The sequence below is a fragment of the Brevundimonas sp. UBA6550 genome (assembly GCF_002434505.1).
GTDB lineage: Bacteria > Pseudomonadota > Alphaproteobacteria > Caulobacterales > Caulobacteraceae > Brevundimonas.
In genome coordinates, this window is sequence record NZ_DJKE01000004.1 from 1 (window position 1) to 111,755 (window position 111,755).

Here is a 111,755-nt window from a genome sequence, read left to right on the forward strand (position 1 = left end):
GCGCGAGAAAGAGTTTCTGCCTGCCGCGCTGGAGATCTCCGAGACGCCGCCGTCGCCGATCGGCCGGGCCATCCTGTGGACAATCATCGCCGCCGCCCTGACCGCCCTCGCCTGGAGCATCTTCAGTTTCGTGGATGTGGTCGCGGTAGGTGAGGGGCGCTTGGTGCCGACCGGGCGCCTGCGCAGCGTAGAGGCGGCCGAGGCGGGCGTCATTCGCGCCATCGACGTGCGGGAGGGCCAGCATGTCACCGCCGGTCAGCCACTGATCGAGCTGGATCCGACCCTCGCCGACGCCGATGTGGACACCGCGCGCGCGGAACTGGCCTCGGCTCGCCTGACCCGGGCCCGTGCCGACGCCATCCTGGGCTACCTTGCTACAGGGCGCATCCAGTTCGTGGCCCCCGACGGCGCTGAGCCCGCCGCCGTCGCCGCTGAGCGTCAGGTGGTGGACGCCCGCATCCGCGAGCATCAGGCTAATCTGGCGGCCCTCAGCGCACGCCGCTCGGGCGCCGCGTCAGCCGCCCTGACCTCGGCCGAGAACATCGCTCGTTACGAGGAAGTCCAGCCCCTGGCCCGCCAGCAGCTCACGGCCAGACAGGATCTGGAACGCCGGGGCTACGGCGCCCGGCTGCGCGTGCTGGAACAGGAGGAGCGCTACATCTCGGTCAGCCGCGAACTTGCGGCAGAACGTCACAGGGCGGCGGAAGCTCGGTCGCAGGTCTCGATGATCGACCGCGAACGCGCCCAGGCCCAGGAGCAGTTCCGGGGACAGGCGGCGCAGGAGAAGGCCGAGGCCGAGGCCGTGGTCGCCACCCGCACCGAAAGCCTGACCAAGGCCGACCAGCGTCAGTCGCTGCAACGGCTGAAAGCGCCGGTTTCCGGCACGATCAACGAGGTTTCCGTGACGACCCTGGGCGAAGTGGCTGAGGCCGGCCAGGCCTTGGTCACTCTGGTCCCGGACGGCGAGGCCCTGATCGTCGAGGCGCTGATCCTGAATCGCGACGTCGGCTTCGTGCGGCCGGGCATGCGCACCATCGTAAAGCTCGAGGCCTATCCCTTCACTCGCCATGGCAGTCTAACGGGCGTCGTTGAGCATGTTTCGCCGGACGCTACGGTAGACGAAACGCGCGGACTGGTGTTCCCTGCGCGCATACGACTGGTTGCGTCGAGGTTGCGCACCGGAACGGGGGAACAAGCCGTGATGCAGCCGGGCATGGCCGCGACCGTGGAGATCGTCACCGGACGCCGGCGGGTGATCGACTATGTGCTGTCACCGATCGCGCGGGCAGTCGGGACGGCGGGGAGGGAACGATAGTGAGAGATCGCAACGAGTGTTTGTCGCTACATCGCTTCAGTTACGGCAACGGTTTCCGAACAAAACCCGGCGGCAGAAGGCGCTTCTTCCTCGCTGTTTTGGCGGCATCGACAACTTCCATCACTGCTTCGTGTGACAATCGCGCAAACGAATTCGAAGGCCGAATTATCTACATAGCTACAACCTCAAGTGATGGGGTCGTCTTAAATCCGATCGGGCTAATATGTATTGAAGGACCGCAACCCCGTGATCTTATCGTGACGCCAGACAACAACACCCCGGAAGAGTTTTTGGAAGTTGTTTCAGACGTAAGGCGCCACAACAAGAGGCAGGCTTCTTCGATTAAAAAATATCAATGCAAAGTTGTGGAAGGGTAGTTTATGCCTAATGCGCCTGTCAGGCCGAACGGCCCGAACAACATTGTTACCTATCCGTTCACCGGCACCTCTCCTCGCTTGGGCCGGATGCCTCCAATCACTATCATGTCGAATAGCTTCGACGCGGCTGAAGTGGGAGCAACGATCGGACGTCTTGGCCAACGAGCAAATAGGGAAATGCTTGCCTGGTGGAATAAGCTTGGAGCTAAGGGCACCCGAGTTCTAATATATGTGAATTACGACCCGTTGTTGACCCCGTACTACTATAACGGAACATGGCTTCATAGATCCGCAGAAACTGTACTAGGGTCTGCAAACTATGTGAATGGGCCTCAAAGCGCGGCGAATGGCGCTCCGTTAGACGTGGGCGCTAACTATGATGCTGTGATTGTACTCAATTATCACCAGATTGCTGCGAACGGAGGGTGGGGCGGGTTCTTCGCTACCACCGTGCTTGGTCATGAAGCTGGACATTTGGCTTTCCCTATCGCTTCAACTGATACATGGGAGTACGGACGACAAGTCGAGATCCAGCATCGAGAAATCATTGCTCCTGTCATGGCCCGAAGGCTTTGGGAAGCGGGAACAACCCTAAAGTTTACTGATCCAAAAACGGGAGAGACATTTGTTGCGGGATTGAATGCTGCTGGATGGGCGCGCGACAATCTCACAGGTCAATATACCGTGTTACGAGGACTCACGGAGCTTGAGAAGGTTTTGGCCAAAGGGACTCCGAAGTTTGTCGATGGTGTCCCCCCTAATGAATACGATGGATTGGAGATAATACCCACATCAAATGTATCAAATATTTCCCAAATTGGAGATATAGTCGGATCCTCACTTGGAAACTATATAGCTGGAAATAATTTAGTCGCTGGTATTGGATATAGTAGCTTACTTGGTGAAATCGGTGAGCGGATCGGTGCTGCAATCAATGCTGGTTTGAACGGAGATTCTGCTGTCGCCAACGCAACGGTTGGTGGGCTCGAATCTCTTAGCCACGAAGTGGCAGTTCGAGCAGGTCAAGCTGCCATTGGCACTGTCAGCAGTTGGTTGACGATGGAGCTAGGCGAGTCTCTCGGCCTGAAGGGATTTGGAGCTGAGCTGTTTAACACGGTCGGTTCCACAGTTACTCAGCACGTTATTGGAAATCTACTGAATAACCCCCAGCTTCCATTCCATGCATTGAATGTAGGGGGGGTCGCCGACGGAATGGGGGGTGGCGTAGGAAATCTTGTTTCCGCCCTGTCGAGTGCTGTGGGTGCGTTCCTAGGGGCTAAGCTTGGCGCGATGGTCGTCAGTCCTCAGACTCAGGCGGCAGTTGTACTATCTTCGATCGGTAGCGCGGCTGGTGCCTTCGTAGCGGGGAAAGTTCTGGGCGCAGTTGGCAGTTGGGCTACCTCCAAATTTGGGAGCATGCTTGGGAACATGATCGTTCCCGGAATAGGTGCTTTCGTGGGCTTTGTTTTGGGCGCATTGATCGGCAATTTGTTCGGTCGCAAGAAACCCAAGACGCCGACGGCCAACGCCGAGGTCTATCTCGACTACACCAGCGACCAGTTCCAACTCGGCGCATCCTCAGCGCAGAACGGCGGCAATCTGCAGCTCGTCCGCAACATGGCGGAATCGGCGCGCGATACGCTGAACGGCTTCCTGACCGTTCTGGCCGGCGACATGCCCTATGAGGCGACCAGCTGGGGCAATGGTCTGTGGCGGAACGGGAAATACATCGCCTCGGACGCCGGGCTGCAGAGCTTCTACGGCCACACCGGGGGGCAGCTCTGGGTCAAGCTAGGTAGTCCCAGTGCGGCCCAGCAGAATGTGAGCTCGGCCGACGACGCCGTGTCCAAGGGCGTCATGTGGTCGATCAAACAGACCCAGATCATCGGCGGCGACATCTTCGCCAAGCGGGCACTGGCCAATTCGGCCGCGACGGACCTGACGGCCCTGCTGGGCGACCTGCAGATCGCCTCGGACTATCGCTTCTATGCGAACAATCGCGATTTGATCAACGGCTACATCACCGGCGCCTACAACAGCCTGAATCAGGGCGAGAAGGATTATTACGCCGCCCACAAGGCCGTAATCGACAAGGCGCACACGAAGGGCGTCAGTGCTCTGGATGGAAATGAGCTCGCCTTCTACAACGGCAATAAGGCGACGATCGACAAGATCATCTCGGCCCTTGAAGACCAGGCTATCGCCAACCCTTGGATCATCACGCTCCAGCGCATCAACGAACTGAAGCTTGACCAGTGGAACAGCGCTGACTTCAACGGCGGCCTTCAGGGCTTCCTGACCAGCATGGGCCTGTCGGCGTATGGCGCGAACTTTGAGGATGTGCGGGTCAGCGATCTTCTTGGCGGCATGACCCTGTCGGTGAAGGGTCCGACCGTCCAGGACGGCGTCTTCTCCATCCTGCCCCAGGCGCTGGAGAAGCCTTTAGGCAACGACCTGCTGAACCCGCATTGGGCGCAGAACTCGGCCGGGTGGTGGATGGCGACATGGCAGGCGCCGTCTGCCGAACACGGTGTTAATCTGAATTCGGACTGGTCCGGTTCCGGCAACGATGTGTTCTGGTCGCGCATGAATGGAGCGACGACGAATGGCGCACTCGTCGATGTCCGCTCGGAAATGATCGCGTCGGTTGGCGGGGCCACCTACGAGTTCAGCGTCAAGGCGGCGCAGCATCGTGGCACGGCGCAAATGTTCGTCGAGTTCTACGATGCGAACCAGAACTGGCTCGGCTCGCAAATTATCAATGGGTCAGCCAGGGTCTACGGCGGCTGGCATGGCGATCTCGCCAACTTTGATACGATCAGCGGCCAGGTCACTGCTCCGGCGGGTACCGCTTATCGCCGGATCGGCCTGCGGCTCGTGGCAAATGGCGAGAACGACCCCTACGCCTTCTTCACCCAGCCCGTGACGCGAGAAGTCGGCGGCGCCGCCATCGACTGGAGCGCCGACGGCAACGCGATCCGCATCGATGACCTAGCGAAGATCGGCTACACCAAGCTGACCAACGGCAATACGGCGGGTAGAGACTTCCTGGACTTCTCGCAACGCACGGCGGCGGTGGGTTGGAGCGACTGGAGCCAGACCACCCAGTGGGAATGGCGTACAGACTACGAAGGCTACGAATATCAGGAAGAGGTGACGGTCACCCAAACCGGCGGCGACGACATCGTGGTCGGCAGCCGCTACGGCGACTATCTCGCGGGCGCCGCGGGCTGGGACTGGATCGACGGCGGCGACGGCAATGACACGATCGAGGGCGGAGAAGGCAATGACGTCCTCTTGGGCGGCGCGGGCGCTGACCGTCTGATCGGGGGCACTGGCGACGATTATCTCGTCGGCGGCGCGGGCGACGACAATCCTTGGGATGGCAACCCGAATGCCGGCATGTGGGGCGGGACTGGTAACGACACCTTCGTCTTCGCGGGTGGTCGCGATGCCGCGTTCGGGGAAGATGGAGATGATGTATTCCTGATGGAACAGGACGGTTACGCGCCAGGCCTTGAAGCGAGCGGTAATCATGATTGGTCCAAGATGGACTACGTCGACGCCGGCGCAGGCTCGGACACCATCTCCTATGAACGATTCACAGCTCCGTTCGCCCATAATCTGGATGTGAACTTTTGGCCTTGGGCGACCAACGCAAATGCGATGCCAGTCGGTGGCATCAACGGGGTTGTCGTCTATCTCGGTAATCACCCCGCGAGCTGGAATAATGGCGACGGATACTGGGCCGACGCCAAATACATCATGGGCGACTGGATCAAGGGCGTCGAGAATGTCACCGGCAGCCGTTTCAACGACTATCTCTGGGGCGACGCCGGAAGCAACATCATCAAAGGCGGCGACGGCGACGACTTTCTCGACGGACATGACGGCGCTGACATCCTGGAAGGCGGTGCGGGTGCGGACTACCTGTTCGGCGGCGGTACTGGCAACGACACGGCGTCCTATGAAGGTTCGAACGCCGGCGTGTACATCGACTACACCACGGGCGAAGCCTTTGGCGGCCACGCGACCGGCGACAAGTTCAACAGCATCCAGCATCTTCGGGGGTCGCGCTTCGCCGATGAGCTGAAGGGCGATGCTCAGAACAACCGTATCGAGGGCCTAGCCGGCGACGACTGGATCGTGGCGACCAAGGGCGCCGACATCTACGACGGCGGGGAGGGGCTCGACACCGTCGACTATTCCGAAGGCTTCACGACGGGAACCTCTACCTATCAGGTTCAGATGGGTGGTGGCCATTGGGAGTGGGACGACTGGCTGCAACAGGGCGTTTGGATCGAAGAGCCTGTCTACTATGAAACCGTCACCTCGACTCGTATCGGGCTGAACGTGATGGGCGGCGTAGCCGAATGGCGCGCCACAGATGGGACGGCCGGCACGCACAGTCTTATCGGCGTGGAGCACATCATCGGCACCGCGGGCGATGATTATATCGGCATGACCGAGACCGACGATTACATCACCGGCGGTAAGGGTAACGATACGCTATCTGGCGGCGGTGGCGGCGATACCTACTACTTCAACGTGGGTGATGGCGTCGATACGATCAACGACAACAACGCCGGCGGGAACGTCGTGTCGTTCGGCGCGGGCATTGGATTCAATCAACTGACCTTCTCTGCTCAGGATGGATCCGGCGGCCATCTGACGATCTATTATACCGCGACGGACTCGGTCCGCATCAACGGCAACATCCCGTCGGTGAAGCAGGGCAAGCTGGCCTCGGAAGAAGACAACCGTATCAAGACCCTCGACATGAACGGGTCTGGCCAGTTGGATATTTCACAGTTCGAGATTTATCGCGGCGGCACCGCCTGGGGTGATACGATCAGCGGCATTCGGACGCTTGGCGATTTCATCGCCGGCTTCGGCGGCAATGACATCATTTACGGCATGCAGCCCGGCCAGTGGGAAGACCACGGCAACATCATCATCGGCGGCGCTGGCGACGATACGATCTATACCTCGGCCGGCGACGACCAGTTCGCCTTCGAGCGCGGATCCGGGCGTGATACGATCAATGATAGCGGCGGCGAAGACGTGCTTGTCTTCGGTCCCAATGTCGCGGCCGACGATGTGATCTACAAGGTGGTCGGCAACGACCTCTATATCGGCATCCGCGAGGCGGGTTCGCCCGGTCTGGAAGCGCATCAGGTCACCGATTACGTTCGCGTGGTGAATGGCGGCGTGAAGTGGGAGGATGTCTACGGCGGCGGTTCCTCGTTCAATACCGTCGAGTTCATCAATGCCGGTGGAACCTGGATCGATCTGCGCAAGCTCGATCTGAACTGGACGGTCCAGTATTCCTACAACGGCGGCGTGATGCCGATCGTGTTCGACCTAGGCGGGGACGGTCTTGAGTTGACCGGCGTCGAGTCGTCCATGGTGGTCTCGCGTCTGTCTTCTGGCGAATACGCGCGCACGTCCTGGGTCGGCCCGACCAACGGCATCCTCGCCTTCGACCGCAATGGCGATGGTCAGATCAATAATCTGTCGGAGATCTCGTTCGTTCAGGATCGCGAGGGCGCCAAGACCGACCTCGAAGGCCTTCAGGCTTGGGACACGAATGGCGACGGCAAGCTCAACGCCTTGGATACGAACTGGTCCAAGCTGCTTATTTGGGTCGATCGCAATCAGAATGGTCGATCGACCGAGCAGGAACTGCGCACGCTCGAACAGGTCGGGATCACCGAAATCGATCTGAAGGGCGTCGCGACCGGCAATACCGCCGACACCACGCGCGACAGCTTCGTGCACAACACCCTGTCCTTCACCTGGGCCTCCGGTGAGAAGGGAACGGCCTACGACGTCCAACTGGCGCGTCGTCTGCTCAACGAATTGGGCCTGTCCGCAGAACAGGTGCGCGCAGCCTGGGGCGATGGTTCCGCCACGGGCGAACTTGGGCGGCTTGCGTCCAATCCAACCGTCGCTGCTGCAGCGCGTGTAGTGTTGGGTGCTCCGACCGATCCGATCAGCCCTTGGTCGAACTTCGGATCCGGTCGCCAAAACATGGCGGTGCTTCGCGACGATGCTGAATGGGGTGCAGGGTTCGTTGCTGACCCTGCCCTGGATGACGGTGATCAGAGCGTGGATGTTTCCGTCGACTTCAGCGATCACGACGGTCTTTATGCGGACGATGAGGTCCGTTGGTCCGATGTCCTGAACGGCACGGTGTCAAACGGCGGAACCATCAACGACACCGACGCGCGTGTTCGGGCGACGCTTGAAGCGCTGCAGCAGTCCGCGGGCCGCGGGGCTTTCGGCCAGGCCTTCAGTCGGCCGGAGATCGAAGACCCCTCGGCTGCCATGGTCCCTGTCGGCGGTCAGTCTGGGGGGCAACGCACCTTTGCTCCCTCTTCCATTTCAAACGCCCAGATTGGAGCGGCGGAACGCGTCGATGCCTTTGGCGTCGACGGGCGGCCGTCGAGCTATGGCCAGCTTTTCGACGTCGACGAAGCCGCAAACCTGCTGAACGCCGCATCAGATGATCCCGATGTCTGGGCGCCGGCGGAGTTCAGCCGGGCGTCGGTTGCGCAGGGTCGCGAGTGGTGGCGGTCCGCAGTCGTGTCGCCAGAGGGCCTGCCGATGGTGACGCCCTTCGCCACGCTTGATCAGGCTTCCGAGATCGAAGGCGGAAGTCGCCCGTCGTCGGCGTCGCAGCACCAGCAACTCGTCCAGGCGCTGGCGGCCTTCGGTCCGAAGAACGGAGGCGGAAGCTCAGCGATCTGGAAACGTTCCGGTGAAGTCGATGGGGACGCCCTGACCGGCGTTGCATCTGACAACCGCTGGCGGTTCGCCGGACCGTCGCGTATCCACGCCTAAGCCTTCTGTTCGAGTAGCCGTATGACCGACACCAACCCCGCCTCCAAGACCGTCGCTCAGATGCTGGGCGAGATCACCTGGCTGATGACCCAGTCGCCGATCCACAAGCAGCTGTTCATCGGCGATCTGGAATGGTTCGCCATGCCGGCCATCCTGGTCGAGCAGTTCCGCATCTTCTATGGCCCCAACAGTCCCGCGGCCGTGGCGCTTTGGGCGATGGTGTCCGAGGACACCGAGGAGCGATTGAAGGCTGGCGCGCACAAGCTTCGCGCCGACGAATGGCAAGGCGGGGATCGGCCGTGGCTCATTGAGTTGATCGCCCCATTCGGCGCGCAGGACGAAATCCTCGCCGATCTTTCCAAAACCGTTTTCGGGGGCAAGCCGTTTAGCTTCCATACGGCGACGCCGGACGGTCAGCGCGTGGTGAAAGTCTATGAAGCCCCCGAAGTCTCGACGCTCAACTAGGGTCTGGGCCTCCGTCGGATTGGCGGCGGCCGCAGGCTTGGCCGCCTGCCAGAGCCTGGTGACGACCGTCCCCTTATCGGAACAGCTGGCGCCACTCGACATGGCGTTGTCCGAGGCCCCTGACGCCGTGGAAGCGCGCGCCAACAGCGGCGACGGACAGGCGCAACTGGCGATGTTGATCGTGTCTATGTACGGGTTGCATGGCCGAACGCCAGATATTCTCGCCGCGGGCCGCTGGCGGGATCAGGCGTTGGCCAACCGGCGCTTTATGCCGATCACTCAGTACACAGCCGCCTTCAACGGCTCGCCGTCGCGGGTGAACATCATCAATGTTCCGGTTCAGACCATCTCGGCCGCGCAGTGGCAGGCCGTTGATCGATGCTCGGACTTCTTATCCGGTGTTGAATTTGGAGACGCAGCTGCGTGCGGTGACGCCGATGACACTCGCCAGCGACAAGCACAGTGGCGCTTGTCACTCGGTCAATAACGTCTACGCAGATGCGTAATCGAAGTGATGCGCTACAATCCGCTTATCGCCGGCGGTTCTCATCGGCTGCTCTCTCCGGATCCGTGTCAACACGTGAGCCCAACACTCGCAAGATAGTTCTCGGTTTCAACCACGGCGGCGCGCCATCTACACTCATTGATGTTGTCGGGTTTCAGGAAATCTGACTCGTGTTTCACTGAAACGACTCAAAGCCCATGATGGCGCAGAGCCGCGGATCGCTTCAGCTTGTCTCCATTGAGCTGCGATCCGGAGATCCGCCCTCTCAAACGGCTGAATTCCGGTCATTTTTTGCCGTCACAAGTTGGACTCCGTCTAAGTAAAGTCGGATGCATCGGCTCCTATCGCGTGCCCGAAGCCGGTTCCTCTGACTTTGTGATTCCAAGCCTCCCGAAGGGCTGGGCGCTGAGAGACGCGAAAGCTGCTTCTGACTCCTCGCCGTCTTTCGGAACGTCTGCTTTGCGGCCCACAGGTCGATACTTACTTCGGCTGCCCGACAAGCCAGGTCGAGTTAAAGGGTAAGCAGCGGTCCTCATGGCGCCGACGACCGCTATTTAACCTTCGTGGTGAACGATCCGGTTCACGCTCTGACCGCGTCTTCTGGGGCATGGCTAGATGGTGTCGGCTCTGAGGTTTGGTATTACCGTCGATGACGAACACGCCCGTCATCTACTGGGAGAACCACCGTTGAGATCGCAAAGAAGCGCGTGCGGCGACCGTCCTGTTCTTTCCCCCCGATAGGGCGGTCTACGCCCCACAGGGCGCCCACGCCATCGAACGCCCTCGCAGCTGGGGCTACTCGCCGGCCCAGACCTTCCAGACTGACGGGCCCGAGTGGCGGGACAGTATCGACAATCTCCTGGTCTGGCTTGATTGGCTTGGCGACGGCCGACTGAATGACCTGTTGGAGTTCGTGAATCCCAAGCTGTTCATGACAGACGGCAAGTTCCTGCGGCCGCCTCAACGCGAGAGCCTGATAACCTCCGTGCAGACGCCGACCGGTCCCCATCCCCTCTCGGGATTGAGCCATGGCGAACGCGCCATCCTGCAGCTTTTCGTTCGGGTGGCATATGACAGGCAATACGATCATCCTGATTGACGAGATCGAAACCCATCTGCACACGAAATACATGAACCGGATGTTCCAGGCCCTGAAGGCGCTGGTGATCGGGAACCGAAGGCTCTCGATCGTCTTCACCACCCACAACCGTGAACTCATTCAAGTCTTCGATCACCTCAGGCGCGAGCCCGGGATCACGAAGGGCGGGGATCTCATCGAGGATGATAAGAGCTGATGGCGAAGCTGTCAGAGTTCGGCGACGCGGACGCACTGGAGAATCGTTACGTCGACAAGGTCATCGTCTATGTCGAGGGAGACGGCGACCAGCGTCTCTTCACAAATGTGGTCGGCCCGGATGTTGCCGACCGACTTGAGTTCAAGACCCCCGCGGAATCCACGGGCGGCTGCGGATTCGTTGTCGCGCGTGTGAAGGCGGAGCGGCAATCCAACGAGAAGATTTTCGGGCTGGTGGATGGCGAAACCGCGGCGAGCCATGGCGGGACCGATGCGCCGCTCGAGTGTCGACGGCTGATGTTCGCCCTGCCCGGAGAGCCGGGCCTGGACGGCGTGTTTTTCCTGTCCGCCCACGAGGTCGAGAATCTCATTCTGCTGTATGGCGGGATTTACGAGCTCATTCCCAAGAATGTCAGGCTGGCGTCCCAAGGAGAGTTCGACGGGGCGCAGGTGCGCGAAAGCGTGCTGAAACTCACCAAGCGGTTCTTCGTCGCCGCCCTGTTGAAATACGCGAGCCTCCACGTCGCGGCCGTGGGAGGTCCCATGATCACCGTGAAGGGTGGAAAGTTCGTCGACAATCCGCCCAGCACCACGGCTCTCCTTCTCGAACTGAAAGCGCGCGTGAAGGCGGAAGGCGGCGACTGGGAGGTCTATCGCGATGAAATGAGACGGATCATCAAGGCGCTCAGGCTGCAGTTTCGCGCCGAGGCCTTGTCTGCCGAAGCGCGGGCCGATCATTTCATCCGGCTCACGGACGGCAAGAACCTGCTGCTCGGCCTGCGTAAGATCTATAAACAGGCGCCCCATGACGCCCTGCTGGCGGACGCCCTTACCCAGCCGCCCTATTCAGACCGATTCCGCACCGAGTTGCTCGAGCTGACCCAAGCCGCGTGAACCACAGCCGAGACCGACGTGCGCCTGCGGAAGGCCAGCGTTCCAAACGCCCGGGTCAAGTGCGGCTGGCCGATCAGCCGAGCCGTTCTGCGCTAGTGAGGTTCAGGCCCACGACCTGCCCATGGCGGCCGGTAACGAGCGAGCCCCGGAACAGTAGGCCTCCCCGTCCTCCAGCCCGGCATGGCGACCGCTGTCGATGGGCACCAGCAACCTCTGCCCCTCGACCAGGCGAGCGTACCACTCGCCATGGACCAGCAGAGCGGCCCCGTGGACGCCGGGGCCTCTCAGTGCGGGCGCGAGGGCGGACGGAAGCGTATTCGTCTCCGATCTCGGCCGAACCGGGGACTGGCCGGAGGCATCGACCTTGCCGGACAAGACCTCTGTCAGGATGCGAGCGGCCTCGGCGTCAAAGACGACCGTCGCGTGATCGGAAACCATGATGTTGATCTGACGGGCGTGGCCCTTGGCCACCGGCCCCGCCATGGCCTGAAGCATTTTACGCTCGGGCGCGCGTTTCAGGACGGAGTACGCATTGGCAAAGGAGGGGGCGAGCCAACTGGGTATCGCGCCGATGTACTTCGCTGAGGAAATGCGCAGTCGCGGTTACAAGCCCGCCGGCAACGCGCACCACTGCATCGTGTGGCGAAAGGCCGATGTGGAGCGAGCGGTAGCTGAGTCGCGAATCTGAAAAATCAGAGGACTTGAATCGGCGACTGCGAAAGTTGAGTCGCTCCGCGCGGACCAGCCTCTTGAAAAGCGCAGCGATTACAGCGCCTATAACTTCGCCAGAGTCAGGCTGAACGAAACCTCACAGCTCCTCGCTGTGGAGTTTTGCTCCTGAGTCGGCGATGAGTCGGATCCCCCCCAGAGAGCGCCGGCCCTCTTCCGGCGACCTGTGAGCGCTGGGGTTCGCATACATCTCATGCGAATTCGGGTTCGCTCGGTCAGGGCGCCGCACGCTTCATCGCCTAAACCAACCCTTAACCAGGAAGAACTACAACCATAACGAGCATTCTGGAGCCCGAAATGCGGGTGTGTCGCGCCATGATGAAAGGACGACGGAGGCCGTCTCGCGAGGGCGCGGCGGCGGTGGAGTTCGCGCTTGTGGGGCCGATCCTGATCCTGCTGTTGATCGGCATCGTGGTTTACGGCGGTTGGTTCCTGACGGCGCAGACGGTTCAGGCGGTGGCGTCGGAGGGCGCGCGGGCCGCCGTCGGGGGGCTGGATGCGGCCGAGCGCGAGGGGCTGGTGCGCGGCGAGGTGGCGGGCGCCGTGCGCGGCGTGGGGCTGAAGCCGGACCGCACGACCGTCCTGATGGCGGAGGAGGCGGGGCGGCTGCGCGTCGTCGTGGCCTATGACGTCAGCGACAGTCCCTTGATGCTGATGGGCGGCATGCTGCCCCGGCCGCCGGCGGTCATCCGCCGCGTCGCCGTGATCCAGGTCGGCGACCCGTCGTGATCCGCTTCGCCGCCCGTTTCGCTCAGGATCGGCGTGGCGCGGTCGCGGTGATGGCGGCGGTCGCGGGCGGGCTGTTGTGTCTGTTCACCGCCGCCGTGATCGATCTGGGGGTTCTGGTGCTGCACACCCGCCGGGTGCAGGGGGCGGCGGATCTGGCGGCCCTGTCGGCGGTGCGCGTTCTGGATCGGGGCGAGGTCGCCGCGCGCGTCGCGGCGGACCGAACGGTCCAGGCCAATGTCTCGCCCGAGGCGGTGGTTTCCGTCTCCACCACGCTTGGCGTCTATACGCCCGATCCGAAGATCGACCGCGCCCGGCGCTTTCAGCCCGGCGGGGCGGCGAACGCCGCGCGGGTGGAGGCGATCAGTCCCGCGCCGCTGTTCTTCGCCCATCTGCTGCTGGGCCGCGACAAGGTCGTGGTCACGCGCCGCGCCGTGGCTGCGCGTATGGGCGGGGCGCCGCCCAAGGCCATGTTCTCGATCGGCGCGCGCCTGGCGCGCCTGGACGGGGGCGTGGCGAACCAGCTGCTCAGCGGCCTGACCGGCTCCAAGGTCTCGCTCAGCGTCATGGACTATCGTCGACTGGTCGATCTGGACGTCAATCTGCTGGGCTTCACCGACGCCCTGGCGACCGATCTGGGGGTCAAGGTCGGCGACTACGATCGGCTGCTGACCACCGAGGTCGATGCCGGACGTGTCCTGAAGGTGCTGGAGGGGCTGGCGGGCGGCTCCGACGGCGGGGCGCTGGGTCGTCTGGCCTCGGTTTCGGCGGGGGTGAAGGTCGAACTGGGCGATCTGATCGGCGTCGAGGCGCAGGCCCCGGACGGCTTGCGCCAGGGACTGGACGCCTCCGTTTCGGCCATGGACCTGATCTTCGCGATGCTGGAGATCGGCGGGGGCGAGCGCCAGGTGGCGCTGAACCTGGACGTGCCGGCCGGTCTGGCCGACCTAAAGACGACGCTGGCGATCGGCGAGCGGCCCAATCGATCCCCGTGGCTGACGGTCACGTCCGGCGGTCAGCCGGTCATTCGAACCGCGCAGACGCGGCTCTATGTCCGTGCACGGACGGCTCAGGCCCTGTCGGGCCTGGCCCGGGTCGAACTGCCGATACTGGTCGAGTTGGCGCCGTCCGAGGCGCGGCTGAAGTCCCTGGCGTGCGATCCGGCGCGGCGCGTCGATGTCGACGTGCGGCCGGGGCTGGCGCGCGCCTCGGTCGGGGTGGTGGACGAGGCGCAGGTCTCGGACTTCAAGACCCCCCTGACGCCGCGTCCGGCGACCCTGCTGTCCGTGCTGGGCCTGGTGTCGATCACCGCCAGGGCGGATATCGAAATCGCCGATGTCGGGTTCCGTCCTCTGCGGTTCGATGCCGCCGACATCCAGGCCCAGCGGACCAAGACCATGACCTCGCGCAGTCTGGCGACCGGCCTGGTGTCCAGCCTGTTGCAGCGGCTGGAGGTGACGGTGAACCTGGCCGGACTGGGCCTGGGACTGGGCGACCTGACCAAGGCCCTGGGTCCGTTGCTGACCCCGTTAGGGCCGGTGCTGGACGGGGTGCTGAACCCGGTCCTGGATCTGCTGGGCCTGAAGCTGGGCGAGGCGGACGTCACCGTCCACGGCCTCTCCTGCCCGGATCAGCAGAGGTCCACGCCGCGCCTGGTGGGCTGAGGCGCAGGCCTAGCCGCGCGCGGGACGCAGACCCTCGGCCGAGGCCTGCTGCAGCGCCGGACGCTTCTGGCCGCCCGAGGCGATGATGCGGTCGATGCGGCTCTTTTCCGCGCGGAAGGCGGCCAGGTCGGCGCCGGCCAGTTCGGTGCCTTCCTGGGTGCGCACGCCGGCCGGATTGATCCGCTGGCCGTTGCGCCACAGTTCATAGTGCAGGTGCGGGCCGGTCGACGCGCCGGTGGAGCCGACATAGGCCACGATCTGGCCCTGGCTGACCCGCTGGCCGGCGCGAATGCCCGAGCCATAGCGCGACAGGTGGCCGTAGCCGCTTTCCAGCCCGTTGTTGTGGCGGATGCGCAGCCAGTTGCCGTAACCGCCCCAGCGGCGCGCCTCCACCACCACGCCGTCGGCGGGGGCCACGACCGGCGTGCCCGTGCCGGCCGCGAAGTCGATGCCCTGGTGCATCTTCTTGTAGCCCGAGATCGGGTGGGTGCGGAAACCGAAGTTGGAACTGACCCGGCGGAAGCTCTGCAGCGGGGTGCGCATCATGGCCGAGCGCAGGTTCTTGCCGTTGGCGTCGAAGAACTGGGGCTCCTTGGCGCCCGCCGGCTTGAACCGATAGAAGGTCACGCCGCGCAGTTCGGCGTACATCAGGTCGCCCACGTTCACCGTGCGGCCGGCCTCGGTCACGTCGCGGTCGAACACCATGGTGAATTCGTCGGTGGCGCGGATGTCGCGCTGCATGTCGAACTTGGTGGCGAACAGGCGGCTGGCCGAGCGGACGATGGAGGCGGTGGCGCCCAGTTCGCGCGCGCTGGCCGACAGGCTGCGTTCCACGTCGCCCTTCAGCACCACGGTCTCGTGGGTGACCTTTTCCTCCAGCGAGCGCAGGCGAAGCGCGCCGTCGAAGCTGCGCGAGACGGTCAGCTGGCTGGCCGGGCCGGTGCGCATGGTCAGGCCGATCAGGCGGGCGTCGCCCCGGCCGTCGCGAGGGCGGGCGATGGCGGTCTCGAACTTCAGCCCGGCGCGCAGATCGGCCAGGTCGAAGGCGTTGGCCACGGTGGCGGCGACGGCGCTGGCTTCGGCGGGGGCGACCCCGGTGCGGCGCACGGCCTGTTCGAATGTTTCGCCGCGACGGATCTGGACGGGAACGGCTTCCGGCGCGGTCAGGCCGGCGGGGGCGTTGGCGGCGGCGAAGGCCCTGGCCTCCATGGCGGCCATCTGGGCCGAGCTCATGGCGGGAACTTCTTCGGCCTGCGCGGGTTGATAGGCTCTGCCGGCGATCATCGCCACCGAGATCGCAGCTGCGGCCGTAAGCGCATGCGGCGCCAAGCGCATAGGCTGGCGGCGTGGGTCGAACTGAGCCATCGGTCCCCGTCGTATTGCGACGCCCAGCGGCGCCAAAGCTTTACTCGTTCTCGAAGTCCGCGCCCATCGCCCGTGGCGCGAAAGGCGGTCGTATAGCGTGCTCGTCTCACTTTGGGAAGCAGACTGTTACAAAGGGTTAACGCGGCGCTTACCGTGTTCGGTTTTCCTGGCGGGCCCCAAGCGTGGCCGCGCCCCTTTCTCGCCCAGCTTGACGGCCATGGATCGGCGGCTTTCGACCAACGGTCGCGCTTTGACCTTGTGCTTGGGGTCAGGATGACGATGGTGGTCGCAACGCCGTTATCAAAAGCTGCCGATCGACCCGTTTGACCGACGCCACGACATCCTCCGCCGATCCGTCGCCCCATCCCGCGCCCAGGCGCGGTCCCGGGCCGCGTCGCCCGCGCCGGGTCGTGCGCGTCGCCGCGACCGTGGCGCTGATCCTGATCCTGCTGATCGGCGTGGCGGCGGCCCTGCTGTATCTGAACCGCCGGGCGGTGGCGCGCGACGTGCTGGTCGGCTGGCTGGACCAGCGCGGCATCCCCGCCGACGTCGAGTTCGAAAGGGTGGAACTGGACGGCTTCGTCGGCCGCATCCGCATCGGCGATCCCGACAATCCCGACGTGACGGTGGAGCGGGCCGAGGTCGATTACGCCGTCGCCCTGCCGTGGTCCAAGACCGGCCTGGGCGTCACCCCCAGCCGCATCCGTCTGGTCCGCCCGGTGGTCCGCGCCAGCTGGAAGGGCGGAAAGCTGTCCCTGGGGTCGCTGGACCCCTTGGTGAAGGAGTTCACCGGCGGTCCGCCCCGCCCGGATTCGCGCAGCCCCCTGGTCATCGTCGAGGGCGGGCGCGGGCGGCTGTCGACCGAATACGGGACGGTGGATCTGCTGGCCGACGCGCGGATCGACAACGGCAAGCTGATGCGTCTGGCCGCGCGCCTGCCGACCAGCGCCCTGAAGAGCGGGCAGGTGGAGGCGTCCGGTCTGGCCGCCGCCCTGGATCTGACCACCACCGGCGACCGCGTCGCCGTGCGGTTGAACGCGACCGCCGACCGGTTCCGCACCCCCGCCGCCGCCGGCCAGACGGCCGCCCTGGCCGTGACCGGCGACCTGCCCTATCCCGATCTGAAGACCCGACGCGGCGACGGGCGCGCGGTGCTGGACGCGCGTCTGACCGGCGATGTGCTGGGCGCGCCGTCCGCCCGGGCGCGCGGCGCCGATCTGAGCGCGCGGTTCCAGGGCCTCGTGTCCGGCTGGATCGAGACCTTCCGCCTGGAGGGCGCCGCCGATGCGCGCCTGAACGCCCGCGCGGTCGAGGGGGCGGACCTGGGCGCCGGCGCCGTTTCGGCGACGGTCTCCAAGGCGCGCGTCGAGATTTCCCGCGACGACGCCCTGCGCTGGAGCGTTCGGGCGCCGCTGACCCTGACCGCCGCCTCGGCCCGTTCGGGCCAGACCCAGGTGCGGAACCTGGCCCTGTCGTCCGGCGGCCTGACCCTGGGCGGCAAGGATGCGGCCTTCGAAGCGACCGGCCCCGTCACCGCCGCCTTCGACCGTTTCGGCTTCGGCGACCTGGCCCTGAAGCGCGGCCGCGCCGATCTGGACCTGGATGTCGTCAGCGACGGCGCCGTGCGCATCGACGCGCAAGGATCGCTGCGCGCCGCCGACGGCGCCTGGCCCCTGTTCGGCCCGGCCGCCCGCGACGACATCGTGGAGCTGGGCGAGATGAAGCGCGCCCTGTCCGCCTTCGCCCTGAACGCCCCGTCCGTGCGGTTCTCGACCGGCTCGGGCGGAACGTCGGTGCAGCTGCCGCGTCCCGTGACCCTGGCGCCGGCCAACGGCGGCGTGCTGACCATCGCCCAGGCGGGGCAGGGCGTCTATCAGGCCGAGCCGGGCCAACTGGGCGGCGGCGCCCTGACGCTGACGGCGACGCGCGGCAAGGGCCTGCCGGAACTGGCCGTCGCCGTGCCGGACTGGCGCCTGACCCAGGGCGGGTTCGAGGCGACGCTGGACGGCCGGGCGCGGCTGGACTTCGACCTGGCGCGCGGCGTCGACGCCCGCACGCGCGGCGTCCTGGCCCTGACCGACGGCCGCCTGACCTATGTGGCCAGCGACTGCGTGGACCTGACCGTGGAACGGCTGGAGATGGACGAGAACGACGTCCATCAGGTCGCGGGCCGGCTGTGTCCCGACGCCGGGCCCTTGCTGACGTCCAGAGACGGGGTCTGGCGCGTCTCGGCCGGTTTCGACCGGCTGTCGGCCCAGGCGCCCTTCCTGGGGATGCGGTTCGCCGACGCCGCCGGCCGTCTGACCGTGGACGGGGCCAGGTCCGGCGTCGGCCTGCGCGCCAGCGTCGCGGACGGGCGGGTGATCGACGCCGAGACGCCCGAACGGTTCGAACCGCTGGCCGCCAGCGGCGAGGTGGCCCTGGCCAACGAACGCTGGAGCGGCGCCTTCGACCTGAAGGGCACGGGCAAGGCCGCCGCCTATAGGCTGGGGCGGCTGACCCTGGCGCATGACGGACGCATCGGCGCGGGCGGCATCGTCATCTCCGCCCCGAACGTGGTCTTCGCCGAACACGGCCTGCAGCCCGCCATGCTCAGCCCCCTGGTCGCGGACTTCATCCAGTCGCCGGTTCAGGGCTCGGTCGGGTTCGAAGGGCGCTTCGACTGGACCAAGGACGCCGAGCCGACCTCCAGCGGGCGCCTGACCACGACCGGCCTGGATTTCGTCAGCCCGGCCGGCGCGGTGAAGGGGCTGAAGGGCGATGTCGCCTTCACCAGCCTGACGCCGCTGATCACGGCCCCGAACCAGCGTCTGACCGCCGACAGCCTGTCGGTCGGCGCCGAGGTCACGGCCCTGGACCTGACCTTCTCCATCGACCAGGCGGGCATCGTCATCGACGGCGCCCGGATCGTCGCCGGGGGCGGGTCCATCTCGATCGAGCCCCTGACCATCCCGCTGGACGCGACCCAGGCCTACAGCGGCGTGATCGTGCTGGACCGGGTGCAGCTTGGCGACCTGATCGCCGACACCGGCTTCGACGACAAGGTTCTGCTGGACGCCGTGGTCTCGGGCCGGCTGCCCTTCATCATGGACCCCAAGCGCGGCCTGAAGATCACGGCCGGCAAGCTGGAGGCCGTTCAGCCCGGCCGCCTGTCGATCAAGCGCGAGGTGCTGACCGATGTCGCGGCCAGCGGCGGCGGCGAGGAGGTGTCGGAAAACATGGTCGAGGACCTGGCCTATCAGGCCATGGAGAACCTGTCCTTCGACCAGCTCAGCGCCGATGTGAACAGCCTGGACGGCGGCCGGATCGCGGTCCTGTTCCACATTCGCGGCCGTCACGATCCGCCCCAACGCCAGGAACTGCGCCTGACCCTGTCCGAACTGATCAGCCGCAGCTTCCTGAACCGCAAACTGCCCCTGCCGTCCAACACCCAGATCGACCTGACGCTGGACACGACCCTGAACGCCAACCAGCTGATCTCGGACCTGATGGCGGTCAATCGCGCCCGCCAGGGCCAGCAGGAGGGCCAGCAGCAGGCCCAGCCCGACGCGCCCGCGCCCGTCCCTGCGGGTCGGCCATGATCGTCGTGCGGGATCGTCGCCATTCAGCGCGCGTTCACCCCTCGGCGTGCTATTCAGCTTCATCAACCTTGGCCGAACCGGAGCCTATGTCATGATCAACAAGCGCCAGTTGGCGGGCCTTGGCTTTGGAGCCGTCGTCGTCGCCGTCTCGGCCTGCGCCCCCACCATCCGTCTGGAGGTCGCGCCGATCCAGATCTACGCCAAGCTGGACGCCGACGTGCGCGTCCGCCTGGACCAGGAGCTGCAGCAGCTGCTGCAGCAGAACCCCAACCTCTTCTGATCGCCGCTTTTTCTTGAAAGGACAGGCTGACATGACCTTCCGCAAAATCTTCGTCGTCGGCGCCGCCCTGGCCGCCCTCGGTTTCGCCAGCGCCGCCATCGCCCAGACCAGCGCCCAGAAGGCCCAGATCGACCAGGCCAAGGCCGCCGGCGTCGTGGGCGAACAGGCCGACGGCTATCTGGGCTTCCGCACCTCGACCTCGGACGCCGGCCTGCGCGCCGCCGTGGACGCCACCAACGCCGGCCGCCGCGCCGCCTACGCCCGCAGCGCGACCGACGCCGGCACCTCGGCCGACGTGGCCGGCGCCCGGATGTTCGAGGCCCAGCTGCTGCCGCGCATCTCGTCCGGCCAATGGTATCGCAACGCCCAGGGCCAGTGGGTCCAGCGCTAAAACCGAAAACCCGTCACCCTCGGGCTCGTCCCGAGGGGCCACGTCCGGTTCGGTTATTCCCTTCGTCCGCTCATCCCGGCGAAAGCCGGGACGGGCGGAGAAGAGCGAGAGGGTGGGGCGCACATAGCCGCCGCAGCTCCAGCCATCCTATTTGACGAAAGAGACAGCCGCCTTGTCAGACAGTTGGGCCGCCGGATCGTCATCTTTCCCGCCGCACCGTCAGGCCGGGTTATAATCCCCGCCCGGTCTTTGACATCGCCATCCGCACGACTTGGACTCTTGGACTCGTTGGACTGTTTTTTTCGGAGTCCAACTTTCCGGGTGAAACTGCACCCTCTTGCACCTGAGCAATTCAGGTCTGGAAATTATCCAGCAAAAGCAATGCGCTGTCGTGAGATTGCACCCATTGCACTCTCTTTTTTAAAGGGTGCGATCTCACCGTCGTCGCCGGATCAGGCCGCCGCCGGACGTCCCGCCAGCGCGGGCGCCAGCAGCCCCTCGGTCAGGGCGCGCACCACCGGCACGGCCACCGCATCGCCCATCAGCTTCAGCGCCGCGCTTTCGCTGGCCGGCAGGCGATAGGCGTCCGACACTCCCATCAGCCGCGCCGCCTCGCGTCCCGTCAGGCGTCGCACCCTGACCCGGCCGTGGTCGCACACCACGACATATTGCCGCGACGATCCGCCCGCCGGCGTCCGCAGGCACCCCGCCAACCCGTCGAAGCGGATCTCCAGCCGCTGAACCTTGCGGCCGTCCTCCATGCGAACCCGGCGATAGGCGGCGCCGACCGTGCGCCGGCCCGACGCCAGGGCCGCCGCGATCCGCGCCCGGTGCAGGGGTGCGGCCAGCGCCAGAATCGCCTCGGCATCGTCCAGCCAGGCGACCGCCGCGTCCGGCTCCAGCACGGCGGCCAGATCCAGGTTGCGCCGGGGCGGCTGGGGCAGGGACCACCAGGCCCAGGCCGCTCTGACCGCCTCGGGCAGGCGGGCGTGGGCGGCGACCAGACGGGCCGAATGGAACGGGGCGACAGGCCCTGACGCGCGCGGCGCCTCGCCCTTGACCGCCACCACGAACAGGCGCGGCCGCGACTGGGGCAGCCAGTGGGCCGCGTCCATCTCCAGCGCCCCGACCGTATAGCCCCCCTCGACCATGGCCGCGCAGACGGCGGCGAAGTCCCGACCCTGGCCGGACGTCAACAGGCCGATCACATTCTCCAGCACCACGACGCGGGCCCCGCGCCCCTCGGCCGCCAACCCCTGCATCAGCCGCCAGAACCCCCAGAAGGCGCCGGACCGTCCCGCCTCCAGCCCGCCGCGCGCGCCCGCCAGGCTGACGTCCTGACAGGGCGAGGAGGCCCAGGCCAGGTCCGGCCGTCCGGGCAGGTCATCGACCGTCAGGCCCCAGACGTCGCCCTGCCGGAACGGCGTCCCCGGATGGTTGGCCGTGAAGGCCCTCGCCTTGGCCGGGTCCATGTCGTTGGCGAAGATCGTGTCGAACCCGCCCATCCCCAGGCCGGCCAGGCCGCCCCCGGCGAAGAACTCATATGCGGTCGGGCGAATCGACATGGCGGCACCATAACCCAGCGGCGCCCCTTGACCGAGGCCGTCCGGCTGCTCACCTGCGGCCTTGCTCCCAACCGTTGGTCGTTCGTCGAGGAGACCGCCATGCGCCCCATCCCGCTCGCCCTCGCCCTATCCGCCGTCCTTGGCGGCCTGACCCTGGCGGGCTGCTACGACCGCGACGACGCCAGGCCCAAGGCCGCGCCAGAACCTCAGGCCGCCGCCGTCCTGGCCGGGGTGGACCTGGGCAAGCCGGTCCGCGCCCTGGGCACGGAGCCCTTCTGGGGGGGGGAGATCACCCCCGACGCCCTGATCTACACCCGCGTCGATCAACCCACCCAGCGCGCCCCCAATCGCGGCGCGACGGTCCAGGGGACGGTGGCGACCTTCGCCAGTTCGACCGATCTGAACCAGGCGCTGAACGTCACCCTGATCGCCACCGAATGTTCGGACGGGATGAGCGACCGCACCTATCCGCTGACCGCGCGGGTCGAGATCGGCGCCGACACCCTGACCGGCTGCGCGGCCCCGGCCTCTGTCATCGCCGCGCAGGGCGGCGCGGTCGGTTAGACCGGCCCCGCTACGGCGGTCTTCAACCAGGCCCTGACCGCGCTCACGCCTTCGGTCGCCATGGCCCCGGGCGTCGCGACGATATGATAGACTTCGCCTGGCAGGATCGGCCCGAACGGGTTGACCAACAGTCCGGCCTCGAGTTCGGGCCGCGCCAGTTCCAGCGACCCGATCGCCGCGCCATAACCCGCGATCGCCGCCTGAAGCGCATGGCTGTCATCGGTGAAACGCGCACCCTTCCCGACCGCAAGCTCCGTCATCCCCGCCATCCTGGCCCACCGCTCCCAGTCTGGATCGTCGCCGCGTCGCCGCCAGTCGATGTGCAGCAGGGGCGTCGACAGAAGGTCCCGGGGATGTGACAGGCCCAGCCTGGGATCGCACAACACGCCGAAACGCTCGGCGAACAAGGGCTCGGCGACCAAGGCGTCGAAGGGTCCCGACGCATAGCGCACCGCGATGTCCGCCTTGCCCGACGCCAGATCGACCACGTCGTCGCTGGCGTGCAGCTTTAGGTCCAGATCCGGGTTGGCGCGCCCAAAGGCGTCCAGGACGGGCAGAAGCCGCCGCGCCGTGAACAGGGTCGTCGCCGTCAGTGTGACCGAGCGACGTCGGGCTTCAGGGCGGATGGTCTCCACGGCCCGTTCGAAGGCGTCCAGTCCGTCACGCAGCGTCGGATACAGGCTCAGCCCGGCTTCCGTCAGGGTCACCCCTCGCACCCGCCGCACGAACAGGGGCTGCGACAGGGTGTCCTCCAACAGTCGGATCTGATGGCTGACAGCGGTTGGGGTGACCGAAAGCTCTTCGGCCGCGCGCTGAAAGCTCAGATGCCGCGCCGCCGCCTCGAAGGCCCGCAGCGCACCCAAGGGCGGGAGTTTTCGACGTCTGATCATGGATGAGCTGAAGTTGTCCATCGGGTGAGGAGTCCGCATTAGTCGCCGGCCGCAGCGAGAGTTAGCAAGATCACATCTCCAATCGACCTGATCGCGATTACGCCATGCAAAACCCTGTGTCCGGCTCTCTGCGCCTTCTTCACATCGACGCCAGCGCCCGCCTGGGGGAATCCGGCCGCGATCCGCACGGCTCCCACACCCGTCGATTGGGTCGGCGCCTGACGGAACGTTGGTCCGCCGCTCGCCCGCACGATATCGTGTCTCATCTGGACGTGGGGCGAAAGCCGCCGCGCCCGGTCGACGCGGCCTGGATCGCCGCCGCCTTCTGTCCGCCTGAGCGGCGCACTCTCGAGCAAAGGGCGGTTTTGGCCGAAAGCGACGCCCTGACGGCCGCCGTGCTCGCCGCCGATCTGATCGTGATTGGCGCGCCCATGTACAACTTCGGCCTGCCCGCGCCGCTCAAGGCCTGGATCGACAACGTCGTGCGGGTCGGCCTGACCTTTGGGTTCGACCGGTCGCGAGCCGGCGAGCCCTATTGGCCCCTGTTGGCGCCGGGCAAGCGCCTGATCATCCTGACGGCGCGCGGCGATTACGGCTATGACGCCGACGGTCGGCTCGCCTCCATGAACCTGGTCGAGGCTGGGCTGAAGACGCCGCTGGCCTATATAGGCATGCACGACAGCGACACCGTCGCCATCGAATACGACGAATTCGCGGACGAGCGCTTGGCGCGGTCCATCGCCGCCGCCGAGACCGCCGTCGACAGGCTGGTTGACCGGTTGGCGTCGTCGATGGCCGGCGGGTGACCCTTCACCACCAGTCGGCGTCGCGCAGCATCCGGGCGTAGCGGCGGCTGACCGGGGCCGACAGGCCGCCGTCCAGCGTCAGGGTGGCCCGGCCGTCGCCGCGCTCCACCCCGCGCACCGCGTCCCTGGCCACCCACCAGCTGCGGTGCGTCTGGGCGCCCTCCAGCCCCTCCAGCTCCTCCACCGCGTCCGACAGCCGCATCAGGATCAGGTCCGATCCCCGGTCGGTGTGGATGCGCAGATAGTGGTCCTCGGCCTGGACCGCGCGGATCGTCGCCCCCTTCAGCCGCAACGGCAGTCGATCCAGGAACCGGGCGGGACGCGCCGGTTCGCTGGTCGGCGGGGCATGGGTCTGCACCGGATGGGCGCGCCCCAGAAAGACGTTCAGCGTCGTCACCGCCGCCGTCACGATCAGAACCGGCAGGACCAGTTGCGGCAGGGCGGCCAGCGGATACAGGCGCTGGGCGAAAAACAGTCCCGTCGCCGCCCAGACCAGCACGCTCAAGGGGCCGGTGATGACCGCCGTCATCACCGCGATGTTCAGCCAGGGCCGCTCGTCCATGTCCAGGAACCGGCTGACCAGCCCCCCGCACAGGTGGCCCCACAGGCCGCCCGTCACCATCACCAGCACCCAATAGGCCAGGCGCGGCCCGAACGGCGCGCCCGAGGTGCCGAACGCTCCGGTCACGGCCAGAAAGGCGCCGCCCGCCACCGCGACGATCAGCCCCCTGACGAAGGTGCGGCGACGGTCTGCGGCGGCGGATGGCATGGCGGGCGGGCGGCTTTCGCAAACGACGGTCGATGGCGCCTTGAGACCATGATTTCCCGTCGGACGAAAGCGGCGGGACGAAAGCGGGTGGGCGTTGGCGCAAGCGCCGTGGCCGTTGGCGAAAGCCGGGATGCGGCCCGTCGCCCGGCCTGACAGGACGGCGGAAAGACAAGGACCGCCGCCATGACCCGCCTGACCCGTTTCGTCCCCTCCGCCCTGGCCCTCATGCTTTTGGGCGTGCCGCTGGTCGGCTATCTGGTCCGCGACGGCGGTCGGCTGATGGGGCAGGGGGGCTGGGGCCTTCACGCCCCGCGCTGGCCGCTATTCCTCGCCGCCCCCAGCGCGATCCAGATCCACGTGGCGGCCGCCCTGACCGCCCTGGCCATCGGCGTCGTGCTTCTGGCGGGCGTAAAGGGCGACCGGCTGCACCGGACGCTGGGCTGGCTGTGGGTCCTGGCCATGGCGACGACGGCGGTCAGCTCCTTCTTCATCCACCAGATCAATCCGGGCGGGCCGGCCGGGCTGTCGCTGATCCATCTGCTCAGCGGCTGGACCGTGGTCGGCCTGCCGATGGCCGTCTATGCCGCGCGGCGCCATCGGGTGGCGGATCACAGGCGCGCCATGACCGGCATGTTCGTCGGCGGCCTGATCGTGGCGGGTCTTCTGACCTTTCTGCCCGGCCGGCTGATGTGGGCGATCTTCTTCGGCCCGGCCTGACGGATCAGCCCTTTTCGACCGACATCCCCGCCACGGCGCGGAAGCCGGCGGCGGCGAACCGGACCATATAGTCGCCCGCCGTCTCCAGATCGCCCGACCGCGCCCGCCCGTTCGACAGCCGGTCCAGCCGCCCCGTCTCGCCCAGCGTCAGGGTCAGGGCGCCCGACAGATTGTGATAGCCCCAGTACAGATCGACCTGACTGGCGCCCGGCAGCACCCGCGCGATCAGCTCGATCAGCCGATGGATGGCCGGGTCGAAATACCGCGCCATGGTCTCGCCGCCGAAGCTGGGGTTGGCGTTGGTCTGGGCCACCAGGGCGGCGTAGTGTTTCCATCCCGGCCCGCCCTTCAGCGACCATTCGAACGGCGGCCGCAGGAAGGCTTCCAGCAGGCCCTCCAGCGTCATCGCCTCGCCCGCGCCGTCGGCGTATCGGTCGATGGCGGCGACCCGGTCGGCGTTCCACACCTCGGCCCGGCGCAGGAAGACCGCGTCGAACAGGTCGCGCTTGGCCCCGAAATAGTAGTGGACGAGGGCGGTATCCACGCCCGCTTCGCGCGCCACCTCGCGGATGGTGACGCCGTAGAAGCCGTGTTTGGAAAACAGGTCCTCGGCCGCGTCCAGGATCAGGTCGCGCGTCTCGCCCGCCGCCTGGGCCTTGGCCTTGGGCGGGCGGCCGCGTCTGGCCGGCGCCGCGCCCGCCGCCTTGCGACGCGCGGCGGCGACGGGGCGGGGGACGGGCAGGGCGGCGTCGGTCTTGCTCATCCGCAAAGGCTAGGCGCGCCCCGGCGACGGCGCAACGACCATGGTGCAACGGCGCCACGCTCGACCGCGCAGATGACGTGACGTCAGCACGGCGTTTGACAGCCGGGCGAAACCGGGTCAGTTTCCATGAAAATCATTGAACGCTGAATAAAAGCGTCCACGGGCTGGAAACGACAAAAGGGGTTGAGATCATGAACCGTCATGTGAAGTGCGCGCTGCTGGCCGGCGCGGCGTGGGGCGTGCTTGCCGGGGCCTCGGTCGCCCAGGACGCCGAAACGGCCGCCCAAGCGGCCAACGCCAATCAGGACACGGCGACCGTGGACGACATCGTCGTCACCGCGCGCCGCCGCGACGAACAGTTGAAGGACGTGCCGATCGCGGTGTCGGCTCTCAGCGCCGAACGTCTGGAACAGACGGGCGCGGTCAACATCACCGCGCTTCAGCAGCAGACGCCCAACGCCACGGTCCAGATCGCGCGGGGCTCCAACTCGACCCTGATCAGCTTCATCCGCGGCGTGGGCCAGCAGGATCCGCTGTGGGGCTTCGAGCCCGGCGTGGGTCTCTATGTCGACGACGTCTATGTGGCGCGTCCGCAGGGCGCGGTGCTGGATATCTTCGACATCTCGCGCATCGAGGTGCTGCGGGGGCCGCAGGGCACCCTGTATGGCCGCAACACCATCGGCGGCGCGATCAAATATGTCACCAAACGTCTGGGGAACGACCCCAGCCTGACCGCCCGCGCCGAGGTCGGCGCCTATAACGAGCACAACTTCCTGCTGTCGGGCTCGGTCCCGGTCGGTCAGACCTTCGCCATCGGCGGGGCGGTCGCCACCTATCAGCACGACGGTTACGGCAAGAACCTGAACACCGGCCAGGATCAGTACGACAAGGACGTCACCGCCTATCGCGCCAGCGCCGAGTGGACGCCGAACGACAACCTGTTCTTCCGCCTGGCCTGGGACAGGGTCGAGGATGACTCCAGCCCCCGGCACGGTCACCGCGAGGTCACCTCGTCCGATGGCCTGTGGCGCGCGCCGGCCGGCAAATACGACACCTATGCCGGCATCACCGGCGAGCAGAAGGTCGTGACCGAGGGTGTGGCCCTGACCGGAGAATACCGCGTCAACGACAGGCTGACGCTGAAGTCGATCACCGCCTATCGCTCGGGCGACACGGCGACGATCATCGACTTCGACCAGACGCCGAACCCGACCCTGGACGTGCCGGCCATCTATGCCGACCACCAGTTCACCCAGGAATTCCAGGCCCTGTTCACCGGCGAGCGCTGGTCCGGCGTGGCCGGCGTCTATTATCTGGACGGAACCTCGTCGGGCGTATTCGACACCATCGCCGGCAATTTGGGCCTGTCGATCGCGGCGGCCGGTTCGGTGGACACCAAGTCCTTCTCGATCTTCGGCGACTTCAGCTACGATCTGACGGACCGCCTGCACCTGTCGCTGGGCGGCCGCTACACCCGCGACGACAAGGACGCCTCGGTTCTGCGCCAGTTCTATCTGGGCGCGACCCGCAGCCCGCTGACCGGCGGCACGCCGCGCGCGGTCTTGGCGACCCGCACCAACTATACGGCGTCCGACACCTTCGAGAAGTTCACGCCCCGCGCCAGCCTTTCGTATGATTTCTCCGAGCAGATGACGGGCTACGCCTCGATCAGCCAGGGCTTCAAGTCGGGCGGCTGGGACATGCGCGGCGACGCCGCCCTGGTGCCCCAGACGGTCAATGGCTACCAACCCGAGATGGTCACGACCTATGAGGTCGGCCTGAAGGGGTCGGCCTTCGACCGGCGCATGAACTTCGCCTCGGCCATCTTCTATTCCGACTACAAGGACCAGCAGATCACGACCCAGCAGGTGGCCACGCCGCCCGCCGTCGGCATCGCCTCGGTGGTCGACAACGCCGGCGCCTCGACCATCTACGGGTTCGAACTGGAAGGCTCGGCCTTCCTGACCAGCGACATCACCGCCAACTTCTCGCTGGGCTATCTGAAGAACGAGTTCGACGAGTTCATCACGCTGGTCACGGGCGCGCCGGTCGATATCTCGGATCAGCGCAAGCCGCAGAACTCGCCGGAATGGTCGGCCTATTACGGCATGACCTGGCGCGGCGACGTCCTGGGCGGCGAGATCCGCGTCACCCCGTCGCTGTCCTATCGCTCGGACTATCATCTGTTCGATGCGCCCGATCCGATCCTGGACCAGAAGGGCTATGTCCTGGCCGACGCCAGCGTGGTCTGGACCGCGCCCAGCAAGCGTTGGGAAGTGGGTCTGTTCGGCCGCAACCTGACCGACGTCCGCTACAAGGTCGGCGGCTACAGCTTCCCGGGCGCGACCTACAACAACTCGATCAGCGCCTTCTACGGCCCGCCGACCACCTATTCGGCGCGCTTGACCTATCGGTTCTGATCCCGACCGCAGACGCCTGACGACGAGGGGCGGCGGTTTGCGGGCCGCCGCCCCTTTGCTTTGCAGGGGGCGGAGTTATCGCTAGGCTCGCCTCAACGAACAAGAAGATGCCCAGGGAAACGCCGATGACGACGGATACGCTGACGGTCCAGGACAAGGCCGGCCAGGACGAGGCGCGGCCTGAGCGGCCCGGCTACCGCTACTATGTGCTGGCGGTCCTGATCCTGATCTACATGCTGAACTTCCTGGATCGCCAGATCATCGGCATCCTGGCCGCGCCGCTGAAGGCCGAATTCGGCATGTCCGACAGCCAGTTCGGCCTGTTGGGCGGCATCGCCTTCGCCTCGGTCTATTCGACCCTGGCCATTCCCCTGGCCTGGCTGGCGGATCGGTTCAGCCGGGTGTGGATCATGACGGGCGCCCTGGCCGTCTGGTCGGGCTTCACCGCCCTGTGCGGCATGGCGGGCTCGTTCGGCCAGCTGTTCCTGTGCCGGATGGGCGTCGGTATCGGCGAGGCGGGCGGAGTGGCCCCGGCCTATTCGCTGATCGCCGACTTTTTCCCGCCGCATCAGCGGGCGCGGGCCATGGCAGCCTTCGCCTTCGGCATTCCGCTGGGCATGGCGGCGGGCACCCTGGTCGGCGGGCTGCTGGCGGCGACCTATGGCTGGCGAACGGCCTTCATTGTCGTCGGCCTGCTGGGTGTGCTGGTCGCGCCGCTGCTGCGCCTGACGGTGCGCGATCCCAGGCGCGGCGGGACGGATGCGATCAAGACCCCGGCCCAGGTCGCGGCCCTGGCCGCCGCGCCGGTCGGCACGGACCGGGCCGGCAGGATCGCCGCCCAGATCATGCTGGGTCTCGGCGCCGGCCTGCTGATCCTGGCCGCCCTGAACTGGCTGATGGGGATGTCGCTGGGCAATCCGCTGGTGCTGGCCTTTGGCGGCCTGCTGGCCGTGGTGATCGGCGTCTCGCTGATGATCGCGCGGCGCACGGCTTCGCTGGTGATCAGGAAACCCAGCTTCTGGCTGCTGGCCCTGGGCGCGGCCTCGTCGTCGGTGTGCGGCTACGGCGTCGCCGGCTGGTTGCCTCTGTTCTTCATGCGCAGCTTCGACCTGACCCTGCGCCAGACCAGCGTCTACTATTCCGGCATCGCCCTGATCGGCGGCATCCTGGGCATCTGGCTGGGCGGGATGATCGCCGACAAGCTGTCCAAAAAAGGCAAGGGCGCCTATCCGCTGACGCCCGCCGTGGCCTTCCTGATCTCGGCGCCCTGTTTCATCCTGGCGATGAACTCGCCGTGGCTGATCGGCCTGGTTCTGCCCGGCGGCGGCAGCCATGCTCAGCAGCTGACCCTGGCCTTCTTCATCTTCCTGCTGCCGACGGGTCTGAACCTGGCATGGCTGGGTCCGATCACGGCGGCGGTCCAGCATCTGGTGCCGGCGGCCATGCGTTCGACGGCCTCGGCTCTGTTCCTGCTGCTGAACAACCTGCTGGGGATCGCGGTCGGCTTCTACTATTTCGGCTGGATGAGCGACCTTCTGGCGCCGCGCTTCGGCGAGGAGAGCCTGCGCTGGGCCATCTACACCGGCATGGGCTTCTATGTGCTGGCCGCGATCCTGCTGATCGGGGCGTCGCGCACCCTCAAGAAGGACTGGGTCGACTAAAGGGGGCCTGTGGACGGTTGCACCTGCGAAGGGGTGGGGCCTATAAGCCCCGCAACTCTCCCAGCAGCGGTTGCGACGGTCCCCCATGAACATTCACGAATATCAGGCCAAGCAGGTCCTCAAAGGCTTCGGCGCACCCGTAGCCGAAGGCGTCGCGGTGACGTCGGTCGATCAGGTCGAGGCGGCCGCCAAGTCGCTGCCCGGCCCGCTCTATGTCGTGAAGTCGCAAATCCACGCCGGCGGCCGCGGCAAGGGCAAGTTCAAGGAACTGCCGGCCGACGCCAAGGGCGGCGTTCGCCTGGCCTTCTCGGTCGAGGAAGCCGTCGCTCACGCCAAGGAAATGCTGGGCAACACCCTGGTCACCGCCCAGACGGGCGACGCCGGCAAGCAGGTCAACCGCCTCTATATCGAGGACGGCGCCGACATCGAGCGTGAACTGTACTGCTCGCTGCTGGTCGACCGCGCCTATGGCCGTATCGCCTTCGTCGTCTCGACCGAAGGCGGCATGGACATCGAAACCGTCGCCCACGACACGCCCGAGAAGATCCAGAACATCGTGATCGACCCGAGCGCGGGCGTGACCGACGCCGACGTCGCCGCCATCACCGCCGCCTATGGGCTGACGGGCGCCGCCGCCGAAGACGCCAAGTCGCTGTTCCCCGCCCTGTATAAGGCCTTCGTCGAGAAGGACATGGACATGCTGGAGGTGAACCCCCTGATCGTCATGAAGAACGGCCATCTGCGCGTCCTGGACGCCAAGGTCAGCTTCGACGGCAACGCCCTGTTCCGCCACGACGACATCAAGGCCCTGCGCGACGAAACCGAGGAAGACGCCAAGGAAATCGAGGCGTCCAAGTGGGACCTGGCCTATGTCTCGCTGGACGGCAACATCGGCTGCATGGTCAACGGCGCGGGCCTCGCCATGGCGACGATGGACATCATCAAGCTGTACGGCAAGGAGCCGGCCAACTTCTGCGACGTCGGCGGCGGCGCCGGCAAGGAGAAGGTCGCGGCGGCCTTCAAGATCATCACCGCCGACCCGAACGTCCAGGGCATTCTGGTCAACATCTTCGGCGGCATCATGAAATGCGACGTCATCGCTGAGGGCGTGGTCGCGGCCGTGAAGGAAGTGGGCCTGAAGGTGCCGCTGGTCGTGCGTCTGGAAGGCACCAACGCCGAACTGGGCAAGAAAATCCTGAACGAATCGGGCCTGACCATCAAGGCCGCCGACGATCTGGACGACGCCGCCCAGAAGATCGTCGCGGCGGTCGGCTGACCCTCCGATAACTGGCGGTCGGGGCCAAGGGGACGATGACACGGTTCGACGTCGTCGCCATGGCCCTGGCCCCGGAACGGCATATCGGCGTCTTCGTCGATCATTACCGGGCCAGGGGCGCCCAGCGTGTGCGGGTCTATTTCGACGGACCCGCCTCCGCCGCCCCCCAGCCGAACGCCGTCGGCCTGTCCGACGATGAACTGACCCTGTGCGACGACGCCTTCTGGGGCGCGCGCGGTGGTCGCCCCGTCTCGGTCGAGGCCCGCCAGCGCATCGTCTACGCCGACGCCTATCGCGATCTGCAGGCCGACTGGCTGGTGGTCGTGGATATCGACGAACTGATCTTCGGGCCGGTCGATCTGGCCGCCGCGCTTCAGGCCGTGCCCGCCGGGCGCGACCTGGCGATCTTTCCCACCGTCGAGGCGGTGTGGCGCGCGGGCGACGACCTGAACCGCGAATACGGCGCCGTTCTGGCGCGCAAGTCCTACAGCGGGCCGGGCTGGTCCGAGCTTGGCCATCTGCTTTATCCGGGCGCGGGCGCCTTCTTCGTGCGCGGCCTGCTGGGTCACCACATGGGCAAATATGCGGTGCGGCGCGGCCTGGACTGCACCACGCCTTGCATCCACGAAGCCAAGCGGAACGAGGTTCCTTTGAAGGCCGCGCGACCCCGCGACCCGCGCACGGGCCGGCCGGTGCGTCTGTTGCACTATGACGCCATCGGCCTGGACGCCTGGCGGGCCAAGTGGGATCGCCGCCTGGCCGTAGGCGACACGGTCGAGATCGGACGCCGCCGCCGCCGCCAGCAGGCGACCTATGCCGCCGCACGCGAGATCGGCGCAGAGCGCGCCCTGTTCGCCAGGCTCTACAGCCTGAACCGCGTGCAGGAAGCGATCCTGCGCCGGCTGGGGCTGCTGCTGGACATCGCGCCCGCTCTAAGGTCGGCGCGGGACTGACTTGCCTGCAAAGGCTCCACGGCCTATGTGCTCCACATAACCCGTGTAAGCCCATGACCCGCAACATCACCCTCGCCATCGACGACGCCCTGCTCGACAAGGTGCGGGTGCTCGCCGCCATGAAGCGGACCAGCGTCAACGAGATGGTGCGCGGCTTTCTGACCCGGCTGGTGGAGGAAGAGGCGGAATACGACGAGGCGACCGAGGCCCTGTTGAAACTGGCGCGTGAGAGCCAGGGGCGGATGGGCGACTGGCGTCCCACGCGCGAAGAAACCTACAGCGGCGAGCCTCGTTTTGATCGCTGGCGCTGAAGTCTTTCTAGACACCAATATTCTGATCTATGCCGCGCTCGGTTCTGTCGATGAACCGGCGAAGTACGAACGTGCGCTCGAGTTGCTGACCACGCGCTTCGGCACCTCCGGGCAGGTGCTGGCCGAGTTCTATGTGAACGCTCAGCGCAGGGGCAGTCGCCCGCTGACGTCCGAGGAGGCCCAGGAATGGGTGTCTCGGCTGTCGAAAAAACCGTTCCAGCCGGTCGACTACAGGGTCGTCCGCAAGGGCATCGACAACGCCCGCCGCTACCAAATCTCCTATTGGGACGGCGCGATCATCGCCGCCGCCGAGCGTCTCGGCGCCAAGGTGCTTTATTCCGAAGATCTCAGTCACGGCCAGACCTATGGGTCGGTGCGTGTCGAAAACCCCTTCCTTCCCGCCTAACCCAACCAGCGAGACCTCATGTCCATCCTCGTCGACAAGAACACCAAGATCATCGTCCAGGGCCTGACCGGCAAGACCGGCGGCTTCCACACCGAACAGGCCCTGGCCTATCACGGCACCCAGATGGTCGCCGGCGTGCACCCGACCAAGGGCGGCACGAACTGGACCGGCTCGCACGGCGAAACCCTGCCGATCTACGCCTCGGTCGCCGAAGCCAAGGACGCCACGGGCGCAGACGCCTCGGTCATCTATGTGCCGCCGTCGGGCGCGGCGGCCGCCATCATCGAAGCCATCGACGCCGAAATCCCCTTCATCACCTGCATCACCGAAGGCATTCCGGTGATGGACATGGTCAAGGTCAAGCGCCGCCTGGAAGGCTCCAAATCGCGCCTCCTGGGCCCGAACTGCCCGGGCATCCTGACGCCGGACGAGTGCAAGATCGGCATCATGCCGGGCAACATCTTCAAGAAGGGCTCGGTCGGCATCGTGTCGCGTTCGGGCACCCTGACCTATGAGGCCGTGTTCCAGACCACCAACGAAGGCCTGGGCCAGACCACGGCCGTCGGCATCGGCGGCGACCCGGTCAAGGGCACCGAGTTCATCGACGTGCTGGAGCTGTTCCTGGCCGACGAAGAGACGACCTCGATCATCATGATCGGCGAAATCGGCGGCGGCGCGGAAGAAGACGCCGCCCAGTTCCTGATCGACGAGGCCAAGAAGGGCCGCAAGAAGCCGATGGCCGGTTTCATCGCGGGCCGTACGGCGCCCAAGGGCCGCACCATGGGCCACGCCGGCGCCGTCGTCTCGGGCGGCAAGGGCGATGCGGAATCCAAGATCGCGGCGATGGAAGCCGCCGGCATCCGCATGTCGGAATCGCCGGCCCGCCTGGGCAAGACCCTGGTGGACGTGCTGAAGGGCTGATGCTCTCTGCTTGATCGCGTTTCGGCATCAAAAATGCCGTGTGACTCATCAAAGGACGCCCTCGGCTCAGGCCGGGGGCGTTTTTTCTTGGGCCTGCGACCAATTTCCTACCAAAATGCCCCGTTTCGGTCATGACCCATAAGGAAACGACGCCTATATGACGGGCGCGCCCCTCACGGAGATGTGTCCGTCGGGGCCCAGGGATTGCGAAACGATGGCGGACGATGCCGGTCGGCTGAACCAGGTCTTTGCCGAGACCTCCTTCCTCTACGGGTCCAATGCGGCCTATATCGAGGAACTTCACGAGAAATGGGCCAATGATCCCGGCTCGGTCTCGGCGGAGTGGAAGGCCTTCTTCGACCAGCTTCGCGACAACGCCGCCAGCGTGAAGGCCTCGGCCGAGGCCGGCGCCTGGGGCCGTGACGTCGCAACGGAGCCCAGCGAAGCGACCGCCGTCTTCGACGGCCGCTGGCCGGCCCCCAAGCCCGATCCCAAGAAGCCCGGCGCCGCCGCTGCGCCCGCCGCCGGCAAGCCGGCCGCGCCCGCCGAGGTTTCGGCCGACGCCATCCGCGCCGCCGCCCACGATTCCATCCGCGCCCTGATGCTGATCCGCAGCTATCGCGTGCGGGGGCACCTGCAGGCCAAGCTGGACCCGCTGGGCATCGAACAGCCGGTCGAGAACCCCGAGCTGACCCCTGAATTCTACGGTTTCACCGGCGCCGACCTGGACCGTCCGATCTTCTTGGACGGCGTCCTGGGCCTGCAGACCGGCACGATCCGAGAAGTCCTGGACATCCTGAAGCGCACCTATTGCGGCACGGTCGGCATCCAGTTCATGCACATCGCCGAGCCGGAAGAGAAGTCCTGGCTGCAGCAGCGGTTCGAGGGCGCCGACAAGTTCGAGCAGAACGCCTTCTCCAAGGAAGGCAAGCTGGCCATCCTGTCCAAGCTGGTCGAGGCGGAAGGCTTCGAACGCTTCCTGCACAAGCGCTTCCCCGGCACCAAGCGGTTCGGCCTGGACGGCGGCGAGGCCATGGTCCCGGCGCTGGAGCAGGTCATCAAGCGCGGCGGTTCGTTAGGCGTCGACGAGGTCGTGCTGGGCATGGCCCACCGCGGCCGCCTGAACGTGCTCGCCGCCGTGATGGGCAAGCCCTACAAGGTCATCTTCCACGAGTTCCAGGGCGGCTCGGCCGTGCCCAGCGACATCGAGGGTTCGGGCGACGTCAAATACCACATGGGCGCCTCGTCGAACCGCGAGTTCGACGGCAACCACGTCCACCTGTCGCTGACCGCCAACCCGTCCCACCTGGAGATCGTCAATCCGGTCGTGCTGGGCAAGGCGCGCGCCAAACAGGCGTTCGACATCCGCGAGGCCAACGAGGGCGTGCCGGAAGGCCAGTGGGCGCTGGACCGTTCCAAGGTCGTGCCGCTGCTGATCCACGGCGACGCCGCCTTCGCCGGCCAGGGCGTGGTCGCGGAGTGCTTCGCCCTGATGGGGCTGAAGGGTTACCGCACCGGCGGCACGCTGCATTTCGTCATCAACAACCAGATCGGCTTCACCACCAGCCCGCGCAACTCGCGCTCGTCGCCCTATCCGTCGGACGTGGCCCTGATGGTCCAGGCGCCGATCTTCCACGTGAACGGCGACGATCCCGAGGCGGTCGTCTTCGCCTCCAAGGTGGCCACCGAATACCGCCAGAAGTTCCACAAGGACGTGGTGGTGGACATGTTCTGCTACCGCCGCTTCGGCCACAACGAAGGTGACGACCCCACCTTCACCCAGCCGCTGATGTATTCGAAGATCCGCGCCCAGCCCTCGACGCGCGAACTGTATTCGCAGCGTCTGGTCGCCGAAGGCGTGATCACCCAGGCCGAGGTGGACGCCGAGGTCGAGCGGTTCGAGAAATTCCTCGACGAACAGTTCGAGGCGGGCAAGACCTGGACCGCCGAGAAGGCCGACTGGCTGGACGGCCAGTGGCAGGGCTTCCAGGCGCCCAAGGACGAGCTGCGCGGCGACACCGCCGTGCCGCTGGCCAAGCTGACCGACCTGGGTCACCGCCTGACCACCATTCCCAACAGCGTCGACATGCACAAGACGCTGAAGCGCGTCATAGACGGCCGCCGCGAAGCCATCGCCTCGGGCCAGGGTCTGGACTGGGCCACGGCCGAGAGCCTGGCCTTCGCCTCGCTGGTCGACGAAGGCTTCCCGATCCGCCTGTCGGGTCAGGATTCGGTGCGCGGCACCTTCTCGCAGCGTCACTCGGGCATCATCGATCAGACGACCGAAGAGCGCTACATCCCGCTGAACAACCTGCGCGAAGGCCAGGCTAACTTCGAGGTGATCGACTCGGCCCTGTCCGAAGAGGCGGTGCTGGGCTTCGAGTACGGCTACTCGCTGGCCGACCCCAATACGCTGGTCATGTGGGAGGCCCAGTTCGGCGACTTCGTGAACGGCGCCCAGGTGGTGATCGACCAGTTCATCAGCTCCGGCGAACGCAAGTGGCTGCGCATGAGCGGCCTGACCATGCTGCTGCCGCACGGCTATGAAGGCCAGGGACCCGAACACTCCTCGGCCCGTCTGGAGCGCTTCCTGCAACAGTGCGCCGAAGACAATATGCAGGTCGCCAACTGCACCACGCCAGCCAACTATTTCCACATCCTGCGTCGCCAGATGCACCGGCCGTTCAGGAAGCCGCTGATCCTGATGACGCCCAAGTCGCTGCTGCGTCACAAGAAGGCGGTCTCCTCCATGGCGGACCTGGCGGAGGGCTCGGCCTTCCACCGCGTGCTGCACGACGACGCCCAGACGCGGCCCGAGATCGCCGGCGTCACGATCAAGGCGGACAAGGACATCCGCCGCGTCATCCTCTGCTCGGGCAAGGTCTATTACGACCTCCTGGACGCGCGCGAGAAGAAGGCCAAGGACGGCCAGGCCGTGGACGACGTCTACATCCTGCGTCTGGAGCAGTTCTATCCGTGGCCGATCCAGTCCCTGCGCAAGGAACTGGCCCGCTTCCCGAAGGCCGAGGTCGTCTGGTGCCAGGAAGAGCCCAAGAACATGGGCGGCTGGACCTTCGTCGATCCGTGGCTGGAGCTGACGCTGGACAAGCTGAACGTCGCCTCCAAGCGCGCCCGCTACGTCGGCCGTCCCGGCTCCGCCTCGACGGCGGCGGGCCTGATGAGCCGACACCTGAAGGAACTGGAAGCCTTCACCACCGAAGCCTTCGCCTGATACACATACAAAAGACCGACCTAGAGACGAGCTGGACCTGACATGGCCGACATCCTGACCCCCGCCCTCGGTGAATCCGTCACCGAAGCCACCATCGCCAAATGGACCAAGAAGGTCGGAGATGCGGTCAAGAAGGACGAACTGCTGGTCGAGCTGGAAACCGACAAGGTCTCGCTGGAAGTCGTCTCGCCCGCCGACGGCGTGCTGGGCGACATCAAGGCGGCCGAGGGCGACAACGTCGTGCCCGGCACGGTCCTGGGGTCGGTGACGGAAGGCGCGTCCGCTGCTGCGGCTCCGGCCGCCGCGCCGGCAAAGGCCGCCAAGGCTGACACCAAGGCGGCGCCGGCCGCCGCCGCTCCGGCCGCCGCCGCGATCGACATCACCGTGCCGGTCATGGGCGAAAGTGTCGCCGAAGGCTCGATGGGCAAGTGGGTCAAGAAGAACGGCGATGCGGTCAAGAAGGACGAACTGCTGGTCGAGATCGAGACCGACAAGGTCGCGGTCGAGGTTTCAGCGCCCGCTGACGGCGTTCTGAGCATCGCCGCCGACGAAGGCGCGACCGTCACCCCGGGCCAGAAGATCGGCTCCATCTCGGGTTCGGGCGCCGCCTCGGCTCCGGCCGCTTCCGCTCCGGTCACAGCGGCTGCTCCGGCCAACACCGGCTCGGCCCAAGTCTCTGGCCAGGCTTCGGGCGCCAAGAACGAAACCCTGTCGCCCGCCGTCCAGCGCGTGGTCGGCGAAAACAATCTGGATCCCAAAGCCATCGCCGCCACGGGTCCGAAGGGCAACATCACCAAGGCCGACGCCATCGCCGCCATCGGCCAGGCCTCGGCTCCGGCCCCCGCCGCCGCCGCAGCGCCGGCCGCCCCGCGCGCCGACCAGCCGCGCGAAGAGCGGGTCAAGATGACGCGCCTGCGTCAGACCATCGCCCGTCGCCTGAAGGAATCCCAGAACACGGCCGCCCAGCTGACCACCTTCAACGAGGTGGACATGACCAACGTCATGGCCCTGCGCGCCCAGTACAAGGAAGTGTTCGAAAAGCGCCACGGCGTGAAGCTGGGCTTCATGTCCTTCTTCACCAAGGCGGTGGTCGCGGCCCTGCACGAAATCCCGGCCGTCAACGCCGAGATCGACGGCACGGACATCATCTACAAGAACCACTACGACATCGGCGTCGCCGTCGGCACCGACAAGGGTCTGGTGGTTCCGGTCCTGCGCGACGCTGACACCCTGTCGCTGGCCGGCATCGAAAAGGGCATCGGCGCCCTGGGCAAGGCCGCCCGTGACGGCGCCCTGACCATGGATCAGATGCAGGGCGGCACCTTCACCATCACCAATGGCGGCACCTACGGCTCGCTGATGTCCACGCCGATCCTGAACGCGCCGCAGTCGGGCATCCTGGGGATGCACAACATCGTCCAGCGCCCGATGGCCATCAACGGCGAGGTCAAGATCCGCCCGATGATGTATCTGGCCCTCAGCTACGATCACCGCATCGTGGACGGCAAGGAGGCGGTGACCTTCCTGGTTCGCATCAAGGAACTGCTGGAAGATCCGCAACGGGCCCTTTTGGACCTGTAAGACACGAAGGGGCGGCCGGTTCGGTCGCCCCTTTTTCGTTCGCGCAAGGGGCCTCGCCGATGCTGACGCTGCACACCACTCCCGGCTCCTGCAGCCGCGCCAGCCATATCGCGCTGGAGGAGGCGGGGCTGGATTACCAGGCCCGCTTTGTCGATTTCGCCAAGGCGGACCAGCGTCAGCCCGACTTTCTGGCCATCAATCCCAAGGAGCGCGTGCCCGCCCTGGTCACCGATCGCGGCGTCCTGACCGAGGGCCCAGCCATACTGGCCTATGTCGCGGGCCTGGCGCCCCAGGCGCGGCTGGCGCCGACCGACCCGTTCGATTTCGCGCGGATGCAGGCGTTCAACCTCTATCTGGCGTCCACCATCCACGTCGCTCACGCCCATGGCCGTCGCGCCGCCCGCTGGAGCGACGATCCCGCCGCCCAGGCCAGCATGGCCGCCAAGGTGAGCGAGAACATGCGCACAGGCTTTGACCTGATCGAGGCGGACCTGACGGGCGACTGGGTGATGGGCGACGCCTATTCGGTCGCCGATCCCTATCTGTTCGTCTTCTCGGGCTGGCTGGCCGGCGACGGCGTCGACATCACTCAATTTCCGAGAGTGGCGGACCATTTCGAACGGATGTCCCGGCGGCCCGCCGTCCAGCGCGTCCTGGCCTGGGAGGCCGCGCGGGCGGGCTGAGAGACCAACGGTTGTGTCTTGAATGCGTCGGTTTGCCCGTATCAACCATCCGGCATGAATTATCGGATTTCGGACCGCCGGATTTCATGGCCATATTCTCGCCATGGAGTGGGCAGCACGCGCGATCGGGGTGTTTTACGTCTTGGGCGGGCTGATGCTTCTGTATCAGGCCTGGCTCAACTGGCGGCTCCAGCAGGCCCTGTCGGGTCTGGTGTCGACATCTTTCAGCGATCAGTTGGCGGACGGCGTGATCGCGCTCGCTGGGCTGCTGGTTCTGGCCTCGGGCCTGGCCCTGACGGCGCTCAGCGCCTGGGCGGTCATCGCCTTCCTGGCGGGCTGGACGATCCAGGCCGGCTATCTTCTGTGGGCCAACCGCTCAAATCTGGACGATCCCCCCGCTGCGGGGCGCAGACGCACGGTCCACGCCTTCGCGGGCTACACGGCCGCCACGGCGCTTGTCCTCGTACTGCCCCTGACCGGCGTCCTGGCCTGAGGCGTCAGCCGAACTCGGCTTCCAGATCGGCCAGTCGCGCGGCCTGATCCTCGGCGATCAGGGCGTTCAGCAGTGGGTCGATGTCGCCTTCCAGAATCTGCGGCAGGCTGTGCAGGGTCAGGCCGATCCGGTGGTCGGTCACCCGCCCCTGCGGGAAGTTGTAGGTGCGGATGCGTTCCGAACGATCCCCCGATCCCACCTGCGACTTGCGCGAATCCGCCCGCGCCAGATCCTTGGCCTGCCGCTGCATGTCGTACAGGCGCACCCGCAGGTTCCTCATCGCCTTGTCGCGATTCACGTGCTGGGATTTCTCGGAACTGGTGGCCACGATCCCGGTCGGAATGTGGGTGATGCGCACCGCCGAATCCGTCTTGTTGACGTGCTGCCCGCCGGAGCCTGAGGCGCGGAAGGTGTCGATGCGGATGTCCTTGTCCAGGATTTCGATCTCGACGTCCTCGACCTCGGGCAGGACGGCGACCGTGGCTGCCGAGGTGTGGATGCGACCCCCGGCTTCGGTGGTCGGCACCCGTTGCACGCGGTGGACGCCGCTTTCGAACTTCAGTCGGCCGAACACGCCCTCGCCGGTGACGGTGGCGATGATTTCCTTGTAGCCGCCCGCATCGCCCTCGGTCGCGGAATCCAGCTCGATCCGCCAGCCGCGCGTGGAGGCGTAGCGCGAATACATCCGAAACAGGTCGCCGGCGAACAGGGCCGCCTCGTCGCCGCCGGTGCCGGCGCGCACTTCCAGCACGGCCGAGGCGTTCTCGTCGGCGTCGCGCGGCGCCAGCAGCAGGGCGACCTCGCGCTCCAGCCCCGGCAGGGCGTCGTTCAGAAGCTGCAGCTCGTCCTGGGCCATCGCCGCCATTTCGGGGTCGGCCGTCATGGCCTCCAGATCCGCCATCTCGGCGCGGGCGCGGGCCAGGCCCTGAACCGCGTCGGCCACCGGCTTCAGCTCGGCGTGCTCCTTGGACAGGCGCACGATCTCGGCCCCGTCGGTCGCGGCGCCCATGCGGGCCTCGACCTCGTGGAAACGGTCGAGCACCTGATCGAGACGGGCCTGGGGCAGACGCAAAAGACGGTATCCTGGAAGCGGGCGACAGGGGGCCTGTCCTTACCCGCCGGGCGCGGTCGTGTCGATTGCAAGCCGCCTCCGCCGCAGAGCGCCCGTCGATGAGGCGTTCGTGATCGGCGATAACGGCGCGGTCACGATGGCGTCAGGCGCGGTTACCAAACCCGCCTCGGCCGTTTAGCTGGTTCGAAGGCAAGGCTGTAAGGAGGACTTCTCATGTTCGATCGCCCGCCCGTAACCGAACCCGATCACGCCCGCGCCCAAACCGATCCGGTGGCCGACAGCGTGGAGCGGCTGTGCCGGCTGTACGACACGCGGCTGGCCGACACCGGCGGCGACCTGTCGCCCGAGGACGCGAGGGAGCTGAAGGCCATGGCCGCCATCTACGATCTGGAAACCGACCGGCCCTCGGCCGAGGTCTGGCGCGATCTTCGGGCCGTGGTGACGCGACAGGCGCCGGCCGCGTCGGAGACCGCGGCGCCGCGCGCGGCCGCCGAGGCCCTGACGCTTCTGGTGGTCGAGGACGATGCGGACGCCGCCGCCAGCCTGACGGAAATGCTGACCGAGGCCGGGCACAGCGTCGTCGGTCCCTTCCACAGCGCCGCCGCCGCCGAGGCCGCCGCCGCGCTGCACGCCATCGACGCGGCCCTGTTGGACATCAATCTGTCGGGCGAGATGACCGGCGTCGAACTGGCCGAGGTCCTGACCTCGCGCTGGGACGTTCGGGTCATCTTCATCTCCGGCGATGTCACCGCCGCCGCGCGCCACGCCGATCTGGCCGAGGCCCTGGTGCTGAAACCCTACAACGGCGCCCAGATTCTGGAGGCCGTCGCCCGTCTGGGGCGGACCGGGTGACGACGACCTTGCGCCCGTCGCGGCGGCGCGCGATCACAGGCCATGCTTTCGAACCGATCCCGCTATGCGTTGCGCGCCATGGTCCATCTGGCGGGCCTGCCGGGCGGCGGGCCGGCGACCATCGCCGAGATCGCAGAGGCGTCGGCGGCCCCGCGCAAGTTTCTGGAGGCCATTCTCCTGAATCTGCGCCGACATCATCTTTTGGTGTCCCGGCGTGGTCGGTCGGGCGGTTACGCCCTGGCGGCGCCGGCCGACGCCATCAGTTTCGCCGACGTGATCCGCGCCTTGGAAGGACCGCTGGCGCTGACGCCCTGCGCCTCGCGCACCGCCTACGGCGCGTGCGAGACCTGTCCCGATGTCGAGACCTGTCCGCTGCAGCCCGTGCTGCGCGACGGCCGCGACGCCCTGGCGGCGGTGTTCGAGGCGCGAACGCTCCTGCAAGCGGCCGCCAATTCTTCTCCTATTGACCCGCTAGGGAAATAGACCGCACCGTTCGCGCGTCTTTGGGGCCGCCATGCAAGATTTCCTTCTCTTCCTCGCCGTCGGATTCCTGGCCCAGATCGTCGATGGCGCCCTGGGCATGGCCTATGGGGTGATCTCCTCGACCGTGCTGCTGTCGTTCGGCGTGCCGCCAGCGACGGCCTCGGCCAGCGTCCACGCCGCGGAGGTCTTCACCACCGCCGCCTCCGCCGGGTCGCACACGGTCAACAAGAACGTGAACTGGAAGCTCTTCGTGCCCCTGGCCTTGGGCGGGGTCGTCGGCGGCGGGATCGGGGCTTTCGTCCTGACCAGCATCGACGGCGACGTGATGCGGCCCTTCATCACCGCCTATCTGGCCGTCATGGGGCTGGTGATCATCTGGCGCGCCACCCGTCAGACGCGCGAGCGGATATTCCCGAGAAAATTCGCCGCGCCCCTGGGCCTGTTCGGCGGCTTCTTCGACGCCATCGGCGGCGGCGGGTGGGGGCCGACGGTCACCACCACCCTGGTCGGCACGGGCCAGGACCCGCGCGCCTCCATCGGCACGACCAATACGGCCGAGTTTTTCGTCACCTCCGCCATTTCGGCCACCTTCCTGGTCGCCCTGCTGACCGGCCATTGGCAGGAGGCCGAGGGCATCTCCAGCCACGCCATGGCCGTGCTGGGTCTGGTGGCCGGGGGCCTGATCGCCGCGCCCCTGGCCGGCGTCATCGCCCGCATCGCCCCCCGCCGCGTCCTGACCTACGGCGTCGGCACGGTGGTCCTGCTCTCGGCCGGCTATCAGGCGCTTCGCCTGTTCAAGGTGATCTGAAACGAGAAACGGCGCCGGGTCGAAAACCCGGCGCCGTCGCTTTGGTGCTGGCGACCGCGTCAGTGAGCGCGGGCGCGGAACCGCGTCAGGAACGCCTTGATGTTTTCGCGAATGGACGCCTCGTTGGCCATACGCAGCCGTTCGGTCGCCATCAACGACTGCCCCATGCTCGCCGTGCCGGTCGCCGCGACCGTCTCGTCGAAAACGGTTTGGCTGTCGCGGGTGACGGTGTAGCGAACGCGGCTCGTCACCGTCAGGTCGAAGCCAGCCAGCGGCTGCTTCAGATCGATCAGCGAGGCCGAAACCCGCATCGGTTGGCCTTCCGTTCCCATATAGCCGGCAGCGGTCAGAGAGGCTTCGAGCGCCGTCTTGAAGTCCGCGTTCGACACCTGCGAGGTCCACAAGGGGTTGGTGCCCTGGCCTCCCGAAACCGCCACGCTGGTCACCGAGCGATAGCCGACATCGCCGCGCGCAGCCGTCAGTCCGGCCGTTGCGGGCAGGGTCATGTTCGCCGGATTGGACGGCGTTGCGCAGGCCGCCACGCCCATCACGGCCGCGACCAGTCCGGTCGCCGCAAGACGCCGCATCATTTGTCGGCGCCCGCAGGCGTCGGAGCCGGAGCCGCCGCCCGCGCCGCCGCTTCTTCCGCCGGGGTGCGCAGAACCACCATCAGCGGGTTGGGCTTCAGGTCGTTCAGCGCGCCAGACGAGGCGTCGACGGCCCCGCCGATGATCCCGCCGACCAGGACGTTGCCGGCCAGGGCCGCGCCGCCGGCGCCGGACATGCTGCTGGTGATCTCATGGGTCTGCGAGACATAGCCTTCCTTCGACACGGTGATGTTGAAGGCGTCCTTGCGCGACATGCGGAAGGTGCAGGGCGTGGACACGCACTCGAAGCCGTTGGAGGTGGTCGCCTGCGCGCCGGGCGGCGTGCTCTCGACGGTGAACTCCTGCGTCGTGCCGCGCGTCATGGTCGCGCACGCAGGCAGAGAAAGCGCCACGCCGACCAGCGTGAACGCACGCGCGCCAAGGCGCGCGACAGTCTTGGAAATCATTGAAGTCCCCGATGAAACAGGGCCCGCCTCCCCCGGCGGACCTATAGCCTAGGTTGCACTTTCACTATCGAGCGTCAATCACGGAACGGTGAAGGTTGAGCGCTGACTTGCGGCGAGATGACGCAGGTCTATTCCGCCGCCTGAAGCTCCGACAAACGCGCCGCATCCAGCTCGGCCGCCTTCTCCTCGACCAGGGCGACGATGTGGTCGATCATGCCGTCGTTGGCCTGTTTGTGGGCGATCTTGCCGTTCAGATAGATCATGCCCGCGCCCTTGCCGCCGCCGGTGAAGCCGACGTCGGTGTAGAGGGCCTCGCCCGGTCCGTTCACGACGCAGCCGATCACAGACAGGCTCATCGGCGTCGAGATATGGGCCAGCTTCTCCTCCAGCACCGCCACCGTCTCGATGACGTTGAAACCCTGGCGCGCGCAGGACGGGCAGGCGATGATGTTGACGCCGCGGTGGCGCAGGCCCAGCGACTTCAGGATGTCGAAGCCGACCTTGATCTCCTCCACCGGATCGGCGGCCAACGACACGCGGATGGTATCGCCGATCCCGGCCCACAGCATGGACCCCATGCCGATGGCCGACTTGATCGTGCCGGTGCGCAAGGGCCCTGCCTCGGTCACGCCTAGATGCAGGGGGCAGTCGATGGCCTCGGCCAGCTGCTGATAGGCGGCGACGGTCAGGAAGGGGTCGGACGCCTTCACCGAAATCTTGAACTCGTGGAAGTCGTTGTCCTGCAGGATGCGGGCGTGGTTCAGCGCGCTTTCGACCATGGCGTCGGGGCAGGGCTCGCCGTACTTCTCCAGAAGTTCCTTCTCCAGCGAGCCCGCGTTGACGCCGATCCGCATGGAGCAGCCGTTGTCGCGGGCGGCCTGGATGACGTCGCGCACCCTGTCGGGACTGCCGATATTGCCGGGATTGATCCGCAGGCAGGCGGCGCCGGCCTCGGCCGCCTCGATGCCGCGCTTGTAGTGGAAATGGATGTCGGCGACCAAGGGGACCTTGGCTTCGCGCGCGATGGTCCTGAAGGCCTGGGTGGATTCCACATCGGGGCAGGAGACGCGCACGATGTCGGCCCCGGCCTCTTCCAGTTGGCGGATCTGGTCGATGGTCGCGCCGGCGTCCGAGGTCGGCGTATTGGTCATGGACTGGACGCTGATGGGCGCGTCGCCGCCGACCAGCACAGAGCCGACGCGGATCTGGCGGCTCTTGCGACGCTCGATGTGGCGCCAGGGACGGATGTGAGAATGGTCGCTCATCGTGTGCTCATATAGGCCGATGATGACGGCGGGACCACGGCGAACCGATCAGTTCGGCGCCGTCGGGACGGTCGGGGATGCGGCGGGTGCTGTGGTCGGCGGCGAAGGCGGCGCGGCCGCACCGGGCTGGCCGCCGGCCTGGGCGCGGGCTTGGGCCGCCTGGGCGTGCGTCTGGGCCTGGGCCTGAGCGCGCGCCTGGACCGCCGCCAGGGCTCTGGCCGCCTGGTCGGCGCGGCTGTTCAACTGGGCCAGCGGCGTCAGAACCCCGGCCAGCGGCCCGCCGTATTCCCCGTTCAGATAGACGTCGAAGGCCGCCGGATCGGACACGTCCACGGTGGCGGCGACGCCGGTCGGGGCGCGCCAGGCCTCGCCCGGCGCCATCTGGCGCGCGAACAGAGCCTGTCCGTCGCCCAGCCGCACGACCAGGGCGCCGGCGGTGCGGGCCTGGATCACCACCATCGAGGCGTTGGCCGGCGCCCCATAGACGGCGCCGCGTGGATTGAAGGCCTTCTGCACCGGGGCGGCGTTGGCGGCGGCGGCGGCCAGGGCGGCGGGATCGGCGGGATCGACGCCGGTCAGCTCGGCCTCCAGGCCGCGGGTGATATAGGGCGCCGGCGTGGTCTGGTCGGGCGGGGCCGCCATCGGCGCGCTGAGGGCGAAGCGGGGATCGGTGGTGTCGCCGTTGGCCCAGGTCTTGGGCGCGACCGCGATGTCGGACGGGTGGGCGGTCTGGCGCAGGCTGATGCGCTGAAACACGTTCCAGCCGATCACGGCGATGGCCACCACGGCGATCCCGGCGACGATGCGCGGCGAATGGCGGCGCACGTCCTCGAACGCGATGCCGATGGGCGCCTTCAGCGGCACGGAGGTGTCCGGGCTTTCGCGCTTGAACCGCTCGACCGCCAGCTGTTCGTCCAGCGCCAGGGCCGAGGCGTAGGCGCGCACATAGCCCAGGGCGAACACGCGCGAGGGCAGGGACGACCAGTCCCCCTGCTCCAAGGCGGTCAGGAAGCGACGATGCACCTTGGTCTCGGCGGCCAGTTCGGCCAGCGACTTGCCCGAGCGTTCGCGGGCGTGGCGCAGACCCTCGCCGAAGGTGGCGGCGTCGGCGAAGGCGGCGGTGGGGTCCGCCGCGTCAGCATGGGTCTTCAACGCATCGGGGGCGATCCCCGCATTCGACGCCATCAGGCCTGAACCCCCGTCCGGGAAGGACCGCTTTCGAGCGGTCGTGCAACAGCCGCCGAGATAGACGATTGCGCCATCGCCAGCAACGCCGCCGATGCGGCCCAGGCCGTGTTCAGACCGCCACGTTCAGCTTGCGCGCCAGGGATTCGATCTCGTTCCTGACCGAGCCGGTGGACAGGTTCAGAAGATTGCTCATGCCGCGCCGCGCCGCCGTCAGGTCGGCCGACAGGATCATCCGCTTGACCGGCCCCACTCCGCCGGCCGGGGCCGACAGACGGGTGAAGCCCAGGGTGATCAGGGCGAAGGCCTCCAGCGGCCGCCCGGCCAGTTCGCCGCAGATCGAGACCGGCGTGCCGGTGTCGGCGCACGCCTTCTGAATGGTCTGCAGCGCGCGCAGGGTCGGCGGCGACAGGGGGTCGTAACGGTCCGACACCAGCGGATTGGTCCGGTCGGCGGCGTACATATATTGGAACAGGTCGTTGGTCCCGATGGAGACGAAATCCGTCAGCGGCAGCAGGGCGTCCAGGTGCCACAGCAGCGACGGGCATTCGACCATGGCCCCGACGCGCAGCAGGGCCGGCAGCGCCCGCCCCCGACGCCGCGCCCAGGCGCATTCGATATCCACCAGTTCGCGCGCGGCCCGGAACTCGTCCACCGTGGCGATCATCGGGAACATGACGCGCAGTTCGCGCCCGGCGCCGGCCGCCAGAAGCGCGCGCAGCTGCATCCGCAGCAGGGACGGTCGGTCCAGGCCCAGGCGGATGGCGCGCCGCCCCAGGGCGGGGTTCTCTTCCCGCTCGGCCTCCAGATAGGGCAGCACCTTGTCGCCGCCGATGTCCAGGGTGCGGAAGGTGACGGGCCGGTCGCCAGCCGCGTCCAGCACCAGCTTGTACAGCGCCGTCTGGGCGTCCAGCCGGGGCAGTTCATCCGACACCATGAACTGGAACTCGGTTCGGAACAGGCCGATGCCCTCGGCGCCCGTTTCGTTTAGGTTCTCCAGGTCCACCGCCAGGCCGGCGTTGGTCAGAAGGCTGATGCGCTGGCCGTCCAGGGTGACGGCGGGGGTGTCGCGCAGCTGGGCGAACTCGGCCTGGCGCTGCTGGCGCACGGCCATGCGCGACTGCACCGCCTCCAGCATGTCGGGGCGCGGGCGCAGATAGGTCTCGCCGGTCTCGCCGTCGGCGATGACCATGTCGCCTTCGGACAGCCGGTCGCGCAGGCCCATCAGGCGCCCGACGCAGGGGATCTGCAGCGCGCGGGCCACGATGGCGGCGTGGCTGGCGGCCGAGCCTTCCTCCAGCAACAGCCCCTTCAGCTTGTCGCGCGGATATTCCAGCAGGTCGGCGGGCCCCAGGTTGCGCGCCACCAGAATGGCGTCGTCGGGCAGCTCCCGCTCGCCCGGCTTGTCGCCCGCCAGCACCCGCAGCAGCCGGTTGGCCAGATCCTCGAAATCGTGCAGGCGCTCGCGGATATAGGGGTCGCGCGCCTGGGCGAAGCGGGCGCGGTGTTCGTTCCTGACCCGGTCCACCGCCGCCTCGGCGGTCAGGCCGTTGCGCACGGCCTCTTCCAGCGACCGGTTCCAGCCCCGGTCGTCGGCGAACATCCGATAGGTCTCCAGCACCTCGAACGAGGGACCGGCCAGGCCCTGGCCCTTGTCCAGCATGACGTCCAGTCCGGTCTTGAGCGTGGCCAGGGCCAGCTTCAGCCGCGCCTCCTCCATCGCCGGATCGTCGGACAGCAGGCGCTCGGGGGCCAGCGGCGCCTCGTGCAGCACCACATGGCCGAAGGCCAGGCCGTCGGCGAACTTCTGGCCCTTCAGCCGCTCGGGCCGATGGGGCGCCAGCTCCACGTCGCGCAGTTCGTCCTGGGCCAGCAGTTCGCCCGACGCCACCGTTTCGGACAGGACCATGGCGATGGTCTGGATGTCCTCGACCTCTTCCTCGTCATAGCGCCGCTCGGTGCGGTTCTGGACGACCAGGACGCCGATGGCCCGTCCGCCGCGCAGCAGGGGGGCGCCCAGGAAGGCGTGATAGGGGTCTTCGCCGGTCTCCGGGCGGTAGGAGAAGGCGGGGTGCGACGGCGCGTCCGACAGGCTGATCGGCTGGGCCATGCGCGCCACTTCGCCTACCAGGCCCTCGCCGGGGCGCAGACGGGTGGTGTGCACGGCCTCGGGGTTCAGGCCCTCGGTGGCGAACAGCTCCAACTCGCCCGAGGCGCGGCGCAGATAGATGGAGCAGACCTCGGCGACCATCGAGCGGGCGATGATGCGAACGACCATGTTCAGCCGGTCCTGCGCCGGCGTGGCGCCCGCGCCGGCCCCGCCCAGAGCCTCGCGGATCTGGCGCAGGAGGATCCGAGGTCCCCTGGTCATCGCGCCGCCTGCCGGCATCATGTCTCCCGCGCCCTTTGGTCTGATGTAGGCGCTTTCTTCAGATCACCTATAGCGCGTCCAGGCCGTAGGCCGAATGCAGGGCGCGCACGGCCAGTTCGGCGTAGGCGGCGTCGATCAGGACGCTGATCTTGATTTCCGAGGTCGAGATGGCCTGGAACTTGACCCCCTTGTCGGCCAGGGCCTTGAACATGGTCTGGGCCACGCCCGCATGGCTTCTCATGCCTACGCCCACGACCGACACCTTGGCCACGTCCTCGTCGACGCGGATTTCCTCGAAGGCCAGGTCGCCCTGGGCCGCCTTCATGATGTCGGCGGCGCGCACGGCGTCGCGGCGGCCGGTGGTGAAGGTCAGGTTGACCGTATTGGCTGTGCGGGCCTGGCTCTGGACGATCATGTCCACGTTCACATTGGCCTCGGCCAGGCGGGTGAAGACGTCGGCGGGGGCGTCGACCCGATCCGACAGTCCAAGCAGGGTGATGCGGGCCTCGTCGCGGCTCATGGTCACGCCGGACACGATGCGTTTTTCCACGATCTCCTCCTCGTCGCAGATCAGGGTGCCGGCCTCGTGGGGCAGGGCGCCGTTTTCGTCAGGTTCGATAAAGCTGGACAGCACGCGCACCGGCACCTGTTTGGCCATGGCGAGCTCGACCGAGCGGGTTTGAAGCACCTTGGCCCCCAGGGAGGCCATCTCCAGCATCTCCTCGAAGGAGACGCGGTTCAGCCGGCGGGCGCGGCTCTCGATGCGCGGGTCGGTCGTATAGACGCCGTCCACGTCGGTATAGATGTCGCACGGGCATTCCAGCGCCGCCGCCACCGCCACCGCCGAGGTGTCCGAGCCGCCGCGGCCCAGGGTGGTGATCTTGCCGTCGGTCGTCACGCCCTGGAAGCCGGGGATGACGGCGATCTCGCCCGCATCCACGGCGGCGCCCAGCTTTTCGCCGGGAATGTCGATGATGCGGGCGCGGGCGTGGGCGTCGTCGGTGACGATCGGCACCTGCCAGCCCATCCAGGAGCGGGCGTTCAGCCCCATGTTGCGCAGGGTCATGGCCAGAAGGCCCGACGTCACCTGCTCGCCCGAGGCGACCACCACGTCATATTCGTCGTCCGACATCGGCAGCCCCGCGCCGGCCGGGCCGGCCCCGTCGGTCCAGGCGACCAGTTCGTTGGTCTTGCCCGCCATGGCCGAGACGACGACGGCCACCTTCTTGCCGGTCGCGGCCTCTGCGGCGACAATGCGCGCCGCACGACGAATGCGTTCGAGGTCGCCCATGGAGGTGCCGCCGAACTTCATCACCAGTCGTGTCGTATCGGGCCGCGTCATCGTGGCGTTCCGCCCCCTGCTTGCGTGAAAGGCCGCAAAGGTTCATCCCTCGCGTCATGACCGCTTCTAACGGCGCCGCCTCGCCTCGCCTACCCCGTTCGGGGCAGGGTTTTTCGCAAAATTCGTCCGAAGGCGCGTTCGGCGCATCGATCGACCCCGCCGACGTGGCCCGCTTCTCGGCCCAGGCGGCGGAATGGTGGGATGCGAAGGGGCCGTTCGCGCCGCTGCATCGGTTCAATCCGGCCCGGCTGAAGCTGATCCGCGAACAGCTGTGCGCCCGGCTGGGCCGCGACGCCGGCGCGATCCGCCCGTTCGAGGGGCTGACCCTGCTGGACGTGGGCTGCGGCGGCGGCCTGATCGCCGAACCGATGCGGAGGATGGGTTTCGACGTCTCGGCCATCGACGCCTCCAGCGAGAACATCGGCACCGCCCGCGCCCACGCCGACATGGTCGGGCTGGACATCGCCTATCGCGCCGCCACGGTCGAACAGATCGAGGCCGAGGGCGCAGGCCCCTTCGACGTCGTGCTGACCATGGAGGTGATCGAACACGTCGCCGACCCGGAAAGCTTCGTGCGCGCCTGTTCGCGCCTGGTCCGGCCGGGCGGGGTCATGATGGTCGCCACCCTGAACCGCACGCTGAAGTCTCTGGCCCTGGGCAAGGTGGCGGCCGAATACATCCTGCGCTGGGTGCCGGCCGGGACGCACGACTGGCGCCAGTTCCTGAAGCCCGACGAGATCCGCGCCATGCTGGCCGCCGAGCCGGTGACGGTCGAAGGCCCCTATGGCCTGAACTACGACCCGCTGAACGACCGCTGGAGCCAGTCGGACGAAGCAAGCATCAACTATATGATGGTCGTGACCCCAGCCGCATGACCGGCGTGGTTCTGACCGGCGGGCCGGGGTCGGGCAAGACCACCTTGCTGGAGGCCTTGGCGCAGGCGGGATATGCGGTCGAACCCGAGGCCGGACGCGCCATCATCCGCCAGGAACAGGACAGGGGCGGCGACGCCCTGCCGTGGCGGGATCGCGCCCTGTTCGCCCGAAAGATGCTCGATCACGACATCGCCGCCCATGGTCGCAGCCGGACAGGCGGCAGGCTGACCTTTCATGATCGCGGCGTGCCGGATGTGGTCGGCTATTTGACGCTGTGCGACCTGCCGATCCCGGAGGACATGGATAGGGCGGCCCGCACGCTGCGCTATCATCGCAAGGTCTTCATCGCCCCGCCCTGGGCCGAAATCTTCGGCCAGGATGCGGAACGTCGGCAGGATTTCGATGAGGCGAAACGCACCTTCGCCGCCATGGCCGCCGTCTATCCACGCTACGGATACGACCTCGTGGAATTGCCGAAGGCGACCCTCGTCGAGCGGGTCGCCTTCGTTCTGGATCAGCTTGACGCGGACCTGACCTAAACCTTCTCGGCCCGGCTGCGGGTCCAGGCGTAGAGGCCGAACACCGCAACGGCGAAGCCGACGACGCCCGCCAACATGGCCGGCCAGGCCGAACCGGCCGGCAGCATGGCGAAGGGCGCGTCGTCCCGGGTGGCCACGATGACGCCGGCGGTGAAGACGCCGAACAGGCTTTCGCCCACGATCAGGCCCGACGCCAGCAGCACGCCCATCCGACGCGCCACGTCGGCGTAGCGCGTGCTGGAGACGGCCTTGTCGTAGATCCAGCCGCAGACCGCGCCGATCACCAGCATGGTGGTGACGGCGGCGGGCAGATAGAAGCCGATGCCGACGGCCAGCGGCGGTAGCTTGACCTTGCCGTTCGTGGCCTTGGAGACCACGGCGTCCAGTACGATGATGACCGCGCCGATCACCGCGCCCAGGCCGATCAGGTCCCAGCGCAGGTCGCCGCCGATGACGCCGCGCGCCAGGGCCGAGATCAGGGTGGCCTGGGGCGCCGCCAGGGTCTTGGCGCCTTCCACGATGGCGGGCGGGCCGCCTTCGAAGCCGAAGGCCTGGTTCAGCAGGTTCAGGATGAAGGGGATCACCAGGGCCCCGGCGGCGACGCCGACGATCAGCGCCACCTGCTGGCGCCACGGCGTGGCTTCGACCAACTGGCCGGTCTTCAGGTCCTGAAGGTTGTCGTTGGCGATGACGGCGACGGCGAAGACCACCGCCGTCACGATCAGGGCGAAGGCGATGATCGACGGATCGGCCGGCACGCCGGCGATGGCCATGACGCCCAGCATCAGCAAGGACGCGATCACCACGGCCAGGATGCCGACGCCCGAGACCGGGCTGTTGGACGAGCCGATCAGACCGGCCATGTAGCCGCAGATGGCCGCCACGGCGAAGCCGATCAGCACCACATAGACCAGGCCGCCGATCACCAGCAGCGGGGTCGAGGAGGCCAGCGCCGGGGCGCTCTGGGCGAACCAGGCCAGGAGGCCGGCGATGCCGACCAGGCAGGCGACCGAAACCGCGCCGACCAGCTTGATCGGCAGGTCCTGTTCGGTCCGGTCCAGCACTTCGCCGTGCGAGCGGCGGGCGTTGGCGGCCAGCGCCGAGGTCAGGCCGCCGATCAGCGGGCCTGCCAGCTTGATCAGGGTCCAGATCGCCGCCACGCCGATGACGCCGGCGCCCATGAAGCGGACCTCGCGCGCCCAGACGGTGGTCGCCAGCTCCTCGGCCGGGACGCCGGCGGGCAGGGTGGACGCGATGGAGGGGATGCCGTGCGCCGTCAGCCAGGCGATGGTGTCCGGGCTGGTCAGGATCGGCACGGCGATGGCCCAGGCCAGCACCAGACCGAACAGCTGCGCCAGACCCACGGTCAGACCGATCAGGTGGCCGGCGCCGAGAAGGGCGAACTGCATGCCGAAGCCCATGCCGGTCGCGCCGCCGCCCAACGCGGCGGGCAGCTTGAAGAACTTGGCCGCCTCGCCGGCGAACACCCGGCCGGCCACCAGCAGGGCGTAACCGGCCGAGACCACGGCCCCGGCGACCACGACCCACAGGCCGGACTTGTTCTCGCGCACCGCGCTCTCGGTCTGTTCGGCCCCGCGCGAGCCGACCTTCAGCACCTCGGCGGCCGCGACGCCTTCGGGGTAGGGCAGGCCGCCGTTCACGACCAGCGCCCGGCGCAGCGGGATGGAGAAGGTGACGCCCAGCACGCCGCCAAGGATGCAGATGGCGACCGACTGCCAGAACGGAAACTCCAGCCACCAGCCGATCATCACCAGCCCCGGCAGGACGAAGATGATCGAACTCATGGCCCCGCCGACCGAGGCCACGGTCTGGACGGTCATGTTCTCCCAGATGGTCGAGGTGCGGAAGGCCCGCAGCACCGCCATGGAGATCACCGCCGCCGGAATGGCGGAGGCGAAGGTCAGGCCGACCAGCAGGCCCAGATAGGTGTTGGCGGCGGTGAACACCACCGCCAGCAGGCAGCCCAGCACCAGGGCGCGGAGCGTCAGTTCAAGCCGGCCCTTCGGGGCGGCGGAGGCGTCTGTCATCGAAGGGTTCCCACGTTCGGCGGGACCGTAAGCGCATTATGTCGCAGGCGGCAACAGGGCGCACGACGGCGCGATGCGAAACCCGACCTCAGGCCGGCAGGGCCTGGATGCTCCACACCCGCCTTCGATCCAGGCTGCGCGCGGCGAAGGTCATGCGGTGCAGCGCCAGGATGACCATGGCCGTCAGCCCCCAGGACAGAAGAATGTCCGAAAGGAAATGACCGCCGAAGACCAGGCGGTTCATCGACAGGGCGACGGCGTAGGCGAGCGTCACGGGGACGGCGATCGGCCGCCACCGCGCCGGCGTCAGAACCAGGATGGCGGCGACCATCCAGGCCGCCCCGGCGCCTTCGCCCGAGACGAAGGAGCAGTTGGCGCGGCAGGCGTCGCTGAACATCCAGACGGGGGTGAAGACGGCCTGGCCGCCGAAGGCTTCGATCTGGATCGGGCGGGCGCGGCCCCACAGATCCTTGAACACCAGATTGATCGTCAGGCCCGGCCCCATCGCCAGGGCCGAGACGACGAACAGCGCGCGTCGGGCGGCGTCGCCCCAGGGCCTGCCCCGGCCCCAGGTCCAGAGCATCCGCCCCAGGGCGCCCAGCAGCATCAGGCCGATGACCAGGGTCGAACTTCTGCGCAGCGCCTTCAGCACCGGGTCGCCGCCCAGAAAGAAGCCCGCCTCGGGCCGATAGAACAGGCGGCTGACCGCGATGTCGACGCCCGGAAACAGCAGGAAGCCGACGCTGAGCGCCAGCACCGCCGTCGCGGCCAAGATGGCGCCTTCGTCCGGGCCCAGACGCCAGCGGCGCGCACCGTTTCGCACCAGTGGCGCGCGGGCGCGGGGCGGCGCGTGGACCGGACGGGCCAGGGCGGTGTCGGACATGGTTCCCCCGAACGCAATATCCCCCGATTGCCCCAGAGACGTGTCGCCGCGATGTGAAATCGGTGGCGACGAAACGGCCTTATGGTGAAGCTTTGTTGACGGCGTTGACAGCGCCGCTTGGCCTGGGCCTGCGGAGCGATTAGGACCACGGCCATGCCTGAACTTCCCGAGGTCGAAACCGTCCGACGCGGCCTGACGCCGGTGCTGGAGGGCGCGCGTCTGTCGCGCGTCAGGATCAACCGGCCGGACCTGCGCTTTCCCTTTCCCGAGCGGTTCGTGGAGCGGCTGGAGGGCGCGACGGTGCTGCGGATCGACCGGCGGGCCAAATATCTGATGATGCCCCTGTCCACCGGCGAGACCTGGATCACGCACCTGGGCATGACCGGCCGCTTCACCCTGGACGGGACGCAGTTGGGCGAGTTCGAGGAGGCGGCGCCCATCGCCGGCAAGCACGAGCATTTCAGCGGTTGCGCCATCCGCGATGGGGCGGCGACCCGCATCGGCTACGCCGACGCGCGCCGGTTCGGCTTCATGGGGCTGATCGCGACCGACCAGATCGAAACCCACCCCTGGTTCTTGGGCCTGGGGCCTGAGCCCCTAGGCAACGGCTTTTCCGGGGCCCATCTGGTGGAGGCCTTCGCGGGCAAGAAACAGAACATCAAGGTCAGTCTGCTGGACCAGCGGATCGTCGCGGGCCTGGGCAATATCTATGTGTGCGAGGCCCTGTACCGCGCCCGCATCTCGCCCCTGGTCGCTGCCGGATCGGTGTCGAAGGCGCGGCTGGAACGACTGGCGAGCGAGGTCCGCAACGTCCTGAACGACGCCATCGCGGCGGGCGGCTCCACCTTGCGCGACTTCGCCAACGCCGAGGGCGGCCAGGGCTATTTCCAGCACCGGTTCGACGTCTATGGCCGCGAGGGCGAGCCGTGTCGGGGCGAGGGCTGCACCGGCGTCGTCGCCCGCATCGTCCAAGGCGGCCGCTCCACCTTCTACTGCCCCAGCTGTCAGAAAAAATAGGCCCGACCCATGCGCAAGATTCACCTCTGGATCAGTCTGGTGGTCGGCGTCCTGGTCTGGGGCGCCTATTTCGTCCACTTCGTCCAAGGCTTGCGGGCCGGCGACCTGAGCGGCCTGATCTGGTGGTTCGCGGCGGCCTTGGTCGTCGCCGCCGTCGCGGAGGCGGCCGCCACGGGCCTGATCGCGCGTCTGTTGCGCCGTCGCGCCCGCGTGCTGGACGACGGGCCGACGCTTCAGGCGGCGTTGAAGGCCGGTCATGTCGCCCTGATGCTGCTGGTCGGCCTGGTCCTGATCTCGGCCCTGACCCTGGCCCTGTCTTCCGTATTCGGCTGGACGCTGGACCTGTCGGGCGCGCGGGGTCAGGTGATCGCCGCCAATCTTCTGCTGGCCATGGTCGTCGTCGTCGAACTGGCGCGCGCCGCCCTGACCCTGGCCCTGATGCCCCGACGCTGATTCTAACTCTTTCGTCATTCCGGGCGAAGCGCAGCGGAGACCCGGAACCCAGCGTCGCGCGCGAGCGCGAACCTGTCGCGGACACCGGGCTTGCCGCCCTAACGGCGCTTGCGGCTGAATCATTTCGCCTTCGGCGCCGCTGGGTTCCGGGGCTTCGGGCCAAGCGGCCCTTCGCCCGGAATGACGAAAGAGGCGGTCTCCGCTATGACCTGACAAACGAAGGAGACCGACCATGGCCGACGCCTATTCCAACCTGCTGATCGAACGCCACGCCGACGGCTATGCGGTGGTGACCCTGAACCGGCCGGAGGCGCTGAACGCCTTGAACTCGGCCCTGTTCAAGGACCTCGCCGACTTCCTCGACGGCGTCGAGCATGACGACGGCGTGCGCTGCCTGATCCTGACCGGCTCGGGCGAAAAGGCCTTCGCCGCCGGCGCCGACATCAAGGAGATGGCGGATCAGACCTATGCCCAGATGTACACGGGCAACTATTTCGCCCTCGGCCACGACCGCATCACCCGGTTCAGAAAGCCGATCATCGCGGCGGTCAACGGCTTCGCCCTGGGGGGCGGCTGCGAACTGGCCATGTTGTGCGACTTCATCGTGGCCTCGGACAAGGCGAAGTTCGGCCAGCCCGAGATCAATCTCGGCGTCGCGCCCGGCATTGGCGGCTCCCAGCGCCTGACCCGTCTGGTGGGCAAGTCCAAGGCCATGGACATGGTCCTGACGGCCCGCATGATGGACGCGGCCGAAGCGGAACGCGCCGGTCTGGCCTCGCGCGTCTTCCCGCAAGAGACCCTGCTGGAAGAGACCCGCAAGATCGCGGCCCGGATCGCCGCGCAAAGCCCGCTGGCGGTCATGGCCAACAAGGAGATGGTCAACGCCGCGCTGGAAACCACCCTGACCCAGGGCGTCCAGTTCGAACGCCGCCTGTTCCACTCCCTGTTCGCCTTCGAGGATCAGAAGGAGGGGATGTCCGCCTTCGTCGAAAAGCGCAAACCCGAGTTCAAGGGGCGCTAGGCCGTCAACCGATCGCCGTGATCGGGCGTTAGGCGGGAATGATGAGCCGTCTGTTCGCCGCCTTCGCCGCCTGTCTGTTCCTGTTCGCCCCCGTCGTCGTCCAGGCTCAGCCGCAGACGGCGCCGCCCGCGCCGGCCTTCGTCTCCGACCGGATCATCGTGGAGACGCGCGGGTCGGGGCCGGACGTGGTCTTCATTCCAGGACTGGGATCGACGGGCGCGGCCTGGCGGTCGACGGCGGATCGGTTGGACGATCGCTACCGGGTGCATCTGGTCACGCTGCGCGGCTTCGGCGGCACGGACATCCAGGGCAACGCCAGCGGCGGCCTGGCCGGCCCTGCCGCCGCCGAGATCGAACGCTACATCCGTCAGCAGGGGCTGGTGCGTCCGGCCCTGATCGGTCACTCGCTGGGCGGCCAGATCGCCCTGCGCGTCGCCGCCGGCATGGGCGACGGCGTCAGCCGGGTGATGGTGGTCGATTCCTCGCCCTTCTTCCCGTCCCTGGTCGATTCGCGCGCCACCTCGGCCCAGGTCGAGCCGCTGGCCCGGCTGGGCTATCAGGCCCTGCTGCTGTTCGGCGACAAGGCCCTGAATAGCCAGGCGGCGACGCTGGGCGTGGACATGGGCCTGGCCGGGGACATGGTGTTCCAGGGGCTGGGGCTTCAGGGCGGAGATCGCCGCGTCCTGGCCCAGGGACTGTACGAAGCCCTGACCGTGGATCTGCGGCCGCGCCTGTCGCAGATCACGGCGCCGGTGACGGTGGTCTATGGCTGGACCCGCGATCCCGAGAACCCGCGCAACCGGCTGGAGGGCCTATACCGCTACGGCTTCCAGGGTTTGCGCCAGCCGCCCCGGTTCGAGCGGATCGAGGGTGCGGGCCACCAGGTCATGATCGAACAGCCGGGGCCGTTCCTGGCGGCGGTACGGCGCTTCCTGGCCTGATCCTCAGGGTTTCAGGGCGTCGATCACCACGCCCTCGGTCAGCAGTTGCGGCAGGATGTCCGGCTCGGCGCGACCCGGCCGATAGACCAGATAGAGCGGCACTCCCGACCGGCCGTGCGCCTGAAGCTCGCGCGTGATGGCGTCGTCACGGCGGGTCCAATCCCCGACCAGATAGACGGCGTTCGCCTGTTTCACCGCCTGGGCCACGCGCGGCGACGACAGGGCGGCGCGCTCGTTGATCTTGCAGGTCACGCACCAGTCGGCCGTCAGATTGACCAGAACCGGCCGGCCCGCCGACGTCGCTTCAGCGACCGCCGCCGCCGACCACGGCTGGGCGTCCAGCGCGCCGCTTTCGCTGCGAGGCCCGGCGTCCGCCGTGCGCGCCGCGCCGGCGGCGACCCCGGCCAGTCCCACCGCCAGCAACCCGGCGACGGTCGCGCAGAGCGCCGCCATCACAGGCCGTCGCCCGTTCTGACGCGCGTCCTGAGCCAGACCCGCCAGCCAGGCGGTGAAGGCCAGCATCAGCGCCGCCGTCAGCAACAGCCCCACGGCGTCCACGCCGCCCTGTTTGGCGAACACCCAGACCAGCCACAGGGCCGCGCCATACATCGGAAAGGCCAGCACGCCCTTCAGCCGCGCCATCCAGACGCCGGGCCGAGGCAGGCGCGCCAGCAGTCCGGGCGACAGGCTGACCGCCAGATAGGGCAGGGCCAGGCCCAGCCCCAGCATCAGAAACACCGCCAGCGCCAGGGGCCAGGCCAGCACCAGGGCCGCGCCCAGGGCCGCGGCCATGAAGGGGGCGGTGCAGGGCGCCGCCACCACCACGGCCAGAACGCCGGTGAAGAAGGCGCCGGCCGCGCCCGGCAGGCGCGACAGCGGCCCCGACCCCGCGCTCTGCAACCCGGCCCCGACATGGAAGACGCCCGACAGGTTCAGCCCGACCAGCAGCATGATCAGGGCCAGGGCCGCCACCACGCCCGGCGACTGAAGCTGGAAGCCCCAGCCGATGGCCTGACCCGCCGCCCGCAGCGCCAGAAGCCCGCCGGCCAGCGCCAGGAAGCTGACCAGCACCCCGGCGGTGAAGGCCAGGCCGTCCCGGCGCGCGCGTCGCGGATCGTGCGCCGCCGCCGACAGCGAGGCCGCTTTCATGGCCAGCACCGGGAAGACGCACGGCATCAGGTTCAGAACCAGCCCGCCCAGCAGGGCCAGCCCCAGGGCCTGGACGAATGTCCAGACGCCGCCGCCCGCCGGCCTGGCGTCGGCGTCCGCCAGCGGGGACAGGCCGCCGCGCCCCTGGGCGCTGGGCAGGGGCGGGCCGGGAACGGCCTTGATTTCCCACGCGCCCCTGTCGGTCGCCAGCACGCCCGACAGGGCGGCGTCCGCCCCGCGCTTTCCGGGCGCCAGGATCAGGGTCAGGCCATCGGGGCCGACCTGCCCCGTCTGGGCCGCCGCATGGTCGATGCGGTCGCCGTCATAGGGAAAGAAATAGGCCTGGCCGACGTCGCCGTCCGCCAGCGGCCCCCCGGTCGCGGTCAGGGTCAGCCGGTCCCCCTGTGCGGTCAGCCGGGCCTCGATCCCGGCCGGGCGCGGCGCGGTCTCGATCAGCCGTTCGATCTGCGCGCCCCACGGCCGGGCCAGGGGAGCGGCGCCGTCGCGCACCGGCAGGGCCAGCGACAAGGTCATCGGCTGCGGCACGCACATCTGGTCGCTGCACACCAGAAACAGCGCGTCCGTCGTCAGGGTCAGGATTTCGCCGGGTCGGGCCGAGGCGGGCGCATGGATCGGCACGGGCAGCAGCACCTCGCCCGAATAGCCGTAGTTCATCAGGCTCATCAGCCGCTGGCGGCTGGGCAGGGGCCACAGGATCGGATCGGCCGTGACGCCCTGGGGCAGGGTCCAGGTCAGGCTGGTGGCCCCGCCGGAATCGCCGGGATTGCGCCAATAGGTGTGCCAGCCGGGCGCGATCTTCTGGCGCACCGCCACGACGGTGGTGGAACCCGGCGCGACCCATTGCGACATCGGGACCAGTTCGGCCTCGATCCGCTCGGTCCGCTGCGGGCCGAAGGCGACCTGGCCGGACGCCGGCCCGGCCACGGGCTGAGCCTGGGCCGAGACGGCCGTCAAAAGCAGAACAAGGCCAAGGACGAAGGCGAAGGGGCGCACGTTTGGTTTCCGACAGGGGAGAAGGCGCGCAACCTAACGTCTTGCGCGCCGCTCGGCCATCGCTGGTCCGTCCTCCGCGTCGATCAGCGCGGATAGGCCTCGTAAACGATCTCGGCGCGACGGCGCAGCGGCTCGTCCTTGCCCGAAGCCGTCACGGCGCCCGCATCCCCCGCCGCGCTCAGTTCGAAGATCGGCGCCGGCAGCCCTGCCTCGGTCAGGGCCGCGACCACCGCCCGCGCGCGACGCTGCGACAGGGTCAGATTGGCCTCGGCCGCGCCCGTGGCGTCGGCCAGGCCCATCACGCGGACGTGGCGCACGTCGCAATCCTTGGCCTTGGCCGCCGCCGCGCGCAGGACCATGGCCGCCGGCTCGGTCAGCCGCGCCTGGTTCTCGACGAAATAGATGTCGAACCGACCCGGAGCGCACAGCGATTCGCCCACCACCAGGGCGGTGCGTTTCGGCGTCGGCGCGCACGCCGCCACCATCCCCGTCGCCAGGATCGCCGCAGCCGTCAGTCCTTTTGCAAATCCGATAGGTCGCATCATCAGCCCTCCCGCCGGCGAACCGGCCCTTCTACGCAAAAGAGGCGGCCTGTCCGTGGACAAGCCGCCTCTTCAACCTAGCGCCGGTCGGCGAGTTCCGCGACCGACAAGTTTTCAACAGCGATCAATAACGACGCTGACCGTTGTCCCAGTAGCACTCGTCCTGGCGGTTGTCGTAGCAGTAGTAGTAGCGACCTTGGCTGTCGCGATAGCGCTGCTGGTTGTTGCGGTCTTGGTTGGAGCCGCGGATCGCGCCGGCTGCGCCGCCCAGGGCGCCGCCGATCAGGGCGCCGGTGGCTGCGTTGCCGCCGCCGACGTTGTTGCCGATGATGGCGCCGGCGACCGCGCCGAGGCCGGCGCCGACGGCGCCTTGGCGGACAGTCTGGTTCGGGCCGCTGCTGTACGGGTCGCTGGCGCAGGCCGAAGCCAGCAGACCGGCGCCTGCAATCGCGATGATCGCCTTGTTCATTGTGAAATCCTCTGTGCCTGGGTGTCGCCCCTAGGTCCCGAAACGTGATGTCCCGGCATAGGTTCCGCAGGGAAAGCGAAATATGGCCACGCTTGTTCGGAACGGGCGGGGCCACCGGACGTTCGGCCGACATGACCTCAGACCTGACAGACGCCTCGACCCCGCCGCCCGACGCCGTCGAGCGGCGCGCCCTGACCCCGCACGCGCCGCTGCGCCATGCGGTGGTGCTGGTCAATCCGCTGTCCGGCAGCGTGGGACCGCGCGCGGCCGCCGAGGTCGAGGCCATCATGGCCGACTACGATCTGAAGGCCCAGGTCGTCACTCTGGAGGGCGGCGGCTTCGACGAGGCCATCGCGGAGGCTTTCGCGGCCAAGCCCGACGTGATCTTCGTGCTGGCCGGGGACGGTACGGCGCGGTCGGTCGCGTCCAAGGCCCGGCCCGACGGCCCAATGATCGCCCCCCTGCCGGGCGGGACCATGAACATGCTGCCCAAGGCGCTTTACGGCACCGCCGACTGGAAGCTGGCGCTGAAGCGGGCGCTGGAGGAGGGCGAGGCCCAGCCGGTTTCGGGCGGCGAGGTACAGGGCGAATACTTCTATTGCGCCGCCATCCTGGGCTCGCCCGCCCTATGGGCGCCGGCGCGCGAGGCCATGCGGACCGGCAAGATAAAGCTGGCCTGGCAATACGGGCGACGCGCGCTGAAACGCGCCTTCTCGGGGAGGTTGCGCTTCACCCTGGACGGCGGCGAGAAGCGCCGGACCGAGGCGCTGGTGCTGATCAGCCCGATGATCTCCAAGGCGATGGAGGACCCTATCGGGCTGGAGGCGGCCGCCATGGACCCCAGCGATACGACCCAGGCCTTTCGGCTGGCTGCGACGGCTCTGTTCAGCGACTGGCGTCAGGACCCGGCGGTTTCGACCCGGCCGGCCAAGCTGATCGAGGTGCGGGCGCGCTCCAAGATTCCGGCGGTCATCGACGGCGAGCCCCTGCTGCTGAAACCCGACGCCGTGATCCGCTTCGTACCCAAGGCCTTCAAGGCGCTGGCGCCCAAGCCGCCGTCGGCCGAGGACAGCATCTGATGGGCCGCGTTCTCCAGTTCTCTGACGTCCATTTCGGCTGCGAGCACAAGCACGCCTGCGCCGCCGCCCTGGATTACGCTCACGCCACGCCCAACGACCTGGTGCTGATCACCGGCGACATCACCCAGAAGGGTTATCCCGACGAGTTCACGGCCGCCGGCGAATGGATGCGGGCCATGCCCGAGCCGCGCTTCGTCATCGTCGGCAATCACGACGTGCCCTATTGGGACGCGGTGGCGCGGGTGCTTCACCCCTGGCGCGCGTTCGAAACGGCGACCGGCTTTCCCGCCCACGACGGCCAGTTCCGCAGCGATGCGGTCATGGTGCGGGGCGTGGTCACGGCGCGCGGCTGGCAGGCGCGGCCCAACTGGTCCAAGGGCGTCATCGACCTGGACCAGACGCGCCGCGCGGCCGAGGCCCTGCGTCAGGCGCCCATCGGCGCTCTGCGTATCCTGGCTTGCCACCATCCGCTGATCGAGATGGTCGGCACGCCGATGACCGGCGACGTCAAGCGCGGCGACGAGGCGGCCCTGATCTTCGCCGAGGCCGGGGTCGATCTGATCATGACCGGCCATGTTCATGTGCCCTTCGCCATGCCGATTCCGCTGGCGGACCACTGCTCCTATGCGGTGGGCTGCGGAACCCTGTCGCATCGCGAGCGGGGCGCGCCGCCAGGCTTCAACCAGATCGACTGGGACGCCAAAACCATCACCGTCACGGCCCTCGCCTGGGACGGAGCCAGCTATCGCTCGCACCAGGTGTGGCGCTTGCCGCGACGTCAGGACACCCGCAAGGCCGCGACGGCGCCCAGCCCGGTCGAGCCGGGCGCATTGGAGAAGGCGGCGGTTTAAGCGTGTCTTCTCCCCATTTCATGGGGAGGTGGCGCGGCGCGCCTTCGCGCCGTGACGGAGGGGGTCTTTGCCGCATCGCGGGCGCCTGTTGAACGTCAAGAGCCCCTCCACCGCGCTTCGCGCGGCCCCCTCCCCACACGTGGGGAGGAGACTTGTCCCTACCGGAACGGCGGCTCGTCGAAGGCGCGAAGCTTGCGCGAATGCAGACGAGAGCCCTCGCTGCGCATCAGATCGACGGCCTGAATGCCGATCTGCAGGTGTTCGGAAATCGAGCCTTCATAGAAGCGGTTGGCCTGGCCCGGCAGTTTGATCTCGCCGTGCAGCGGCTTGTCCGACACGCACAGCAGGGTGCCGTAGGGCACGCGGAAGCGATAGCCCTGGGCGGCGATGGTGGCGCTTTCCATATCGATGGCGACGGCGCGGCTCTGGTTGAAGCGCAGGGCTGACTTGGAATAGCGCAGCTCCCAGTTCCGGTCGTCGGTGGTCACGACGGTGCCGGTGCGCAGGCGCAGCTTGACCTCGTCGCCCGGCATGCCGCTGACCGACTTGGTGGCGTCGTACAGGGCGCGCTGGACCTCGGCGATCGAGGGGATGGGGATGTCCGGCGGCAGGACCGCGTCCAGCACGTGATCGTCGCGCAGATAGGCGTGGGCCAGCACATAGTCGCCGATGGTCTGGCTGGCGCGCAAGCCGCCGCAGTGACCGATCATCAGCCAGACGTGCGGACGGGTGACGGCCAGGTGGTCGGTGATGGTCTTGGCGTTGGACGGACCGACGCCGATGTTGACCAGGGTCACGCCCTTATGGCCCGGCGCGGTCAGGTGATAGGCCGGCATCTGGTGCTTCTTCCAGGCCGTGTCGCTGATCGCCGCCTCGGGGTTGGGCGTGTCGCGCGTGATGATCACGCCGCCGGCGCAGGACAGGGTTTCGTAGGGGCTGCCCGGCGTCTGAAGCTGTTCGATGGCCCAGCGCACGAACTCGTCGACATAGCGGTTGTAGTTGGTGAACAGGACGTAGGACTGAACGTCGTCGACCGGCGTGCCGGTGTAGTGTTTCAGCCGCGCCAGCGAGAAGTCGGTCCTGAGGCCGTCGAAGTGCGACAGGGGGAAGTCCCCGCCCATTTCGAACAGGCCGTCGGCGATCTCGTCGCCGATATGGGCCAGGTCCGTGGTCGGGAACCAGCGCGCAAGAGCCGCCGTCATCGACCGGTCCAGCGCGACCTCCAGCCCGTCCGTCACATAGGGGAAGGGGATTTCCTGACGCGAGACGCCGACCTCGAAGGTCGCATTATATTCCTGCTCCAGCAGGCCCAGTTGTTCGGTCAGATAGGGGCGGAACAGGTCCGGCCGGGTGATGGTGGTGGCGTAGCTGCCCTGTTTCGACAGCCGGGCGTAGGCGCGCGGCTCCAGGTCCTGGGGGCGATCCCCATCCCAGCGGATGCGAAGTTCGGGATAGGCGAACACCCCTTCGGCGCGTTTCAGCGGATCGGGCCGCTCGCCGGTGTTGACGAAATCCCGCACGGCGTCGCGCAGGTTGGTCACGGATTGGGTGTAGAGGGTTTCGAGGCGGTCCAGCGCCGCCTGTGCTGTCATCTGTTCTGTCATGACTTCCTCTAGCGAAGCTTCTTGGCTTTGGCGAGGCGCCCGCCGTTCAAACCCGATTTCGCTGCATTGCAGCAATTTATGACAGGGCTGCGGTTGCGGATCGGGGCGTGGGGGCGCATCTGGCCCGGATGTCTTCTTCCCTCGCGTCAGCGCCCGCCAAGAAGGAGCTCGGCTTCGTCGAGTTCGTCTGCCTCATCGCCCTGATGATGGCGCTGAACGCCCTGGCCATCGATTCCATGCTGCCGGCCCTGCCGCACATCGGCGACGACCTGGGGGTGGCCAACGCCAACAGTCGCCAGTGGGTGGTGACGGCCTATCTGCTGGGCTTCGGCGGGGCGCAGCTGATCTATGGCCCGCTGGCGGATCGGTTCGGGAGGAAGCCCGTGCTGCTGGTGGGCGTGGGCCTCTATGTGGTGTTCAGCCTTCTGGCGACCCTGGCGCCGACATTCGACATGCTGATCCTGGCCCGCATCGGCCAGGGGCTGGGCAGCGCCTGCACCCGCGTTCTGGCCGTCTCCATCGTGCGCGACAGGTTCGAGGGGCGCACCATGGCGAGGGTCATGTCCTTCAGCTTCCTGGTCTTCCTGGGCGTGCCGATCCTTGCGCCCTCCATCGGCCAGATGATCATGCTGGTCGGCCCGTGGCGCTGGATATTCGCCGGACTGGGCCTGGTCGGCGTCGGCCTGATCGTCTGGGCCAGCTTGCGTTTGCCCGAGACGCTGAAACCCGAGGACCGGCTGCCGATCCAGGTGCGTCGCCTGGCCTCGGCCTATCGGGTCGCCGTCACCGACCGCACGGCCGTCGGCTATACGCTGGCCATGACGGCGATCACCGGGGCGCTGTTCGGTTTCATCAACTCGTCCCAGCAGATCTTCGCCGACGTGTTCGACGCCGAGGCGGCGTTTCCGGCCATCTTCGCCCTGATCGCGGGCGGCATCGCCGTGGCTTCGCTGGTCAACGCCCGGCTGGTGGTCAAGCTGGGGTCGCGCAGGATTTCGCACACCGCCCTGATCGGCTTCACCGCCATATCCGCCATCCACGCCGCCGTGGCGATCAGCGGCCATGAATCGATCTGGACCTTCGCGGTGCTGCAGACCCTGACCATGTTCTGCTTTGGCCTGATCGCCGGCAATTTCGGCGCCATGGCCATGGAGACGATGGGCCATATCGCCGGCACCGCCGCCTCGATCCAGGGGTTCGTCTCCACCATCGCCGGCTCGCTGCTGGGCTTTGCGGTGGGTCAGCAGTTCAACGGCACCACGGTTCCGATGGCGGCGGGCTTCACCGTCTTCGGACTGATCGCCCTGGTCTGCGTCCTGTTCGCCGAGCGCGGGCGGCTGTTCCGGGCGCACCACCTGCCGCCAGTCGGGAGCGCTTAGGACCGAGACTTGATCTTTTCGGCGTTTCCGCGCGTTGTCCGGCCAATCGTTACGGTCAGCCTAGGAAAACCCCGATGAAGCGCAAAGCGCTCGGCCTCGTCTCCGCCCTCGCCCTCGCCGCCGCCCTGGGGGTCAGCGCCTGCTCCACCACCCCTGGCGGCGCGTCCTTGGCCCCGCCCGCCATCGCCCCGGCGCCCGGCCCGGAAGCGGTCGACAGCCATACCTACGCCCGGCCCGAGATCGCGCGCGTCGTCGATGTGGCGCTGGACCTGAGAGCCGACTTCCAGGCCAGGACCCTGGCGGGGACGGCGACCCTGGACATCCTGGCCGTTCCCGGCGCCAACGAGGTGATCCTGGACATCCGCAACCTGGACATCCAGGACGTGCGCGACGCGACGGGACAGCCGCTGCGCTTCGTGGTCGGCGAGAACGACGCCATCAAGGGTCAGCCCCTGACCGTCTATTTCCCGGCCTTCGCCGCCAATGAGCGCCGCAAGATCACGGTCCGCTATTCGACCCGGCCGGACGCCGCCGCCCTGCAATGGCTCAGCCCGGCCCAGACGGCGGGCGGCCAGAAGCCCTATCTGTTCAGCCAGGGCCAGGCGATCCTGACTCGCACCTGGGTGCCGACTCAGGACAGCCCCGGCATCCGCCAGACCTATTCGGCCCGCATCACCGCGCCCGAAGACCTGACGGTGGTCATGAGTGCCGATCATCTGACGCCGAACGGCGAGCGGGCCGCAAACGGGATGAAGACCTGGCGCTTCCGGATGAACAATCCGATCCCGCCCTATCTGATCGCGCTGGGCGTCGGCGATATCGCCTTCGCCCCGTTCGACGGCCGCACCGGGGTCTGGACCGAGCCCAGCCGCCTGCGCGCCGCCCAGTGGGAGCTGGAGCCGACCGCCCAGATGGTGACGGCGGCCGAGAAGCTGTACGGCCCGTATCGCTGGGGCCGCTACGACCTCTTGGTCCTGCCCCCCTCCTTCCCGTTCGGCGGCATGGAGAACCCCAAGCTGACCTTCGCCACCCCGACCATCATCGCCGGCGACCGTTCGCTGGTGTCGCTGGTCGCGCACGAACTGGCGCACTCCTGGTCGGGCAATCTGGTGACCAACGCGACCTGGAACGACTTCTGGCTGAACGAGGGGTTCACCGTCTATTTCGAGAACCGGATCATGGAATCCGTCTATGGCCATGACCGCGCCATGCAGGAGCAGGTGCTGGGCTGGGACAGCCTTCAGGACACGCTGAAATCCCTGCCGGCGGCGGACACCCGCCTGCATCTGGACCTGAAGGGTCGCGACCCCGACGACGGCATGAACGACATCGCCTATGAAAAGGGCGCCCTGTTCCTGCGGACCATCGAGCGCACCGTCGGGCGGGATCGGTTCGACGCCTGGCTGCGCGGCTATTTCGACCGCAACGCCTATCGCCCGATGACGACCGCCATGTTCCTACAGGACATCCGCGACAACCTGATCAAGGGCGACGCCGCGCTGGAAGGCCAGTTGCAGATGGACGCCTGGGTCTATCAGCCCGGCCTGCCGTCCAACGCCGTGGCGCCCGTCTCCCACGCCTTCGAGCCGGTGGACGCGGCCGCCGTGGCCTTCTTCAAGGACAAGGGCCCGGCCTCGGCCATTCCGTGGGCGGACTGGAACACCCAGCAGCGCCAGCGCTTCCTGGGCTGGCGTCCCGACGGTCTGCGCACCGGCGCCGACTGGCTGACCAATGCGCAGCTGGCCGATCTGGAGCGCACGCTGAACCTGGCGAACGAAGGCAATGCCGAACTGACCTTCGCCTGGCTGCAGATCGCCCTGGCCCATCGCTATCAGCCGGCGGTCGCCACGGCCGAGAAGTTCCTGACCAGCCAGGGCCGCCGCAAGTTCGTCCTGCCCCTGTTCCAGACCCTCTGGAGCGAAGGCGACTGGGGCCGCCCGATCGCCCGCCGCATTTACGCCGAGGCCCGTCCGCTGTATCATCCGGTCACCAGCGGTTCGGTCGATCAGCTGGTCGGACGGCCGTAACATCAAAAGTCTCCTCCCCACTCGTGGGGAGGGGAACCGCGAAGCGGTGGAGGGCCGTAGAAATCCCGCAGGCATAAAATAGCCCCTCCGTCACGGCGCGAAGGCGCGCCGCGCCACCTCCCCATTTCATGGGGAGGAGACAAGTCATTGGCGCTACAGGTCCACGACCGCCACGCCGGTTTCCTCCGACAGCCGTTCCGCAAGGACGGCGCGGTGGCAGCCGGCGTGGTCGGCCTCGAAACACAGCAGGGCGACGCGCGTTTCGGCCGCCAGCGCCTTCAGCCGTTCGTATTCGATCTGCGCCTGCGGCTCGGCCAAATGATCGGCGAAGATGGCGCGCATCTCGCCGACGCGCCCTTTGCGCGCCGCGTCACGTCCCGCCTTGGGCGTGCCCAGGCCGCGCAGGTGGACATAGTCGATCCCCTCGGCCTTCAGGCTTTCGCCCAGGATCGTCTTGGAAAAGCCGGCGCGGCGCGAGGCGGCGACGGCGCGGACATCGACCAGGGTCTGGACCCCGGCCGTCTTCAACCGCGCGATCACCTCCGCCTGGGTCGCGCCTTCGTAACCGATGGTGAAAAGCTTCATTCGCATCAGATGGGCGACGGCGCACGGATCGCCAGCGTCACGGTGAACGCCTGCGTTGCGGTGCGGCGCCCTATCGTCTATCCCGCCGACACGGATTTCGACTGGAGCTTTCCCCATGGCTGACCTCGCCCCCGGCGTCGTGACTCTCTTCGGAGGGTCGGGCTTCATCGGGTCGCAGGCGGTGCGCGCCCTGGCGCGGCGCGGCTGGCGCATCCGCATCGCCGTGCGCAACCCGGTCCTGGCCATCGAGATCCAGCCGCTGGGCGATCCCGGCCAGATCCAGTTCATGCGCTGCGACATCACCGATGCGGCCGACGTGGCCGCCGCCGTGCGTGGCGCGGACGCCGTGGTCAATCTGGTCGGCGTGCTGCACGACGCGGGCGGCAAGCGCGGTTTCGACGCCGTTCACACCCAGGCGGCCAAGACCATCGCCGAAGCCGCCAAGGCTGCGGGCGTGAAGCGTCTGGTCCAGATGTCGGCCATCGGCGCCGACGCAAACAGCCGTTCGGCCTACGGCCGCACCAAGGCCCAGGCCGAGGCGGCCGTGCGCGCCGTCTATTCCGACGCGGTGATCCTGCGTCCATCGTTGGTGTTCGGCGCGGGCGACGGCTTCCTGAACCGCTTTGCCTCCATGGCCACCCTGTCGCCCTTCCTGCCCCTGATCGGCGGCGGCGACACCCGGTTCCAGCCGGTCTATGTCGGCGACGTGGCCGAGGCGATCGCGCGCGCCGTGATCCGCGTGGACGCGGCGGGCCGCACCTATGAGTTGGGCGGGCCGAGCGTCTTCACCTTCCGCGAGGTGCTGGAGCTGGTGCGGCGCGAGACGGGTCGTGACCGGATGCTGGTCTCCGTGCCCTTCGCGGTCGCCAAGCCGCTGGGGTCGCTGCTGCAGCTGAGCCGGTTCGTCGGCGTCACGCCGCCGCTGACGCGCGATCAGGTGCTGATGCTGGAGCGCGACAATGTCGTGGCGCCCGAGGCCCTGGGTCTGGCGGCGCTGGGTGTGGATCACGCCACGGGCATGGCCGCCATCGCCCCCTCCTATCTGTGGCGCTACCGCGTCGGCGGCCAGTTCGCCGAAGCCCCGGCGCACTGAGCCGGCTGCGGATCAATCCCCATCAGATAGGACCGCAGGCCGCGTTTCGCCGCCTGCGGGGCTTCGCTTGCGGGAACAAAGAGTGCACAGCTTAAGGATGCCGGCCACGCAGCCCCAATTCTCTCCGACCCGGACGCCTGACCTGAACGACGCGAGGGCCCTGCTGTCGCGCGTCTGGGGCCATGCGGATTTCCGGGGGCTGCAGGGGCAGGTGGTCGAACAGATCCTGTCCGGCGGCGACGTTCTGGCGGTCCTGCCGACCGGCGGCGGAAAGAGCGTCTGCTATCAGATCCCGGCCATCCTGCGCCCCGGCCTGGGTCTGGTGGTGTCGCCCCTGATCGCCCTGATGACCGATCAGGTCGAGGCGCTGAAGCAGCAGGGCGTCGCGGCGGCCCGTCTGGATTCCGGCGTGTCGCTGGACGAGCGTTCGGCCATCTGGGCGGCCGCGCGGTCCGGCGAGTTGGACCTGCTCTATGTCTCGCCCGAAGGTCTGGCGGCGGGCGCCATGATGGATCGTCTGGCCGAACTGCCGCTCAGCCTGATCGCCATCGACGAAGCCCACTGTGTCTCGCAATGGGGCCACGACTTCCGCCCCGACTATCGCAATCTGGGTCTGCTGGCCGAGCGGTTTCCGAACACGCCCCGCATCGCGGTGACGGCGACCGCCGACGCCCGCACGCGCGACGACATCCTGCGCTCGCTGCGGCTGGAGGAGGCCAGGGTCTTCGTCGACAGTTTCGCGCGCCCGAACCTGCAACTGTCGGCCGAGCGCAAGGAGAGCGCCTCGCGCGCCAAGACCGACGCGCGGGTCATCGAACTGGTGCGCGAACGGCGGGGCAAGTCGGGCGTGGTCTATTGCGGCAGTCGTGACGGCTGCGACCGTGTGGCCCAGGCTTTGCGCGACGCCGGGACCAACGCCATCGCCTATCACGCCGGCATGGACACGCGCGAACGCGACCGGCGGCTGGAGCGGTTTCTGGCCGAGGAGGGCGCCGTCATGGTCGCCACCATCGCCTTCGGCATGGGGGTGGACAAGGCCGATGTGCGCTTCGTCATCCACGCCGATCCGCCCGGCAGCCTGGAGGCCTATTGGCAGGAGATCGGCCGGGGCGGGCGCGACGGCGAACCGGCCGAGGGCATCACCCTGTACGGCCCGTCCGACATCGCCTGGTCGCTGCGTCGGCTGGACAGCCGTCCGATGGCGGAAGAGGTCAAACAGGTCCAGGTGCGCAAGACCCGCCAACTGTTCGCCATGCTGGACGGCGCCGTCTGTCGCGCCCAGGCCGTGCGGCGATACTTCGGCGAGCATGACGCCCAGCCGTGCGGCGTCTGCGACATCTGCGGCGACCCGCCCCAGCTTTATGACGCCACCGTCCCGGCGCAGAAGGCGCTGGCGGCGGTTCAGCGTCTGGGCGGACGCTTCGGGCGCAACCGCGTCGTCGATCACCTGACCGCCCGCACCAAGGACGTTCAGCCGTGGGAGCAGCAACTGTCCACCTGGGGCATCGGACGCGACATCTCGCTGACTTCGTGGCGAGAGATCGTCGATCACCTGCTGTTCGAGGGGCTGCTGGCCGAGGATCCCAACGACGGCAAGCCGCTGGTGGGGTTAGGCGACCCCGAGGCCGTGCGCGCCGTCTACAAGTCCGAACGCCAGATCGAGGTGCGCCGCGCCCCGTTGCGGGCCGATACGACGCCGCGCCGCCGCGACCGCACGGGCGAGGGGCGCAATGCGGCGCTGGAGACGATGGACGCCGACGTCCGCGCCCGGTTCGAAGCTCTGCGCGCCTGGCGCCGCGATCGCGCCTCGGAGCAGCATGTCCCGCCCTATGTCATCTTCCAGGACAAGAAATTGCTGGAGATCGCCCATGCCGAGCCGGGCGACCTGAACAGCCTGGGCGCCATTTCCGGCGTTGGTCAGTCGAAACTGGATCGCTACGGCAAAGGGGTGCTGGAGACGCTGGGCGCTCTGTAGCGGACGCTTTTCGGCGTCATTCCCGGGCTGAGCGCAGCGAGGAACCCGGAAGTCATGGCCAGAGGCGCGTCGTCGAGACGGCAGGCGTCCAGGTCCGCCTCCAGGGTTCCGGGTTCGTCCTTCGGACGCCCCGGAATGACGGATCGTGACGGTCGGATCAGACGGCCGGCTTGGGCGGGGCGGTGATGACCTCGACATTGTCGTTCAGCAGATAGGACAGTTCCGACAGGGCGACGGCGCGGTCCGCCGGGGTGGCGGCGGCCTGCACCGCCAGAACCTTCTTGGGCATGTCCTCGGAAATGCCGCGCAGGATGCATTTCAGATCGCCGTCCGTGCCGCGTTCCTTCAGGATCAGGTGGCCCTGCATGTCCAGAGCGGCCAACTGCTCGGCCTGGGCCTTGAAGCCGGTGAAGGCCTGGCTGGTGAAGAAGGCGGCGTCGTCGGCGGCCTTGGCGGCGGCCCAGCCGTCGACCACGGCCTTCAGGCTGGTCGAGCGCGAGATGATGTCGGCGAACAGCGGCTCGCCCGCCACCGAGATCGGCGCGCCGGGCACGACCGCCGGCTGCTCGGCGGCCAGGGCCACCGAGGGATTGGACATCGCCAGGGCGATCGTGAGAGCAAGGCCGCAGGACATGGAGGTGACTTCCTGTTTCAGCGTCCGCTGGGACGTTGAACCTGAATACGCCCCAGCCGTAAACGAGTGTTTACCCTGTCATTCCCGATGGAGACGACGATGACCCGCGATGCCGCCTGGACCGCCTTCGACCAAGCCGCCGCCGAGGCCGCCTCTGCGCGGATCGTCGATCAGTTCGCCGCCGATCCCGACCGGCTGGGGCGAATGTCGGTCGAGGCGGCGGGGCTTTATGTCGATCTGTCGAAACAGAGCTGGACCCGCGCGGCTTTCGACGCCTGTCTGGACCTGGCCCGCGCCAGCGACGTCGAGGGGCGGCGCGCGGCCCTGTTCGCCGGTGAGGCCGTCAACCTGACCGAGGGGCGGGCCGTGCTGCACCCCGCCCTGCGCGCCGCGCCCGGCGCCGGCTTCAAGGCCCTGGGGCAGCCGGTCTCTGCCGAGGTGGACGCCGTGCGGGCGGACATGAAGGCGTATGCCGATGCGGTGCGGTCGGGCGCCGAGGTGGGCGCGACAGGACGCAGGTTCGAGGCCATCGTCCATGTCGGCATCGGCGGATCGGACCTGGGGCCGCGCGTGGTCTGGGATGCGCTGCGCCCGCTGGACCCGGCCATCGACCTCAGGTTCGTCGCCAATATCGACCCGCGCGACATGGCCGAGGCCCTGACCGGGCTGGACCCCGAGACGACGCTGGTCGTGGTCGTATCCAAGACCTTCACCACCCAGGAAACCCTGGCCAACGCCGAGGCGGCCAAGGCGTGGCTGGCGGCGGCCCTGCCGTCGGAGGGGATGACGAAACACTTCATCGGGGTGACGGCGGCGCCCGATAAGGCGGCGGCCTTCGGCTGTGGTCGAACTTTCGCGTTCCGGGACTGGGTCGGCGGGCGCTATTCGCTGTGGTCGGCGGTCAGCCTGTCGTGCGCCATCGCCCTGGGCTGGGAGGTGTTCGAAGAAATGTTGGCCGGGGCGGCCGCCATGGACGATCACTTCGTCTCGGCGCCGCTGGAGCGGAACGCGCCGATCCTGCTGGCCCTGGCCCAGGTGTTCAACGTCGATGGCCTGAATCGCCCGGCGCGGACGGTGGCGCCCTATGCCCATGCGCTTCGCCGCCTGCCGTCCTTCCTGCAGCAGCTGGAGATGGAATCGAACGGCAAGCGGGTGCATCGCGACGGAAGCCCGGTCACGCGCCAGACCTGCCCCGTCGTGTTCGGCGAGCCGGGCACCAACGGCCAGCACGCCTTCTTCCAGCAGATACACCAGGGGCCGGACGTCGTGCCGGCCGAGTTCGTGATCGTGGCCCGCACCCATGAGGACGCGCCGGAATCGCCGCTGTGGTCCAACGCCCTGGCCCAGGGACAGGCGCTGATGGTCGGCAAGACGACCGAGGCGGCCAGGGCCGAAGGTCTGGCGCAAGGTTTGTCGGAAGACGAGGCCGCGCGCCTGGCGCCCCACCGCACCTTCACCGGCAACCGCCCCTCGACCGCCATCGTCATGGACCGGCTGACACCCCGGACGCTGGGCGCCCTGCTGGCCCTCTACGAGCACAAGACCTTCGTCGAGGGCGTGATCTGGGACATCAACAGCTTCGACCAATGGGGCGTCGAACTGGGCAAGGTGCTGGCCAAGGCCATCTTGAAGGACGTCGATGCAGGCGGTCCGTCCGCCGATCTGGACCCGTCCACGGCGGCGCTGATGAAACGCCTGATGGGCTGACGCGAAAAAGGCCCGACCGGGCGGTCGGGCCTTCATCTGGATCTGACGATCGCTTACCAGCGACGGTCGTAGCGATAGTCTCGGCGGTCGTCCCGGCGATAATCGCGACGGTCGTAACGCGAATCGTAGCGGCGGCCGTCGTAGCGATAGTCATAGCCCGAGCGGTTGCGGTCGATGCCGTGCTCGCGTTCCCAATGACCCTGGTTCCGGTAGCACTGGCCGCCGCGATAGTATTCGCAGCTGGAGCCGCGGTTCGAGGCCACCGCCCCCACCGCCGCGCCGGCCAGGGCGCCGCCCGCGATATAGTTGCCGTCGCCGTTGCCGTAGATGGCGCCGGCTAGGCCGCCCACCGCCGCGCCGATCAGGGCGTTGCGGCCGGTGTTGTCGCGATCCCGCGACTGGGCCGAGGCGGGGGCCGCCATCAGGGTCATGGCGACGATCGGGGCGGCGACGACGGCGGTGATCTTCAGCAGCTTGGACATATCCGTCTCCTTTGTTTCGTGGTCGATGCTGTTGGAAAGCGCATCGACGTTGAGACGGTTTTAGCGCGCCGCGTCTGAACGCACCGCCAGACGGTCGTTCATCCTGGGTTCACCCTGCGGAACAGGCGTCAGGCGCCGGCGGCTACTGCATGGCCACGCTGACCGTCGCCGCACGGGTCGCGGGCACGCCGTCGGCAAGGCGCAATTCTTCGCATTTGTTTCACCGGCCTCGCCTTGACGCTTTCCCCGCCCGCCCCTACTTGCGCGGGGTGTTGGCACTCTTGCCGGTCGGCTGCCAAAACGGCGATCGCGAGAGGGTCGGCTCACCGTTTCAGAACGCCCCGATCCGGGGGTTTTTAAGGGAGAAGTCCGATGGCGTTCCGTCCGCTCGGCGACCGCGTGCTGGTCAAGCGCGTTGAAGAAGAATCCAAGACCAAGGGTGGGATCATCATCCCCGACACCGCCAAGGAAAAGCCGCAGGAAGGCGAAGTCGTCTCCGTCGGCCCCGGCGCCCGTGACGAGTCCGGCAAGGTCAATGCTCTGGAGCTGAAGGCCGGCGACCGCATCCTGTTCGGCAAGTGGTCGGGCACGGAAGTGAAGATCGACGGCGACGACCTGATCATCATGAAAGAGTCGGACGTCCTGGGCGTCCTCAGCTGAGCTCGTGAGTCGTGAAGCGTGACTCGTGAATGGCGCGACCTCAGGTCAGCCGCCGATCAGGTCACATAATCACGATTCACCAATCACCATTCACGCTTCAAAGGAGCAGCCCGCATGGCCGCTAAAATCGTACACTTCAACACCGACGCGCGCGACAAGATGCTGCGCGGCGTCAACGTGCTCGCCAACGCCGTCAAGGTGACCCTGGGCCCCAAGGGCCGCAACGTCGTGATCCAGAAGTCCTTCGGCGCTCCGCGCTCGACCAAGGACGGCGTGTCGGTCGCCAAGGAAATCGAGCTGGAAGACGCCTTCGAGAACATGGGCGCCCAGATGATCCGCGAAGTCGCGTCGAAGACGAACGACAAGGCGGGCGACGGCACCACCACCGCCACCGTTCTGGCCCAGGCCATCGTGCAAGAGGGCCTGAAGGCCGTCGCCGCCGGCATGAACCCGATGGATCTGAAGCGCGGCATCGACAAGGCCGTCGGCCTGGTGCTGGAAGAGATCAAGTCGAACTCCAAGCCGGTTTCCAACAACTCGGAAATCGCCCAGGTCGGCACCATCTCGGCCAACGGCGATTCGGAAATCGGTGAACTGATCGCCCAGGCCATGGCCAAGGTCGGCAACGAAGGTGTCATCACCGTCGAGGAAGCCAAGACCGCCGACACCACCGTCGACGTCGTCGAAGGCATGCAGTTCGACCGCGGCTACCTGTCGCCTTACTTCATCACCAACGCCGACAAGATGGAGGCTCAACTCGAAGAGCCGCTCATCCTGCTGTTCGAGAAGAAGCTGACCTCGCTGCAGGCCATGCTGCCGATCCTGGAAGCCGTGGTTCAGTCGGGCCGTCCGCTGCTGATCATCGCCGAGGACATCGAAGGCGAAGCCCTGGCGACCCTGGTCGTCAACAAGCTGCGTGGCGGCCTGCGCGTCGCCGCCGTCAAGGCTCCGGGCTTCGGCGACCGCCGCAAGGCCATGCTGGAAGACATCGCCATCCTGACGGGCGGCCAGGTCATCTCGGAAGACCTGGGCATCAAGCTTGAGAGCGTCACGCTCGACATGCTTGGCAAGGCCAAGAAGGTCTCGATCACCAAGGACGACACCACCATCGTCGAAGGCGTCGGCGGCAAGGAAGAGATCGAAGCCCGCGTGGCCCAGATCAAGCGCCAGATCGAAGACACCACCTCCGACTACGACAAGGAAAAGCTGCAGGAACGTCTGGCCAAGCTGGCCGGCGGCGTCGCGGTTCTGCGCGTCGGCGGTTCGACCGAAGTCGAAGTGAAGGAAAAGAAGGACCGCGTCGACGACGCCCTGAACGCCACGCGCGCCGCGGCTGACGAAGGCATCGTTCCCGGCGGCGGCATTGCGCTGCTGAAGGCGTCGAAGATCCTGGCCGAGGTCAAGGGCGACAACGCCGACCAGAACGCCGGCATCGCCATCATCCGTCGCGCCCTGCAGGCTCCGATCCGTCAGATCGCCGAAAACTCCGGCGTCGAAGGCTCGATCGTGGTCGGCAAGGTGCTGGAGAACGGCGACGCTTCGTTCGGCTTCAACGCCCAGACCGAAGAGTACGGCGACCTGGTGCAGATGGGCGTCATCGACCCGGCCAAGGTCGTCCGCACGGCCCTGCAAGACGCCGCTTCGGTGGCCGGCATCCTGATCACCACGGAAGCCGCCGTCGCCGACGCCCCCAAGAAGTCGGGCGGCGCCGCCGCTCCCGACATGGGCGGCATGGGCGGCATGGGCGGCATGGACTTCTAAGTCCAAGCTGACCACTGCTGAAATGCAGAAGGGCGGGGCCGCAAGGTCCCGCCCTTTTTCTTTTCCTCCCCGCTCAAAGGGAAAGGGGACCGCCCCCGGGTCTCGCCAAAGGCGAGCCCGAGGACAGGCTAGGCGGTGGAGGGGCGGCTGAAGTCCCACAGGCGTCTGCGATGCGGCGCCAGCCCCTCCGTCACGACGCGAAGAGGCGTCGCGCCACCTCCCCATGAAATGGGGAGGAGACAGACTGCTTTAGAACTCCGAGATCGCGCCCGGTCGGCGCGAGCGGGTCTTCAGCCACATGACGCCCAACAGGTCCGAGAAGGACGCGCGTAGACGACCCCAGTTGGTGTATTTCGAGCGGCCGACTTCGCGGTGTCGATGGTCCACGTCGAGGTATTGGTTCTTGAACCCTTCGCGGATCATCAGCGCCGGCAAATAGCGGTGGATGTGATCGAAGTAGGGCAGGCGCAGGAAGACGTCCCGGCGGAAGGCCTTCAGGCCGCAGCCGGTGTCGTCGGCGTCGTCGCCGAGCAGTTTGCGGCGGATGCGGTTGGCCCAGATCGAGGCCTGGCGCTTGGCCTGGGTGTCCTGGCGCTTGGCGCGGCGGCCGCCGACCAAGCCGACGTCGGCGGGCGCCGCCATCAGGGCGTCGACCAGGCGCGGGGCGTCGGCGGGCGGGTTCTGGCCGTCGCCGTCCATCGTCACCACGACAGGACCGCGCGCCGCCAGGACGCCGGTGCGCACCGCGCGGCTCTGACCCGCATTGGTGCCATGCGACAGGACGCGCAAGGCGGGCAGTTCGGCCATGGCCGCCTTCAACTCGGCCAGGGTCGTGTCCTTCGAGGCGTCGTCGACGAAGATCATCTCGTAGGACCGCCCCGCGAAGGCGGCGGCGATCTCGCGCGCCAGGGGCACGGCGGCGCCGGCCTCGTCATGGACGGGCACGACGACGGAAATGTCGGGGGCGGAGGCGGCGCGGTCGATCATTCGTGGCTCCTTAGCGCATCCGCGGGCGCGAGTGAAACGGGCGGTGCGACCTTGCGTCTCATGGCGCGGGCGAGGGGCGCGGGCGCGCGGCCAAGCCGCCTCTCCGTCGTTCGGATGCCAGATGGTGGGCGGTCCTGCGACGGAGCGCTTTCGGCGACCGTCGTGGGCGTGATACGACGCTCGGATGAACCGCCCGAACCTGGATCACCTTATCGCCGGTTGGAGGGGGCCGCTGTTCGCCGCCCTGCTGACGCTGATCGCCGGCCTGCCGGGCCTGTTGCTGATGCCGCCGCTGGACCGCGACGAGAGCCGCTTCGCCCAGGCCACGGCCCAAATGGTCGAGAGCGGCGACTATGTCGACATCCGCTTTCAGGACGAACCGCGCTGGAAAAAGCCGGTCGGCATCTACTGGCTGCAGGCGGCGGCCGTGGCCCTGACCTCGGACGTCGAGGATCGCCAGATCGCGCCCTATCGGATTCCGTCGCTGCTGGGCGCCATGCTGGCGGCCTGGGCGGTGGCCTGGGCCGGGTCGGCCATGCTGGGAAGCCGCGTCGGCTTCCTCGGCGGGGCGATCATGGGGGCGACCTTCCTGTTGTCCACCGAGGCGGGCATCGCCAAGACCGACGCCATGCTGTGCGGGGCGACCACCCTGGCCATGGCGGCCCTGGCCCGCATCTATATGGCGACGCGGGCGGGAGAGCGGCCCGAACGGCTGCACAAATTCCTGTTCTGGGCGGGCATGGGCCTGTCGATCCTGATCAAGGGGCCGATCGGGTTCCTGGTCATCGCCCTGGCGGTCATCGCCGTGTCGATCTGGGATCGGAACGTCAAATGGCTGTACCGGCTGGGCTGGGGCTGGGGCCTGCCGCTGGTGGCGCTGATGGTCGGGCCGTGGGCTATCGCCATCACCATCGCCACAGACGGCGGCTTCTGGCGCGAGGCCATCGGCGGCGATCTGGCGCCTAAGATCGCGGGCGCGCACGAAAGCCATTCGGGCTTCCCTGGCATGTATCTGTTGCTGGCGCCCCTGCTGTTCTTTCCCTCGACCCTGCTGCTGCCCGCCGCCGTCTCGACGGGATGGAGCCGGCGGGCAGAGCCGGCGATCCGGTTTCTGGTGTGCTGGGTGCTGCCGGGCTGGCTGATGTTCGAACTGGCGCCGACCAAGCTGTGGCACTACACCCTGCCGACCTTCGGCGGGCTGGCGCTTCTGGCCGCCGCCGCCCTGGCCCGGCCCATCGGCAAGGTGTCGCGCATCACGGGCGCGGCCCTGGCGGTGTTCGCGGCGATCCTGATCATCGGCATCACGGTCTATGGGCTGACGGTTTATGGCACCTCGACGGCCCAGACGTGGGCGGCGCTGACGGTGGTCATGGCCCTGGCTGCCGGGGCCATGGGGGGCTTCCTGCTGCTGAACCGGGCGCCGGTCGCGGCCCTGATCGCCTCGCTGGCCTTCGGGATCGTGGCGCACGCGGCCCTGGCCGGCACCATTCGCCAGCTGCGCCCCCTGGCCATCGCGCCCCGGCTGGAGCGGACGCTGGAGGCCGCCGACCTGCATCCGCGTCAGGGTCGCACGCCGGGGCCCGTTGCCATCACCGGCTTCCATGAGCCCAGCTTCGTCTTCCTGACCGGGCGCGACACCGATCTGACGGACGCGCAAGGGGCCGCCGAGGCCCTGGCCGAGGGGCGGCCCGCCATCGTCGAAGGCCGCGACGCCGACGCCTTCCGCGCCGCCGCCGCGCGCCTGGGCGTGTCGGGCCGGGCGGTCGGGGTGGTCAACGGCTACAACTATTCCGCCGGGGACGAGGTCAGTCTGACGGTCTATGCGCCGCCGCCCAGAAACGGGACGGGGAACGGCGCGTCGCAGGACGATGCGGATGGGGCTTCCTGATGGCCCGCTTCATCCAGATCGTCGAGGTCGGGCCCCGCGACGGCCTGCAGAACGAAAAGGCCGTGCTGGACCCCGCCGTCCGCGCCGATCTGGTGCGGCGGCTGGAGGCGGCGGGCGCCAAACGGATCGAGGCCGTCTCCTTCGTCCATCCCAAATATGTGCCGCAAATGGCCGGCGCCGAGGACGTCATGGCCGTCTTGCCGCGCGAGGTTGGCCGCAGCCGGATCGGCCTGGTTCTCAACGGCAAGGGCTATGATCGGGCGCTGGCGACCGGGGTGGACGAGGTCAATGTCTCGGTCGCCGCCACGGACGGTTTCGGCCTGAAGAACCAGGGCCTGGCGGTGAAGGACCAACTGGCGATGCTGGCCGACATCGTGGCCCGGCGGCACAATGCCGAGGCGTCCGAGGGCGCGCCGTCGCTGTCGGCCATGATCTCCTGCGTCTGGGGCTGTCCGTTCGACGGCGAGGTTTCGGTCGATCAGGTCGCGGACATGGTGGGGGCCATCGCGGCGATGGGGGTCCGGGAGATCGGTCTGGCCGACACCATCGGCGTGGGCGACCCCTGGGCGGTGACGCAGAAGGTCGAGGCGGCCCGGGCGGCGGCGCCCGATGCGACCCTGCGCCTGCATTTCCACGACACGCGAAACACGGGCCTGGCCAACGCCTATGCAGGGGTTCAGGCCGGGATCGACGTGCTGGACGCCTCGGTCGGCGGCATCGGCGGCTGTCCGTTCGCACCCGGCGCCACGGGCAATATCGCGACCGAAGACCTGGTCTATATGCTGGAGCGCGGCGGGTTCCAGACAGGCTATGACTTGGACGCTCTGATCGACACGGCGCGGTGGATCGGCCAGGCCATCGGCCGGCCCGCGCCCTCTGCGCTCAGTCGGGCAGGCGGCTTCCCCCGGTCCTGACGGAGCGAGGGCGTTGCGGCGGCCCTGTGGCGGCGTGTCGCAAACGGAGCTATTCATGATGAATGGACGCGAACATCCCGGGGGCGGGTCGCGTAGAGGACCGACCATGCTGATCGCCATTCCGCTGCTGCTGATCCCGGTGGTCCTCTACAATATCGTGGTGCTGTTCGGCGGATCGGGCGACGCGGGCGTGGCGCAGGCGGACGTGCTGCTGCGCGATCCGCTGTTCGCGGTCACAATGACGTCCGGCGCGCAATGGACCATCGGTTCGGGCGATCTGATCCTGTTTCTGGGGCTGATCCTGCTGTTCTTCGAACTCTTGAAATCGACGTCCAGCCAGCGGGTCGCCATCATCAATCACGCCCTGTCGATGATCCTGTTCATCGGCGTGTTGATCGAGTTCCTGCTGCTGCCGGGCTTCGCTACTTCGACCTTCTTCCTGATCGTGACGATGATCCTGCTGGACGTGCTGGCCGGCTTCATCGTCACCATCATCGCCTCGCGCAAGGATTTCGACTTCGGCGGCGCGTGAGGCCAGGCGGCCTCAAACAGGCCGACCTTAGGAGAAGACCGAGAAGATCAGGGCCACCACGGCGACATCGAAGAGTTTGGCGGCGAGGCTGAAGGCGGCGGGCATGATCGGGTCCGGCATGAGGCGTCTGACGACGCTTCCAGCAAACCCCGTGCCGTCCGGTCAGATGTCGGTCTTGGTCGTCTTGCCGGTGATCGGGCGACGCTCGGCCGCGCCGGAATACTCGGCCCCGAGATAGGCGGAGCGGGCCGCGTCCAGCACGGGCGGGCCGCCGCGCAGGCCGCGCTTCTGGCCGCTCTGGCCCATCTGCTGGGCGACGAAGGCGGCCGGGCCCGGTTCGATGGCCGGCTGCACGGCAGCTCTTGCCGGGCGGTCCTGCGCCTGGGCCTGCGGTTCGGGCGCGTCCAGCGGGACCAGATCGCGCGACGGCGGACGCGCGCGCCGCTCGCGCTCGCGGCGTTCGCCCTCGCGCCGCTCGATGCGCTCTGGCCCGCCGATGGCGCCGATGCGGTCGGTCATTTGGGCTTGGCGCCGGCCAGCTTGTCGATCTGGCGGCGCATCTCGTCCATCTGCCGGCGCATGTCGTCCAGGGCGTCAGGCGCGTTCGCAGCCGGCTCCGCAGCCGCTGGTTCCGGCCGCGCCTCGGCGCTCGCCTCGGTCCGGGCGTAGCCGAAACCGGGGAACATCTGCATGGCCCGTTCGAACATGGCGATGTTGGCGCGGGCCGCGTCCTCCATCAGGCTGGCGCCCGCGCCGGTTCCGAAGGCGCGGCTCATCTGGCTGGCGAACTGTTCCTGCTGCTTGCCGAAATTGGCCAGCGACATTTCCAGATAGGAGGGCAGAACCCCCTGCATCTGACCGCCGTAAAAGCCGATCAGCTGACGCAGGAACTGAACCGGCAGCAGGGCCTCGCCCCGGCTTTCCTCCTCGAAGATGATCTGGGTTAGGATCTGGCGGGTCAGGTCGTCATTGGTCTTGGCGTCATAGACGACGAAATCGACCCCCTCGCGCACCATGGTCGCCAGGTCCTCCAGCGTCACATAGGCGCTGGTTCGCGTATTGTAGAGGCGTCGGTTCGCATACTTCTTGATGACGACCGTCTCGGTCGCATCCCTGTTTCCGCCCTTGGTTTTTTCGTCAGCCACGCTTGTTCTCGCGATGTTGCAACGCATCACTATCCCCCCTTGCGCGCTCAAGCGCCAGAGGGGGCGACGATGCGCCGGGTGCGGAGCGTTTTCTCAGTGCGTCAAGGCGGGGGCCAGAACGACGCCGACCAGCACCGCCGCCCAGTGGACGGTGGCGCCGGTCACGACGAAACCATGCCAGATGGCGCGGCGGAAGCGGACCTTTGGGCTGATGAAGACGAAGACCCCGGCGGTGTAGATCAGCCCGCCGATCACCAGCAGGGCCAGGGCGATCGGATGCACCGTCTCGACCATCGGCTTAAGGGCGGCGACCGCCAGCCAGCCGAACACGACATAGACCCCGCTCCAGAACCTGTCCGAGATGCGCGGCGCGAACAGCTTCACGCCCGCGCCCATGAAGGCCAAGGTCCAGATCAGGGTGGTGAAGCCCACGGCCCACACCCCCTCGAACCGCTGGGTGGTGAAGGGGGTGTAGCTGCCGGCGATCATCAGGAAGATGGCCGCCTCGTCCAGCCGCCGCAGCACGGGTCGCGCCGCGCAGGGGTTGGTCCAGTTGTAGATGGTCGAGGCCGTCAGCATCCCGACCAGACACAGCGCATAGATGGCGGTGGCCAGCACGCCGCCGATGCCGGTGTAGACCCCCGCCAGGCCCGCCAGGATGATCCCGCCGACCGCCGCCAGCATCAGTCCGACGACATGGACCCACAGGTCCGCCAGCTTTTCCGCGCGCGTGGGGTAGTGTTCGATCATGTCCAACTCGTCCGGCGTGCAGACGTGGGCGACAAGACGTTTGATCGTGCGCAGCATGGCCAATCCAATCCCAGATCGCGCTTATCGTTCCGCCACAATGCGCCGACAGGGTGACGAAGCCCTGAATCCGCCGCCGATCGCGTCGTCGCAGGTGACGAAGCCGCCCCGATGCGGCAAAACGGCCACGCACCTTTATTCCGCAGAGAGTGAAATCCCATGACCGAGGTCGTCATCGTCTCCGCCGCCCGCACGCCGGTCGGTTCGTTCATGGGCGGTCTGGCCGCCCTGCCGGCGTCAAAGCTGGGCGAGATCGCCATCAAGGCGGCGCTGGAGCGGGCCGGCGTCTCGGGCGAGGAGGTGGACGAGGTGATCCTGGGCCATGTGCTGCAGGCCGCCGCGGGCCAAGGCCCTGCGCGTCAGGCCGCCGTGGGCGCCGGGGTGCGCAAGGAGGCGGCCGCCTGGAGCCTGAACCAGATCTGCGGCTCGGGCCTGCGCGCCGTCGCCATCGCCGCCCAGCAGATCGCGCTGGGCGACGCCCGGATCGTCGTCGCCGGCGGTCAGGAAAGCATGAGCCAGGCGCCCCACGCCCAACAGCTTCGCAACGGCCACAAGATGGGCGACGTGGCCTTCGTCGACACCATGATCAAGGACGGCCTGTGGGACGCCTTCAACGGCTATCACATGGGCCAGACCGCCGAGAACATCGCCGAAAAGTGGTCGATCAGCCGCGAGGCCCAGGATGAGTTCGCCGTCGCCAGCCAGCACAAGGCCGAGGCCGCCCAGACCGCCGGCAAGTTCGCCGACGAGATCGTTCCCGTCGTCATCCCCGGCAAGAAGGCCGACGTCACGGTCGACAGGGACGAATACATCCGTCACGGCGCGACCATCGAGGCCATGCAGAAACTGCGTCCGGCCTTCGTCAAGGACGGCAGCGTCACCGCCGCCAACGCCTCGGGCCTGAACGACGGGGCGGCGGCTCTGGTGCTGATGAGCGCGAATGAAGCCAAGGCGCGCGGTCTGGAGCCGCTGGCCCGCATCGCCTCCTACGCCACGGCGGGCGTCGATCCGTCAATCATGGGCACGGGGCCGATCCCGGCGTCCAGGAAGGCGCTGGAGAAGGCGGGCTGGAGCGTCGCCGATCTGGATCTGGTCGAATCCAACGAGGCCTTCGCCGCCCAGAGCCTGTGCGTGGTCAAGGAGCTGGGCCTCGATCCGGCCAAGGTCAATGTCAACGGCGGCGCCATCGCCATCGGCCACCCCATCGGCGCCTCGGGCGCGCGCATCCTGACGACCCTGCTGTTCGAGATGAAGCGGTCGGGCGCCAAGAAGGGCCTGGCGACCCTGTGCATCGGCGGCGGCATGGGCGTGGCCCTGTGCGTCGAGCGGGGGTGAAGCGTTAGGTCAAAAGCGCCTTCAGCACGCCGTCCAGAACGGGGCGGCCCCGGTCGGTGGCGATCAGCCGGCCTTGGCGCAGCGTCAGGAACCCGTCCGCGATCAGGTCCGCGACCGGCGCGGCCTCGGGCGACAGGTCCAGCGCCGATAACAGGGTCGCTGGCGCGCCTTCGGTGGTGCGCAGCGCCAGAAGGAACCGTTCCTCCGCCGCGTCCGCGGGCGACAGGGTTTCGCGGTCCGACCAGGGCGCCGAGGCCTCCACGCCCGCCAGATAGTCGGCGATGCGGCGGTGGGCGACGGTGGCGGTCCTGGCGCCGTTCAGCGTCAACCGCCCGTGGGCGCCGGGGCCCAGGCCCAGATAGTCGCCGCCGCGCCAGACGTGCAGATTGTGCGCCGAGCGCGCGGCCGGGCCGCGCGCATGGTTGGACACCTCATAGGCGTCGAAACCGGCCGCCGACAGAACCGCCTGGGTCGTCTCGTAAAGGGCGGCGGCGACATCCTCGTCCGGCGGGGTCAGGGTTCCCCGCGCCAAGGCCCGGCCGAAGGCGGTGGTCGGCTCTATGGTCAGTTGATAGGGCGAGACGTGTTCGAACCCCAGGTCCAGCGCGGTCGTCAGTTCGGCGGCCCAGGCCCGAGGCGTCTGGTCCGGTCGGGCGTAGATCAGGTCGATGGACAGCCGGTCGAAGGCCTGGCGCGCCAGATCGACAGCGCGATAGGCCTCAGCCGCCGAATGATCCCGGCCCAGAAAGCGAAGGGCGTCGTCGTCCAGCGCCTGAACCCCCATCGACAGGCGATTGACCCCGGCCTGGGCCAGGGCGGCGAAGCGGGCGGCCTCGGCGTCGGTGGGATTGGCCTCCAGTGTGATCTCGATCCGGCCGGCGGGCGGATAGAGGCGTTCGGCCGTCTCCACGATACGGGCCACCGCCTCGGGCGCCATCAGCGAAGGGGTGCCGCCGCCGAAGAAAATGGAGGCCAGCCGCCGGGGTCCAGTCAGGGCCCGCTGGGCCTGAAAATCCTGAAGGATGGCGGCGACCAGCCCTGCCTGCTCGGCCGCCCGCCCCCGGTCGCGCACCACGTTGAAGTCGCAATAGGGGCAGATGCGCGAACAATAGGGCCAGTGGACATAGAGGGCGACGTCCGACCCCGGATCGGGCGGCGGCATATCAGTCAATCAGGACGGCCCTCAGCTTCTCGAAGGCGCGGGTGCGGTGGCTGATCGCGTCCTTGGCCGCCGGCTCCATCTCGCCGAAGGTCAGGTCGCCACCCTGGGGAATGAAGAGGGGGTCGTAACCGAAGCCCCGGTCGCCGCGCGGCGGGAAGGTCAGATGGCCGTCGACCACCCCTTCCACCACGATGCAGGGACCGTCGGGCCAGGCGACGGCCAGGGCCGAGGTGAACCAGGCGGTGCGGTCGGTCGCGCCGATCTCCTCCAGACGCTGCTCCACCTTGGTCATGGCCACGGCGAAATCCTTGCCCGGCCCGGCCCAGCGCGCGGAGAAGATGCCCGGCGCCCCGTCAAGCGCCGCGACCGACAGGCCGGAATCGTCGGCCAGCGCCACCGCGCCCGACCGTTCCGCCGCATGGCGCGCCTTCAGCATGGCGTTGCCGGCGAAGGTGGTTTCGGTCTCGTCCGGCTCGGGCAGGTTCAGTTGGCCCGCCGTGACGATCTCGTAATCTCCGCCCAGCAGGGCCGAGATTTCCGGCACCTTGCCCGGATTGTGGGTCGCGACGACGATCCGCATCCCCTTGATAAGCTTGAGAGTCATGGGCGCTCCTGCCGCTGAAACAGTCTATTGCCAAAGTTTAATATCGTTAAACGATATGTAACGTGCTTTTCCGCATCGCACGGCCTATCTCTTGATCATCGAGAACGAGGTCGCAGCGTTCTTGATTTCGGTCAAAGCCGAAACGTTCGTGCGATCAGAAAACAAACCGGGCGATAATCGTCCCTCATGAAAGACGGAGAACTACGATGCATACGATGAACACCTCGATGTGGCTGGACAAGGTCGGCGCTGCTTTCGTCAGCACGGTTCTGATCGCCGCCCTGCCGACCGCCCTCGTCACCGTGCTGATGCAAGCCTTCTGATCCTTACGTCATTTCTATCACGAGAGTTTTGACGATCTGCATGAAGACCGCGATGTATAGAGCCGCGCGCGGGTTCTTCGCACCCCGCGCGGCCGCCGCCCGCCCTCTTCAGACCTGAGACCAGAACCGCCATGCGCCTGCCGACGCCGCGACATCCGACGAAGCGAGGCGAGGCGCGATCCCTGACATGGCTGAAGGCCATGGGGCCGGGATCGGTGTCCAGCGTGCTGAAGATGGTGCTGGACGTGGCCTATGTGCTGTTGTGGCTGATCACCGGGCTTCTGCTGCTGCTGGTGATCGCGGCCATATTCATTCCCCTGGACAATGTGAACATCACCGTCAGCGGCGACGCCGGCGGCAAGCAACTGCCGCTGACGCGCACCCTGTTGCTGTTCGGCCTGGGCGCCGCGACGGCCTATTTCGGCGGTTTCATGCTGATCTTGCGCAGCCTGCGCCGCATCATCCGCACCCTGACCATGGGCGACCCTTTCCAGCCGGACAATGTGCGCCGCCTGCGCCAGATCGGCCTGACCCTGGCGGTGGTGACCGGCGGCGTCTGGCTGGCGCAAGGGTTCGTGGCCAAGCGGCTGGCGCCGGGGGTCATGGACCCGCAGGGCCTGGGCGAACTGCTGACCCCCATATTCTCCGTCCTGATCGTCTTCGTGCTGGCGGAGGTGTTCCGCGAGGGCGCGCGCCTGCGCCGCGAATCCGAACTGACGATCTGAGCCGTTTCGACTAGGATTTCCGCATGGCCATTCGCGTCCAGCTCGATCGCGTTCTCGTGGAACGCCGCATGTCCCTGACCGAACTGGCGGATCGGGTGGGCGTGACGGTGGCCAATCTGTCGATCCTGAAGACGGGCAAGGCGCGGGCGGTGCGGTTTTCGACCCTGGACGCCCTGTGCCGCGAACTGGACTGCCAGCCCGGCGACCTGTTGGCGCACGAGCCGGGTCCGGGCGACGTGTTCGAGGACGACGAGGCGGCATGAGGCGAAAGGGGCCGGGGCGCGACGAAAACGGGCTGACGCCCGAGGACCGTCGCATCTGGACCCGGGTGTCCAACTCGGTCGCCCCGCCGCGCACGCGAAAGGCCGCGCGCGTCACGCCGGGCGCGGAGACGCCGCCGCCCGTGATCGCGCCGACGTCGCCAGGACCCTTGCGACCGGCGCCGAAGCCGCCGCGCCCGGCGCCGGCCTCGCCCATCGACAAGCCGCGCGTTTTGCCCACACGCCCCAAGCCGGCGCCGGAAGCGCTGGAGCCGCGCCGCAAGCAGCGGCTGTCGCGCGAACGCGACCCCATCGAGGCGCGCATCGACCTGCACGGCTTTGGCCGTTTCGAGGCCGAGGACCAGTTGCGCGGCTTTCTGATCTCGTGTCAGGCGCGCGGGATGCGGGCGGTTCTGGTCATCACCGGCCAGGGCCGGATGGGCGGCGGCGTGATTCGTTCGGCCTTCGCCGAATGGATGCACTCGCCCGCCTTGCGCGGCGTGGTGTCCGGCTTCACCACGGCCCACCAGAGGCACGGGGGAAACGGCGCCTTCTACGTCACCCTGAAGCGCCGCGTCTGAGCCATGGAAAAAGGCCGGACCCGCGCTGGCGGACCCGGCCTTTCGAAGCGGTCTGTCGTCGACCTATTTGGCGGCGAGCGCGCCGGCCAGGATCACGTCGATCTGCTTGCCCATATGGTCCGACAGGGCCTGCGCGCCCCATTCGTCATAGGCGGCGCGGCGATAGTTGGACAGATAGGCGTCCCAGATCAGCTCGACCAACAGGCGGATGTCGGCGTCCTTGCTGAGCTCGTTCTTGGCCACGGCGTCCTGAAGAATGCCGCCGATGGCCAACAGCAGATTCTTGGTCGCGGCGCGGGCGCGCATCTCGGCGGCCAGGGGCTGGAACCACGAGCGGGCGACGATGGCCTGGAACAGCGGCAAATGCTCCAGCGACGACTTATAGCCGGCGGTCAGGGCGCTGAGCAGACGCTGGCGGACGGGCTCGCCCGCCGGGGCGGCGGCCTCGACCACCTCGGCCAGGCGCGTCATGTCCTCGGTCAGGACGGCTTCGAACAGTTCGGCCTTGTCCTGGAAGTTGGCGAAGACGGCGCCGGTGGACATGCCCGCGCCCTTGGCGATGTCGCGGATGGTGGCGGGCTCGTAGCCCCGCTCGGCGAACAGCGAGCGGGCGGCGTCCAGAACCTTTTGCCGTGTGCGGATCTTGGCGGCCTGGCGGCGGTTCAAGCGAGGTTCGACGGCGAGGGTTGCGACGGTATCAGTCATGAAATCAGGCTTTTACTCTACTTTAAGTCTCGGACGCCGCAGGCGGGCCCGAAGGCGACTTGAGGTGAAGATCGCGGCCCGGTGCCGGGACGGACAGGCGCTTTCCGCCCTATCGGCGCAGAAATAGCAATGTCGCGCTTGCATCACGGAACCATGACGAAAATGGGTCCGCCAGACGACGCTAGGTATCGACCCTTAGCTGACGTTGGGTTCGGGGCGGGCGGGCCGCGCCGTGCGGCGCAGGGCGCGGCTGGGGCGATTGCGACGCTCGACCGGCGTCGCGGCCTGGAAGGCCTTTCTGAACTGGTCGCGCCGTTCGTGGATCGAGGCCAGGACCAGACCCATCGGCACGCCCAGGTCGACCAGGGTGTTCTCGGCCAGCTGCAGGCTGGCCTCGGTCGTCTCCGGCACGGCGTCGGTGACGCCCAAGGCATACAGGCGCATGGCGTGCTGGTCGTCGCGGGCGCGGGCGATCAGGATCAGGTCGTCGCGCATGGCCCGCGCGGTCTGCACCACCTCGTCCACCTTGGCCGGGGCGTCCATGGTCACGATCAGGGCGCGCGTCGACTGGACGCCGCAGTGCTGCAGCATCTCGCGCCGACCGGCGTCGCCATAGAAGACCTCGAACCCGTCGCGACGGCCGGCGGCGACGGCGGCGGCGTCGGTGTCCAGGGCGATGAACGGCTGGTCGTGTTCCTTCAGCATCTCGCCGATCAGACGGCCCACTCGGCCGAAGCCGACGATGATGACCGCGCCGTCGGCCGCCGCCGGGGCGGGGATATCGGGCAGAGCCGTGGCGTTCGGTCCGGTCCGCTTCGTCAGCGTCTGGCCGATCATGGCCAGCAGCGGAATGGAGAAGATGCTGAGGGTGGCCGACAGGGCGACGGTGTTGGTCAGGCCGGCCGGGGCCAGGCCCTCGACCATGCCGGTGGCGAAGACGACGAAGGCGAACTCGCCCGCCGGGGCCAGGACCAGGGCCGTCTCCAGCGCAGGCCGCGCGCCCAGTCCCCACAGCCGCGCCAGGGCGAAGATCACGCCGGTCTTGACCGCCGTCAGGGCCAGGGCCAGGCCGAATACGCCGATGGGATCGGCGGCGATGGCGTCCAGGTCCAGCCCCAGGCCGACGCCGACGAAGAAGACGCCGAGCAGCAGCCCCTTGAATGGTTCGATCGACACCTCGACCTCGCGCCGGAACTCGGTCTCGGCCAGAAGGACTCCGGCGACCAGGGCGCCGATGCTCATGGACAGACCGCTGGCCTGGGCCGCCAGCCCGGCGCCGACGACGACCAGCAGACTGGCGGCGACGAACAGCTCCCCGCCCTGGGCCGCCTTGCGCGCCTTGGCCACCGACCGGAACATGGGCCGCAGCACCACACGTCCCAGGAGGACCAGAAGACCCAGCCCGACCGCCGCCGGGATCAGGGTGAACAGCGACCGCCCCAGGATGGCGGCGTCCAGCGCCCCGCCCTGCTGGGCTACGGCCGCCAGAACGGTGACGGTGATCAGAATGGGGGCCACCGACAGGTCCTGGGCCAGCAGGATGGCGAAGGTCGAACGGCCGACCACGCCCTTCAGCCGTCCGCGTTCGGCCAGGACCGGCATGACCACGGCGGTCGAAGACAGGGCCAGGCCCATGCCCAAAACCACGGCGCTGGCCAGGGTCTGGCCCATCAGCATGAAACCGCCTGCCAGGACCGCGGTGCAGGCCGCCACCTGCATCAGCCCCAGGCCGAACACCAGCCGGCGCATGGCCCGCAGCCGCTCCCAAGACAGCTCCAGCCCGATCATGAACAGGAGGAAGGCCACGCCTAGTTCCGACAGCTGCGCCAGCTGGCCCGGATCGTTGATGGTGAAATAGGACAGGAAGGGCAGGGCGTGGGCGAACCGGGCCAGACCGTCCGGCCCCAGAACCACGCCCGCCGCCAGGAAACCCAGCACCGGGCTGATCTTCAGCCGGTTGACCAGGGGCACCATGACCCCGGCGGCGGCCAGGAAGACCACCAAATCCTTATAGTCCGCGCCGTGTCCGTGCATCGCCCCTCCGTCGTCGGCGCATCTGACCCCGAACCGGCGACCGTGGCGAGACGTCGCAGCGCTTTCATGAATTTTTTTTAAGGCGACAGACCCCCAACCGGGTCTAGGGTCCGCGCCGAACCGCCCATTTCCGGGGCGGAGCCTAGGATCCAGTGATGAAACGACTGCTTATCGGCGCCGCCGTCGGCGCCCTTCTGCTGCCCGCCAGCGCCGCCTTCGCTCAAGACGCCGACCACGACCACGCCTGCATCGACGAGACCTGCTCCATCGTCTCCCTGTTCTCGGGCGAAGAGACCGCCGCCGGCTGGCAGGGCACGCAGGCGCCGCGCTACGGAACCTGGGGCTTCGACATGGCGGGCCGCGACACGGCGGTGAAGCCGGGCGACGACTTCTTCCAGTTCGCCAACGGCAAGGCGCTGGAGAAGCTGGTCATTCCGTCGGACCGCACCAGCTACGGCTCCTTCGCCCTGCTGCGCGAACTGTCCGACAACCGCATGAAGGAGCTGGTGACGGGTCTGGCCGCGCGCCGCGATCTGGCCCCCGGTTCGGACGAGGCCAAGATCGCCGACGCCTATCGCTCCTACAGCGACGAGGCGCGTATCGAGCAGCTGGACGCTCAGCCGCTGCAACCCTATCTGGCCGCGATCCGCGCCGCCGACAGCCATGAGAAGATGGCCGTCTATATGGGTCAGACGGTCGGCCGTTTCGGCGGCTCCTTCTTCGGCACCGGCATCACCATCGATGCGAAACAGCCGACCCGCTACGTCGTCTCGACCGGCCAGTCGGGCCTGGGGCTGCCCAACCGCGACTACTATCTGGACGCCCGCTATGCGGACAAGAAGGAGAAGTATCAGGCCTATGTGGGCCGGATGCTGACGATGATCGGCTGGGAGAACCCGACCGAGACCGCCGCCCAGATCGTCGCCCTGGAACAGAAGATCGCCGAGGCCCACTGGAGCCCGGTCGAGAACCGCAATCGCGACAAGACCTATAACGAGTTCACCATCGCCCAGCTGGCCCAGCAGGCGCCCGGCTTCGAATGGCAGGACTATTACGACGCCGCCAAGCTGGGCGGCGTGCCGCGCCTGATCGTGCGTCAGGACACGGCCATGCCCAAGATCGCGGCCATCTACGCCGAGACGCCGGTCGCCCTGTTGCAGGCGTGGGAAGCCTTCCACACCGCCGACGACATGGCGCCGCTGATGTCCAAGCGGTTCTCGGACGCCCAGTGGGAGTTCCGCTCGCGCGACCTGTCGGGCCAGCCCGAACAGCGTACCCGCGAAAAGCGCGCCATCTCCTTCGCCGAGGGTTCGCTGGGCGAAGCGACGGGCCGTCTCTACGTCGCCCAGTATTTCCCGGCCGAATCCAAGGCCAAGATGGAAGAGCTGGTCGCCAATCTGCGCACCGCCCTGTCGCACCGCATCGAGAACCTGACCTGGATGGGGGCCGAGACCAAGGCGGCGGCGCAGGAGAAGCTGCGCAAATTCACCGTCAAGATCGGCTATCCCGAGAAGTGGCGCGACTATTCCGGTCTGGACATCCGCGCCGACGACCTGGTCGGCAACGCCGAGCGTCGCGGCCTGTTCGAATGGAACTACGACCTGTCGCGTTTGAACGAGCCGGTCGACAAGTCCGAGTGGGGCATGACCCCCCAGACGGTCAACGCCTATTACAACTCGGCCAATAACGAGATCGTCTTCCCGGCCGCCATCCTGCAGCCGCCCTTCTTCGACCCGAACGGCGATGCGGCGGTCAACTATGGCGGCATCGGCGGGGTGATCGGCCACGAGATCGGCCACGGCTTCGACGACCAGGGCTCCAAGTCCGACGGCGACGGCGTGCTGCGCAACTGGTGGACCGCCGAGGACAAGGCCCGGTTCGAGGCCCTGACCGCGCGCCTGGGCGAACAATACGCCACCTATGAGCCGATCGCCGGCTATCACATCAACCCTGGCCTGACGATGGGCGAGAACATCGGCGACGCCTCGGGCGTGGCCGTGGGGCTGGAGGCCTATCACCTGTCGCTGAACGGCCAGCCGGCGCCGGTGATCGACGGCACGACCGGCGACCAGCGCTTCTTCTACGGCTGGGCCCAGGTCTGGCAGTCGAAATATCGCGACGAGGCGCTGAAGCAGCAGGTCGCCACCGATCCGCACTCGGCCGCCCAGTTCCGCGTCATCGGCCCGCTGCGCAACGTCGACGCCTGGTACGACGCCTTCGACGTTCAGCCCGGCACGAAATACTATCTGACGCCGGACCAGCGCGTTCGCATCTGGTAAGACGACGGGTCTTCGATAGACGGAAGAGGCCGGGATTCGCCCCGGCCTTTTTCATGGCCGACGCGCGGCCCCATTGCGCGGCGTGCGCGGGCGGCAAAGCCAAGGGGAACATGGATTTCAGGCATAGAAAAGCCCGCTGCGGGGGATACATCGCAGCGGGCTATCTTGCTCTTTAAAGAGCGGACGTTTCCTCCCCGAAACGCCTTCGAGTGCTGCGCGCTTGAGCAACGCTTGCCCTCGAGTGAGTTCATTTGACGCAAGGGCCGGTCGGTCGTCAACGGCCCGTTTCGCCAGAGTCGAACTTTCTTCGACTTATCGCTGATAACTCATTTTAGCGCCCACATATTATCGAAGCTTATTCGATAATGCCCTTGATGGCGGCGACCAGGCCGTCGCGGGCGATCTTCATCTGGCCGGGGCGTTCGGCCTTCCAGGCGTCGTTGTCGGCGATGGCGGCGGCGGCGGCGCGTCCGGCGTCCAGATCCTTGATGGTCACTTCGCCCGCCGCGATCTCGTCGCCGCCCAGAATGACGACGGCGGGGGCGCCGCGTCGGTCGGCATATTTCATCTGGGCCTTCATGCCCGCGCGACCCAGATAAAGCTCGGCCGCAATGCCTGCCGCACGCAGTTCGGCGACGGCGTTCAGATAGTGGCCCATGTCATCCTCGGAGAAGACGATGACCACGACCGGGCCACGCACCGCGTCCTCGGCGCCGCGTCCCGCCGCCCGCAGGGCCGAGGCCAGACGCGAGACGCCGAAGGAGAAGCCGGTCGCCGGCACGCTCTGGCCCGTGAATCGCGCGACCAGATCGTCGTAGCGCCCGCCGCCGCCGATGGAGCCGAAGCGGACCGGGCGGCCCTTATCGTCCACCGTGTCCAGCAGCAGTTCGGCCTCGAACACGGCGCCGGTGTAGTATTCCAGACCACGCACGATGGTCGGATCGAACTTCACCGCGTCCTGATCGACCCGCATGGCGTTCAGCGCCCGGTCGATGGCGGCCAGTTCGTTCAGCGCCGCCTCGCCCGCTGCGCCCAGATCGCCGGAACGGGCGACGGCGTCCAGGGTCTCGGCCCGCGACAGGCCCGGCGTACTGGCCGAGGCCAGAAAGGCCTCGATGGCCGCCGTCACCTTGGCGGGCAGTTGCGCGCCCTTGGTGTAGTCGCCGGAGTCGTCCAGACGGCCTTCGCCCAGCAGCTGGACCACGCCGTCCCAGCCCAGACGGTCGAACTTGTCGATGGCGCGAAGAGCGGTCAGGCGCTGGCCCGCCTCGTTCACGCCGCCCGCGTCGAACAGGCCGTCGAACAGTTTGCGGTTCGAGACGCGGATCTGGGCCTGTCCGGCATCCAGCCCGGCGCCGCGCAGACCCTCGCAGGCCATGGCGATGATCTCGGCGTCGGCCTCGGGCCGGTCCGAACCGACCGTGTCGGCGTCGCACTGCCAGAACTCGCGGAAGCGGCCGGGGCCGGGCTTTTCGTTGCGCCACACCGGACCATAGGCATAACGGCGGAACGGCTTGGGCAAGGTCTCCCAGGTCTGGGCCGCGAACCGGGCCAGGGGCGCGGTGTGGTCATAGCGCAGCGCCATCCACTCGCCCGGCTCGTCCGACCCGGCGTCGTCCTGCAGCGCGAAGACCCCTTCGTTCGGGCGGTCGGCGTCGGGCAGGAATTTGCCCAGGGCGTCGGCGTATTCGAAGGCCGGGGTCTCCAGCGGCTCGAAGCCCCAGCGCTCATAGACCTCGGACACACGCGCCACGAGGCGGCGTTCGGCGGTCAGGTCGCGGCCGCGCTTGTCGGCGAAACCGCGCGGATTGCGGGCGAGGGGGCGGATCGGGGCGTCTTCGGTCATGGCGCGCGCTTAAGCCAAGGGACGGGCGACCGCAAATTCCATGGCCGGCCGCCGGCCCGCCGCGGGTCCACGAATACCCGAGATCGCACACAGGCGTTTGTTTAGGCGAAGATAAATCGCATTGGGGCGGAACCTGGGCGCATACGTTTCGTTCTTGATCGCCATGACGCCACACGCCGTTCTCGTAGCCCGCACCTGCAACACGTCGGACCGACGCACGATCCGCTGGTGGGAGTGCGAACTGGTCGATACCGAAGGGTCTCGCCGCATTCGCGACCAGGCCTTCTTCTCCATTGGCGAGGCGAAATCCTGGGCCTCCGCACAAGGCTATCCAGTCAGCGAAGACGCCGCCTCGTCGTCCGAAACCTGATGTCGCGTTCCGCCCCGACCGGCGTCCTGACCGCCGAAGCCTTCGACACGCCGCGCATCCTCTTGGCCGGCGCCGTCGATTACGCCATGTACGACCGCTTCCGCGATCAGCTGGCCGAGGCGCCCAAGACCGGGCTGACGGTGATCGAACTGTCGACCCTGGGGGGCGATCCCGAGGTGGCGCGCATGATGGGCGAGGACGTCCGGTTCCAGAGCGACATCAATCCGTCGCGCCGCCTGGTCTTCCTGGGCAAGGCGGCCATCTATTCGGCCGGCGCGACCTTCATGAGCTTCTTCGCCGTCGAGAACCGCTATCTGACGCGCGGCACGCGGGTGATGATCCATGAGCGCAAGATGGACAAGGAACTCCACATCACCGGGCCGCTGACGACCTGCATCGCGTCGGTCAAGGCGGTGCTGCACGAGTTGGAACACTCCATCGCCATCCAGAACGAAGGGTTCGAGAACCTGGTTCGCGGGTCGTCGGTGACGATGGACGAGGTGCTGAAGCGTGCGCCGGAAAACTGGTATGTCGAGGCGCAGGAAGCCAAGACGATGGGCCTGATCGCCGACGTGATCTGACCCGCAGGGTCAGGCGTCCAGCGTCTCGACCGTCAGATTGCCGTTGGTGTAGACGCAGATTTCGGCGGCGATTTTCATCGCCTTGCGGGCGATCTGTTCGGCGTCCAACTCGGTCTCCTCGATCAGGGCGCGAGCGGCCGACAGAGCATAGTTGCCGCCCGAACCCACGGCCGCGACGCCGTATTCCGGCTCCAGCACGTCGCCGACGCCGGTGACGGTGAAGATGGACGACTTGTCCGCCACCAGAAGCATCGCCTCCAGCCGGCGCAGATAGCGGTCGGTGCGCCAGTCCTTGGCCAGGTCGACGCAGGCGCGGGCCAGCTGGTCGGGATACTGCTCCAGCTTGGCTTCCAGACGTTCGATCAGGGTGAAGGCGTCGGCGGTCGCGCCGGCGAAGCCTGCCAGAACCTTGCCGCCCGCCAGGGTCCGCACCTTGCGCGCCGCGCCCTTGACGATGGTCGGTCCCATCGAGACCTGGCCGTCGCCGGCGATCACGGTGCGCCCGTTCTTGCGCACCGCCAGGATGGTGGTGCCATGCCAGTCGGGAAAGGAAGAGGCGGTCGCGTCGAAGGATCGGGTCATGACCGACAGATGGACAGGCGGGGCCGCCCGATCAAGTCCGGCCACGCTTTCATAACAACGTCATATTTCGACCGAAGTCGTCGATATAACGGCAACGTTCTTGCCCAAGCCTTGCATTAAACGGAAAGCTCCTTGCTTTATCGCCTCGTCATAGCGAGAGAATTGGTCGGCGGGATCGCGCCTGACGGTCGCGTTGCGGCTGAACGTCTCGGCGAAGCCATGGCGGACAATCGGCGCGACGAGATCAGCGGCGTGATGCTGATCCACGCCGGATGGCTGGTGCAGATGATCGAAGGCGCGCGGGTCGACGTGGACCGCGCGCTGCGCCGGATGCAGACGGATGGTCAGGGCGAACTGCACATTCTGGGTGACCGCCCGGTCATCCATCGTCGGGCCGCCGAGCCGATGCGGATGTGCGCCCTGGCGCCCCACGAGGTCGAAATGGCGCTGGCCGGCCGGGTGCCGAACACGCTGGACGCGACCGAGCTGGAACGCCTGTTGTGCGGCGAGGTCCGACGTCGGGCCGCCGCCTGATCGGCGCTGCATTCTGTTAACGCTCATGCCCTAGCAGTCGTGGCGGGGCCGTGGCCCGCAGTTGCGTATGAGTTTGGTCCATGCCCTTGTTTCGTATCGTCTATGTCAGCGAGGCCGCCGGGCCGGCCGCATCGGGTCTGATGCCCCTGGTGGACATCATCGGCGTGTCCGACCGCAACAATCGCCGGGACCAGCTGACGGGCGTTCTGATGCGGCATGAGGGGCGTTTCCTGCAGGTTCTGGAAGGCGCGCGGGTCGATCTGGATCGGACGCTGGCGCGCGTGCGGTCCGACGGGCGTCACACCAATCTGGCCGTCCTGTCCGACCGGCGCGTCGAGGCGCGGATGTTCCCCGATTGGGCCATGGCGCGCGTCGAGGCGACGCCGGACGTGGCGCGCTTGCTGAGCGCGGACATCGACCAGGATGATAGGGACGCCGCCCTGGATCGGCTGCTGACCGACCTTTCGCTGACGGCCGCCGGCGCGGTCTGACCGTTCGGCCCTCGCGATCCGCCGTCGGGATCGCTAGATGGGGGCGTGATCTTTTCCGAAGACGAAGTCGAACGCTATGCGCGCCACCTGGTCCTGTCCGAGGTGGGCGGGCCGGGGCAGCAGGCGCTGAAGCGCGCGCGCGTGCTGATCGTCGGCGTGGGCGGGGTCGGCGCGCCGGCGGCCCTGTATCTGGCGGCGGTGGGCGTGGGGACGCTGGGGCTGATCGACGACGATGTCGTGGGCCTGTCCAATCTTCAGCGCCAGATCGCCTTTTCGACATCCGAGGTCGGACGGCCCAAGGTTCAGGCGGCGGCGGATCGTCTGACCGGGCTGAACCCCCATGTCGTGATCGAAGCCCATCCCGAACGCCTGACCCAGGACAACGCCGCCGAGCGCATCGACGCCTATGATCTGGTGCTGGACGGGACCGACGATTTCCAGACCCGGCTGTGGGTCAATGCGGCCTGCGTCGCGACCGGGCGGCCCCTGGTGTCGGGCGCCCTGGGCCGCTGGAGCGGACAGGTCGGGGTGTTCGCGGGCCGACCCTGCTATCGCTGCCTAGTTCCCGAAATCCCGCCCGACGCCGAGACCTGCGCCCGCGTGGGCGTGATCGGCGCGCTGGCAGGCGTGATCGGGGCCATGGCCGCGCTGGAGGCGATCAAGGTGCTGACCGGCGCGGGCGAGGCCCTGACCGGGCGGCTGCTGCTGTATGACGGTCTGGCGGGCGCGGCGCGCACGGTTCGGGTGGCGGCCGATCCGGCTTGTCCAGTGTGCGGCGGGTGACCGCTCAGGCGGCGGTGGCGAAGCGGATGTCGGCCAGATCGAGGTCGGCCAACGGCGCGGCGAAGCCCAGGGCGGGGTTGCTCAACACCTTCACCAGTCGCTCTCCGCAATAGAGATACAGGGTTTCGAACCCGATCCAGTTGCGCGCCACGGCCTCCAGCGCCTGATTGGCGATCTGGTCGTTCGAGGCGTCCAGAACGCAGATGTCCCTGACCGGCACGCCGGGCAGATTGACGATGCAATAGTAGGAGTCCAACGCAACACTTCCTCAGTCAGGACGCCGGAAACGAAGTTCGTCTGCGGCGGTTCCGCTCCTGCCCGTGGTTTTCGACAGCCGTATTAGGCGGGTTCGACAGACTTGTGAAAAAGGAGGCCCGATGGCCCGACGATCCGCCGCGCCGAAACGCCTGAACGCCGCCAATCTGACCGGGCTGGGGGCGGATCGACTGGGCGATCTGCTGATGCAGGCGGCCGATGCGGACCCGATCCTGAAGCGTCGCCTGCGGCTGATCCTGGCGGCGGAGGCCGGGGCCGACGCCCTGGCGCTGGAGCTGAACAAGCGGCTGACGGCCGTGGCGGCCAGCCGGGCGCGGGTGTCGTGGCGAAAGCGGCCGGACCTGATGCGCGACCTGGCGGTGCTGAGCGAAGGCGTCGAGACCCTGAGCCGCCTGGCGCCCGCCGAAGGGGTGATCCGGCGCATGGCCTGGTTCGACCTGTTTCGCGGCCTGACGCTGCGGGTCAAGGATCCGCGCGGCGAGGTTGCGGACCTGTTCGAGACGGCGGCGCCCACCCTGTGGCAGGCGGCCGATGCGGCGGTCCAGGCCGATCCCGCCTTCGCCGAAACCCTGGCCGAGGCCATTCAGGCCCATCCGCTGGACTACGCCCGCTGGATCGGCGCGGCGGGCGAGGCGCTGACGCCCGCCCTGGCGCGACGTCTGCTGGAGCGGCTGGATGCGACGTCTGGCGCACGCGGGATGCGGACGGTGGTGCGGCGGCTGGCCGACCGGGCCGAAGACCTGGACCTGTGGCTGTCGCTGGTCACGCCCGAGGAGCGCGGATCGCCCGATTTCGCCGCCGTGATGGCGCGGCGCCTGCTGAGCGCGGACCGCGTGGCCGAGGCGCGCCAAGCGCTGGAGGCCGCCCTGTCGCCGTCGCCGGCCAATCGGCGCTGGACCTTCGGCCGCTCGCCCCAGGGCGCGCCGCGCCTGACGCCGGCCTGGGAGGCGGCCTCGATCGACCTGATGGAGGCCGAGGGGCGCAAGGACGAGGCGCAGGATCTGCGCTGGGCCCTGTTCGAACGCGATCTGTCGGCGCCGGTGCTGCGGGCCTATCTGGCGCGCCTCCCGGACTTCGACGATGTGGAGGCGCTGGATCGCGCCCTGGCGCACGCGACGGCCCACGCGGACTTCGAGACGGCGCTGGGGTTCCTGATGGACTGGCCCGCCCACCGAGAGGCCGCCGCCCTGGTCAAACGCCGAATCCGGGAGGTCCGCTCGCCCTTGCCGCAGAAGGCCGACTGGGCGGCGCGGCTGGCGCAGAAATACCCGGACGCAGCCGAACGGCTGCTGGCCTCGGCCTGACGCGCCGCCGGCCCTACAGCATCGCGGGGATGACGCGGTCGGGTGGGCGGTGGCCGTTCTGATAGGTCATGACGTTGGCGATGACGCGGTCGCCCATGTCCTGGCGAGCCTCCAGCGTGGCCGAGCCCAGGTGGGGCAGCAGCACCACGTTCGGCTGGCCCAGCAGGCCGGGGTGGATGTCCGGCTCGTTCTCGAACACGTCCAGACCGACGCCCGAGATCGCCCGCATCGCCACCGCCTGGGCCAGGGCGGCCTCGTCGATCAGTTCGCCGCGCGCGGTGTTGACCAGAATGGCGTGGGGCTGGAGCCGGGCCAACCGTTCGGCCGACAGCAGATGGTGGGTGTCCTTCGTCGCCGGGCAGTTCAGCGACACGATGTCCATGCGCGCCAGCATCTGGTCCAGATCGTCCCAATAGGTGGCGCCCAGCTCCTCCTCGATCAGGGCCGAGACGGGCTTTCTGTTGTGATAATGGACCTGAAGGCCAAACGCCTTGGCGCGGCGGGCCAGGGCCTGGCCGATCCGGCCCATGCCGACGACGCCCAGCCGCTTGCCCCACAGTTTGCGGCCGCACATCCAGGTCGGGGTCCAGCCCTCGAATCGGTTGTCGGCGATGACCTGGGCACCCTCGACGATACGGCGGCTGACGGCCAGGATCAGGCTCATGGCCAGGTCGGCGGTGTCCTCGGTCAGGACGCCCGGTGTATTGGTGACGATGATCCCGCGCGCGACGGCCGCGTCGATGTCGATATGGTCCACGCCCGCGCCGAAGTTGGCGATCATCTTCAACTGGTCGCCCGCTCCGTTGATCAGGTCGGCGTCGATGACGTCGGTGATGGTCGGCACCAGAACCTCGGCGCGCTGGACGGCGGCGTGCAGGGCGGCGCGGTCCATCGGCTGGTCCTTCAGGTTCAGCTCGGCGTCGAAAAGCTCGCGCATTCGCGTTTCCACCGCGTCGGGCAGGCGTCTGGTTAATACGACCTTAAGCTTGCGGGCGGACATTCTCGGCCTTGGTTTGCGGGCGGCGGTTCTTCGGGACGAAAGCCCGCGCGACGGGTCGTTCCATCCAGTGTCTAGCAAAGCCGCCGCCATCTTCCAAAGCCTGCGACGCCGCATGGTCGCGGTCCTGGCCCTCATGGGTCTGGCCGTGATGGCCGGGGCGGGGGCCACCATGCCGGACGGCCGCCCCACGCCCACGGGCCTGGAGGTGCCGCGCTGGATCTCGCTTAAGTCCTCGCACGTCCGGGCGCGCCAGGGGCCGGGGCTGGATTACCCCATCCTGTGGGAATATCGCGCGGCCGGCCTGCCGGTGCAGGTGATCGCCGAGACCAGCGAATGGCGAAAGATCTGCGATCCCGACGGGGCCGTGGCCTGGATCCACCGCACGGTGTCGTCGGGCCGCCGCTACGTCTTCAACACGACGGCCGAGGAAATCCCGATCCGTTCGGGCCGATCCGAGACGGCCTCGGTGCGGGCGCGCCTGTCGCCGCGCGCCCTGATCGCCCTGGACGAATGCGAGGACGGCTGGTGCAAGGTGCGGGCGCGCCGGATGCAGGGCTGGACGCCGCAACGCGCCGTGTTCGGAACTCAGGAACGGGCGCTGTGCAACGCCAATCGCCCCGCCGGGACGGGCCGGAGCTGACGCGCCGCTGTTGAGCGAAGCGGCGCGGTCGTGTAACCCGCGCGCAACGCCTTTAAGAAACGGAAGCGCCTTGACCCAGTCCCAATATCCTTCGTCCTTCGATCACGAGGCCCTGCTGGCCTCGGGCCGCGGCGAGCTGTTCGGTCCCGGCAACGCCCAACTGCCCGCCCCGCCGATGCTGATGTTCGACCGCATCGTCACGATCAATGCGGACGGCGGCGACCACGGAAAGGGCTATGTCGAGGCCGAACTCGACATCAATCCCGAGCTCTGGTTCTTCCAGTGCCATTTCATCGGCGACCCGGTCATGCCCGGCTGCCTGGGCCTGGACGCCATGTGGCAGCTGGTCGGCTTCTATCTGGGCTGGATCGGCGGACCGGGACGCGGCCGTGCGCTGGGCGTCGGCGAGGTCAAGTTCACCGGCCAGGTCACGCCGGACATCAAGAAGGTGGTCTACAAGATCCACCTGAAGCGCGTCATCAACCGCAAGCTGGTCATGGGCATCGCCGACGGCGTGCTGGAGGCCGACGGCCAGGTCATCTACACCTGCAACGACATGCGGGTCGGCCTGTTCGGCGCCAAGGATGAGGCGGCGGGCGGCTAAGGCCCCTATATAACCGCGAACAAGGCGGACGGTCCTCGGACCAGGAAGCATTCAGAAGGAAACACCATGCGTCGTGTCGTCGTCACCGGCCTGGGCATCGTCTCCTCCATCGGCCATGGCGCCGAAGAGGTCACCCAATCGCTGCGCGAAGCCCGTTCGGGCGTCGTGGCCGCGCCCGATCATGCCAAATACGGCTTTCGCAGCCAGGTCTGGGCGCCGCCTAAGATCGGCCCGTGGGAGGAGCTTGTGGACCGCCGCGCCGCCCGCTTCCTGGCCAACGGCACGGCCTGGGCGCACATCGCCTTCGAAGAGGCGCTGAAGTCGTCGGGCATGACGGCCGAGGAAATCCGCGACGACCGGATCGGCCTGATCGTCGGCGAGGGCGGCCCCTCGACCCAGGTGATTCTGCAGGCGGCGACCACGACGGTCGAAAAGGGCGCGCCCAAGCGCATCGGCCCCTTCGCGGTGCCGAAAGCCATGGCGTCGGGTCCCTCTGCGGTGCTGTCGACTTGGTTCCAGATGCGCGGCATCAACTATTCGATCAGCTCGGCCTGCGCGACGTCGGCCCACTGCATCGGCGCCGGGGTGGAACAGATTCAGTGGGGCAAGCAGGACGTGATCTTCGCCGGCGGCTGCGAGGACATCGACTGGTCCATGTCGAACATGTTCGACGCCATGGGCGCCATGTCTTCGGACTTCAACGACAATCCGTCGGTCGCCTCGCGCGCCTATGACGCCAATCGCGACGGCTTCGTCATCGCCGGCGGCGCGGGCATCGTGGTGCTGGAGGAATACGAGCGGGCCAAGGCGCGCGGCGCGACCATCTATGCCGAGGTCACCGGCTATGGCGCCAACGCCGACGGCTATGACATGGTCGCCCCCTCGGGCGAGGGCGCCCAGCGCTGCATGAAGATCGCGTTGGAGCAGGCGGGCAATCCCCGGATCGACTATCTGAACCCTCACGGCACCTCGACCCCGGTCGGAGACGCCAAGGAGATGGAGGCGGTCCGCGCCGTCTTCGGCGACAAGATGCCGATGATCTCCTCGACCAAGTCGCTGACGGGCCACTCGCTCGGCGCCGCAGGCGCCCAGGAAGCCATCTACTGCCTGTTGATGATGCAGAACGGCTTCGCCGCCGAGAGCGCCCATATCGAAAATCTCGATCCGGCGTTCGAAGGCATGCCGATCCTGCGCAAGCGTCATGACGGCGAACTGACCCACGTCATGTCCAACAGCTTCGGCTTCGGCGGCACCAACGGCACGCTGATCCTGTCGAAGGTCTGAGGCCTTCTTTTCTCGTCATCCCAGGGCTTGTCCCTGGGATCCACGCCCGGCGTCCAAAATTGGCCCACCCTGCGGCTGGATCGGGAGTATGGATCCTCGCCTCAGGGGGCGAGGATGACGAAATTCTTGCGCGCTGCGCGCTCCCGAGCAGCGCCTGCGCCCGATCATTCCCAACTTGGCTGTTTACACGACCGTTTCTCGCCCTTAGAGAGCGTCGCCGTGTCCATGCTCATGACCAAAGCGATTACCTCGAAAACCACCGGCTTCGGCGGGGCGGTTTCGGGTGTGCGCAAGGTCTAGGCGACAACCCCGATCCCAAGCCCCGCCGACGCGCGGGGCGGTCGATCCGGCTGAACCCCGCGCCTCCATCCTTCCTAGGAGACGCCTTTCATGACCTTTTCCCCATCCAATCCGCCCCACGTCGGTATCGTCGGCGCCACCGGCCTTGTCGGTGAGATGATGCGCGGCCTGCTGGCCGAGCGAAACTTCCCGCTGGCCTCGCTGCGCCTGTTCGCCTCGGCCCGGTCGGCGGGCAAGACCATCCGCTTCCGCGACGCTGACGTGGTGGTCGAGGATGCAGCGACCGCCGATTACGCAGGGCTCGACATCGTCTTCTTTTCGGCAGGCGGCGAAACCTCGCGCGCCCTGGCCCCCAAGGTCGCCGCCGCCGGCGCCGTGGTCATCGACAACTCGTCCGCCTACCGCAGCGATCCGCAGGTGCCGCTGGTCGTCGCCGAGGTGAACCCCCACGCCCTGGCCGACCGCCCCAAGGGCATCATCGCCAACCCCAACTGCACCACCATGGCCGCCATGCCGGTGCTGAAGCCCCTGCATGAGGCCGCGGGTCTGAAGCGTCTGACGGTCTCGACCTATCAGGCCGTGTCGGGCGGCGGGGTCGAGGGCATCCGCGTGCTGGAGACCCAGTCGCGCGCCAGCGTCGATCAGGGCGCGGCCCTGGCCCGGGACGGCGGCGCCGTCGATTTCGGCGCGCCCGAAAAGTGGGTCGTGCCGATCGCCAACAATGTGGTGGCCCTGAACTACACCCTGTCGGAAGACGGCTATACCGACGAAGAGCTGAAGCTGCGGGACGAAAGCCGCAAAATCCTTGAAATCCCCGGCCTGCCGGTGTCCGGCACCTGCGTGCGCGTGCCGGTCTATTCGGGCCATTCCCTGTCGATCAACGCCGAGTTCGACCGCCCGATCTCGGTCGCCGCGGCGCTGGAACTGCTGGGCCAGGCGCCGGGCGTGGTGGTGACGGCGGTGCCGAACCCGCTGGACGCCACCGGCAAGGACCCGGTCTTCGTCGGCCGCGTCCGCCCCGATCCGACGGTCGAGCACGGCCTGGCCCTGTTCGTCTCCAACGATAATCTGAGGAAGGGCGCCGCCCTGAACGCGGTCCAGATCGCGGAAGTTCTGGTGCAGCAGAACGGCTGATCCGCCTCGGTTTTCGTCATTCCGGGGCTGAGCGCGGCGATGAACCCGGAACCCAGGACCATACGTACGACGCCAACTGCAGCAGGCGCTGGCAATGTCCCCCTGGGTTCCGGGTTCGTCCTTCGGACGCCCCGGAATGACGATGAAATCAATCGTAGCGCACGCCGCTGAGATAGAGCCCCGCCGAGGGGGCGACGGGGCCGCACCGGGCGCGGTCCTTCGCCTCCAGCGCCGCCTTGACGTCGTGGGCGCTCCAGCGGCCCAGGCCCACCTCGACCAGGGTCCCGGCCATGGAGCGGACCTGGCGGTGCAGGAAACTGCGCGCCTGAAACACCAGATGCACCTCATCGCCGAAGCGGCTGACGCGGGCCACGTCCAGCGTCCTGACCGGCGACTTGGACTGACAGCCCACGTCGCGGAAGGTGGTGAAGTCGTGATGGCCCACCAGAACCTGGGCCGCACGATGCATGGCCTCGGCGTCCAGCGTCTTCTTGACGTGCCACACCCGGTCGCGCTCCAGCACCGGCTGGGGGCGGCGGTTCAGGATGCGATACAGATATCCCCGCCCCGTCGCCGAGAACCGGGCGTGCCAGTCGGCGTCGGGCGCGTATTCCGCCGACAGGACGCAGACGTCCTGGCGCATCAGATGGGCGTTCATGGCGTTCAGCACCGTGGCGACGGGCCAGTCGCGCTCCAGATCGGCGTGGATGACCTGGGCCGTGGCGTGGACGCCGGTGTCGGTGCGCCCCGCCGCCGCGATGCGGATGCGCTCGCCCGAGAAGGCGGCGATGGCGTCTTCCAGCGCCCCCTGCACCGTCGGCTGGCCGTCCTGGGCCTGAAACCCGTTGTAGGCCGTGCCGTCGTATTCGAGGGTCAGCTTGTAGCGCGGCATCAGCCGAGCACGGTCCCGGCGGGCAGGGGAAAGCCGCGCAGCATCTCGTCGGCGCTCTGCGCCGCCTTGCCCTCGCGCTGAACGCGGATCAGGCGCACGGCGCCGGTTCCGCAGGCGACGGTCAGGGCGTCGTCCAGCACGGCGCCCGGCGCGCCTGAACCCTCCGCCACGGCCGACAGCAGGGCCTTGATTCGGACATGGCCAGCTTCTGACGGAGCTTCGAACCAGGCGCCGGGGAAGGGCGACAGGCCGCGGATATGGGCGTCCACCTCGGCCGCCGGACGGGTCCAGTCTATGCGGGCCTCGGTCGGGGTGATCTTTCTGGCGTAGGTGGGTTCGCCGACCTGTTCGGACGGGGTGACGCCGCCGCGTTCGATGGCGGCCAGGGCACGGGGCCACAGGGCGGCGCCGACGTGGGCCATGCGTTCGGACAGGCTGGCGGCCGTGTCGTCAGGGCGAATGTCCATCAGTTCGCTGAGCAGGATGGGGCCTTCGTCCAGCCCCTCGCCCATCTGCATGATCTGGACGCCGGTCTGGGCGTCGCCTGCCATGATGGCGCGCTGGATCGGCGCGGCGCCCCGCCAGCGCGGCAACAGAGACCCGTGCAGGTTCAGACAGCCCAGACGCGGCGCCTCCAGCACGGCGGGTTTCAGAATCTGGCCATAGGCGACGACGCAGGCGGCATCCAGGTCCAGGCTCTGGAAGTCGGCGATGGCGTCGGACGCCTTCAGACTGTCGGGCGTGAAGACCGGCAGACCCATGGTTTCGGCGAAGGCGTGAACCGGCGACGGCGTGAGCTTCTGGCCCCGGCCCCTGGGGCGCGGCGGCTGCGAATAGACGGCGACGATCTCGTGACCCGAGGCGATGAGCTCGGCCAGAGACGGCACGGCGAAGTCGGGTGTTCCCATGAAGGCAAGGCGCATGGGCACGCCTTTAGAGGTTTACTGCCAGCGGGTGAAGACGCCGCCGCCCTCGTCCCATTCGCCGCCCGCGTCCAGCGCGTCGTCGAAGTCGAGCAGACGATCCAGCAGGAGGCCCGCGACCACGCCGATTAGGGCGACGCCCGCCAGGGTGGCCACGCCGGCGACGCCGACCTTCTGGCTGCGGGTCAGACGGCGGCGGCCCTCGGTGTCGATGACCAGCGACTGACCACGGCGAAGCGGCGGGCGGGCTTGGCGTTTCATCAGGCGGCGATCCTGTCCTTGGCGGCCTTCTTGACCTTGGTCACGGCGCGTTCCCGCTTCAGCCGCGACAGGTGGTCGATGAAGAGCACGCCGTTCAAATGGTCCATCTCGTGCTGGATGCAGACGGCGTAGAGACCCTCGGCCTCCTCCTCCACCGACTGACCGTCACGGTTCAGATAGCGAATGCGGACGCGGGCGGGGCGTTCCACCTTGTCGAAATACTCCGGAATCGACAGGCAGCCCTCCTCGTAGGTGTAGAGGTCGTCCGAGGTCCACAGGATCTCGGGGTTGGCGAAGAAGCGCGGGTTCTTGCGCGCCTCGGCGTTTTCGGCGGCCTCTTCCTCGGTCTCGCAGACCACGCCGTCCTTGTCGCCCAGGTCCATGACGATGACCCGGTCCAGGGCGCCGACCTGTACGGCGGCCAGGCCGATGCCGGGCGCGTCGTACATGGTGTCCAGCATATCGTCCATCAGGGCGCGGACGGCGTCGTCCACCGCCGCGACGGGCGTGGAAACCTGTTTCAGGATCGCCAGGTCGGCGGCGTTGTCGATGGTGAGGATGCGTCGGATGGCCATGGCCGGGACGTAGGCGCGCCCCGGCGTCAGGTCAAGATTTCCGACCGTCGCGGTCGGGCCTGGCGCCCTATGCCTTTCCGGGCAGGGCGCGCGGCTTGCGGTGTTCGTCGATGGCGACATAGGTGAAGACGCCCTGGGTCACGCGAACCGAGGCGGCCTGGGGCTGGCCCCGCGCGCGCTTCCACGCCTCCACCTGGACGCGGATCGAGGTGCGGCCCGAGCCGATGACATGGGCGTAGATGCTGACCTCGTCGCCGACCGAGACGGGCTGGTGAAACACCATGCCGTCCAGGGCCACCGTGGCGCACCGCCCGCAGGCCAGTTCGAACGCCGGGGTGGCGCCCGCCAGGTCCATCTGCGCCAAAAGCCAGCCGCCGAAGATGTCGCCTTCGGGGTTGGTGTCGGCCGGCATGGCGATGATGCGGCCCACGGGCTGGAATTCGGGAGGCTGTTCGGGAGCGTCGGACATGGAGGCGGAACCTGATCGTGGGGGAGGCGGCGTCCTTATCGCGGCTTGCGTCGCTTGTCGCGTGCGACGGCGGGCGGCGCGGCTTCGGGCGCGGACAAGGTCAGGCGCGAGGTGCGCAAGGGCTGGGCGTCGCGCAGGGCCCGCCAGGCGGCGCCCAGCTCCATCGCCGTCAGCAGGTGGTCCTGGGTCAGCACTTCGCGGCGCGAGGCCCTGAGGCGGGCGATGTCGCCCAGCAGTCGAGACGCGGCGCGAAGGTCTTCGCGCTCGGATCGGGCGCCCAGATCCTGCAGCCGGGCGAAGCGCCAGCCCTGTTCCGGCGGATGCTCCAGCGCCAAAGTGAACCGCTCCTGCGGCGTCAAGGTCGCGGCGACGAAGGTCCAGTCGTCGCCGTCGGGGCCGCGCCGGTAATGGCCGGCCTGGGTCGGCAAACCCGCCGCCGCATAGATGGCCAGGGCGCCGGCCTCGATCTCGTCCAGCGCCAGGCTGATCGGATCGGGTTCGGCCGGCGTCGCGTCGTCGGGCCGGTCGAACGGATCGACCGCATCGGCGGCGGAGGCGACGACGGGCCGGCGTCGAAACAGGCCCGGGATCAACGACCGGCCGCCGACCATGACGTCAGCGGTTCAGAGTGCTGGTCACCGACACGTCATAGACGACGCGCGTCACGCTCTGCACGAACTCGAAGAACTTGCGCGCCTCCGCTGCGCCGGCCAGCGGCACATAGATCACGTCCTCGGGCATGACCTGCATGTTGGTGGCGGCGAAGACGTTGGCGGCGTCGTTGAAGTTCAGTTCATAGACCACGGGCACGCCGCGCGGGGTGGCGGGCTGGGTGATGCCCAGGGCCTGGGCCACCTCTGGGCGCTCGAAGCGGAAGATCAGAACGCGGCGGGCGTTCGCGGTCGCCGTATTCAGGCCGCCGACCTTGGACATGGCGCCGGTCAGGGTCATGGGGCCGGCCGGCATGTCCACCTGGGCCACGGCGTTCAGGGCGCCGAAGGTGGAGAAGCGGCGGGGCTTGTACTGGACATTGATGACGTCGCCGCGCTGCAGGCGGACGTTCTCGCCGAACTCCGTCGTCACCGCCGACAGGGGGGCGGTATAGGTCTGGCCGCCGCGCTGGATCGAGATGGTCAGGTCGTCGGTGGTCCGGGCCGAGCCGCCGGCCGCCGCGATGACGTCCAGGATTCGGTCGCTGTTGACGCCCAGCGGCGCGCGGCCGGGCTGGCGCACGTCGCCCAGAACATTGACGGTGTTCGACGCATTGCCGGCGATGGAGACCAGAACCTGGGGATTGGCGACTTTGCCGACCAGAGCGCGGCGGATGGCGGCCGCCGCCTGGGTCGAGGTCAGGCCCTGGACCCGAACCTGGCCGCCGAACGGAATGGTCACCGAGCCCGTGCGATCCACCGTGGCGCCCGGCAGGGCCTGGTTGCCGCCCGACATGGTCGCGGCGTTGCGGCCCGACGACGAGCCGGCCCCGAGAGTTCCGCCGAACAGCGAACCGGACGGATCGAAGATCGAGATGGCCAAGGTGTCGCCTTCGCCGATCACATCGGCTGGCTGGTCGCTGGAGCCGGCGGCCAGGGTGCCGAAGAACTGGGGCGGCACCTGTTTCATCCGCTCGGTGACCTCATAGGTCAGCGGCACCAGGGCGTAGCTGCCCAGGGCCGAGGCGGTGGTGGCCCCGGCGTCGACCGAGGCGCCGGAAGGCCCGTCGCGCGGCAGGGTGGAGCAGCCGCCCAGGATGGCGACGATGGCAAGCGGCAGAATGGTGCGCGTCATGAAGCTGGATAGCCCTTGTTCGCGGATTGATTACAAGCCTTTGGTCGCGCTCGCCAGAGGCGAAGCGCGATCAAGACCTATGGCTTCGGCGACGATGCGGAAATGCCCGGCCCAGTCGGGCGCGGCGTAGGCGTTCGAGGGCACTGCAGGCGTCGCCAAGGTCGCCCTCTCGATGGCGTCCAGCCAGCCCAGGCCGTCCAGCGGGTCGATCAGCTCGGCGCCGGGCGTCAGCTCGCGATGGGGCGGAATGTCCGAGGCGATCAACCGCAATCCCATGGCGCAGGCCTCGACCGCCGGCAGGTCGAACCCCTCGACGGAGGAGGGCGCCAGGACCGCCCGCGCGCCGCGCATCAGTCGCGCCAGTGCCGCGTCGGACAGGTTCGACGCCTGGTGGACCACGCCCTGCAGATTGGGCGAGCGTTGCAGGTGATCCAGAACGGCCTCGTTCTCCCAGCCGTAGCGGCCGACCAGAACCAGCGACGGGGTGCGCGCGCCCAGCCGTTCCTCCAACCGCCGCCACAGAGTCAACAGAAGCGCCAGGTTCTTGCGCGCCTCGATCGTGCCGACGTGGACGAAATAGGGGCGCGGCGCGGCGACCGCCTCGCCGGCGGCGAAGGCCGGCTCCAGCCCCAGATGGGCGACGTGGATCGGGGGCTGGGGCAGGGCTTCGCGCTGGGCGAAGGCGCGCAGTTCGTCGCCCGTATAGGCCGAGTTGACGATGATCCGGCTGGCGTGGCGCAGGGTGTTGGCGACGCGGGCATGATGCTTGTCGCCGTCGCCCGGCCGGCAGAATTCGGGATGGGTGATGGGGATCAGGTCGTGGATCAGAACCACGCGCTCGATCCCGGCCGCCTCCAGATCCTTGAGCGCGGTCGGCTCGTGCAGGGTGGTGTGGCCGACATTCAAATAGAGGTCGGCGTCGGGCAGGGGCGTGGCGTGCCTGGAGCGAAAGAACTGCTTGAACACTCGCGCCTTGTCGGCCGGCTTGTCCTGAACCGGCGCGGGCGGGGCGCCGATCACCGAGGCGGCGGGACGCGCCGACGCCGTCAGCGCCTGTAGCAGCCGCGCCTCGTGGGCGCGGTCGCCGGCGGTGGAGGCCGCGCCGTTCCAGCGGCTGCGAAGGTCGGCGACGAAGCGGCCGAACCAGGCGGGATCGACCGGCACCAGCCGGTTCTTT

General features: G+C 67.9%; 103 protein-coding genes (1 of these 103 running past the window's edge). 61 read left to right on the plus strand and 42 right to left on the minus strand.

Annotated features, from left to right (window positions below; all coding sequences use genetic code 11):
• From B3Z70_RS03060 to B3Z70_RS03085, 6 genes are all read left to right on the plus strand, one after another.
• Positions 1-1,315: HlyD family type I secretion periplasmic adaptor subunit (locus B3Z70_RS03060; protein WP_292044627.1), on the plus strand; the 1,315-nt coding region annotated here is incomplete at its 5' end.
• Between the two features lie 1,805 nt (positions 1,316-3,120).
• Positions 3,121-8,538 (plus strand): calcium-binding protein, encoded by a 5,418-nt coding sequence (locus tag B3Z70_RS03065; protein WP_292044629.1) that lies wholly within the window; start codon positions 3,121-3,123, stop codon positions 8,536-8,538.
• 21 nt (positions 8,539-8,559) lie between these two features.
• Complete coding sequence (locus B3Z70_RS03070) at positions 8,560-9,003, plus strand: toxin-activating lysine-acyltransferase (protein WP_292044631.1); 444 nt, start codon at positions 8,560-8,562, stop codon at positions 9,001-9,003.
• Between the two features lie 37 nt (positions 9,004-9,040).
• Positions 9,041-9,490, plus strand: a complete 450-nt coding sequence (locus tag B3Z70_RS03075; RefSeq protein WP_292044633.1) for a hypothetical protein — start codon at positions 9,041-9,043, stop codon at positions 9,488-9,490.
• 1,046 nt (positions 9,491-10,536) lie between these two features.
• A complete protein-coding gene (locus B3Z70_RS03080; RefSeq protein ID WP_292044635.1) occupies positions 10,537-10,803 on the plus strand; it encodes an AAA family ATPase in 267 nt (88 codons plus the stop codon).
• Positions 10,803-11,696: a hypothetical protein gene (locus B3Z70_RS03085; protein ID WP_292044637.1), complete on the plus strand. Its 894-nt coding sequence runs from the start codon at positions 10,803-10,805 to the stop codon at positions 11,694-11,696. The genes B3Z70_RS03080 and B3Z70_RS03085 overlap by 1 nt, the downstream gene beginning before the upstream one ends.
• A 102-nt stretch (positions 11,697-11,798) precedes the next feature.
• On the opposite strand, the gene B3Z70_RS03090 is transcribed toward B3Z70_RS03085, so the two are convergent.
• On the minus strand, positions 11,799-12,191 hold the full coding sequence (locus tag B3Z70_RS03090) for a hypothetical protein (RefSeq protein ID WP_292044639.1): 393 nt from the start codon (positions 12,189-12,191) through the stop codon (positions 11,799-11,801).
• A gap of 594 nt (positions 12,192-12,785) precedes the next feature.
• Between B3Z70_RS03090 and B3Z70_RS03095 the strand changes: the two genes are divergently transcribed.
• Complete coding sequence (locus B3Z70_RS03095) at positions 12,786-13,154, plus strand: TadE/TadG family type IV pilus assembly protein (protein ID WP_292044641.1); 369 nt, start codon at positions 12,786-12,788, stop codon at positions 13,152-13,154.
• Positions 13,151-14,815, plus strand: coding sequence for a TadG family pilus assembly protein (locus B3Z70_RS03100; protein ID WP_292023633.1), 1,665 nt, complete (start codon positions 13,151-13,153; stop codon positions 14,813-14,815). The genes B3Z70_RS03095 and B3Z70_RS03100 overlap by 4 nt, the downstream gene beginning before the upstream one ends.
• A gap of 9 nt (positions 14,816-14,824) precedes the next feature.
• Here B3Z70_RS03100 and B3Z70_RS03105 read toward each other — a convergent pair whose 3' ends face one another.
• Positions 14,825-16,048 carry a M23 family metallopeptidase gene (locus B3Z70_RS03105; RefSeq protein ID WP_292023635.1) on the minus strand — a complete coding sequence of 408 codons (1,224 nt, stop codon included), beginning with the start codon at positions 16,046-16,048 and terminating at the stop codon, positions 14,825-14,827.
• Positions 16,049-16,503: 455 nt separating this feature from the next.
• Here B3Z70_RS03105 and B3Z70_RS03110 point away from each other — a divergent pair, with 455 nt between their 5' ends.
• The 3 genes from B3Z70_RS03110 (at position 16,504) to B3Z70_RS03120 (ending at position 20,432) form a co-directional block, all read left to right on the plus strand.
• Complete coding sequence (locus tag B3Z70_RS03110) at positions 16,504-19,761, plus strand: intermembrane phospholipid transport protein YdbH family protein (protein WP_292044643.1); 3,258 nt, start codon at positions 16,504-16,506, stop codon at positions 19,759-19,761.
• Positions 19,762-19,852: 91 nt separating this feature from the next.
• A complete protein-coding gene (locus tag B3Z70_RS03115; RefSeq protein WP_248120021.1) occupies positions 19,853-20,041 on the plus strand; it encodes a YnbE family lipoprotein in 189 nt (62 codons plus the stop codon).
• A gap of 31 nt (positions 20,042-20,072) precedes the next feature.
• Positions 20,073-20,432 (plus strand): YdbL family protein, encoded by a 360-nt coding sequence (locus B3Z70_RS03120; protein ID WP_292044647.1) that lies wholly within the window; start codon positions 20,073-20,075, stop codon positions 20,430-20,432.
• A gap of 452 nt (positions 20,433-20,884) precedes the next feature.
• Here B3Z70_RS03120 and B3Z70_RS03125 read toward each other — a convergent pair whose 3' ends face one another.
• Positions 20,885-21,997, minus strand: coding sequence for a DNA cytosine methyltransferase (locus B3Z70_RS03125; protein WP_292044649.1), 1,113 nt, complete (start codon positions 21,995-21,997; stop codon positions 20,885-20,887).
• 27 nt (positions 21,998-22,024) lie between these two features.
• Here B3Z70_RS03125 and B3Z70_RS03130 point away from each other — a divergent pair, with 27 nt between their 5' ends.
• Complete coding sequence (locus B3Z70_RS03130) at positions 22,025-22,561, plus strand: COG3650 family protein (protein ID WP_292044650.1); 537 nt, start codon at positions 22,025-22,027, stop codon at positions 22,559-22,561.
• On the opposite strand, the gene B3Z70_RS03135 is transcribed toward B3Z70_RS03130, so the two are convergent.
• The gene (locus B3Z70_RS03135; RefSeq protein ID WP_292023605.1) at positions 22,558-23,451 is read right to left on the minus strand and encodes a LysR substrate-binding domain-containing protein; all 894 of its coding nucleotides are present in this window, start codon (positions 23,449-23,451) and stop codon (positions 22,558-22,560) included. The genes B3Z70_RS03130 and B3Z70_RS03135 overlap by 4 nt on opposite strands.
• A gap of 104 nt (positions 23,452-23,555) precedes the next feature.
• Between B3Z70_RS03135 and B3Z70_RS03140 the strand changes: the two genes are divergently transcribed.
• Positions 23,556-24,257, plus strand: coding sequence for an FMN-dependent NADH-azoreductase (locus B3Z70_RS03140; RefSeq protein ID WP_292023603.1), 702 nt, complete (start codon positions 23,556-23,558; stop codon positions 24,255-24,257).
• A 4-nt stretch (positions 24,258-24,261) separates the two neighbouring features.
• Here B3Z70_RS03140 and B3Z70_RS03145 read toward each other — a convergent pair whose 3' ends face one another.
• Positions 24,262-25,026 carry a LytTR family DNA-binding domain-containing protein gene (locus B3Z70_RS03145; protein ID WP_292023601.1) on the minus strand — a complete coding sequence of 255 codons (765 nt, stop codon included), beginning with the start codon at positions 25,024-25,026 and terminating at the stop codon, positions 24,262-24,264.
• A 183-nt stretch (positions 25,027-25,209) separates the two neighbouring features.
• On the opposite strand from B3Z70_RS03145, the gene B3Z70_RS03150 reads away from it, so the two are divergent.
• Entirely contained in the window at positions 25,210-25,743 is a 534-nt protein-coding gene (locus B3Z70_RS03150) for a DUF2306 domain-containing protein (RefSeq protein WP_292023599.1), read from the plus strand.
• A 4-nt stretch (positions 25,744-25,747) separates the two neighbouring features.
• On the opposite strand, the gene B3Z70_RS03155 is transcribed toward B3Z70_RS03150, so the two are convergent.
• Positions 25,748-26,506 carry a TetR/AcrR family transcriptional regulator gene (locus B3Z70_RS03155; protein WP_292044651.1) on the minus strand — a complete coding sequence of 253 codons (759 nt, stop codon included), beginning with the start codon at positions 26,504-26,506 and terminating at the stop codon, positions 25,748-25,750.
• Between the two features lie 191 nt (positions 26,507-26,697).
• Here B3Z70_RS03155 and B3Z70_RS03160 point away from each other — a divergent pair, with 191 nt between their 5' ends.
• The 11 genes from B3Z70_RS03160 to B3Z70_RS03215 all read left to right on the plus strand — a co-directional run bounded on the left by B3Z70_RS03160 (position 26,698) and on the right by B3Z70_RS03215 (position 40,443).
• Entirely contained in the window at positions 26,698-28,926 is a 2,229-nt protein-coding gene (locus tag B3Z70_RS03160; RefSeq protein WP_292044653.1) for a TonB-dependent receptor, read from the plus strand.
• 125 nt (positions 28,927-29,051) lie between these two features.
• Complete coding sequence (locus tag B3Z70_RS03165; RefSeq protein WP_292022178.1) at positions 29,052-30,587, plus strand: spinster family MFS transporter; 1,536 nt, start codon at positions 29,052-29,054, stop codon at positions 30,585-30,587.
• Between the two features lie 85 nt (positions 30,588-30,672).
• On the plus strand, positions 30,673-31,863 hold the full coding sequence (sucC, locus tag B3Z70_RS03170) for an ADP-forming succinate--CoA ligase subunit beta (RefSeq protein WP_292022180.1): 1,191 nt from the start codon (positions 30,673-30,675) through the stop codon (positions 31,861-31,863).
• 35 nt (positions 31,864-31,898) lie between these two features.
• Positions 31,899-32,816, plus strand: coding sequence for a hypothetical protein (locus B3Z70_RS03175; RefSeq protein ID WP_292022181.1), 918 nt, complete (start codon positions 31,899-31,901; stop codon positions 32,814-32,816).
• Between the two features lie 53 nt (positions 32,817-32,869).
• Complete coding sequence (locus B3Z70_RS03180) at positions 32,870-33,127, plus strand: hypothetical protein (protein ID WP_292022183.1); 258 nt, start codon at positions 32,870-32,872, stop codon at positions 33,125-33,127.
• A complete protein-coding gene (locus B3Z70_RS03185) occupies positions 33,111-33,533 on the plus strand; it encodes a PIN domain-containing protein (protein ID WP_292022185.1) in 423 nt (140 codons plus the stop codon). Before B3Z70_RS03180 ends, B3Z70_RS03185 begins: the two co-directional genes overlap by 17 nt.
• An 18-nt stretch (positions 33,534-33,551) precedes the next feature.
• Positions 33,552-34,454: a succinate--CoA ligase subunit alpha gene (sucD, locus tag B3Z70_RS03190; RefSeq protein ID WP_292022187.1), complete on the plus strand. Its 903-nt coding sequence runs from the start codon at positions 33,552-33,554 to the stop codon at positions 34,452-34,454.
• Between the two features lie 214 nt (positions 34,455-34,668).
• Positions 34,669-37,686: a 2-oxoglutarate dehydrogenase E1 component gene (locus tag B3Z70_RS03195; protein WP_292044655.1), complete on the plus strand. Its 3,018-nt coding sequence runs from the start codon at positions 34,669-34,671 to the stop codon at positions 37,684-37,686.
• A gap of 42 nt (positions 37,687-37,728) precedes the next feature.
• A complete protein-coding gene (gene odhB, locus B3Z70_RS03205; RefSeq protein ID WP_312083505.1) occupies positions 37,729-39,267 on the plus strand; it encodes a 2-oxoglutarate dehydrogenase complex dihydrolipoyllysine-residue succinyltransferase in 1,539 nt (512 codons plus the stop codon).
• A 59-nt stretch (positions 39,268-39,326) separates the two neighbouring features.
• Positions 39,327-39,950, plus strand: coding sequence for a glutathione S-transferase family protein (locus B3Z70_RS03210; RefSeq protein WP_292022629.1), 624 nt, complete (start codon positions 39,327-39,329; stop codon positions 39,948-39,950).
• A 154-nt stretch (positions 39,951-40,104) separates the two neighbouring features.
• Complete coding sequence (locus B3Z70_RS03215; RefSeq protein ID WP_292022630.1) at positions 40,105-40,443, plus strand: hypothetical protein; 339 nt, start codon at positions 40,105-40,107, stop codon at positions 40,441-40,443.
• Between the two features lie 4 nt (positions 40,444-40,447).
• Here the strand turns inward: B3Z70_RS03215 and prfA are convergent, their stop codons facing one another.
• Positions 40,448-41,515 (minus strand): peptide chain release factor 1, encoded by a 1,068-nt coding sequence (gene prfA / locus B3Z70_RS03220; protein WP_292022632.1) that lies wholly within the window; start codon positions 41,513-41,515, stop codon positions 40,448-40,450.
• 213 nt (positions 41,516-41,728) lie between these two features.
• On the opposite strand from prfA, the gene B3Z70_RS03225 reads away from it, so the two are divergent.
• The 3 genes from B3Z70_RS03225 to B3Z70_RS03235 are packed head-to-tail and all read left to right on the plus strand — an operon-like array spanning position 41,729 to position 43,658.
• Entirely contained in the window at positions 41,729-42,367 is a 639-nt protein-coding gene (locus tag B3Z70_RS03225) for a response regulator (RefSeq protein WP_292044657.1), read from the plus strand.
• Between the two features lie 42 nt (positions 42,368-42,409).
• On the plus strand, positions 42,410-42,850 hold the full coding sequence (locus B3Z70_RS03230) for an RrF2 family transcriptional regulator (protein WP_292044659.1): 441 nt from the start codon (positions 42,410-42,412) through the stop codon (positions 42,848-42,850).
• A gap of 31 nt (positions 42,851-42,881) precedes the next feature.
• Positions 42,882-43,658 (plus strand): sulfite exporter TauE/SafE family protein, encoded by a 777-nt coding sequence (locus B3Z70_RS03235; RefSeq protein ID WP_292024423.1) that lies wholly within the window; start codon positions 42,882-42,884, stop codon positions 43,656-43,658.
• A 59-nt stretch (positions 43,659-43,717) separates the two neighbouring features.
• Here B3Z70_RS03235 and B3Z70_RS03240 read toward each other — a convergent pair whose 3' ends face one another.
• The 6 genes from B3Z70_RS03240 to B3Z70_RS03265 all read right to left on the minus strand — a co-directional run bounded on the left by B3Z70_RS03240 (position 43,718) and on the right by B3Z70_RS03265 (position 50,875).
• Entirely contained in the window at positions 43,718-44,248 is a 531-nt protein-coding gene (locus B3Z70_RS03240) for a hypothetical protein (RefSeq protein WP_292024421.1), read from the minus strand.
• The gene (locus B3Z70_RS03245; RefSeq protein ID WP_292024419.1) at positions 44,245-44,712 is read right to left on the minus strand and encodes a PEGA domain-containing protein; all 468 of its coding nucleotides are present in this window, start codon (positions 44,710-44,712) and stop codon (positions 44,245-44,247) included. The genes B3Z70_RS03240 and B3Z70_RS03245 overlap by 4 nt, the downstream gene beginning before the upstream one ends.
• A gap of 128 nt (positions 44,713-44,840) precedes the next feature.
• Positions 44,841-45,977, minus strand: coding sequence for a flavodoxin-dependent (E)-4-hydroxy-3-methylbut-2-enyl-diphosphate synthase (gene ispG / locus B3Z70_RS03250; protein ID WP_292044661.1), 1,137 nt, complete (start codon positions 45,975-45,977; stop codon positions 44,841-44,843).
• A gap of 48 nt (positions 45,978-46,025) precedes the next feature.
• Positions 46,026-47,162, minus strand: coding sequence for a helix-turn-helix domain-containing protein (locus B3Z70_RS03255; RefSeq protein ID WP_292044662.1), 1,137 nt, complete (start codon positions 47,160-47,162; stop codon positions 46,026-46,028).
• Between the two features lie 112 nt (positions 47,163-47,274).
• The gene (gene ptsP, locus B3Z70_RS03260; RefSeq protein ID WP_409410546.1) at positions 47,275-49,533 is read right to left on the minus strand and encodes a phosphoenolpyruvate--protein phosphotransferase; all 2,259 of its coding nucleotides are present in this window, start codon (positions 49,531-49,533) and stop codon (positions 47,275-47,277) included.
• 67 nt (positions 49,534-49,600) lie between these two features.
• Complete coding sequence (locus tag B3Z70_RS03265; RefSeq protein ID WP_292024603.1) at positions 49,601-50,875, minus strand: aspartate kinase; 1,275 nt, start codon at positions 50,873-50,875, stop codon at positions 49,601-49,603.
• Between the two features lie 56 nt (positions 50,876-50,931).
• Here B3Z70_RS03265 and ubiG point away from each other — a divergent pair, with 56 nt between their 5' ends.
• Both ubiG and B3Z70_RS03275 read left to right on the plus strand, forming a co-directional pair.
• Positions 50,932-51,750: a bifunctional 2-polyprenyl-6-hydroxyphenol methylase/3-demethylubiquinol 3-O-methyltransferase UbiG gene (gene ubiG / locus B3Z70_RS03270; protein ID WP_292024600.1), complete on the plus strand. Its 819-nt coding sequence runs from the start codon at positions 50,932-50,934 to the stop codon at positions 51,748-51,750.
• Positions 51,747-52,289 (plus strand): AAA family ATPase, encoded by a 543-nt coding sequence (locus tag B3Z70_RS03275; protein WP_292024598.1) that lies wholly within the window; start codon positions 51,747-51,749, stop codon positions 52,287-52,289. Before ubiG ends, B3Z70_RS03275 begins: the two co-directional genes overlap by 4 nt.
• On the opposite strand, the gene B3Z70_RS03280 is transcribed toward B3Z70_RS03275, so the two are convergent.
• Together B3Z70_RS03280 and B3Z70_RS03285 are read right to left on the minus strand one after the other, a co-directional pair.
• Positions 52,286-54,337, minus strand: a complete 2,052-nt coding sequence (locus tag B3Z70_RS03280) for an OPT family oligopeptide transporter (protein ID WP_292024596.1) — start codon at positions 54,335-54,337, stop codon at positions 52,286-52,288. The genes B3Z70_RS03275 and B3Z70_RS03280 overlap by 4 nt on opposite strands.
• A gap of 88 nt (positions 54,338-54,425) precedes the next feature.
• A complete protein-coding gene (locus tag B3Z70_RS03285) occupies positions 54,426-55,220 on the minus strand; it encodes a phosphatase PAP2 family protein (RefSeq protein WP_292024594.1) in 795 nt (264 codons plus the stop codon).
• Positions 55,221-55,373: 153 nt separating this feature from the next.
• Here B3Z70_RS03285 and mutM point away from each other — a divergent pair, with 153 nt between their 5' ends.
• From mutM to B3Z70_RS03305, 4 genes are all read left to right on the plus strand, one after another.
• On the plus strand, positions 55,374-56,237 hold the full coding sequence (gene mutM, locus B3Z70_RS03290; protein ID WP_292024592.1) for a bifunctional DNA-formamidopyrimidine glycosylase/DNA-(apurinic or apyrimidinic site) lyase: 864 nt from the start codon (positions 55,374-55,376) through the stop codon (positions 56,235-56,237).
• Positions 56,238-56,246: 9 nt separating this feature from the next.
• Positions 56,247-56,690, plus strand: a complete 444-nt coding sequence (locus tag B3Z70_RS03295; RefSeq protein WP_292024590.1) for a hypothetical protein — start codon at positions 56,247-56,249, stop codon at positions 56,688-56,690.
• 232 nt (positions 56,691-56,922) lie between these two features.
• Positions 56,923-57,711, plus strand: a complete 789-nt coding sequence (locus tag B3Z70_RS03300) for an enoyl-CoA hydratase-related protein (protein ID WP_292024588.1) — start codon at positions 56,923-56,925, stop codon at positions 57,709-57,711.
• A 41-nt stretch (positions 57,712-57,752) separates the two neighbouring features.
• Positions 57,753-58,652, plus strand: a complete 900-nt coding sequence (locus tag B3Z70_RS03305; protein WP_292044665.1) for an alpha/beta fold hydrolase — start codon at positions 57,753-57,755, stop codon at positions 58,650-58,652.
• A 3-nt stretch (positions 58,653-58,655) separates the two neighbouring features.
• Here the strand turns inward: B3Z70_RS03305 and B3Z70_RS03310 are convergent, their stop codons facing one another.
• The 3 genes from B3Z70_RS03310 to B3Z70_RS03320 form a co-directional block, all read right to left on the minus strand.
• Positions 58,656-60,815, minus strand: coding sequence for a protein-disulfide reductase DsbD family protein (locus tag B3Z70_RS03310; RefSeq protein ID WP_292044667.1), 2,160 nt, complete (start codon positions 60,813-60,815; stop codon positions 58,656-58,658).
• A gap of 83 nt (positions 60,816-60,898) precedes the next feature.
• Positions 60,899-61,360, minus strand: coding sequence for an OmpA family protein (locus tag B3Z70_RS03315; protein WP_292022022.1), 462 nt, complete (start codon positions 61,358-61,360; stop codon positions 60,899-60,901).
• Positions 61,361-61,481: 121 nt separating this feature from the next.
• Positions 61,482-61,826: a YMGG-like glycine zipper-containing protein gene (locus B3Z70_RS03320; RefSeq protein ID WP_292022023.1), complete on the minus strand. Its 345-nt coding sequence runs from the start codon at positions 61,824-61,826 to the stop codon at positions 61,482-61,484.
• A 131-nt stretch (positions 61,827-61,957) separates the two neighbouring features.
• Between B3Z70_RS03320 and B3Z70_RS03325 the strand changes: the two genes are divergently transcribed.
• Both B3Z70_RS03325 and B3Z70_RS03330 read left to right on the plus strand, forming a co-directional pair.
• Positions 61,958-62,905 (plus strand): diacylglycerol/lipid kinase family protein, encoded by a 948-nt coding sequence (locus B3Z70_RS03325; protein WP_292022025.1) that lies wholly within the window; start codon positions 61,958-61,960, stop codon positions 62,903-62,905.
• On the plus strand, positions 62,905-63,756 hold the full coding sequence (locus B3Z70_RS03330; protein WP_292022028.1) for a metallophosphoesterase family protein: 852 nt from the start codon (positions 62,905-62,907) through the stop codon (positions 63,754-63,756). Before B3Z70_RS03325 ends, B3Z70_RS03330 begins: the two co-directional genes overlap by 1 nt.
• 158 nt (positions 63,757-63,914) lie before the next feature.
• On the opposite strand, the gene B3Z70_RS03335 is transcribed toward B3Z70_RS03330, so the two are convergent.
• The gene (locus B3Z70_RS03335; protein WP_292022030.1) at positions 63,915-65,360 is read right to left on the minus strand and encodes an AMP nucleosidase; all 1,446 of its coding nucleotides are present in this window, start codon (positions 65,358-65,360) and stop codon (positions 63,915-63,917) included.
• Between the two features lie 128 nt (positions 65,361-65,488).
• Between B3Z70_RS03335 and B3Z70_RS03340 the strand changes: the two genes are divergently transcribed.
• Positions 65,489-66,739 carry a multidrug effflux MFS transporter gene (locus tag B3Z70_RS03340; protein WP_292022032.1) on the plus strand — a complete coding sequence of 417 codons (1,251 nt, stop codon included), beginning with the start codon at positions 65,489-65,491 and terminating at the stop codon, positions 66,737-66,739.
• A gap of 74 nt (positions 66,740-66,813) precedes the next feature.
• On the plus strand, positions 66,814-68,766 hold the full coding sequence (locus B3Z70_RS03345; protein ID WP_292022034.1) for a M1 family metallopeptidase: 1,953 nt from the start codon (positions 66,814-66,816) through the stop codon (positions 68,764-68,766).
• Between the two features lie 153 nt (positions 68,767-68,919).
• Here the strand turns inward: B3Z70_RS03345 and B3Z70_RS03350 are convergent, their stop codons facing one another.
• On the minus strand, positions 68,920-69,351 hold the full coding sequence (locus tag B3Z70_RS03350; protein ID WP_292022036.1) for a DUF488 family protein: 432 nt from the start codon (positions 69,349-69,351) through the stop codon (positions 68,920-68,922).
• A 115-nt stretch (positions 69,352-69,466) separates the two neighbouring features.
• Here B3Z70_RS03350 and B3Z70_RS03355 point away from each other — a divergent pair, with 115 nt between their 5' ends.
• Positions 69,467-70,444, plus strand: coding sequence for a complex I NDUFA9 subunit family protein (locus B3Z70_RS03355; protein ID WP_292044669.1), 978 nt, complete (start codon positions 69,467-69,469; stop codon positions 70,442-70,444).
• A 97-nt stretch (positions 70,445-70,541) separates the two neighbouring features.
• The gene (recQ, locus tag B3Z70_RS03360) at positions 70,542-72,419 is read left to right on the plus strand and encodes a DNA helicase RecQ (RefSeq protein WP_292044671.1); all 1,878 of its coding nucleotides are present in this window, start codon (positions 70,542-70,544) and stop codon (positions 72,417-72,419) included.
• A gap of 157 nt (positions 72,420-72,576) precedes the next feature.
• Here the strand turns inward: recQ and B3Z70_RS03365 are convergent, their stop codons facing one another.
• Positions 72,577-73,053 (minus strand): hypothetical protein, encoded by a 477-nt coding sequence (locus tag B3Z70_RS03365; RefSeq protein ID WP_292022042.1) that lies wholly within the window; start codon positions 73,051-73,053, stop codon positions 72,577-72,579.
• Positions 73,054-73,152: 99 nt separating this feature from the next.
• On the opposite strand from B3Z70_RS03365, the gene pgi reads away from it, so the two are divergent.
• Positions 73,153-74,760, plus strand: coding sequence for a glucose-6-phosphate isomerase (gene pgi, locus B3Z70_RS03370; protein ID WP_292044674.1), 1,608 nt, complete (start codon positions 73,153-73,155; stop codon positions 74,758-74,760).
• Positions 74,761-74,813: 53 nt separating this feature from the next.
• On the opposite strand, the gene B3Z70_RS03375 is transcribed toward pgi, so the two are convergent.
• Positions 74,814-75,242: a hypothetical protein gene (locus B3Z70_RS03375; protein ID WP_292023575.1), complete on the minus strand. Its 429-nt coding sequence runs from the start codon at positions 75,240-75,242 to the stop codon at positions 74,814-74,816.
• 372 nt (positions 75,243-75,614) lie between these two features.
• On the opposite strand from B3Z70_RS03375, the gene groES reads away from it, so the two are divergent.
• Both groES and groL read left to right on the plus strand, forming a co-directional pair.
• Positions 75,615-75,902, plus strand: a complete 288-nt coding sequence (gene groES, locus B3Z70_RS03380; RefSeq protein ID WP_292023578.1) for a co-chaperone GroES — start codon at positions 75,615-75,617, stop codon at positions 75,900-75,902.
• Positions 75,903-76,016: 114 nt separating this feature from the next.
• The gene (gene groL, locus B3Z70_RS03385) at positions 76,017-77,663 is read left to right on the plus strand and encodes a chaperonin GroEL (protein ID WP_292023580.1); all 1,647 of its coding nucleotides are present in this window, start codon (positions 76,017-76,019) and stop codon (positions 77,661-77,663) included.
• Between the two features lie 249 nt (positions 77,664-77,912).
• Here groL and B3Z70_RS03390 read toward each other — a convergent pair whose 3' ends face one another.
• Positions 77,913-78,650, minus strand: a complete 738-nt coding sequence (locus B3Z70_RS03390) for a glycosyltransferase family 2 protein (RefSeq protein ID WP_292020473.1) — start codon at positions 78,648-78,650, stop codon at positions 77,913-77,915.
• A gap of 184 nt (positions 78,651-78,834) precedes the next feature.
• On the opposite strand from B3Z70_RS03390, the gene B3Z70_RS03395 reads away from it, so the two are divergent.
• From B3Z70_RS03395 to B3Z70_RS03405, 3 genes are all read left to right on the plus strand, one after another.
• Positions 78,835-80,538: an ArnT family glycosyltransferase gene (locus B3Z70_RS03395; protein ID WP_292044677.1), complete on the plus strand. Its 1,704-nt coding sequence runs from the start codon at positions 78,835-78,837 to the stop codon at positions 80,536-80,538.
• The gene (locus tag B3Z70_RS03400) at positions 80,538-81,452 is read left to right on the plus strand and encodes a hydroxymethylglutaryl-CoA lyase (protein WP_292044679.1); all 915 of its coding nucleotides are present in this window, start codon (positions 80,538-80,540) and stop codon (positions 81,450-81,452) included. The genes B3Z70_RS03395 and B3Z70_RS03400 overlap by 1 nt, the downstream gene beginning before the upstream one ends.
• Before the next feature lie 106 nt (positions 81,453-81,558).
• Positions 81,559-81,984 (plus strand): hypothetical protein, encoded by a 426-nt coding sequence (locus tag B3Z70_RS03405; protein ID WP_248119426.1) that lies wholly within the window; start codon positions 81,559-81,561, stop codon positions 81,982-81,984.
• Positions 81,985-82,146: 162 nt separating this feature from the next.
• Here B3Z70_RS03405 and B3Z70_RS03410 read toward each other — a convergent pair whose 3' ends face one another.
• From B3Z70_RS03410 to trhA, 3 genes are all read right to left on the minus strand, one after another.
• Entirely contained in the window at positions 82,147-82,503 is a 357-nt protein-coding gene (locus tag B3Z70_RS03410; RefSeq protein WP_292044683.1) for a hypothetical protein, read from the minus strand.
• On the minus strand, positions 82,500-83,156 hold the full coding sequence (gene phaR / locus B3Z70_RS03415) for a polyhydroxyalkanoate synthesis repressor PhaR (RefSeq protein ID WP_409410564.1): 657 nt from the start codon (positions 83,154-83,156) through the stop codon (positions 82,500-82,502). Before phaR ends, B3Z70_RS03410 begins: the two co-directional genes overlap by 4 nt.
• Before the next feature lie 66 nt (positions 83,157-83,222).
• Positions 83,223-83,936, minus strand: coding sequence for a PAQR family membrane homeostasis protein TrhA (trhA, locus tag B3Z70_RS03420; RefSeq protein ID WP_292022701.1), 714 nt, complete (start codon positions 83,934-83,936; stop codon positions 83,223-83,225).
• Between the two features lie 159 nt (positions 83,937-84,095).
• On the opposite strand from trhA, the gene B3Z70_RS03425 reads away from it, so the two are divergent.
• A complete protein-coding gene (locus B3Z70_RS03425; protein WP_292022704.1) occupies positions 84,096-85,271 on the plus strand; it encodes an acetyl-CoA C-acetyltransferase in 1,176 nt (391 codons plus the stop codon).
• 4 nt (positions 85,272-85,275) lie between these two features.
• Here B3Z70_RS03425 and hemW read toward each other — a convergent pair whose 3' ends face one another.
• Both hemW and rdgB read right to left on the minus strand, forming a co-directional pair.
• Positions 85,276-86,433, minus strand: a complete 1,158-nt coding sequence (gene hemW / locus B3Z70_RS03430; RefSeq protein WP_292022712.1) for a radical SAM family heme chaperone HemW — start codon at positions 86,431-86,433, stop codon at positions 85,276-85,278.
• A gap of 1 nt (position 86,434) precedes the next feature.
• Complete coding sequence (rdgB, locus tag B3Z70_RS03435) at positions 86,435-87,037, minus strand: RdgB/HAM1 family non-canonical purine NTP pyrophosphatase (protein ID WP_292022706.1); 603 nt, start codon at positions 87,035-87,037, stop codon at positions 86,435-86,437.
• Positions 87,038-87,491: 454 nt separating this feature from the next.
• Between rdgB and B3Z70_RS03440 the strand changes: the two genes are divergently transcribed.
• Genes B3Z70_RS03440 through B3Z70_RS03450 form a run of 3 tightly spaced genes read left to right on the plus strand, consistent with a single transcriptional unit; the run spans position 87,492 to position 88,926 of the window.
• Positions 87,492-88,085, plus strand: a complete 594-nt coding sequence (locus B3Z70_RS03440; protein ID WP_292044685.1) for a DUF2975 domain-containing protein — start codon at positions 87,492-87,494, stop codon at positions 88,083-88,085.
• Between the two features lie 23 nt (positions 88,086-88,108).
• A complete protein-coding gene (locus B3Z70_RS03445) occupies positions 88,109-88,348 on the plus strand; it encodes a helix-turn-helix domain-containing protein (RefSeq protein ID WP_292044687.1) in 240 nt (79 codons plus the stop codon).
• Entirely contained in the window at positions 88,345-88,926 is a 582-nt protein-coding gene (locus B3Z70_RS03450) for a Smr/MutS family protein (RefSeq protein ID WP_292044689.1), read from the plus strand. Before B3Z70_RS03445 ends, B3Z70_RS03450 begins: the two co-directional genes overlap by 4 nt.
• A gap of 63 nt (positions 88,927-88,989) precedes the next feature.
• Here the strand turns inward: B3Z70_RS03450 and B3Z70_RS03455 are convergent, their stop codons facing one another.
• Together B3Z70_RS03455 and B3Z70_RS03460 are read right to left on the minus strand one after the other, a co-directional pair.
• Positions 88,990-89,631, minus strand: a complete 642-nt coding sequence (locus tag B3Z70_RS03455; protein ID WP_292020946.1) for a TetR/AcrR family transcriptional regulator — start codon at positions 89,629-89,631, stop codon at positions 88,990-88,992.
• Between the two features lie 195 nt (positions 89,632-89,826).
• On the minus strand, positions 89,827-91,665 hold the full coding sequence (locus tag B3Z70_RS03460; RefSeq protein WP_292020943.1) for a cation:proton antiporter: 1,839 nt from the start codon (positions 91,663-91,665) through the stop codon (positions 89,827-89,829).
• Positions 91,666-91,820: 155 nt separating this feature from the next.
• Here B3Z70_RS03460 and B3Z70_RS03465 point away from each other — a divergent pair, with 155 nt between their 5' ends.
• Positions 91,821-93,944 carry a M13 family metallopeptidase gene (locus B3Z70_RS03465; RefSeq protein ID WP_292020942.1) on the plus strand — a complete coding sequence of 708 codons (2,124 nt, stop codon included), beginning with the start codon at positions 91,821-91,823 and terminating at the stop codon, positions 93,942-93,944.
• A gap of 355 nt (positions 93,945-94,299) precedes the next feature.
• Here the strand turns inward: B3Z70_RS03465 and hisS are convergent, their stop codons facing one another.
• Positions 94,300-95,790, minus strand: a complete 1,491-nt coding sequence (gene hisS / locus B3Z70_RS03470; protein WP_292020940.1) for a histidine--tRNA ligase — start codon at positions 95,788-95,790, stop codon at positions 94,300-94,302.
• 163 nt (positions 95,791-95,953) lie between these two features.
• Here hisS and B3Z70_RS03475 point away from each other — a divergent pair, with 163 nt between their 5' ends.
• The gene (locus B3Z70_RS03475) at positions 95,954-96,160 is read left to right on the plus strand and encodes a hypothetical protein (protein WP_292020938.1); all 207 of its coding nucleotides are present in this window, start codon (positions 95,954-95,956) and stop codon (positions 96,158-96,160) included.
• On the plus strand, positions 96,160-96,741 hold the full coding sequence (locus B3Z70_RS03480) for an ATP-dependent Clp protease proteolytic subunit (protein ID WP_292020936.1): 582 nt from the start codon (positions 96,160-96,162) through the stop codon (positions 96,739-96,741). Before B3Z70_RS03475 ends, B3Z70_RS03480 begins: the two co-directional genes overlap by 1 nt.
• A 9-nt stretch (positions 96,742-96,750) precedes the next feature.
• On the opposite strand, the gene hslV is transcribed toward B3Z70_RS03480, so the two are convergent.
• Complete coding sequence (hslV, locus tag B3Z70_RS03485) at positions 96,751-97,323, minus strand: ATP-dependent protease subunit HslV (RefSeq protein WP_292020950.1); 573 nt, start codon at positions 97,321-97,323, stop codon at positions 96,751-96,753.
• A gap of 132 nt (positions 97,324-97,455) precedes the next feature.
• Here hslV and B3Z70_RS03490 point away from each other — a divergent pair, with 132 nt between their 5' ends.
• From B3Z70_RS03490 to B3Z70_RS03500, 3 genes are all read left to right on the plus strand, one after another.
• The gene (locus B3Z70_RS03490; protein ID WP_292044690.1) at positions 97,456-97,857 is read left to right on the plus strand and encodes a BLUF domain-containing protein; all 402 of its coding nucleotides are present in this window, start codon (positions 97,456-97,458) and stop codon (positions 97,855-97,857) included.
• A gap of 80 nt (positions 97,858-97,937) precedes the next feature.
• Positions 97,938-98,348 carry a BLUF domain-containing protein gene (locus tag B3Z70_RS03495; protein WP_292020931.1) on the plus strand — a complete coding sequence of 137 codons (411 nt, stop codon included), beginning with the start codon at positions 97,938-97,940 and terminating at the stop codon, positions 98,346-98,348.
• Between the two features lie 45 nt (positions 98,349-98,393).
• Positions 98,394-99,131: a HesA/MoeB/ThiF family protein gene (locus B3Z70_RS03500; RefSeq protein WP_292020929.1), complete on the plus strand. Its 738-nt coding sequence runs from the start codon at positions 98,394-98,396 to the stop codon at positions 99,129-99,131.
• Between the two features lie 4 nt (positions 99,132-99,135).
• Here the strand turns inward: B3Z70_RS03500 and B3Z70_RS03505 are convergent, their stop codons facing one another.
• The gene (locus tag B3Z70_RS03505; RefSeq protein ID WP_292020926.1) at positions 99,136-99,387 is read right to left on the minus strand and encodes a hypothetical protein; all 252 of its coding nucleotides are present in this window, start codon (positions 99,385-99,387) and stop codon (positions 99,136-99,138) included.
• A 121-nt stretch (positions 99,388-99,508) separates the two neighbouring features.
• Between B3Z70_RS03505 and B3Z70_RS03510 the strand changes: the two genes are divergently transcribed.
• The gene (locus tag B3Z70_RS03510; RefSeq protein WP_292044692.1) at positions 99,509-100,711 is read left to right on the plus strand and encodes a DUF6880 family protein; all 1,203 of its coding nucleotides are present in this window, start codon (positions 99,509-99,511) and stop codon (positions 100,709-100,711) included.
• 13 nt (positions 100,712-100,724) lie between these two features.
• Here B3Z70_RS03510 and B3Z70_RS03515 read toward each other — a convergent pair whose 3' ends face one another.
• On the minus strand, positions 100,725-101,711 hold the full coding sequence (locus tag B3Z70_RS03515; protein ID WP_292044693.1) for a 2-hydroxyacid dehydrogenase: 987 nt from the start codon (positions 101,709-101,711) through the stop codon (positions 100,725-100,727).
• 67 nt (positions 101,712-101,778) lie between these two features.
• Between B3Z70_RS03515 and B3Z70_RS03520 the strand changes: the two genes are divergently transcribed.
• The 4 genes from B3Z70_RS03520 (at position 101,779) to B3Z70_RS03535 (ending at position 105,673) form a co-directional block, all read left to right on the plus strand.
• Positions 101,779-102,351 (plus strand): SH3 domain-containing protein, encoded by a 573-nt coding sequence (locus B3Z70_RS03520; protein ID WP_292019581.1) that lies wholly within the window; start codon positions 101,779-101,781, stop codon positions 102,349-102,351.
• Between the two features lie 70 nt (positions 102,352-102,421).
• On the plus strand, positions 102,422-102,955 hold the full coding sequence (fabA, locus tag B3Z70_RS03525) for a 3-hydroxyacyl-[acyl-carrier-protein] dehydratase FabA (protein ID WP_292019579.1): 534 nt from the start codon (positions 102,422-102,424) through the stop codon (positions 102,953-102,955).
• A gap of 66 nt (positions 102,956-103,021) precedes the next feature.
• The gene (gene fabB, locus B3Z70_RS03530; RefSeq protein ID WP_292019577.1) at positions 103,022-104,239 is read left to right on the plus strand and encodes a beta-ketoacyl-ACP synthase I; all 1,218 of its coding nucleotides are present in this window, start codon (positions 103,022-103,024) and stop codon (positions 104,237-104,239) included.
• Between the two features lie 390 nt (positions 104,240-104,629).
• Positions 104,630-105,673: an aspartate-semialdehyde dehydrogenase gene (locus tag B3Z70_RS03535; RefSeq protein ID WP_292019575.1), complete on the plus strand. Its 1,044-nt coding sequence runs from the start codon at positions 104,630-104,632 to the stop codon at positions 105,671-105,673.
• A 148-nt stretch (positions 105,674-105,821) separates the two neighbouring features.
• Here B3Z70_RS03535 and truA read toward each other — a convergent pair whose 3' ends face one another.
• The 8 genes from truA to B3Z70_RS03575 form a co-directional block, all read right to left on the minus strand.
• The gene (truA, locus tag B3Z70_RS03540; protein ID WP_292019573.1) at positions 105,822-106,565 is read right to left on the minus strand and encodes a tRNA pseudouridine(38-40) synthase TruA; all 744 of its coding nucleotides are present in this window, start codon (positions 106,563-106,565) and stop codon (positions 105,822-105,824) included.
• Positions 106,565-107,488 (minus strand): methionyl-tRNA formyltransferase, encoded by a 924-nt coding sequence (gene fmt / locus B3Z70_RS03545; RefSeq protein ID WP_292044695.1) that lies wholly within the window; start codon positions 107,486-107,488, stop codon positions 106,565-106,567. Before fmt ends, truA begins: the two co-directional genes overlap by 1 nt.
• An 18-nt stretch (positions 107,489-107,506) precedes the next feature.
• Complete coding sequence (locus B3Z70_RS03550) at positions 107,507-107,749, minus strand: hypothetical protein (protein WP_248120826.1); 243 nt, start codon at positions 107,747-107,749, stop codon at positions 107,507-107,509.
• The gene (gene def, locus B3Z70_RS03555) at positions 107,749-108,324 is read right to left on the minus strand and encodes a peptide deformylase (protein ID WP_292019569.1); all 576 of its coding nucleotides are present in this window, start codon (positions 108,322-108,324) and stop codon (positions 107,749-107,751) included. Before def ends, B3Z70_RS03550 begins: the two co-directional genes overlap by 1 nt.
• A 67-nt stretch (positions 108,325-108,391) precedes the next feature.
• The gene (locus B3Z70_RS03560; RefSeq protein WP_292019567.1) at positions 108,392-108,793 is read right to left on the minus strand and encodes an acyl-CoA thioesterase; all 402 of its coding nucleotides are present in this window, start codon (positions 108,791-108,793) and stop codon (positions 108,392-108,394) included.
• Between the two features lie 35 nt (positions 108,794-108,828).
• Entirely contained in the window at positions 108,829-109,386 is a 558-nt protein-coding gene (locus tag B3Z70_RS03565; protein ID WP_292019566.1) for a hypothetical protein, read from the minus strand.
• A 22-nt stretch (positions 109,387-109,408) separates the two neighbouring features.
• Positions 109,409-110,578 (minus strand): polysaccharide biosynthesis/export family protein, encoded by a 1,170-nt coding sequence (locus B3Z70_RS03570; protein ID WP_248120817.1) that lies wholly within the window; start codon positions 110,576-110,578, stop codon positions 109,409-109,411.
• A 30-nt stretch (positions 110,579-110,608) separates the two neighbouring features.
• Positions 110,609-111,755 carry the 3' portion of a glycosyltransferase family 4 protein gene (locus B3Z70_RS03575; RefSeq protein ID WP_292019563.1) on the minus strand. 140 nt of this gene lie beyond the right edge of the window, so 1,147 of the gene's 1,287 nt are visible here — the last part of the coding sequence; its start codon lies beyond the right edge, outside the window; its stop codon occupies positions 110,609-110,611.

Excerpts from the sequence above, each read along its gene's own strand:
- B3Z70_RS03140 (WP_292023603.1), top strand. The coding sequence starts at position 23,556 with ATGCAAAACCCTGTGTCCGGCTCTCTGCGCCTTCTTCACATCGACGCC.
- mutM (WP_292024592.1), top strand. The coding sequence starts at position 55,374 with ATGCCTGAACTTCCCGAGGTCGAAACCGTCCGACGCGGCCTGACGCCG.
- hslV (WP_292020950.1), bottom strand. The coding sequence starts at position 97,323 with ATGACCCGATCCTTCGACGCGACCGCCTCTTCCTTTCCCGACTGGCAT.
- B3Z70_RS03285 (WP_292024594.1), bottom strand. The coding sequence starts at position 55,220 with ATGTCCGACACCGCCCTGGCCCGTCCGGTCCACGCGCCGCCCCGCGCC.
- B3Z70_RS03225 (WP_292044657.1), top strand. The coding sequence starts at position 41,729 with ATGTTCGATCGCCCGCCCGTAACCGAACCCGATCACGCCCGCGCCCAA.
- phaR (WP_409410564.1), bottom strand. The coding sequence starts at position 83,156 with ATGCGTTGCAACATCGCGAGAACAAGCGTGGCTGACGAAAAAACCAAG.
- B3Z70_RS03510 (WP_292044692.1), top strand. The coding sequence starts at position 99,509 with ATGGCCCGACGATCCGCCGCGCCGAAACGCCTGAACGCCGCCAATCTG.
- B3Z70_RS03410 (WP_292044683.1), bottom strand. The coding sequence starts at position 82,503 with ATGACCGACCGCATCGGCGCCATCGGCGGGCCAGAGCGCATCGAGCGG.
- B3Z70_RS03215 (WP_292022630.1), top strand. The coding sequence starts at position 40,105 with ATGCTTCTGTATCAGGCCTGGCTCAACTGGCGGCTCCAGCAGGCCCTG.
- truA (WP_292019573.1), bottom strand. The coding sequence starts at position 106,565 with ATGCCGCGCTACAAGCTGACCCTCGAATACGACGGCACGGCCTACAAC.
- B3Z70_RS03335 (WP_292022030.1), bottom strand. The coding sequence starts at position 65,360 with ATGACAGAACAGATGACAGCACAGGCGGCGCTGGACCGCCTCGAAACC.
- B3Z70_RS03145 (WP_292023601.1), bottom strand. The coding sequence starts at position 25,026 with ATGCCATCCGCCGCCGCAGACCGTCGCCGCACCTTCGTCAGGGGGCTG.
- B3Z70_RS03125 (WP_292044649.1), bottom strand. The coding sequence starts at position 21,997 with ATGTCGATTCGCCCGACCGCATATGAGTTCTTCGCCGGGGGCGGCCTG.
- B3Z70_RS03135 (WP_292023605.1), bottom strand. The coding sequence starts at position 23,451 with ATGATCAGACGTCGAAAACTCCCGCCCTTGGGTGCGCTGCGGGCCTTC.
- B3Z70_RS03085 (WP_292044637.1), top strand. The coding sequence starts at position 10,803 with ATGGCGAAGCTGTCAGAGTTCGGCGACGCGGACGCACTGGAGAATCGT.
- B3Z70_RS03240 (WP_292024421.1), bottom strand. The coding sequence starts at position 44,248 with ATGATGCGGCGTCTTGCGGCGACCGGACTGGTCGCGGCCGTGATGGGC.
- B3Z70_RS03515 (WP_292044693.1), bottom strand. The coding sequence starts at position 101,711 with ATGTCCGCCCGCAAGCTTAAGGTCGTATTAACCAGACGCCTGCCCGAC.
- B3Z70_RS03375 (WP_292023575.1), bottom strand. The coding sequence starts at position 75,242 with ATGTCCAAGCTGCTGAAGATCACCGCCGTCGTCGCCGCCCCGATCGTC.
- B3Z70_RS03275 (WP_292024598.1), top strand. The coding sequence starts at position 51,747 with ATGACCGGCGTGGTTCTGACCGGCGGGCCGGGGTCGGGCAAGACCACC.
- B3Z70_RS03535 (WP_292019575.1), top strand. The coding sequence starts at position 104,630 with ATGACCTTTTCCCCATCCAATCCGCCCCACGTCGGTATCGTCGGCGCC.
- B3Z70_RS03115 (WP_248120021.1), top strand. The coding sequence starts at position 19,853 with ATGATCAACAAGCGCCAGTTGGCGGGCCTTGGCTTTGGAGCCGTCGTC.
- B3Z70_RS03425 (WP_292022704.1), top strand. The coding sequence starts at position 84,096 with ATGACCGAGGTCGTCATCGTCTCCGCCGCCCGCACGCCGGTCGGTTCG.
- B3Z70_RS03350 (WP_292022036.1), bottom strand. The coding sequence starts at position 69,351 with ATGAAGCTTTTCACCATCGGTTACGAAGGCGCGACCCAGGCGGAGGTG.
- B3Z70_RS03105 (WP_292023635.1), bottom strand. The coding sequence starts at position 16,048 with ATGAGCTCGGCCCAGATGGCCGCCATGGAGGCCAGGGCCTTCGCCGCC.
- B3Z70_RS03210 (WP_292022629.1), top strand. The coding sequence starts at position 39,327 with ATGCTGACGCTGCACACCACTCCCGGCTCCTGCAGCCGCGCCAGCCAT.
- B3Z70_RS03235 (WP_292024423.1), top strand. The coding sequence starts at position 42,882 with ATGCAAGATTTCCTTCTCTTCCTCGCCGTCGGATTCCTGGCCCAGATC.
- B3Z70_RS03175 (WP_292022181.1), top strand. The coding sequence starts at position 31,899 with ATGACACGGTTCGACGTCGTCGCCATGGCCCTGGCCCCGGAACGGCAT.
- B3Z70_RS03450 (WP_292044689.1), top strand. The coding sequence starts at position 88,345 with ATGAGGCGAAAGGGGCCGGGGCGCGACGAAAACGGGCTGACGCCCGAG.
- recQ (WP_292044671.1), top strand. The coding sequence starts at position 70,542 with ATGCCGGCCACGCAGCCCCAATTCTCTCCGACCCGGACGCCTGACCTG.
- B3Z70_RS03180 (WP_292022183.1), top strand. The coding sequence starts at position 32,870 with ATGACCCGCAACATCACCCTCGCCATCGACGACGCCCTGCTCGACAAG.
- groES (WP_292023578.1), top strand. The coding sequence starts at position 75,615 with ATGGCGTTCCGTCCGCTCGGCGACCGCGTGCTGGTCAAGCGCGTTGAA.
- B3Z70_RS03160 (WP_292044653.1), top strand. The coding sequence starts at position 26,698 with ATGAACCGTCATGTGAAGTGCGCGCTGCTGGCCGGCGCGGCGTGGGGC.
- fabB (WP_292019577.1), top strand. The coding sequence starts at position 103,022 with ATGCGTCGTGTCGTCGTCACCGGCCTGGGCATCGTCTCCTCCATCGGC.
- B3Z70_RS03195 (WP_292044655.1), top strand. The coding sequence starts at position 34,669 with ATGGCGGACGATGCCGGTCGGCTGAACCAGGTCTTTGCCGAGACCTCC.
- B3Z70_RS03080 (WP_292044635.1), top strand. The coding sequence starts at position 10,537 with ATGGCGAACGCGCCATCCTGCAGCTTTTCGTTCGGGTGGCATATGACA.
- B3Z70_RS03265 (WP_292024603.1), bottom strand. The coding sequence starts at position 50,875 with ATGACGCGGCCCGATACGACACGACTGGTGATGAAGTTCGGCGGCACC.
- B3Z70_RS03345 (WP_292022034.1), top strand. The coding sequence starts at position 66,814 with ATGAAGCGCAAAGCGCTCGGCCTCGTCTCCGCCCTCGCCCTCGCCGCC.
- B3Z70_RS03065 (WP_292044629.1), top strand. The coding sequence starts at position 3,121 with ATGATCGTTCCCGGAATAGGTGCTTTCGTGGGCTTTGTTTTGGGCGCA.
- pgi (WP_292044674.1), top strand. The coding sequence starts at position 73,153 with ATGACCCGCGATGCCGCCTGGACCGCCTTCGACCAAGCCGCCGCCGAG.
- B3Z70_RS03325 (WP_292022025.1), top strand. The coding sequence starts at position 61,958 with ATGACCTCAGACCTGACAGACGCCTCGACCCCGCCGCCCGACGCCGTC.
- fmt (WP_292044695.1), bottom strand. The coding sequence starts at position 107,488 with ATGCGCCTTGCCTTCATGGGAACACCCGACTTCGCCGTGCCGTCTCTG.
- B3Z70_RS03330 (WP_292022028.1), top strand. The coding sequence starts at position 62,905 with ATGGGCCGCGTTCTCCAGTTCTCTGACGTCCATTTCGGCTGCGAGCAC.
- B3Z70_RS03340 (WP_292022032.1), top strand. The coding sequence starts at position 65,489 with ATGTCTTCTTCCCTCGCGTCAGCGCCCGCCAAGAAGGAGCTCGGCTTC.
- sucC (WP_292022180.1), top strand. The coding sequence starts at position 30,673 with ATGAACATTCACGAATATCAGGCCAAGCAGGTCCTCAAAGGCTTCGGC.
- ispG (WP_292044661.1), bottom strand. The coding sequence starts at position 45,977 with ATGAGCGACCATTCTCACATCCGTCCCTGGCGCCACATCGAGCGTCGC.
- B3Z70_RS03070 (WP_292044631.1), top strand. The coding sequence starts at position 8,560 with ATGACCGACACCAACCCCGCCTCCAAGACCGTCGCTCAGATGCTGGGC.
- B3Z70_RS03300 (WP_292024588.1), top strand. The coding sequence starts at position 56,923 with ATGGCCGACGCCTATTCCAACCTGCTGATCGAACGCCACGCCGACGGC.
- B3Z70_RS03480 (WP_292020936.1), top strand. The coding sequence starts at position 96,160 with ATGTCGCGTTCCGCCCCGACCGGCGTCCTGACCGCCGAAGCCTTCGAC.
- B3Z70_RS03495 (WP_292020931.1), top strand. The coding sequence starts at position 97,938 with ATGCCCTTGTTTCGTATCGTCTATGTCAGCGAGGCCGCCGGGCCGGCC.
- B3Z70_RS03120 (WP_292044647.1), top strand. The coding sequence starts at position 20,073 with ATGACCTTCCGCAAAATCTTCGTCGTCGGCGCCGCCCTGGCCGCCCTC.
- rdgB (WP_292022706.1), bottom strand. The coding sequence starts at position 87,037 with ATGACTCTCAAGCTTATCAAGGGGATGCGGATCGTCGTCGCGACCCAC.
- B3Z70_RS03315 (WP_292022022.1), bottom strand. The coding sequence starts at position 61,360 with ATGATGCGACCTATCGGATTTGCAAAAGGACTGACGGCTGCGGCGATC.
- B3Z70_RS03245 (WP_292024419.1), bottom strand. The coding sequence starts at position 44,712 with ATGATTTCCAAGACTGTCGCGCGCCTTGGCGCGCGTGCGTTCACGCTG.
- B3Z70_RS03460 (WP_292020943.1), bottom strand. The coding sequence starts at position 91,665 with ATGCACGGACACGGCGCGGACTATAAGGATTTGGTGGTCTTCCTGGCC.
- B3Z70_RS03295 (WP_292024590.1), top strand. The coding sequence starts at position 56,247 with ATGCGCAAGATTCACCTCTGGATCAGTCTGGTGGTCGGCGTCCTGGTC.
- B3Z70_RS03475 (WP_292020938.1), top strand. The coding sequence starts at position 95,954 with ATGACGCCACACGCCGTTCTCGTAGCCCGCACCTGCAACACGTCGGAC.
- B3Z70_RS03395 (WP_292044677.1), top strand. The coding sequence starts at position 78,835 with ATGAACCGCCCGAACCTGGATCACCTTATCGCCGGTTGGAGGGGGCCG.
- def (WP_292019569.1), bottom strand. The coding sequence starts at position 108,324 with ATGGCCATCCGACGCATCCTCACCATCGACAACGCCGCCGACCTGGCG.
- odhB (WP_312083505.1), top strand. The coding sequence starts at position 37,729 with ATGGCCGACATCCTGACCCCCGCCCTCGGTGAATCCGTCACCGAAGCC.
- B3Z70_RS03465 (WP_292020942.1), top strand. The coding sequence starts at position 91,821 with ATGAAACGACTGCTTATCGGCGCCGCCGTCGGCGCCCTTCTGCTGCCC.
- B3Z70_RS03320 (WP_292022023.1), bottom strand. The coding sequence starts at position 61,826 with ATGAACAAGGCGATCATCGCGATTGCAGGCGCCGGTCTGCTGGCTTCG.
- B3Z70_RS03445 (WP_292044687.1), top strand. The coding sequence starts at position 88,109 with ATGGCCATTCGCGTCCAGCTCGATCGCGTTCTCGTGGAACGCCGCATG.
- hisS (WP_292020940.1), bottom strand. The coding sequence starts at position 95,790 with ATGACCGAAGACGCCCCGATCCGCCCCCTCGCCCGCAATCCGCGCGGT.
- B3Z70_RS03230 (WP_292044659.1), top strand. The coding sequence starts at position 42,410 with ATGCTTTCGAACCGATCCCGCTATGCGTTGCGCGCCATGGTCCATCTG.
- B3Z70_RS03570 (WP_248120817.1), bottom strand. The coding sequence starts at position 110,578 with ATGACGCGCACCATTCTGCCGCTTGCCATCGTCGCCATCCTGGGCGGC.
- B3Z70_RS03155 (WP_292044651.1), bottom strand. The coding sequence starts at position 26,506 with ATGAGCAAGACCGACGCCGCCCTGCCCGTCCCCCGCCCCGTCGCCGCC.
- B3Z70_RS03550 (WP_248120826.1), bottom strand. The coding sequence starts at position 107,749 with ATGAAACGCCAAGCCCGCCCGCCGCTTCGCCGTGGTCAGTCGCTGGTC.
- B3Z70_RS03455 (WP_292020946.1), bottom strand. The coding sequence starts at position 89,631 with ATGACTGATACCGTCGCAACCCTCGCCGTCGAACCTCGCTTGAACCGC.
- ubiG (WP_292024600.1), top strand. The coding sequence starts at position 50,932 with ATGACCGCTTCTAACGGCGCCGCCTCGCCTCGCCTACCCCGTTCGGGG.
- B3Z70_RS03440 (WP_292044685.1), top strand. The coding sequence starts at position 87,492 with ATGCGCCTGCCGACGCCGCGACATCCGACGAAGCGAGGCGAGGCGCGA.
- hemW (WP_292022712.1), bottom strand. The coding sequence starts at position 86,433 with ATGCCGCCGCCCGATCCGGGGTCGGACGTCGCCCTCTATGTCCACTGG.
- B3Z70_RS03280 (WP_292024596.1), bottom strand. The coding sequence starts at position 54,337 with ATGACAGACGCCTCCGCCGCCCCGAAGGGCCGGCTTGAACTGACGCTC.
- B3Z70_RS03150 (WP_292023599.1), top strand. The coding sequence starts at position 25,210 with ATGACCCGCCTGACCCGTTTCGTCCCCTCCGCCCTGGCCCTCATGCTT.
- groL (WP_292023580.1), top strand. The coding sequence starts at position 76,017 with ATGGCCGCTAAAATCGTACACTTCAACACCGACGCGCGCGACAAGATG.
- B3Z70_RS03355 (WP_292044669.1), top strand. The coding sequence starts at position 69,467 with ATGGCTGACCTCGCCCCCGGCGTCGTGACTCTCTTCGGAGGGTCGGGC.
- sucD (WP_292022187.1), top strand. The coding sequence starts at position 33,552 with ATGTCCATCCTCGTCGACAAGAACACCAAGATCATCGTCCAGGGCCTG.
- B3Z70_RS03305 (WP_292044665.1), top strand. The coding sequence starts at position 57,753 with ATGAGCCGTCTGTTCGCCGCCTTCGCCGCCTGTCTGTTCCTGTTCGCC.
- B3Z70_RS03560 (WP_292019567.1), bottom strand. The coding sequence starts at position 108,793 with ATGTCCGACGCTCCCGAACAGCCTCCCGAATTCCAGCCCGTGGGCCGC.
- B3Z70_RS03255 (WP_292044662.1), bottom strand. The coding sequence starts at position 47,162 with ATGGCGTCGAATGCGGGGATCGCCCCCGATGCGTTGAAGACCCATGCT.
- B3Z70_RS03405 (WP_248119426.1), top strand. The coding sequence starts at position 81,559 with ATGCTGATCGCCATTCCGCTGCTGCTGATCCCGGTGGTCCTCTACAAT.
- B3Z70_RS03165 (WP_292022178.1), top strand. The coding sequence starts at position 29,052 with ATGACGACGGATACGCTGACGGTCCAGGACAAGGCCGGCCAGGACGAG.
- B3Z70_RS03090 (WP_292044639.1), bottom strand. The coding sequence starts at position 12,191 with ATGCTTCAGGCCATGGCGGGGCCGGTGGCCAAGGGCCACGCCCGTCAG.
- B3Z70_RS03365 (WP_292022042.1), bottom strand. The coding sequence starts at position 73,053 with ATGTCCTGCGGCCTTGCTCTCACGATCGCCCTGGCGATGTCCAATCCC.
- trhA (WP_292022701.1), bottom strand. The coding sequence starts at position 83,936 with ATGCTGCGCACGATCAAACGTCTTGTCGCCCACGTCTGCACGCCGGAC.
- B3Z70_RS03390 (WP_292020473.1), bottom strand. The coding sequence starts at position 78,650 with ATGATCGACCGCGCCGCCTCCGCCCCCGACATTTCCGTCGTCGTGCCC.
- ptsP (WP_409410546.1), bottom strand. The coding sequence starts at position 49,533 with ATGACCAGGGGACCTCGGATCCTCCTGCGCCAGATCCGCGAGGCTCTG.
- B3Z70_RS03400 (WP_292044679.1), top strand. The coding sequence starts at position 80,538 with ATGGCCCGCTTCATCCAGATCGTCGAGGTCGGGCCCCGCGACGGCCTG.